The following is a 105,146-nucleotide window of genomic DNA, read 5'->3' as shown; positions in this document are numbered from 1 at the left end:
ATAGCTCTCCGAAATATGTTTGAGAATACATGAAAATTAAGTCTTTTGGTTTTACTGATCTTAAAAAGATCAGTAAAAATAATACAAATAAAACAATATAAATATATTATTCCGGACAGTAGTGCGTTTTTACGGGAATGACAGCTTTAACGGAAACCCCGAAGCAGAGCCTCGAGAAACCCTTTTCGGTTAAACAGCCTCTCTGTACTGTTTGGGAGTACTCCCCATTATTCTCTTAAATTGTTTGTTGAAGTTTGTGATAGAGTTGTAACCTACTAAAAAACAAACGTCGTTAACTGGTAAGCTTTCTTGAACTAATAAACGAGAGGCATTCCTTATTCGTACTTCATTTAAAAAACCCGTAAAGGATTTGTTAGTTTTTTTCTTGAAAAATCTACAAAATGAATTTGGTGTCATACATGCAATATCCGAAACATCTTCAAGAGCAATAGACTTTGAATAATTATCTGATATATATCGCAGCACCCTATCAATTCTGCGAGCACCTTTAGCTGTATATTGCCTCATATCTGAAGAGGATAGCAATTGCTTTTCATTAGTTATGGAAAGCTCGTAAAGAATACCTAAAAGCTTTATAAACTGCTCTGTATGTTTAATGTTAGTTATAGACATTATATCTTCTCTCAGTTTATTAGAAATATTACTTCCAAAACTTATTCCATATTTGGCATCAGATAACATTCTATTAATCTCGGCAAATTCAGGAGCGTCAAAAGTATTTTCTCCTATGAAGTTTTTGTAGAATTTAATAACCACAGTCTTTACACTTCTTTCGCTATCTTCAGCGTAATAAGAAACATCATTTCGCCATAAATGAGGTAAATTTGGACCAACCAGGACTAAATCTCCAGGTGTAAAATGCGCAACACTATCTCCTACAAAACGAATTCCTGTACTTTTAGAAATGTACAATAGTTCAAATTCTGGGTGGTAATGCCACGAAGAATCAAGGCAAGGCTTTTCTTTTGTGATTATATTTAATCGAGAATTAGAAAAACTATCTGTATTTTTTAGCACCAATTTCATATATCAAATATACACCATTTAATCTTAAAATACACTTTTTTAACAATTGCGTAAATTCAAGAAGAAATCATTGATCCTAAATTAACGTGAGTTTGACCTCCTTTTTAGATTTAAATAACGTGAGTTCGATATGTTATAATCTGATAATTAATTCTTTAAATATTTTAGCAGAGAACCTATGTCATTCCGAACGCTACGGAGAGTAAAATATATTTTACTTGAACGTATATAGCGTAGCTATTGAGGAGGAATCTCATCCTTATGAGATGTCTCGGCGCTCATGCTTCGCTTAGTCGACATGACAAAACACTGTTTGTCAGTAATATAAAACCATTTGTCTATTGAAATTTATATCGAGCTCAAATAAGTGATTCTTAGTTTTTTTAAAACGTATAAGAATGGTCTTTGTTCATTCCAAACATTACAGAAAGTAAAATATGTTTTATTTGAAGGTACATCGCTTAGCTAATGAGAAGGAATCTCATCTATTCTGAGATGATTTTTCGTCACCCATTCCTCGCTCTATAGAAATGACAAAAATCTAAATTTCATCATTTTAAAACGTAAGACCATATTGCAATTTATATAGAACGAACACTAAACTATTATACTTATTCTACAAGAAATGTTTTATCAAAATGTGGCATTCCGTCTGCTTTCCAATCATTACCCGTTTTCTCATCATGCCACCATTGCGGCTGAATGTGTGTTTTACTCCATTTTTCTGCTTCAGAAACTAAGCTCCTAAGAATTTCTGGATGTTCGTTGCTCAAGTTTTTATTCTCTTCAACATCATTCTTAATATTAAAAAGCTTCCATTTTTGCTGGTATACTTTTAAAGCCTTCCAATCATCTTTTCTTACCCCGACATCAGTAAAACCATTTCTGTGGCGCATTACAAAAATATTCTCACCTGGTCTTGGATTTTTATTCGACATGAAATCTTTCCAAATATCTTTACCATCTAGTTGTTTGTTCTCAGGAATTTTGGCTTTCGCCAAATTAGTAAGTGTAGGATAGAAATCTAATGCAGATATTGGATAATTGTACTTTTTACCACTTGGAATCACATTTGGCCAATGAAAAAACATTGGCACACGAAACCCTCCTTCATAAGTACTTCCCTTTCCTTCTTTTAGAGGATAATTAGTTGCTCCAGCTTTAATTTTTCCGCCATTATCACTAAAAAAAACAATTAGTGTATTATCAAATTGATTGGTTGCTTTTAATTGGTCAACTATTTTCTTTATACCCCTATCGACAGCATAAACCATTGCTGCATATATTTTACGTTTTTTGTCTTTAATGTGTTCAAATAATTTCAAATCTTCCTCTTTTGCTTCTAATGGCGTATGAGGTGCATTGTAAGACAAATACAAAAAGAAAGGGTTATCTTTTTTCTCAGCTGCTTCTCCTATAAATCGAACAGCTTCTCTAGACAAGCCATCGGTTACATACTCCGTTTCATCAACTTCATTACCATTATGCTCTAATGGGTGTAAATAATCCCTAATAATTTTTCTGCCACTTTCTTTCTGTTTCTTATAAGCAGCCTTAAATTCTTCGGGGTGGTAGTCATGACCACCCCCTAAGAATCCATAAAAATCATTAAACCCTCTTGCATTTGGATGATATTCAGGATTTGCTCCTAAATGCCATTTTCCCATTACACCTGTATAATAGCCAGCATTTTGGAGCACTTTACTTATAAAAGTCTCGGTAGTATCTATTCCTTTTTTAATAGTTTCACCACTGTTTGGAGGTAAATTGAATTGTGCCCCTATTTTGTGAGCGTATCTTCCTGTCATTAAACTGGCACGACTTGGTCCACAAAAGGGGTGTGCTACATAAGCATCTGTTAAAATAGTTCCATTATTTGCTAAGGCATCCAAATTAGGGGTTGGAATATCTTTTGAACCATTAAAACCAACATCTGAATATCCTAAATCATCACAAAGAATCATCAAAATATTTGGTTTTGAAAGTGTAACATTTTTTTCAACCACCCTATTTTTAGCGAAGTGATCATTATTCTTTGCATTATTACAACTTAATAGCATAATGGAAATGACGAATATAGAAGATAATTTAAAAAACACAGACATTGTAGAAATTAATTAAATTAGTTAAAGGATTTGAAAACATGTTTTCAAACCCATAAATACTTAAACTTATTATTTACCAGAGTTACTTTAGGTTCTTTATCTCATCTCGCATCCTCTTTAGAAAAGGCTCCACTTCTGCATATGGCTTTCCTACTAACTGAGAAAAATAAGAATTGAACTTTTTGCTAGCTTCACGTCTTTTTTCTTTTTGCTGTTCTTTTGTCAACTCGCCATTTTTTAAAGCTTTGTTAGAATTCACAAAGCTCATTATCATTTCCATTCTTTTCTCTTTTAGTTCTTTTTTTTGGTCGTTTTTCAGACCAAATTCTTTACCTGCTTGCTCAACAAAATAATTGTTTTGTTTTTCATGCCATTTACTTTGTCCATAAGTTGTTGTAGAAAAAGAAACTACTACTAACAATATTAAAACGATTTTTTTCATAATTTTCAATTATTATACATTAATTTATATTAACACCTATATTATTGGTTGGAAATCTTTTATCGCTTTTGCCAAACCCTAATATATTCTATCTCATAATCTAAAACACCATCATTCTTCAGGTGTTCTGGACTTTTAGCTTCTAATTCCTCTTTACTTTTTGGCACATCATGCCAAGGAAAAGCTTCCTGATCTAACCAAAGACTAATAGGTCTATCTGCTACATAGCCATTATAATTTTCTGGCAAGGTTATTTTTGTTCTATTTTTCTTAGCCCAAGCCGTAACCTCTTCTGCTGTTACTTCTGAAAATAATTTACCGTCTACATAATATTTCATCCCATTTTCATTCCATTCAATACCATAGATATGGAAATCATCAGCGACCCTAAAACCAAGGTCTTTTTTTTCAGTATAAGTTGGTTTTCCTCTAACAGGTTTGTTCCAATCTCTAATGGACCACCATAATTGACTATCTAAATGCTTTTTATTAGGATTACCTGTACCTCCAAACAATTCAAAGAAGTCAACCTCCAATCGTTCACCCATTGCCCAAAAGGCACTGGATATGGGTCCGTCTGCTGCTTTACTTTTTATTTCTATGTAGCCATATTTAAATTCATTGCGCCCAATAAAACATGCTGTAGTAATGTTTTCATAAGGCAAAGCTTCACCAAAAACAGGCTTTCTGATTTCAGGACTAAATGGAAAATCGGGTTCCCAGCGTGTTTCAAGAATTAGTTTACCGCCTTCTAAACGATAATTTTTACCTGAAAATTGAGATGGTGCGCGCCCCTTCCAAACCTTTTTATTTGGCTTATCTGGGTGTTTATAAAACGGTTTACCACCTTCAAACTTTCCAACAATATACCATTTTTTTTCATCAATTTCTTTAGCATTAAATTCATCACTTACATGAGGATTCAATTCCCAGTCTCCTTTATTTTCTGGGTCTGTATATGGTAAAAATGTGGTGGTAGCAAGCGACTCTTTAGATGTTTTTGCAGAGTTACAGCTTGCACAAAATACAAGCACATTAGTCACTATTGTTGTAAATAAAACTGTTCTTTTAAATTTTGCTGTCATTTTTCTTTTGTAAATCACAATAATGTATAGTTATTTTTGCCATACTCTTACATATTCAATTTCATAATCTGCTGGTAAATCTGCTTCTTCTGGCAAACCTAACCAAGGGAATGTTTCAGAGTCAAACCAAATGTGATAGGGAACATCTGTAACCCATCTATCAGCATCGGAACCATTTCCAGTAAGTGCTGCTTTTGTAATTGTACCGTCAGGATGTAATTCTCCATCAATATAAACCTTTATAAATTCTGGTGCCCATTCAAAACCATACACATGAAAATCACTTGCTGTTTCATGAGCAGCCTGGATATTTCTAGAGTGAACAGGCCCATTACCTCCAGGTAGATAATACGAATTATCTGGTGCCCAACTTATAATATTAAACTTAAGTCTTTTTCGCCATAACGCATTTGTTTTATGCCCGCCAAACGTTTCGAACATATCAAGTTCTGATTTTTCATTTCTATCAACTGACTTTGCATTTGTTGTCCAAAAAGAACTCGTTATTTCTGCATCAGCAGATTTTGATTTAATTTCCATGTAGCCAAACTTGAAAACACTTTTACTTATAACTGCTGCTGTAGTAATGTTTTCAAACTTCTCTCCAGTATTAGGGTTTGTTTTAGGCGAAAAATTGTAATCTGGCTCCCACCTTGTTTGTATTTTTAATTTACCATCTTCCAATCTCACATTATCTGTAGAAAATTGAGAAGGTGGTCTGCCTACAAAATTTGATTGGTACTCCCCATTACGCCCTTGAATTAACCATTTATTTTCATCTAAAGTCCCTGCTTCAAACTCATCACTCATTTCCTTATTCAAAATCCAATTACCTTCGTTTGACTGATCAGATAATGGTAAGTTAGCATCAACTTTTGGTTCCTCTACTTGAGGTTCTTCTTCAATGGTGTCATTATCACTATTGGAACAAGCATAAAACAATAAAGAGGCCATGCTAAATATTAATATGGCTTTAATAAACTTCAATATGGCTTCCTCTTTTTTCATTGTTTTCTTTTTGCCTTTTAGTTTGGGGTCAAAAATTTCGGTCTCTACTACTTAATTCAAAGCTGTTGAAACTCGTTTCTTTACTAAGTAATCCTCTAGGGCTAAATGCGAACAATCATGGCCAATGCCACTATTTTTGAATCCGCCATGAGGTAGATAAATAGCATACTTAACACCATTTATTTGTATTTCTCCAAACTCTAATTCCTCAGTAAATCTTGCAATTCTTTGATGATTATTTGTAAAAATATATGATGCAAGTCCAAACTCTGTATCATTTGCCAATTCAAGAACTTCGTCATCTGTATCAAAAGACATAATACCTGCAACTGGTCCAAAAGTTTCTTGTCTAAAAAGCTTCATATCTGTAGTAATTCCTGATACTACTGTTGGCTCCATCCAATAACCACTTTCTGGCAACCCTTCAGGAATCTTTCCTCCATATTCTAATTTACCACCCTTACTAACAGCATCATCTATTAAATCAAACATGCGGTCTCGGTCCTTCTTACTAACAACAGGTCCCATAAACACATCTTCATTCTCCTTAATACCAAAGCCAATTTTTAATTCTGAAGTTTTCTGAACATAAGCTTCTAAGAATTTGTTATAAATACTTTTATGAACAAAAATCCTGTTTGCAGCTACACAAATTTGACCTGTATTCCCGAACTTTAAAGCAATAGCAAGATCGATAGCTTTATCAAAATCAGCATCTTCAAAAACGATAAATGGCGCGTTACCTCCTAATTCCATTCCAAGTTTTTTAATGGAAGTTGTACTATCGGCAATAACTTTTTGTCCTGTTGTCGTTGAGCCAATCATAGTTAACACAGCTGGAATTGTACTGGTTGTTAAAGTAGTAGCTACTTCGCTACTTGGACCTGCAAGTATGTTTATAACACCTGCCGGAAATTTAATATTGTTTAAAATTTCTCCAACCATATAAGTTGATAGAGGAGAATATCCAGAAGGCTTAATGATTATTGAACACCCAGCTGCAAGTGCTGGCCCCAATTTATATCCAACATTAAGTAATGGAAAATTCCACGCTAAATAAGCAACAACCACTCCCGCTGGTTGTGATATCATCTTATGAGTATGTGTGTTTTCATAATCTGGGATTTGTTCTTCCCTTAAATTTTGCATGGCGTTAGGATACCACTCTAAGGCTTCTGTAAGCCTGTCTATATCTTCTTGGGAACCAGCATAGGTTTTACCCATTTCATGAACCATTGCCGTACGCAACTCGTGCTCTTTATCTAAAATTGCAGTACGCAATTTAAGCATCCATTTAGTGCGCTCTACCAGAGATAATTTGGACCAATACTTAAATCCTTTCTGAGCAGCTTTAAGAGCCAATTCTGCATCTGCTTTTCCTGCTCTTGCTACCTGAGCTATAGATTCTCCAGTAGCAGGACAAATAACATCATTCTTTTGCCCATCATGTGCATCGATTAATTCACCATCGATGTAAAGTTTTTTATACCCGTAATTTTCTGTTTTCATTTTCAATTCTCTTTCTCGAATGAGGTTAAAGTGATTTACTAAATTTTCATTTTTACCGAAGAAACACGCCTATTTCACTTTATAAATTTTCTGAATTGCTTCTTCTGTATTACCTGTTGGAATGGAAGCATATTTATTCAAAACATCTTCATCAATATCAATTCCTAATCCTGGTCTTTTAGGAACTTCTATCATTCCATCTTTCATTTCGATAGATGGAAAACATAGTTTGTCTCTCAATCCATTTTCAGTTTGGTCATATTCCATTAAAAAATCTGGTTGGTACATTCTTCCAGGAACAGATTCTATATTGGAGATAAAGTGAAGTGCAACGTGTAATCCGATAGCTGTTCCCCAAGTATGAGGTATTAGATCTACACCATTTGCGCTTGCCAAAGCACCAATACGTTTTGCCTCAGTAAGCCCTCCACTAGCACAAATATCTGGCTGAATGATATCTACGGAGTTGCTTGCTATTAATTGTTGAAATCCAAATCGTAAATATTCACATTCACCACCAGAAATTGGAATAGTTGTTTTTTGCCTCAACTCACTATATTGGTCATAAAACTCTGGCGATAATGGCTCTTCAAACCAAGCAATATCATACTGCTCTATCTTTCTTGCAAGTTCAGTTGCCTCTCTCAATGTATAGGCATGGTTAGAATCTACCATTAATTGAATTTCCGGACCAATAATTTCACGCATAAGTTTAACGTTTTTCACGTCCTCTTTTATGCCCAAACCTACTTTCATTTTCATCGCTTTAAAACCTTGAGAAATATAAAGTTTTGCCTCTTTCTCAAAAGTTTTAGTTGGATTTTTATGATCTGTAAAGTAGAGTCCAGTTGCATAAGGACGAACTTTTGAACGATGTGCTCCTCCGAGTAAAGTAGATATAGGTAAATTTAAAAGCTTACCTTTTAAGTCCCATACCGCTATGTCAATTGCACTCATTGAAGCCACTAGTATTCCCCTTCTAGCAAAATCAAGTGTTTTACGATACATTGTATTCCAAACAACTTCGTTTTCAAGTACATTTTCTCCTACTACGAAAGGTTCTAAAAGCTTAATCCCAGCCTCTAATACTGATGCTGGTCCATATCCTTCTCCCCAACCATAAGTACCATCTTCAGCAGTTACTTTTACTATACAAATACACCTTTCGGAATATTCCCATTGGGAGAAGAAAAAACTCTTAGACAATTTGTCTTTTAATACGAATGTCTCAATTGATTTTATTTTCATATTGCCTATTTTATAAGAAGCTAGATATAATTAAATAATTAAACTTTAATATAGTTTATCAATCTAACTCTTTAAATTCCATGTATTATCAAATTCTTATTTAAATACTAATCTGAAATTCAAAATAAGCCAATAATAACGCTTTCAAAACAATTAAATTTACCATGTTCTGGTATTATTTTACCCTGTTTAAATCGTATTAATGCAAGTGATTTACAATCTATAATGCCAAAAATAAAGAATAAAATCAACATTAAATGGATTGTTTTTTTTAAGCAAAAACCACAGCGATTTAAACCAATGAGATAATTAATTCAATTGAGATTGTTTTTATGTTTAACTACATCACTATAGGAGAGATCATTTAATAATCTTAATACTATCATTTTAATAAAAAAATACATGAGTTTTTCTAAGCCTAGTCTTCTCCTTTTTTAGATATTACAATCTTAAATTCATCGTAATAAAAACCAGAATCAACACAAAACATTACTTTAATGTCTTGGTTTCCAAAGGTAAAACCAAACCGAATGCGCAATAGATACAATAATACCTACCGAATAGGATAATTTATAATCTAAACTAAATCCTTCTGGAGCTACTAATATATAAGTGGTAACTGCTCCTGACATAAAAGCTGATGGTATTAAAATAAATCAGATCAAATTTTATAGCAAAAGGAGGTGCTTTATAAGACATAGGTTTCCCCATATCTTTTGATGATAAGAGGATAGTGGCACCCATTTGCCAGCCATCTGGTTTATCTGGGGCATATTTTTCATTAAATTCTGTCTTTCCTTCCCTACCTGTCCTATATATAGCTCAGGCGGTAGCAGCCATAAGACCATCACCAGAGCAGTCAATATATTGTTTGGCATCAATACTAATGAATGTTTCAGTAGCCAATTGCCAACATAGAACAGATTCAATTTTAGAATTATTTGTTATGGAGCGAATACATTGTGTATTCAGCATTAGCGTAATATTAGGTTCTCTAGTAACAAAATCATAGAGTACATGATCCCAAACGGTAAATGAATGTTGTTCGTTACAAAATCGATTTAATAAAAGAATTTCTTCCATAATTCCGGTTTCTCGTTCTGGCAACCCGCTTTTAAGTTTGGTAACACCATGAACAATGACTCTAATTTCGCTAGATGCATTTCCTCCTAAAACTGCACGGTCTTGAACTAAAATAACTTTGGCACCGTTTCTTGCAGCAGCAACAGCAGCACAAATACCCGCCATACCACCTCCAATAATGGCCACTTCAGTGGTTAAATTCTTTTCTCTTATGGGAACAGGGCTTTCAGTACTCCCCATTTTCGTCCACTGGTCACATGAACGATCGGTCAAGTGAATAAGATGTTTCATTTAGTTTAATGTGTTTTTTCAAGTTTAGTTTTGAGTTGTTATAGCTTGTTTTTATGCTTTTCCTGAAATGAATTGAGTTGTTTTTGTTGCGAATCATTTAGTTTTTGATTTTTAAGAAACCAAAAAGCACGCCTTGCTACTAAAAACTTGACGTCTAAAAGGAGGAATGTATTTTCAATCACTTTAGGAGAGTTAGGATTCTTATCTTGCATTAACTCCAATAAAAGTGAAACTTCTTGATAGGAGTTTAAATTTGTAACTTCAGAACTCAAGTTGTCCAAATATAGTTGCGGTATATTTTGTTGGGTTTGTCTCAATGATTGTAATACTACTAATTTTTGTTCTTTTTGACCCTGAAAGAATAAGGTTTTTGACGCATTTAAATAATCTTCATTGGATGTATGGTTTAAATATTTATATGCTGGCCTTAACAACGAAGCATCTTCTAGAAGTTTTCTGATAATAACGTCAATAAACGGTTTGCTATATAACTTACGGACCTCTAATTCGTTAATGGCAATATGAAAATAGGTATTATCACTATCTAGTATGAAGTTTTTTAGTTGTGTTTCTGTTACCGATTTTCCTGTTTGCGATTTTATTTGAGAAACCACATCTCCGTTAGCCCAATGCCATAACGTATAGCAGGTTAAGGCCGCACCTGGTACGGTATCTTTTTCGTCAAGTTCTAATGCTGTTGCACCTGAAATCGCATCTACATCTTCATTACCGTGTTCATCTGGAACTGTTAAAATTTCATCAATGTAGACTTCCTTAAAAGGTGAATCATTATCAGCTAATATATTTTGAAGTTTTATATAGTCTTCGGGTTCGAATAGATCAGCTTCATATTTCTCAAGTGTTTCCCCTTTAGCTAATTCATACTTCTGATATTTTCCCGTATTATCCCAAAAAAGTTTTACAGGAATCACCTTGCACACTTCTTCAAGACAAATTACGGAATACACATCCATGGTATATTCAATAGGAAGTCCGTTAGCATTTTGAATTTCACTAAGTATTGTGTTTACTGGTTTTTCTTCGCCTGGGTGATTTACAACAACGTTATGTTTAATTGTTTTAAAAGCGTTTTGATCAGTTTTATTAGGACTCATCCATAAAAACGGAATGAGTAACCATAAGTATGTTTTAATGAAATTTATCATATATTAAGTATAGCAACGAATTTCAAATAGTTTAGCATTCTCAGCACCATAGGTTTCGGTCATATTAACTTTGACTGCTGTTACTTTCAAAGGATTAAAATTGAATTTAATTAATCGGGTTCTGTTTTGTTCAATCTTGCCTAAATCTACCCATGAGCCATTTACACGACCTTGAATACTTAATGCTTTTAACATTTCTTCAGGTACACCGTTATTAAATAGTTCATCATTTCTACTATCCTTACGCATCATGATGTTACGTTTTACATTACTATCACACTTGAGTTCTACTTTAGATAATGATACGGGTGCCTCCCATTCTATTTGTACATTTGCTGATAGTCCATCCGATTGCCAGTGATTGATTTTGCCATCAATATCTCTAGACATGCCATTGAGTAAGTTTTTTGCGTCTCCTGATGATGAGGTAGACGCAAAAATCAAACTGGATTTTCTGGCTAAATCAAGAGGATCGTTTGCAGGTCTTTTTGGGATAAAAACATCGTCTCTTAGTAATTGCTCTTGTAATTCTTTAATGTGTTTTTGTCCCACTTCTCTTGGAAGCATGTTTCTTTTATTGCAAATGGCTGCTGCTGTTCCAACAGCTTGACCTTGTAGCGCACAAGTGGCCATAATTCTTGAAGACGATAAAGCAATATGTGTTTGACTTACGTTTCTGCCTGCAAACATTAGGTTAGATACATTTTTTGAGTACAAACTTCTGAAAGGAAATTGGTATACTTCCTTAAAGTGATAATGGAAATAGCTTGGGGGTTCCGAAATGTTTTCAATACCACCTGGGTTATGCTCATCTAGAGACCACCCACCAAATGCTACGGCATCTTCAAAATGTTTATGCTCTGTCATATCTCTTTCAGAAACAATATAATCCCCAATAAAACGGCGTGATTCTCTGCGTCCTGGAATTGAGCCTACCCAATCTAATGCTAAATTCTTAGCTTCAGGAAATTTTCCTGAATTTTTAATGTAATCCCAAACGCCATGGAGATATCCCATGAGTTTATGTCTGTTTTCTTCAGCATCAGCAATAATATCATCATCACTACCAACCTCTATCCACCAAATACCATCTTGAAATCCAGCAAACTTTCGTCGTTTACTAGCACCTTCATGGGTGTATTTTATAGCATAAGAAGGCGGTGAATATGTCATAGGCTTTCCCATATCTTTTGAAGACATTAAAAGGGTAGCTCCCATTTGCCAACCATCAGGCTCATCTGGAGCAAAAGTCTCATTAAATTCAGCTTTTCCTTCTCTTCCTGTTCTGTATTCTGCTCCTGCTGTGGCAGCTAATAAACCATCTCCAGAACAATCAATAAAAATGGGTGCATTTATGGTAAACATTTTTTCAGTTGTTGCTTGCCAGCACAGAGCTGATTTTATTTTATTGCCTTCCATGACCGCTTCTACTGCTTGAGTATTCAACATTAAAGTTAGGTTGGGTTCACGAACCACAAAATCATACATCACATGGTCAAAAACAGGAAAGGATTCTTGTTCATTTTCAAAACGATTATGTAATAAAATTTCTTCTATAATTCCTGTCTCTCTTTCAGCTTTTCCTTTTATGTTATTTACACCATTTAAATGTACCCGAATTTCACTGGAGGCATTACCGCCTAAAACGGGTCTGTCTTGTATTATTACTATTTTGGAGCCATTTCTGGCTGCAGCAACTGCAGCACAGATTCCTGCGGCACCACCACCAATAACTGCAACATCATAATTTTTTACGGGTTTTCTATTTGGTGTGCCTGTTTTTCCAGTTCCTAAGTGGTACCATTTATCCTTTGGCTTGTCATAAACAATATTATTAGTACTTGCGCAAGATGTAAAAATCATTGGTACAGAACCAGCAGCTATAGCAGCCGTTGTACCTTTTTTAAAAAACTCTCTTCTTTTCATGGTTCGGAATTCGCTTAGTTGTGCATTATATGTTTTGGTATACTACCTTTCCAGCCTTTTTCAAATTGTACCATAAGTTTTGAGACAAGCTCAGGGTTCTCTTTAGCAATATTTATTGTTTCTAAAGGGTCTGTTTTGTGGTCATATAATTCTTTAAAAATAGGCTCTTTTTCAGGATTGGTTCTATCTTTCCAAACTATAAAACGATAGCCCTCTGTTCTCATCGCATACCCCATTAAATTATTTTCAAATAAATTTCTATCCCATTTTTCACCTTGTTGTTCGATTATACGTTCTTCAACTTCTTCAAGGAGCGGTCCAAAGTAGGTTTCGCGCATTGCTTGTCTAATTGGGAAAGCGCCCCATTCCCGCAATGCTGGAGAAGGAAATTGACTAAAAGCTGCAGCTTTCCATTCGGTTTGCGGGTTTTCTATTAATCTTTTAAAGCTAGTCCCTTCAATATGTTTTGGGGTTTTTAACCCTGCTAAATCAGTTAGAGTAGGATACATATCTATTAGTTCTACTAAGGCATCGGTAGTTTTGCCTTGACTTCCTTTTGGCATATCAGGTGTCCAAATCATCATTGGTACGCGCGTCGCTATTTCATAGTTGGTTGCTTTACCCCAAATGCCCATATCACCTAAATGCCACCCATGGTCACTCCAAACTATTATAATTGTATTATCTCTAACTCCAGCTTTTTCAAGTGCAGCAATCATTTTTCCTATTTGTGCATCTACATAACTCACACATGCTGAATAAGCGTGCTTTAAAATGGTAGCTAATTCTTCATCAATTTGTCCTTTTTTAGGAATACCGCTTCGAACTCGTAATTCAAAAGATGGATGTAACCCCATAGTTGCTCCATTTTCCGGACTTTCGGTTTGCGTTGATAGTTTTATTTTTTCTCTATCGTACAAATCCCAGTATTTTTTAGGAGCTACCCAATTAAGGTGTGGCTTATTAAACCCTAACCCCAAGAAGAAAGGTTTATCTCCTTTAGCAAGCATTTCTTTCATAGTAGCGATGGCCAGTTCGGTATGGTAACCATCTCTATAGGTATTGTCGGGCACATCTGCATTTTCATAAGCTTGCCCCATGGCTAGACCGTATTTTGCTACGTTACCATATTTCTCAACCATTTCTTTTTTAGTCGCTGCACGTTCTTTAATGTTTTTTTTAAAAGCAAACCCAACAGGTTTTTTGATGCCTTTTGAAGCCATACTATCTATGGCAGGTAATCTGCTCCATGACTTTTCATCATCTAAATCGCCATGATGGAATATTTTACCAGCATAAACCGTTTCATAGCCATTATTCATAAAATGCTGAGGCAGCGTAACCACTTCTGGATTTACTTCTCTAAATTTGATATAGTTATGAAAAACGCCGCTAGTCTCTGGACGAATCCCAGTTAATAAACTCGCTCTTGAAGGTCCGCAAATGGCTTGTTGGCAATACGCATTTTCAAATAATAATCCTTGAGTTGCTAATTTGTCTAAATTAGGACTAATCGCAATGTCAGATCCGTAGCAGCCTAATTCTGGTCTTAAATCGTCAATGCCTATAAAAAGAATATTAGGCTTTTTAGCAGGCTGTTTCTCTTGTTGACAACCAAAGCAGAATAGTAAAATTAGTGGATAAAAAATGATTTTCATAGTAAAATAAATTATTCTAGTATTAAAGGGAGCCAAACACTCATCTCTGATTCCCCTCGGTTTGACCATGCAAAGTAAGGCACAAACTGAGCTTTATGATTTTTCCATTTTAAATCAGAAAGCTCTCTGTACATACCTTTTTTATCGTCTTTACGTAATTTTACGTTTCCTGAAATTGCTGTTACACCTCCTAATAAATCAGGTTTGTAAGTAGCTGTTAATTCTGATTTTATTGGTAAATACACATCTAAAATATCTGTGTCTTTTGGTAAATCTGGCGACTCTACACAATACACCACTGGTCCTCTTTTTATAGTTGCTTGATTTCTTACTTCTTCAATTAAAGGGTTTCCTTCTAATAATTTAATGTCCATCGGAAGGTTTAGTGATATAACATCACCTTTTTGCCATTTACGGTTGATTATTGCAAAGTTTCCAGGTTTTGCTTTTGTGTTAGCCGTTTTTCCATTGACCATTATTTTAGAACTGTCTGCCCAATCAGGAATTCTTAAAAGTATATCAAAAGTATCTTTTTTACATGCATCAATAGTGATTTTGATATTACCTTCCCAAGGGTAATTTGTTTCCTGTTTTAGCCTTATGGTAGACCCATCTATTAATTTGGTATCTAGTTTATTCCCGCCATATAAGTTAACAGCCACACCGTTTTCTGATAAGCTATATGCCCAAGCTGAGGATTTAACAATGGTTCTAACTAAATTTGGTGGGCAACAAAAACATGGGATATATGACACCCTGCCTGGATAATCTGTAACTCCCATTTTATGACCTTTTGTTCTTCTTAAAGGATTTGTATAGAAGTACGTATTTCCTTCTAAACTTATACCTGATAAAGCACTGTTATATAGTACCAGTTCCATAATGTCTGCATGCTTAGATTCACCCTTTACACCTAACATTCTGTAGTTAAACATAGCATTACACAAGTTGGCACAAGTTTCATTATAAGCGTGTGCATTATGCATTTCATAATCGATAGTAAAAGCTTCATGTACAAAATCGCGGTTAGAAGAGCCGCCATGATGTTTTTGTCCACAAGCACCTGTGACGAACATTTTTTTATCTACAATATTTCCCCATATTTTATCCAGAGCATCAATCAAAGCTTTTTCTCCAGTTTCAGCATATACATCGGCAGCACCTGCATAATAATAAAGCGCTAGTACTGCATGCCCCACAGCTTCATCAGATTCTCTTAAAGGCGTTCTTTCCTGCGTCATATCTCCAATTTGGTTGAATCTAACTGTTGGGTCTGGTTTCACTTTAGACTTTCCCCTCATATTGATGAAAATTTCAGCTAATTCTAAATAGCGTTTGTCTTTGGTAGTTCTGTATAATTCAACTAAACCCATAATTTGCACTTGATTAAAACCAAAACGTGCTAATTCTTTTGGTTGTGGTTGAAATGCAACATATAGGTTATCTGCATGCTTAATGGCAATATCTAAAAAGTTAGTTTTTCCCGTAACTCTATAGTAAATACACGCAGCGATGTATAAATGTCCACTGTTATACATTTCGTGGTATCGTCTTTCTGAAAAAGGTTCAGCTTTTGTTAGCTGAATTTGGGTCTGCAAGTATCCATTATCCTGTTGCGCTTTCCCAATTATTTCAATAAGACCATCTAGTTCATTAGTGATTTTTTCATCTTTATTAATGGCATATACATAGGTTGCAGCTTCCATCCATTTGTAAAAATCGCCATCATGCCAATTCGTGCCTTTATGCTTACCTTCTTTTAAACCAGCAGCAAACTTGAAGTTGTTTAAAGCGTGCCCTGTGTCGCCTTTAAGAACCTCGCCCATGTAAGGCACCATGACTTCTTCTGCTACTTTGAATTTGTCTGCCCAAAATCCATCAGTCCATTGACAATCACCAATATTCAGACTTTTTAACTTAACATGCGGACTATTTGCAGTATTAATAGCACCTTTGCTGCTATCTAAATTTAGGTCTTTACTGGTTCTAGTATTTAAAACCATACTTTTATCATCTACGTTTTCTTGATTTTGTTTACAAGAAACAATCAGGGTAATACTTAATAAGGCAATTAATAAGTGTTTTATTAGTTTCATTTTTGTTTAGTTTTAAATATTTAGTGACTGATTCATTTGTTGCTGTAAATTCTTTTTTATTTTGCTGTGTTTTTTGTCTGAAGCTAAATTGTCCCATTCATAAGGATCCTTTTCATTATCATAAAGTTCCTCCTTACCATTTACATAGCGGATATATCTATATGTCTCAGACCTCACCGAATAACTTTGTTCCATAACTTCGTTACTTTTAAAGTTTCCTCTAACAACAGTTAAAGCTACATCAGATTCCTTCGATTTAGGGTTATCAGGATTTTCCAAGAATGGCTTTAAGTTATGACCGCTTAACGGTTTACCATTGTCGTTTTTTAAAATTCCGATCAGAAAACTTGCTCTTGAAGGGGCGCATATCGGTGCGTTAGTGTGAGCGTTCGTAAAGACGGTGCCTTCTTTTGTCAAGGCATCCATATGAGGCGTTTTAACTTGTGGATGACCTCCTAAGAAACCAGTATAATCCTTTAAATCGTCTAGCACAATAAGTAAGACATTGGGTTGATTTTCATTTTGAGAATTAATAAAACACGTATTACCCAATCCAAAAAATAGTAATAGAAGACTTAAATATTTCTGACACATTAACGTAAAATTCAGTTTGGTTTTTCATAAAATTAAATTTTCCACTTATTTAAACCTAATAAAACGGATTACATAAACTTAACATTGCAAAAAATTTATATTTATATTAGCTTAACATAAAATATTATTGATAATTCGAATATTAAACCTAAATAATTTATTATTAATACTTTAATTAGAAATATATCTTTTTTAAAAGTTATCTCTTTACTTAACATAATGTGTTTTGGAAGTTTACATGCACAACAGTTTAAAACTCATTTTTACGAAGGTTTATTTGATTCTAACGTAACAAATGATTCGATATTCCATGTGTTACAAAAGACTAAAAAACAAGCTAATTTTAAAAAAGACACAACTTTATTAATAAAGAGCCTAATTTCTTTGAGTACATATGAACGTTACAGGTTGAATTATAATCAAGCATTTAACAATGCTGGAGAGGCACTAATTATAGCCGAGGCTAAAGATGATTCACAATTAAAAGCAAAAGCATATGAAGAGTTAGGTGTATTGACTTATTTGTATAAACAAAATGAAGAGTCTGGTGATTATTTTTTGAAAGCTCATAAACTTTATAAAAGTTTGTATAAAAATGGCGGGGTAAATATCTCTGATTTATATCAATCCCATTATAACTTGGTTATGCATTATCAAAGTATTGAGCATCAAAGTAATTTAAAAGCTCATATTGATACCTGTCATGGTTTAGCAAAACAATTTAAGGTTAATACTGTTTATGATCTTTATCTTAAAGAAAAGAAAGCTAGTTTAGAAGAATGGAATAATAAGTACAATAAAGCCATAAAGTTGCTTGAGAGTATTGCGTTTCAGTTAGAAAATATTGAATCTAACACGCAATTAAAAGAAGGTGACAGGCATTTTTTGCTTATTGTTTATGGTAGAATAGCTAATATTTATTTGAAGTTGAATAAGCTTAATTTAGCTGAAATCTATTTTGAAAAATTTGTAAAGGTTAATGGCGTTATAGGAGAAACTACATTTTATAGGTCTTTTTTATATTCTCGTTATGCAGAAGTTTTATCTAAGTTAGGAAAGTATAATAAAGCTTATGAATATGAACAAAAATCGAATTCAATTGGGAACGCTTATTTAAACCCTAGAAATGATAGGAATAAAGGTTTTTTAACTATAAGGAATCCTTACAAAGAGCAACTCATAAAAAAGAATGAGCAAATTAATATTAAGAACTTAGAGTTGGCAAAAAATAAAGAAGAGATACTCAGGTTTAGGATACTTTTCTTTATGATATTGCTAATACTAGTTATTGTTGTTGTTTTGGTAAGATCTAGGGTTCGGTTATTGAAGTTTCAAAAAAAACAAGAGGTTTCTAATGAGCTTTTAAATATTAAGAATAAAGAGTTGACTTCTAACACGCTACAATTAATAGAAAAAGAAGAAGTTATTAAGAAACTAAGTTCTTATATAAAAGAGTCAAACCCAGATAAGCGCTCTCTTTCTTTATTAAAATCCATTGAGCATAGTTCTACAAGTTTATGGGACACTTTTAATACCCGTTTCAAGGAACAGAACATAGGCTTTTATGCTAGACTTCAAAAAAAAGTGCCTAATCTATCATCTTCTGATTTAAAATTATGTGCCTTGATTAAATTGAATTTTTCAGGAAAAGAAATGGCTTATCTTTTAGGTATTTCTCTTGGTAGTGTCCATGTAGCAAGACATAGGTTACGTAAAAAAATGAACCTAAATAGAGGTGTCAACTTAACAAATTTTATAAACTCAATTTAGTACAGTTCTAATACCAATTAGAAAGCAAATATATTTTTGGATAAGCCGACATGCAATAGTTTTAATGTTTTCATGTGCCTATTTTATTGTTTTTCAATGATCATATGTAACATCCACATTATCACTTCTATGTATGACCAAATTTTAGTCGTGGATGTTTCATTCTATTATAAATTGAAATTGATATTTTCCAGAAGGGATAATATACTGTGGTAAAGTTTCGGAAAGCGTACCGCCAACACTCATTTGAACTAAATTCAGGTTTAAGGTATAAAATCCTTGAGGTTTCAGATCATAAGAGTGTTTTGCTTCCTGAATATTTTTAGCCGAATAAGGCCATATTGAAAATCCAAATTCTGGCGAACCTTGAATTACTATGTTGTCTTTTTTATTTTCCGAAAGTTTCAACCATTTTACTTCAGAACGATTACCATTTTCTTGAGGAAAGATGTAATTGGTAAATAAATCGTCTGTATTAAAAGTATATTCATCCATAATAGCACCTCTCTTTCTATCTATATAATTTTCCCATGGTCCTTTTCCATAGAAAGCTGCTTTAGAATAATTTTTAGGCACTCCTAATGTCATTCCAAATTTTACTAACCCTGGCAATGATTCATCAGCATCCATAACCATTTTTACAATCAACCTTCCATCACTTAAAAAACGATAGTTAATTTGTAATTTAACTTCTTCATTAAATGATTTAATGACTTTGATTACAGCGTCATTTTCTTGGTTATTCTCTATCTTTATAGATTCTGTTTTTAGCTTATCAGCTAAAAATTCCCAATATTCTCTTGATTTTCTAAATGATCTACTGCTTGCACCCCGTAAATCATTATCTATTGGAGGACGGAAAAAGTCAGGTTTTAAAGGCGAAGCTATTTGCTCTCGATTATTGGTTTTAAAGGAACTCAACTCGCCATTTAACCTTGAAATTATAGCCAAAAAACCTTTGCCTGAAACTTCAATTGAATGTTCTGATTCTTTTATTAAAACCTTAGCTTTTGACTTTGATTTGTATGCCTCAGTAACTTGACTAGCTTTCAAAAGTATTTGATCCTTTGCAACCTCAAAACCTTTACCTGCCCAAAGACGATTTTCCTTTTCATGAACAGAAACCTCAACCCAATAATCGGAATCATCTTTAAAATTTATCTTTTTGAAAGGAATAATTATTTCAGAAGAGGAATTAGGATCAACACTAATGTTATTTAAAATTCCTGATTGTATATCATTTCCATTCTTAGAAACTATCCATCTCACTTCATAAGCATTTAGATTAGTTTCATTTAAATGATTTATCACTTTGAGCTTTCCATTTTTAGCATCTACTGTTTCAAAATTAAAGGGTTGATAAATATATTTCACTTCCCACGCATGCGGATTTGCTTTCCTGTCTGGAGAAAACACACCATTAATACAAAAGTTTTTATCATTTGGGATGTCCCCAAAATCTCCACCATAGGCATAGAATTTATCACCTTTTTTAGTCGTGGTTTCTAATCCTTGATCTATCATATCCCAAATAAAGCCACCAATTAAGTTCTTTTTAGAGTTAATTAAGTCCCAATAGTCGCCTAAACCACCAATAGAATTTCCCATAGCATGTGCATATTCACACATAATAATTGGTCTATTAATGTATTTACTCTCAGACATTGCTTTAAGTTGGTAAATTTCAGGATACATTCTACTTAAAACATCTACATAATCAGGATCATCAGGATTTGCATGGGCTTTTCCTCTAAATACCTTTTGTCCTGCAGCACCTTCCTTATATTCTGGATGTGTAGGTTTACCTTGTGCGCCTTCATAATGCATAAAACGTGAAGGATCATAATCTTTTACCCAAGCAGCAGCAGCAGCAAAGGCAGGTCCAGTACCAGCCTCATTACCTAAAGACCAAGAAATAATACTTGGGTGATTTTTATCCCTGTCTACCATCCGCATTACTCTACTTAATATAGGGATTGCCAAACTCGGTTGTTGTGGTACATAACTGCCTAAATGATGCGTTTCAATATTAGCTTCATCCATTACGTAAACACCATATTTGTCACATAAACTGTAGAAATATGGGTCATTAGGGTAGTGTGATGTCCTTACGGCATTAAAATTGAACTGTTTTAGTAGTTTTACGTCAGCTTCCATATCTTCCCTAGTAAGCGCTTTTCCTCGAATAGGGTGGTGATCATGACGGTTAACACCTTTAATTTTAGTTACTTTTCCATTAATAAGAAGTTCACTTTCCTTACTGAAGGACACTGTTCTAAATCCAATTTTTTGACTTCGGGATTCTACAATTTCTCCTTTTGGATTTTTAACATCGAATACTAAAGTATATAGATAAGGATTCTCTACCGACCATTTGTTTGGTTGTTTTATTTGAGCTTCCAAGAAGGCAAATTTAGTAATGTCGCGTTGTGGCCATCGTTCAAAATGTACGTCTTCAATATTGCAAGACATTGGTGTTTCTAAAACCTTGTTTCCTGTAGCATCATAAAGTTCTGCTGAAATTGTCCAGTTTTTTAATTGGTCTTCATCTCCTTTCATCCATAAATATGGACGAATTTCTAGTTTGGCATTTTCTAAATCTTTATCAAACTTAGTACGTACAAACATATCGTTAAGTGCTATTTTAGGTTGCGCTAAGAGTAAAACCTCTCTGTGAATACCACTTAATCGCCACATATCCTGATCTTCTAAATAGCTACCATCACTCCAACGAAATACTTGAACAGCAATTCGGTTTTTCCCTGTTGAAATAAAATCGGTAATATCAAATTCTGCCGCCAATCGACTGCCCTGACTGTAACCCACTTTCTTTCCATTTACCCAAACATAAAAGGCTGAAGATATACCTCCAAAATGTAGAATAACAGATTGGTTATTCCATGCTTCAGGAACAGTAAAATCCCTATAATAACTACCAACCGGATTATCTCTATATCTATCTATATAAGGAAATTGGGGAGGATGCGGCCCCAAATAACTAAAGTTTCGTTTGCCTCCATTTTCAATATTTGGCGTAAAAGGATAAATGATATTACTGTAAATAGGTTGTCCATATCCTTGAAGTTCCCAATTTGAAGGCACTGGTATATTTTTCCATTCCTTTAGGTTTCCTTCAAAATCTTTAGTGATAAAATTTTGCGGCCTTTCAGACGATTTTTCTACAAAATTAAACTGCCAAAGACCGTTTAAAGATTGCATTCTAGAAGCTTCTCTATTACCTATTAAGGCATCTTGATGATTAAAAAAGGAGTAACTTGGTACACGAGAACGCAACTTATTTTGTTCGAACATTAATTCGTTTTCCCAATCGTTTTGCTGTGCGATAACCAGATTACCAATAAAGGTACTAATTAAAAAAAAGAATATACTTATTTTGAGGGTATGCATATAGATTCAATATTTATTATGTAAATTAATGTCTCATGTTACTGGACAGATGGCATATCTTTTAATCCGCTTATTACATCAACAAGTTCACCGTTTATATATAATTTTTTGTATCCGAAGTCCTATGTATTTGTATTCATTACTAATAATATTTTAAATAAATTCTCTTAAAACTTTCTTTTTAATTGAATAGTCATTTAAAACATTTTCATCAACATCAATCCCTAATCCAGGTCTATTAGGAACTTCTATCATACCATTTTTCATCTTAATTTTTGGAAAAATCAGGCACTCACGTAGTCCATTTTCTGTTTGATCAAACTCCATTAAAAAATCTGGTTGGTACATTCTTCCTGGTACAGACTCTAAATTTGAAATAAAATGCAATGCTACATGAAGCCCAATAGAAGTACCCCATGTGTGTGGAATTAAATCTACTCCATTTGCTGTTGCCAATGCTGATATTCTTTTGGCTTCGGTCAAACCTCCGCATGCACAAATATCAGGTTGTAAAATATCTACCGATTTGTTTTTTATTAACTGTTGAAATCCAAATCTTAAATATTCACATTCTCCTCCTGCAATTGGAATACTGGTTTTTTGTCTTAATTCATTATACTGTCCATAAAATTCTGGAGAAATTGGTTCTTCAAACCATTTAATATCATATTTTTCGATTTTCCTTGAAAGTTCAACGGCCTCTCGTAATGTATATGCGTGATTAGAATCTATCATTAATTCAATATCATCCCCAATGGTTTCACGTATTAATTTTATATTAGCTACATCTTCTTTTATCCCCAAGCCAACCTTCATCTTTATTGCCTTAAAACCTTGCGACACATATAGCTTAGCTTCTTCAACAAAACCTTTAGAAAAATCATGATGATCGGTAAAATACAAACCTGTTGCATAAGGCTTAACTTTATTTCTATGTGCCCCACCCAATAGTGTATAAATTGGAAGCCCTAGAAGCTTACCTTTTAAGTCCCAAATAGCAATATCTAATGCGCTTATCGATGCCATTAAAGTACCCTTTCTAGCAAAGTCAAGAGTTTTACGATACATTTCATTCCAAATAACTTCGTTCTCAAGAGGGTTTTGACCTATTACCATAGGTTTTAATAAATCAATACCAGCTTCTAATAATTTTGCTGGTCCATATCCCTCACCCCAACCATAGGTACCATCTTCGGCTATTACCTTAACAATACAAATACATCTTTCAGAATATTCCCATTGTGAAAAGAAGAAACTTTGGTTTAGTTTATCTTTTAGTATGAATGTCTCAATTGATTTTATTTTCATATCTCTTATTCTAATAGAAACTAGATTTAATTAAATCCCAGTAAAGTAATCTATATAATATAACTCTGTAAATTTCAGGTATAATCAAATGCTTATTTGTGCACTACCATTAATTTCAAATAAGCCAACAAATAGGTTTTGCACAAAAAATCCCCCACAACTTTCACTTCTATTTGTTCTTTTTTTTAAATTGTAATTTATAGATTAAAAAACCATATATTAAGTATGGGTTATTTGTTCTAATTATATTGTAAGCATTATTTAAAAACTACTTCTTTAACACCTTTATTATAATCTTTTCCTCTTAATGATTCGTAAATGTCAATCATTTCAGCTAGCTTTTCTGGATTAGATTTAGCCAAATTGTCTTGTTGGCCTATATCTTCTTTCAAATTGTAAAGCTGAAATTCAGGAAAATTCCCAACCTCAATTCCGACTTTTTCTCTAAAGTTCTTCCCTTTGTATGGTGGAATTATTAACCAATTTCCCTGGCGCAATGCTGTCTTACCTGTAGCCTCGATAATTAAACTCTCTCTTCCTATCTTAGATTTACCAAGTAAAGCGTTAAGTATTTCTTTACTATCCGTAGTTGTTTCTTTTGCGCCAACTAAATTTGCCAATGATGCCAATAAATCCATTTGACATACAATAGCATCGGAAGTGCTTGGTTGAATTTCCCCCTTCCAATAGGTAATAAATGGTACACGAGTTCCTGCTTCAAATATACTGTATTTTCCGCCTCGTAATCCTCCTTTAGGATCATGATTACCTGATTTTTCTACTGCGTCATCATAATAACCATCATTAAGTACTGGTCCATTATCACTTGAGAAAACAATTAAGGTATTCTCTAAAACACCTTCTTCTTCAAGAGTTTTCATAAACTCACCAATACACCAGTCTGCTTCCACAATCACATCACCTCTTGGTCCTAAACCAGATTTACCAACAAAACGTGGGTGCGGTGTTCTTGGAACATGCGGTTGTTGCATAGCATAGTACAAAAAGAACGGTTTATCTTTATGAGTTTTCACATAGTTTTGGGCTTTTTCTAAAAAATGGTCTGCCATATCAATATCACTCCATTTAGCAGATTCTCCTCCTTTCATATACCCAATACGTCCAATACCATTTACGATGCTATTGTTATGCCCATGGTGCCATTTCATTTTAACCATTTCTGGATTATCAATAGCTGTTGGCTCACCTTCAAAATTATTTTTGTAATCAACAAATATAGGATCATTAGCATCTAACCCTACAACGTGACCATTATCTATATAAACTGTTGGTACACGATCTTGTGTTGCTGCCAAAATATACGACTCATCAAAGCCTACTTCATTTGGTCCAGGAGACACACGCTGATTCCAATCTACAATTCCTGTACCTAAACCTAAATGCCATTTACCAACGATAGCAGTTTGATAGCCTTGGTTTTTAAGCATTTTTGGTAAAGTTTGTTGTTCTGTACTTATTAAAAGTGGTGCTGTACCTGGTAAAATTTTTGCTTTTTTATTACGCCAAGGATACATGCCTGTAAGTAAAGCATATCTACTTGGTGTACAAGTTGCTGATGAGGCATAACCATCTGTGAATTTAACACCTCCATTAGCTAATGCATCTATATTAGGTGTTTGTAATTCTGTAGCACCATAAACACTTAAATCACCATAGCCTAAATCATCGAGATATATAATTACGATGTTTGGATTTTTCGACGTGGTTCCAACTTCATTCTCCTTTTCTGCTGGCTTATCTTTACAACTAATTCCAAGTAATAAAACTGATACTAATAGTAAAGTGGTTCGTTTAAAATTTTTCATGTTTTGAATTTGATTTGCTAAAATAAAATTTTCAATGCTAAATTATCTTCTAATTCACATCAATATAAAAAAATATTCCCATCTCAAAAATGAGATGGGAATATAAATTTTTATTAGTTAAATACTTGTATTATTATCTGATTCACTAAGCGGAATTGGTAAATAATCACGTGTATCATTATAGTTTTGTGCTGCAGCTTCAAATTCATTTTCCCCATTAATATAAAGCTCATTTGCTGTTACCGTTCGTGTTAACAAACTTTTAGCTCTCTTTTTTGTTTTTCCAGCCTCATCAACATAAGTATAATCAGTAACGTAGTATTTAATTCCAGACAATTCTGCAAATCTGGCTTTAGCGTTACCCCATCTTCTTAGATCGATATTTCGAGATGAAATACCTTGAATATTTAATTCTAATGGTCTTTCCACATGTCTTAAATGTCTTCTTAATGTGTTTTCATCGGTATATGGCAAATTTGATACTGGTTCATTTGCAATATATGTTTTACTTGCATTTACTACAGGCCCTAACAATGCCAATCCCCAACGTTCACGAATCGTATTAATATCACCTAAAGCTTCAGTAATTCTACCTGTTTCTAAATAACATTCTGCTCTCATTAAATACACATCTGCAAAACGATTAATAATTACATTTTTTCCAGATTGCCATGGTGAGACACCTACATTCTTTTCATGATCCGTAATATCATGATTTGTATGCTGTTTGAAAAGTGAAATTTTATTATTTCTAAAATTATCTGCTATTGCAGCTGTTGGTTTTTGATAATACTCGGTATGCTCATCATTTACAAGTGAAACCATAGAGGACGCTCTCAAGGATATGTTATCTGTTATTCTATCTCGTCCATTATGCCCTATTACGGTATTTCGTACATCTAAAGGATCTAAAAACTCGGTAGAATACGCTTCTGTTAACCAAGCAGCTACAACAGTATGTTCTGGCGCTCCTCCACCTTTTGAGTTTGGAGCAGAATACCTTGCGTTTCTATTACTAAAACTTTCTTCATACCATTGAGACTCATTTCCTTTTAATTCAACCGAGTAATTAATCTCGAAAATAGATTCTGAATTAAAATCCCCAGCCGAAGTGTACATTAGTTTTACATTTTCTCCTGTTAAAAGGGCATATCCATATTCGGATTTATTATTAATAATATCATCAAAATATCCAATAGCTAAATTATATTCTTTCTCATATAAATGACTTGTTCCTAATATAGTTGCTGCAAGCCCTTTATCTACTCTTGTTTTCTGATCAAAAGCATGAGGAAGGTTGTTATAAGCATAAAGCAAATCATCTCTAAAAAACTCAATAACTTCTGCTGAAGTAGATGTAGGTTTAGAAATTTCCTCAGTACTTGCCGGAACCTTATCACGTATAATGATTTCGCCTTTATTATATATTGCGTGTAAATAAAAATGACACATACCTCTTAAAAGCCTAGCTTGACCCATTTGTTCTGTCCAAATTTCATTACTTTTTAAAGTATCATCCATACTTTCTAGTCCTTCAATAAGCTGGTTTGCTCTAAAAATAACTTGATACAAAGCATTCCATTGCCTATGAAAATTAAAACTGCCTGGATTATAAGTATGGGTATAATAAGGTATAACCCTAGCATTTGGATTTGGATTGTTTGTTCTACGGGCAGAAATAATTCCTAAATCTGAACGTAACGATTCCATCCAAGGGTTTACAATAAAAGTATCTAACATACCTCCATAAACGCCTGTTAAACTAGCATCAGACTGTTCAAGATTTGAATAGTAAGTATCCGTAGATACTTCATTTGGATTAGTTTGATCCAAGTAATCACTGCATGATTGTAAAAAACCTACAATTACAATCAAAGCAATTAATTTATTTTTTAAATTTTTCATTTTGTATTTTTTTTATTTGTTAAAACCTGATGTTAACACCTAAACTATATAAAGCAGATATAGGATATCTTGAAGCATCAAGACCTCTTCTAACTACATCTCCACCTATTTCAGGATCGTATCCATCATAACCTGTAATGGTTAATGGGTTTTGAGCAGAAACATAAAGTCTAAATCTAGAAATATCTAATTTTTCTAAAACGTCTTTGGGCAATGAATAACCTAAGGTAATTAATTTTAATCTTAAATAATCACCATTCTCTAACCAATAATCCGTATTTCCGTTATGATTAAAATCTCCTTTGCTTCCACTCCAATTTGGAACGTTGGAAGTAGAATTGTCTTCAGTCCATATATTATTTAAGTCTGGATGGCGTCCCGCAATATAACTTACAGCTTTGTTACCATTCATAATTTCTGACCCTACACTGGCAAACCAATTCATAGCTAGGTCTAAATTTTTATAGCGCCAATTTAGATTAAATCCTATTTCAAAATCTGGTAACCCACTTCCTTTATAAACTTTATCATCAGCGTCTATATCACCATCATTATCCGTGTCTACATACATTAAATCTCCTTTTTTAGCATTTTCCCTACCTCCAAGTTTTTGATATTCAACCAACTGTTCATCCGTTTGTACTAAGCCATTAGTTTCATAAATAAAGAATGCACCAGCCTCATATCCTTTAGCAAAATAGGTGATTAATGAATTTTGAGTATCGCCACCAACCAATTGTGAGTTACCATTAAGAATAAATGGAATATTATTATAAATACTAGTAATTTCGTTTATGTTTTTGGAAAAAGTAGCATTCAATCTTAAATTACTCTTTCCAATTTTCTGATTGTACCTAGCTCCTAATTCAAAACCTTGATTGGTCATGTTACCTACATTCAACACTACACTTCTATGGTCAAAATCATCAAAAGGTGAGTTACCTGTTTGATTAAATGCTCCGGAAGAACTTGGTAGTGTAATTGGAAACAACATATCTTCTTTCTTTGTATTGTAATATTCTGCTGTTAAAACAAACTTGTTTTTTAAAAAAGCTAAATCAATTCCGACATTAATTGATTTTGATGTTTCCCATTTTGCCACTGAGTTTGCATAATCCCTAACAGCTGTTCCGTTATTAAAAGTACCATCAAGGTCTGAAAAAATATAATCCGCAGCCTGTCCTATAGTACTACTAAATTCATAATCATTTATAGCATCATTACCTACTTCACCATAACTTGCTCTTAATTTAAAGTTATTAACGACATGTTTGAAAGACTCCCAAAAATTTTCATCAGACACATTCCAAGCAACCGAAGTTGATGGAAAGAACCCCCAACGGTTGTTAAGTCCAAATTTTGAAGAACCATCATAACGCCCCAAAACTGAAAACAGGTATTTTCCTTTGTAATTGTATTGCAATCTTCCTAAGGTACCTACCCGAGTGGTTTTGTATCCAGATAAACTATTTGTAACTGGGTTTATAGTGGCAGTATTTAAAACTTTAATGTCATTATTTGAAACCCCCCGTTTCTCACCAAAGAAACCTTCAAAAGTATCTTCTTCAAGAGTTATTGCTCCTAATAAGCCAAACGTATGATCTCCTATTTTCTTATTGTAATTCAAACTAGCATCCCAACTAAACTTAGTCAACCTTTGTACTTCACTATTAACAAAACTTTTAGTAGGGTCGGTTTCCGTATCATCGAAGTCGTCTGGGTTTACAAGCGTATATGCAGGGGTAAATTGTTTTTGTAGTTGATTTCTTATAGAAACTCCTACTCGTGTATTGAAACTAAGATCATCTGTTATACGTCGTGTAATATCTAAACTTCCATTCAACACTTCCCTACGTATTAAATTTTCTCTTTTAATTGCCTGAGCCAAGTTATTTAGAGGCGTTGTTACAGCTCCATCATCTGTCGTAAAAATGGCATCAGCATCTGGATCAATTAATGGAAAATACGGTGCATAACGACTCGCTGTTGCAAGTAAACCGTTATTAGTAATCGCTCTTTTATCAATAGTTAAGGCTATACTTGTATTTATCTTCCAATGATCAGATACATAGGTTGTAGATGTACGAGCATTATATCTTTTTGCAAAAGAGTTTACCAATGATCCCTCTGTATCCAAATATCCACCTGTAAAATTATAAGTTAGATTATTTGATCCACCTGAAACATTAAGAGAATAGTTGGTGGTGGTAGCATTTTCATTAAGTACATATTGACTAAAATCATTTTCATTATCATACCAGGATGGGTTTCTATCCAAAATTGCAATATGGTTTGTTAAACCCAATGATTGTTTTAAAGTTTCAAAAGTTATTTGCTCACTTGAATTCATCAAGGGTGCATTTTCGTTTAGGTTTTGAATACCATAAGTATGTGTAAAATCAACTTTCATTACACCTTGTTCCCCTCTCTTAGTGGTTACTAAAATAACACCTGCCGCTCCTCTAGAACCATACACGGCTGTTGATGCCGCATCTTTTAAAATATCAAAAGTTTGAATTTCGTTCATATTCAAGCCTGGGTTTCCAACTTGAGGTATCCCATCTACAACCCATAATGGTGTATTTGCTCCAGCTGTTAACGAGGTAATACCTCTAATTTGAATACTGGATTCTGCACCTGGTTCTCCTGAGCTAGAAACTACAGAAACACCAGCAACCTGACCTTGCAATGCTGATGCTACATCTGTAGTTATAAACTGTTCTATATCTTCAGATTTTACTTGAGCTACTGCACCTGTAAGTTCTTTTTTCTTAACAGCACCATACCCAATTACCACGACTTCTTCTAAGTCCTCAAGGTCGGTATCCATAGTAACATTAATTTGTCTTTTGGCAACCTTTACTTTTTCATCTACTAATCCCAGGTAACTAAATAAGAGAACATCTCCCATATTAGCTTGAATAGTATAGTTTCCATCAAAATCTGATACCGCTCCAGTGCCAGTACTTTCAACCAAAACAGCAACCCCAGGTATAGGCAAACCATCTTCTGCCCCTGTTATGATCCCTGTTACAGTTATTTTTTGTGCAAAAGCACTAAGACTTAGCACTAAAAACAGAGTTGTGAGAAATGTCTTGTCCAGCCTCCGTCTTGTTGTAATTACATGTTTTAAATTCATTTAGTTTAGTTTAGTTAATAATTTTAGTTTGATTAATATTTATTCCTTAATTGTAGAATCACAGTTCTTCCTTTCAATTAAAGCATGATTCAACTAGTGTTAGTATTCTTTTGTACAGTGTTTGTTTTTATATTTAGTTAGTTAACTCGAGTTTCCAATTATTTTAGATTATATGTTTGATTTGAAAAGCCATTATAAAGAGTATTTGACTATCGCTGAATTTTCTGCTATTAAGTTCTTTATGGTTCATTTCTCATCTAAATATACATATAGATTCCTATAATTTTGTCCTGGAGCATTTTGAGTTTGTTTTTTTGCAACTCTAAAATACTAAAACTTATTATGCTCCTTTTTTTAGGAAACTCGAGTTAGTTATCTAAATTTAATGCCTTCCTCAGATCCTTCTGCAACCAGAAGATTATCGGGTAGGACTTTTCCTGCATAAGTATTTTTCTTAAATGTTATGTTCTTTGATGTTGAAACTTTTACGACTGGATTTTCAGAATGCAATTGTTGGAAAGTACCTGAATTTGTAATTGTATTTCCAGTAAACTCCAGTTTATCAGTGTTAGATATTTCTAATATTAAATTATCAAACTGTTTAAAAGAATTGTTAATTATCTCTATGTTTTTAAAAGCAATATTTTCATTATCGTCGTCTGTAACAAAACGTATAACCCCCCTATTTTTTCCTCCATGCTGACAATCTTGAAACACATTATTCCTAATAATGATATTAGCAGCATTACCAGATTCAAACCAATAACTACTTTCAACAGGTACTAGAATAGCTTCCATTTCAGTGTTAAAAAAGTTGTTCTCAATGACTGTTTTCTTTGGGTTAGAAATTAACACCCCTCTAGCTCTGTTATTACTTATATTACAGTTCTGAATTAACAAGTCTGGGTAATTATCTAGGTTTTCTATTAAATCACCTTCTCTTAAGTCTCCTGGAAATTTTTCATTTATGGTAATGATTTGATATCTGTTGTTAATATATTCGATATTTTTAATTGTTACTTTTTTAAATGGAAAAAAAGAATCTTCCAGTCTTACAAATCCTAATGTATCATTTGCCTTACCTATTACAAATCCTTTTTGCTGATGGTGCATCATTCTAACACCTATTTGATTTTCTGAAAGAATGTCTACTATTTTTTGATAGGTACCATGTACGTTGGTAGCGTCGTCCAATTGGTTGCTAAACGTACTATTCTTTATAACTACTTTTCCACTGCACCCTACAAAATGGGTCGCATCAGCAGTAGTGGATACCATACGCCCATTTGATGGGCTGATATTAAAATTGTCCAAGATTAAATCTGATGAGTTTTCTGCTATTATCCCCATACCACCAGCGTGGTGAATATTTATATTAGATCCATTAAACCCATTTGTATTAGAAACCCTAAAGGCCGGTGACACTCTGTTAAAACCTTGCTCCCCTTTCATAACCAAAATCATACCTAGTGGTGGCATTTGTTTTTTGTGGTTATGCACACGAACTAACCCCGGTTTAAGTTCTTCAACAAATAAATTGTTTTCCTTTCCAATGTACTTATATTCTGGAGCTCGTTCCTCTTGTTCATATTTATATACTATTGACTCAATGTACGCCTTAGTATCATTCTTTTTTATTGTAGAGATACCAGTGTATGCCTCGGTATTAAAAGCAATGGCTTTTCTTTCTGGGTCGAATAAAATAGATTGTCCTAAAGTATGCTCATAATAAGGCTTTATAAAATGAATTTGACCATTTCGAATTTCATAAGGATACGTTTCTGATATTTGCATATCAAAAGTTTTCTTTTTTTCATCACGCCCAACAATTAATCCTTCACTATGAAATGGGTCTGCCCAGTCAATTGTTAAATTTTTAACTGTAATGTTAGAGCTTTTATCTATTAAAAAAGGAATCATGACACCATGAAAGATAAAAGTGGAGCCTTGACCATCAATGGTTAAATTTTTTAAACCATTTATAGGAAATGGAGTGTTTACCATCAAATCGCAATGATTTGATATGTAAACAAATTGTTCTAACCCTTTGTCTGGGTAAAAATGATATACGCCCTTTTGAAATTTAATTTGAGAAATGGGTTTTTCTTGCGCTTTAAGAATTCTACTCACTACAGCCGGAGTTGCATCTTTTGAAATACTTGAATTAAATATTATGATTTCTCCTTCGTTTATTTTAGAAAAGCAACTAAATACCACCATTCCAATTAAGCCTACAAAAAACAGGGAGGTTCTATCAAACAACTTTGTTTGTTTAAATTCCATCATCAATTTTTAATTTGTTTGGTAAATTTTAACTTTTTCCTAACAAATTTTGTAGGCATGGGTAAATTTGATGTACCTAACAGTAAAATAATTGAATTTCAACGCGAATTTAAGCCTGGTGGTTTGCGTAACGAATGGAGTTTACAAATAATGGGGTAGTATTACGCTATTATTGGATGGCAGAAAATAAAGAATTTCTTGAAACGAACTATCCTCGAGGCTGAGCCATAGAGGTATACACATTGTCCTTAATAGTAAGCCAAGTATTTCGATAAAGCCCTCCATACATATTGAAATCTAGAATCTTTAAAAGGTTTAGGTCCTGTAACAGGGTTGTCTGTATTATTCAGTCGAACTGAGATACTATTTTTTTCGCCTTTATTAAGGTACGTTGTTGCATCAACCACTATGGGTAAGTAACCTTCTTGATGTACTGAAACTTTTTCACCGTTTATATAGATAACAGAGTGGTTCATAACCGCTTGAAATTCGACAAACACCTTTTTACCCTCAGTAAAACCAGGTACTTCAAAAAACTTGCGGTACCAACACACCTCTTACCATTGGTTATTTATAGTTAATGATCCATATTGGCAGTATGAGGTAAACTCACTGTTTCCCAACTGGAATCGTCAAACATTGCAGTTTCGAAACCTTCTTCGAAAAGGTTGAAAGCCTCCAATTTCTTAAACTCCCAATCTGGATTAAATTTTTCTCTAGAATTTTCTTTTACTTCCTCACAGGGTTGTATGGTTGTAAACAAAACACATTCAAGAATACTTATATGGCACGGTTCAATATTAAAAGCCACATTTTATGTTTACTTTTTATTCTTCTTAATGTGTTCCTTGTATAAATTCATGATACGTTTAAAGCCTATTTCTTCGCCTGCTAACATCTTTTTGTAATCGTTAGGTAATTCTTTTTTCATCCAGATTAAGGCTTCTGGACTTGTCATTTTTACAGGCTCATATACATCGCTAACTGGTTTCATAAGTTTATCAAATTGTTGTTTTTTCTTGCGTAATTTGCTTAAAACTGCTTCGTACTCTGGATTTTCAACCAGATTATTTAATTGATGAGGATCTTCTTTCATATTAAATAATTGCTCTACAGGTTTTGAAGGTTCAAAAAAGAGTTTTTGAGATTCGGTTAATTTATCTTCTTGATATAATCTCCTCATAATATGTACCGCAGGCCTGTAAAATTCTAAATAAGCTTGATGGGTATCATAAGGTACTTCTGGTTTTGCGTTATAGATGTATGACCAATCTCCTGAAACAAGAGCTTTCGAATCTTCTTCAATCTCATCCCAAAGGTCTCGTGCTCCAAATACATATTCGCGATTAAATTCTTTTGAAAAAATGGGTTGCCCTGTCATATAATCAGGTACTTCAATTCCAGCAAAGTCTATAATAGAAGCAGTAATATCGGTAGCACTAACGACTTCTTTTCTCACTTCCCCTGCCTTGAATTTATTTGGATAATACATTATCAAAGGAATACGCAATCCTGGATCCAGTAAATAGCCTTTACCGCGGATGTTACAACGACCATTATCTCCTATAAAAATGACTATAGTATTATCTGCCATTCCTTTTTCTTCCAATTCCTTGAATATCATGCCAACCTCATTATCCATATACTCAATTTGGTCTAAATATTTAGCCCAATCTAATCGAATTGCTGGATGGCCTGACATGTATAAAGGCATTTCCAGAGTTTCGGTATCAACGGGATGCTTAGATTGATTTCGTACATCGGTCCACCAGTCACCTCGATGTGTTACAACAAGTTGTATCTGGGCAAAAAATGGCTCGTCGGTTTTTTCAAAAGTGTCGTACTTATCAAATAATCCAAACTTGGTTTTCCCATCCCATTCACCCAAGGGTTTGTGCTTAAAGTTAACATCTATTTTTCGTCCCTTTTTCATCACGCCATGGTGCCCTAAAATTGTAGTATATCCTGCATCCCTCAATAATTTTGTAAAGGGTTTAAATTGAGTATCCAAAGGCACATTTCTATTACTCCTATGATGATGTGTATTGGTCTTTACTTGGTGCGTACCCACCATCATCGCAGAACGACTTGGGGAACAGATGGGGTTGGTAACAAAAGCATTATCAAACCTAATACCCTGAGCTGCCATTTTATTCAAATTAGGTGTTTTTACATTAGGCATACCATAACATTCTAAATCCGTACTAATATCCTCTGCCATTAACCATATTATGTTTGGTCTTTGCTTTTCTTCTTTTATTTCTGATAAATCACTTTTTTTATCATTCTTACATGAAACAACAAAACAGATAATAACAACTAACAAGCATAGTCTTTTTAAAATTTGCATAATTTTAGTTTTATTTAGTTTTATTTAGTTTTTAAACACGCCTCCAGAGAACGGATAATATTCGTTCTTTACACTTTCCCACTTTAATATTTTATTTGCTTGTTTTACAATTTCTGGATGTTTTTTTGATATATCGTTTTCCTCTTTAATATCTTTTGAAAGATCATATAATTCCGTATGATAATTGTTTCCATAGCGCACCGCTTTCCAATTACCTATTCGGGTAGCTTGACGAAACCCTTTAATTGAACGTCCTTCCTGTATTTCCCAATAAAGAAAATCGTGCTTCTTTTGCAATTTACCCAAAAGCTCTGGTAAAATTGAGATACCATCAATGTTCTTAGGTGTATTGGCATGGGCTACTTCTGTTAAGGTAGGCATGATATCATAAAAAGTGCTTTGATGATCGCTTACTGTACCAGGTTTTATTTTCCCTTCCCAGTAGGCCAACATGGGTACTCTTACACCTCCTTCATAAACATCACGCTTATGGCCTTTAAGCCCTCCTGAACTGTTGAAGAACTTGTAATTGTGATGATTTTCATTTGTTGATCCATTATCACTTGAGAAGATAATCAGTGTGTTTTCTAACTCGCCTTTAGATTTTAATTTGTCAAATAATCTTTTAATTTGAGCATCCAACATTGTAATCCTAGCTGCATGACGACGTTCTATTTCTGGCCATTCTTCAATTTTATCACTATATAAATCGGTTTTGCTCAAAAAGTACTCATGTGCATGTGGGATTCTATAAGACATGTACAAAAAGAATGGTTTATTACTTGCCTTTTCATCTAAATAATCTAAAGCAAAATTTGTTCTAAATTCATCTAAACATTTGTAATTATTGTAGTTATAAAAGATTGAATCTTCGGTATTATTAACCCAATGTACACGCTCATCAATCTCATTACCATTAACGTCCTCGCCCCATTGCTCTTGCACTGCATAATCAAAACCACGCCCTTTAGCCCAAGTTGATGCATCTTCTGGAACACCTAAATGCCATTTTCCAATCATAGCTGTTTGGTAACCAGCTCCCTGCAATACTTCGCCAATCGTAGTTTCAGATTTTTTAAGAGGTACTCTATCCCATTTTCCGTTAATAACGCCTTTGTTGCCACGAATACTTATATGCCCAGTATGCAATCCTGTCATTAAAACTGCTCGTGAAGGTGAACAAACGGAGGTACCTGAATAAAAATCAGTAAAACGCATACCTTTTGATGCTAATTCATCTAAAAAAGGTGTTTTTATGGTTTTTTGTCCATAAGAACCTAACTCGCCATACCCCATATCATCAGCTAATAAAAAAATGATGTTGGGTTTCTCTAAGCTTTTAAAGGTAGTTTCAGCGTAAACTTTCTCGGGTTCTTTAGATTTATCGCCACAAGCCACCATAATAATCAATGGTGTTAATAAAAGTACTTTTCTAATTATCATTTTAAAATTCTTCATTCTTTATGGTTAGTGATAGTTTGAAATCTGTCTTTAACGCAATACAATTTATTAGTCAAAGGATTTATAGGAATCCATATAGCTCCAGAATTTATTTCCAAATGTACATTTGACTTTAGGTCAACCTCCAAAATTCTGTAAGTCCTTGCGTTTACAATAACTTTAACACCTCCTGATGAATTTACAGAATTTATAAAGGGTTGTTGCAGTTAAATATAAAACATCAAACAAGGCTAACAAAGTGATAAAATTGGTATGTTTTATTTTATAATTTTATGGTTCAATAGATGGGTACGGCTTCTTTTTCCCAATTAGCAATTTCTTTTTTTAATTGATTTTCAATTTCTAATCCTTTACCAATTAGGTTATTGTTTTCACTTATATCTTCAACTACATTAAATAGATGAAATTTTCCGCTGTGATATTTTATAAGTTTCCAATCACCCGAAATCACCGCAGCATACTGATCTTCGTAACTTCTAAAGAAATATAAGTTACGTGGTGAAATAGCTTCTCCTTTTAATATTGGCAGCAAACTTACACCTTGAATATTCTCATTTTGATATTTTTCTCCCGAGGCAATTTCCATCAAAGTTGGAAAAACATCAATAGACTGAACAGGGATGCTAGTTTCGGTATTTGCTTTTGTAATACTAGGGTAATTAACAATAAAAGGCACCCTTGCTCCACCTTCACCTAAAGTATTCCCTCCTTTTTTCCCACCACTTAATGGTGTATTTTCATATGCTCCCCCTTGGTCAGAGAGTACAATTACAATGGTATTATCTGCTATTCCTTTGTCCTTGATTGCTTTTCTTACCCTACCAATTGATTCATCCATAGCCTCAACCATAGCCGCATGATGCGCATATTTACCTTCCAGTCCTGCGTCTTGGTATTTTTTGAGTAAATCCTTTCTACCAATAGAGGGCCCGTGTACGGAATAGTACCAAAAGGATAACATAAACGGCTGGGTTTTATCATAATTCTTAATAAAATCAACGGCACCATCTGTAAGTACATCTGTTAAATAATCTCCTTCTTTAAAATTTTTCTGAAATCCTTTCGGGTCTCCACTCTTAAAAAAGGGATAGTAATAATTTTTGGGATGGCCATTATCAGTTGTTCCAAACGTTTTATCAAACCCTTGATGTTCTGGATAGTATTTATCATCTCCTAAATGCCATTTACCAATAAACATATTGTAATAACCATATTCCTTTAACTTTTCTGCATAAGTAACTTCTTCATGCGGAAGATAATTTCTAGAAGGTCTTTTCATAGGATCTTTTGGCCAAATATTATATTCAGAATTTATAAAATGTTTTTCTTCAGGAATATGCCTTGACATTTCTAATCTCACAGATTCTTTACCCGTGAGTAAACTTGCTCTACTCGGACTACAAGTTGGTGTTGGGATATAGGCTCGTTGAAAATCTAGGCTTTCTTTTTTGAATTGATTCAAATTTGGGGTTTGAAATGTCGCGTTTCTATAACCTATATCAGACCACCCCCAGTCATCTATAAATAACAAAACTATATTAGGTTTTGGGATTATAGTGGTTTGTTTAACTGAAGTATTTTGGGCTGCGGATTCCTCTTTATTTTTACATGAGAATACAAGTATGCTACACAGGGTAGCCAAGGTAATATTGAGATAAATTAATTTCATTGTTGCTATATTGATTAAGTATACCCTTATTTGATGTAAATATGTCTTTAAATTATAATAAAACTGTTGCTCTAAGTTTAGAAAATGTAGTTGAGGGTAAATAAATTGCTACATTTCATCCAACTTAACTTTTTAAAAATAATACGTTTAAAACAAAATTACTCCTGTTGATTAATTATTGTACACTAAAACTCCAACTTGCCATTTATATTTAGCTAAATAGGCTCTACATATATCATCTTTTGGTAGTTCTTTTTTGAGAACCCGTAAATTATATGTATCACTCAGTACATAAACTACAATGCCAGTAACTTAAAATAATGACTTACTATATAGAAGTAGATATCACAACAAGTTTAGAAGATTTTAAACCTTCAGATTCTGCGGTTAAAACTATTTTTCCAGTTTCACCCTTTTTAGAACGAATAACTACAAGAGCTAATCCGTTAAAAACCTTACGTTCTTTAGCTTGGAAGGATTCGTGATTAGTTGGATCTCCATTTCCTATGGCAATTATTTCTCCGGGACCTTCTATATTGTACTTTATACTATTATGTGTTCTTGGAACTGTTTCACCTTTTTTATCTGTAATAGAAACCGTAACAAAGGACAAATCTTGTCCATTAGCGGAAATTACAGATCTATCTGGTGACAACTTAATTCTACTTGCTTTTTTGGTTGTTTTTACCGTTTCTCCAGCCCATTTTTTTCCATTCTTATAGGCTATTACTTTTAATTCCCCTGGTTTATAAACCACATCATCCCATCTTAAACGATACTGATATTTTTCTTTCTTTCTTTTACCTAAAGATTTTCCATTTAAGAATAGTTCTGCTTCATCTCCAGATGTATACACAAAAACTGGTGTCACTTTACCCACACGCTCTGGCCAATTCCAATGGGGTAAAATATGTGCCATAGGGAAATCTGGACGCCAATGCGCCTGATACAAATAGTATCTATCTTTTGGAAAACCACATAAATCCACAATTCCGAAGTAAGAACTTCTAGGTGGAATATTTCCGCCTAATTTTTCCAGTTCAGCCTTCATTTTTGCTTTTTCGGCTGGATCGGTAAAATTGAGTAAGTTCGTTTTGTCTTTGTTGTATGGTGTTGGTTCTCCTATATAATCAAAACCAGTCCAAACAAATTCACCTATTACATAGGAATATTTGTCTTGAGCCTCAAACTCTTTATCTGCTGGATAAGCCCAATTTGGGGCAGAATAATCATAACTGCTTACTTGAAAATACCCACCGCTACCTTGCTTTTTATTATCATAATTTACTGGAAAAAAATATTCACCTCGAGAACTTATTGTTGAAGCGGTTTCACTTCCATACAATGGCATGTTAGGGTTTGCTTTATGAAACTCTTCGTATAAGTGCGGTTTATAATTGATACCATGAACGTCTGTTGTTTTTTGAAAACCATTTGTTTGCGCCTCTGGTCTGCTATTCCCAAATGTTGTTGGACGCGTTGAATCCTCAGATTTTATAATATCAGCCAGCCTTAATGCCATTGGAGCATCTTGTCCTTGGCGCAATTCAATCATTTCATTACCCGTACTCCACATGATAACTGATGGGTGATTACGGTCTCTGCGAACCATGGCTCTTAAATCTCTTTCATGCCATGCACCAAATAAAATGCTATAGTCGTTATCTACTTTCTTTTTGTTCCAAACATCAAAAGCTTCTACTTGAACTAAAACCCCCATTTTGTCACACAAATCCAAAAACTCAGGAGCTGGTGGGTTATGTGCTGTACGAATGGCATTAGTTCCAAATTCCTTTAAAATTTCAATTTGACGCTCCATAGCACGAACATTTATAGCCGCACCTAAAGGTCCTAAATCGTGATGTTGGCAAACACCCTTTAATTGTACTCTCTTACCGTTTAATAAAAACCCATCACTAGCCGTAAACTCTATAGTTCTTATTCCGAAAGATGTTTTATAATCATCGATAATTTCTCCATTTTGAATTAAAGTAGTTCTTAATTCATACAGATTTGGGGTTTCCAAATTCCATAATTTTGGATTTGAGATTTCTATATCAGCTTCATTTTTGAAATTTGTTTTTTGTTCCGCAACTTTTATTGAATTATTGAAGATCTCATGTAACACTTCAATCGCTTTATTCCCGTTTTTGATGTCCGTTTTGATATGAATAGTCGCTTTTTTAGGAGATACTTTTGGAGTGGTCACAAAAACACCCCATTGGTTAATATGTATTGGATTTGTTTTTACCAAACGTACATTTCTGTAAATTCCACCACCAGGATACCATCTTGACGATGCTTCTTTATTATCTAATCTCACAGCAATGGTATTCTCTTTTCCTATTTTTAAGTAACGCGTAATATCAAACCTGAAAGATGAATAACCATAGGGCCAGTCTCCAACATAACCACCATTTACCCAAACAGATGTCCCAGACATAGCCCCATCAAACTCAACAAATATTTTCTTCCCAACATCAGATTTTTGTGATTTAAATACTTTTCTATACCAACCTATTCCAGCCCAAGGTAATTTACCTGTTTGGTTTGGTAAATCTGCTCTAAAAGGTCCTTCAATACCCCAATCGTGTGGTACATTCAATACGCGCCAATCAGAATCATCAAAGCTTGGTTCATCTAAATCTTTTGGTTCTTTTAATATAGAACCATCTGGCATGGCTCCAAATCGAGCAAACCTCCATTGATTGTTAAAGTTTTCAATAACACGTTCTTGCCCATAGGAAATGATACTAAACAGTGTAATTAATAAAATAAATGACGCTCTAATAAAGCTTTGGAAAAAAATCATAATTAAATTTAATATTGGATTATTGTGAACAGTTATATATCATCAAAAGTAACTTTGAGAATAAAGACTTAGGTCTTTTAGAATAATTTCAATGTGCATCTAGGTAAATATTGTAATATGGGCAACTAAAACTAATAGCTAATGTCTATAAATCGCATTGAACCTGCAGGTATATTTAAGGAACATTTTTTATCTGTTATTTTAAAAACTTCTTTACTTAGAATATCACTAATTAACTTTGGTTCCATATTTTGAAAATTTATTTCGACTTTTCTTCTTTGAGGATTAATATATCCTGGATCAACCAATATTAATCTACTATGGTTTTCGTCTAATTTAACAAGACTCCAAGAAGCTCCTTTTACAGTTAAAAACATACGTTTTGCACCTTTTTCTATCACTTTTTTTATGGTATCTCCAAAGGTTTTTGCTGATACATGCTCACCATTAGAAAAGCCTACCTTTGTATTTGAAACAAAGTAGGGTGTTTTTTTATTTTCCAATATGTGTTTTGATTCTATTGGAGCTACTGGCACCATGCCATTTGGAATTTCAGGTAAGTAATTTAACCAACGATATTTGACACCAAGGGCTGCATAAGAATAATCATATTTTGGAATATTTGTACCTGCCCAATGCATTTGAGCTAGGGAAAATACGGCATTATCATCATCTCGTTTATATTGCTTTAAATTATGATGATTATCAACTGAGTGAATCAATTCTTCATCTACATCTTTTATTAAATGCCATGAGCTAATGGATTGAATATTTTCTTTTTCAACTACAGGAAGTACACCTGATTTCATAAGTGCAAATAATATATTAAGCCCTGGAGGCTCGACGAATCCACTTGTTGATACTATTCCATAACGTGCTCCATAAGCTGCCATTATAACACCTTGTCTTAGATACGGAGATACTGAATTCTGTCCACCTGGTGATAATGGCCGCCAACTTGTAGGATTATCATCAATTAAACGCATAGCAAAGTCGTTTACATACCCTCCTGAATGCATACCTATACGTCCCGCTAAATTTAAATCTTGAATTCTATTACTTGTGTCTTCAGAAGCTGGCACTAAAAAATCGTTGTATTTGCCAGAAAAAAACATGTCTTTCCATAATGGTAAGTGCGATGTTGCTGCCCAAAACATATTTTTATATCTGAAGTATAATTTTGCTTGATTATTTTTTCGTATGGCTTTTGCTAATCTTGGAAGATACTCTTCAACAAAATGAATCACTCTTGGGTCTTCTACCTTATCCATTTCTGCATACACAAAACCATAGCATGTATTTGGCGCAACCTCTAATATTTTTTCTAAGGTTTCAATTTGAATATAAAATGGATCATTACCATGTCCAGCCCAAAATGTAAAGGGTTGTTTTCTGGTTTCAAAATCTTTAGCCATTTGAATAATATCTTCACGGGTATCTTGATACGTTCCTCGCTTGTCTTTTTTTAAGGCTATATTTCCTAAAACGGCTACTAAATGAGAACGATCGGTACTCTCTTTTGGAGATTTTTGAATTACAAACTTTACATCTGTACCATTTAATGACTTAAGTTTTGGGTCGATTTTTTCTTTTGTTATCATTACCCATTCTTTTTCAGATGGCTTTTGATATGCTGGTAATTTAAAATTTAATATTTGCTGGTATAAAACGTCTAAGTTCTTTTCAACTTCAAGCATTCTACCTTGCTTTTTATGTGTTGTGAGCCACCATTTAGGCTTTTCTAAATCATAAAAACATATGTTATTTCCACCATCCACAGAACCCGCTGCAACCAACTGATTTGATCTTGGGTCGAATGCAAAATCACTGAAAACATTTCTACCATATTTAGAACCCGATGTTCCTATACGGTTGCCCTTCGTATCTAAAACCATTAAAATACCTCCATACTGTAGCATAATTTCATTTCTAGTGGCTAAGAAAACTCCTTGAGCATGTGCATATCGCTGTATTTGCTTTTTATTCCCTAAGTACTCAGCCAGAACATCGAAATCACTATTTAGAGCAATAAATAGAGGTTTGAATTTATCATCGCCAAAAAATAGAATATCTGCCTTAGAGTCATTGTTTATATCATTTACTGAGATATCAGTAACCATTGCTCTTCGTAAATTTTTAAGCCTTCTATCTGTATAACTAACACGTTTTATGACTGCTTTTGTTTCTGCATCTAAAAAACCCATAAATTCCCAGCGAAATTTATCATGTGCATAAGTCATTACAAAAAGACTTTGTGTATTAGCATCAATAAAATTACCTCCTTCTATTTTTCGTATTACACCTTCAATTGGTGTTTTGGATATTATATGCCCTTTGATGTCTAATTCATATAAAAAATAATTATTACCTCCAGCGAAAATTTGAACTTTGTCATTATTTTTAACCACTGCCACTTCAGAAAACCTTACCTTGTTTTTAGGCTTAAATTCCCAGAGTAACTCACCTAAATGGTTAAAACAATATATGGTCCCATTTGCATTGGCTGCTAATAATTCATCACTTCCATCATTATCTATATCAGCAGCTTCTATTTCAAACAAAACCGCAGAGATTTCAGGGGCATAGTCCCATAACCTCTTTCCTTCCATAGTATAACAAGACAAACCCCCATCTAATTCACCAATAAATAATACATTTTGATTCCCTATGGAGCCTATAACAGCATGTCTTATGGCATTTTTATCTGTAACAAAATTTTGTGCATGAAGACCAGAAACGCATAAAACGATGAGATTAAGAATTAAAAAAAACTTTTTAGAAATATTTAGCATGAACTTGTAGTTATTTAGTCACTTTTAATGAGACTTCTAAATCATAAATAGGTTTAAAATAGTTTTTAATGCTTTGCCTCTTCAAAGTAAGTTTCTAATTTTTTTATAATTTCTGGGTATTGAGATGCTAAGTTTGTTGATTCTGCTTTATCGTTCTCTAAATCGTAAAGTTCATAAAACCATTCATCCGATTTAATAGGTGCTATTTTAAAGAGCTTCCATTTGCCACTCCGAACTACTTCATATTTAGGTTTCTGTTTGTACTGCCATTCCCAGTATAAATAATCATGTGTTTTCTGATTATTTGTGTCTCCTAAAATTGTGGGGAGCAAACTTAAGCCATCTATGTCTTTTGGAGTTTTTACTCCCGCCAAATCACAAATTGTAGGTAATACATCCCAAAAAGCACTGGGGTGGTTTGATACAGAACCTGATTTTACTTTACCTTTCCAATGCACTATAAAAGGAATTCGTATACCTCCTTCATATAAATCTCTTTTATGCCCTCTTAATCCTCCTGAGCTATCAAAAAATGCCATATCCTGACCTCCTTCTGTAGATGGTCCATTATCACTTGCAAACATGATTATTGTATTTTCTTCTAGGTTCAATTCTTTTAATACCTCTAAAATACGCCCAATATTACTATCCATTTTGGTTATCATAGCTGCATAGGTTAGGTTGGGTTCTTTTTGAGCACAATACCCATCAACATATTGACTTCCGTAACCTTGTCCCTTTTTAGCTCCCCCTCCTACTTCTTTTGGATTTTCTGGCCAATTAAGTCCTCTATACATTTTTTTTGCTTCCTCTTGTATAGTCAATTCTGCATGAGGAATGGCAAAAGGCAAATACAGAAAAAAGGGGGTCTCTTTATTTTCCCTTATAAATTGAAGTGCTTCTTTTGCAAACTCATCATGGCTGTATGTACCTTTACCTTCTATATAATGTCCTTTGCCATCGCGTATACCAATATTTTCTGTATATTTTATCTTGGTATGATTACGCCACAAATACTCTGGATAATAAAAATGTGCAAACCCCTGATTATCAAAACCAAAATAATGATCAAAACCTTGTTGATTAGGGCTGTTTTCTGAAGTTACTCCTTCGGATAAACCCCATTTCCCAATAATTCCAGTTTTATACCCTCTGGATTTTAATAATTCGGCAATAGTCACATCATCGGGGTCAAGTAATTGCCCATTTCGTGTTACAGAAGCATTTCCCATATGTTTGCCCGTCATTAAAGCACATCTGGATGGAGAACAAACCGTTTGTCCTGAATAATGGTCTGTAAATCTTAGACCTCCTTTGGCCAATTTATCTATTATGGGCGTTTTAATTTTTGTTTGTCCATAAATACCAACGTCACCGTATCCTAAATCGTCTGCTAAGATGTAAATAATATTCGGCTTTTTATTTTTATGAAGTAAGCTTGTCTTTAATACATTCTTATGATTTGAACAACTCAAAATTGTAATAAGCACGAATAAAACATAGGACTTTGGCATCTTTAATTCTGTTTGTTTTTAGAAGTATTTCAATTTTTAATTGCAGATTGATACATCGCTTCTAACCAATTTAAAATCTTAGTTGTCAACTCATATTCGGCTACTTTATGTCCACCATCATGCTTGAATAATTTAACAATAGCGTGATGCTTTTTTAATGTTCGAGTATCTTTTTCAATCCATTTGTTCGCGCCTTTGTCATTCTCTCCATTTACCATAGCCACTTTTAATCCGTTTTGGTAATCTTTATCTTGATAGTTATCGCCTCCTAACCAACCTCCATAGGCAATGATTCCTTCAAAATTCTCAGAGCGTCTGGTTGTGATTTGATAAGCTCGCATAGCGCCTCCCGAAAATCCTGCTAAATATATTCTAGCCCTGTCATGCGGTATATTATTTAAAATATCATTTAGTACCTCATCTTCCATTTTATTTTCCATTACTTCATCTTTCATTCCGTTTTTTAACTTATCACATCCAACCAAAATCCAACCTAATTCCTCTGCGCTTGGCTTTATTTTATTTAACATCACATTGCCTCTACCCTGAGGGCTAAAAGCGATGATGATTGGTAATTTTTTTGATGGAGAGAAATTTGATGGCATATATACATGATACATCATTTTAGTATCGCCTTTCGCTCTAAATTTAGTTATTGATTTAGGTTTAAGTTGGCTGATATCTTGAAATTCGCTGACATCTAATTTCCTTTGTACTTCAAAAAATGCGTTAGCAAACGCCATTCCTAAACGTTCTTGCCCTTTAGCATTGTAATGTACATTATCTGAATGTTTTGGGAAATCACTCCAAGAAGTATCTGTTGATGTTTCAATCAATTTAGAATAGTAGTCTTGATAAGCAAACTGCACCATTTTTTTTCTTACCATTTCTGCACCTCCTTTAAACCCATATCTTGAATTAATTTGCCCTAAAACAAAAGGCAATTCAGGAACGTTTAAATCTCTTCTATAGGCTCTTATCAATTCCCGAAGGTTATTTTTGTAACTTTTTGCTGCCGCTTCCAAAGTTGCATCATTTTCACCTTGCATCCACGCTAGACCAACTATTTCATATCCTTTATTTTGACTATTTAAAAGATTTAAATTCCTTTTTATATCAGAAATATGGAGTTTATATAATTTTAAATTTTGCTTAAACCCCACTTTTTCAACAGCTTTTGTTTTTGTTTGCGACCAATTTGGGTTCCATGCACCATAAAGCGCTGTTCCTCCTTGCGAGCGTTTTATAAGTAAAAACTCTTGATTTGGGTTAGACTCTGCTAATGTTAGCCCCAATAGTAGCTCGGGACCAAAACGTTTTGTAAAATTGTATTTCTTGCTAGGCTTATTATCGTAATAAGATAAAGGTTTCGCAGGTTTTCCATTAAAGCTTAGAAGAACCCTATGGGATATTTTTTCAATTCGTTGTTTAACTTCTTCACTTAATTCATCATAGTTCCCTGCTCCTGCCATATTTGACTGACCTGCTAAAAGTACAACTTGGATAGGTTTAACGGAAGATTCTAAAGTTGTTGTTTTTTGAAGCTTACAAGAGCTATTGAGCACCAATAAAGTCGCTAATAAAATAAAAACATACGCTTTTTTCAACATAAATCCACTACTTAAACTTAATTCCTTTATTCCGTTTGATTTTTAAGCTCTTTTTAGATGACTCATCAGCTTTAATGAATTTCTTTATATCTCCTTTATAAACATTGTTTTCAATAACGACATCTTTGCAGTTTTTAAAATCAAACATATGTGCATTTGGAAACTTTGATTTAAAAGCATCAACTTGTTTTATTGTATTACCTTTAAAAACAAGCCCTTCTAATCGGTCTGCCCAAACAATTCGGTTTTGAAACGTTTCGATAATGTTGTCTTCAAAAATAATATTGCGGTCGTAAATTTCTGTTTTATCAAAACCTTTCCCCAATCTAGGAGACACCCATAAAACAGCATGTTCTGCACCACCATGTGCACAATCAATAAAATGATTATTACGAATTACAACCTCGTTTACAGCACCAGATTCATACCAAAAAAATGTTTCCCCTCTCAATCCTATTGATGACATTTCAGAAGATAAGATATTATTCTCTATTACAATCTTCTTAGGTGTTTTTATCATTAAATTTCGTGCTCTATGCTTGGTAATACGACAATTACGAATAGTAAATGTAGGATTCCATGTTTTATTTTCTAAAACATCATTTTTTGATAGGGTCTTAGGTAATTTATTTTTAAATGTTAATTCGGTATACTTTTCGTTGATAAACTTAGCTCTAACAACTTCATTTATTTCTCCTCGTTCTGGACTTGGTTTTTGAATAAACCAAACCTCATCGCCAACATCTGCAAACTTAAAACCTAGCTGTTCGAAATGCTGAAGCTTAATTCTAACTGTGTATTCATCCAAAATAGTATCTACTGTTACATATGTACCATGAACATTAGTGCCATCGTCTAGCATACCCTCAAATCGGCAATTTTCCACCAGAATATCGCCTTTACAATTAGCAAAATGTGTAGCATCTGCTGTACTTGAAATATATCTATTTGAACCATCCCGAGTATAGACACCCGAGTTTATAATCTTTATATCCTCTGTACGTTCAAATAAAAAAGCCATACCTAATGCATGATGCACAATTATGTTGTCATAAGTTACATTTTTGCTTTCTTGAGTTTGAAATGCAGGTGCATATCTATTAAATTCATTCCCCCCTTTTGATGCTACTATAGCCCCTTCTGGTGGGTAATGACGCATAGACTGATATATTCTATAAATTCCATTTTCAAGTTTTTCAACTTTTTTGGGTTTTAAGTGCTGCCCGTATGCTCCATAAAATGTCGATTTGGTTTTAGGATCGAAACAATGTGAGTGGCCAAGCTCACGAAATGAGAAACCATCAATGTTGGGAAAGGATATTTCATTATCCTTGAAAGACCAGGAATGCCCATCGTTTATAGGTTTAACATCAAACCATTTTTCCTCTTTATTAACACTTAAAACTTCGGCTTCAAAAGTAAAGGGGATATCCCAATCTACAACTACATTTTTTACATCAACTTTATTGCAATTTTCAAATTGAAATGGTGCCATACGCCCATGAAAAATAAACTCTGATCCATTACCCTCTACTTCTACAGAATTAAAGTTTTCAAATCTGAGTCCTACATATTTATAGCCATTACCATGGTTGGTAATAAATGAGAATTTGCTAAACGCATATTCAGGTAGAAATTTATATATCCCTTTTTCAAAAACAAGTTTAATATCCTTATCCTTTGCATTTTGTATGGCTTCTCTAACTCTAGTGGTTATATCGTTTTCACTGTGCTTTATATGTATAACCTCAGCTGCATTTACTTTTACAACTGTACAAAATAGGGTTACTAAAAAGAAAACTAAAAGTGTATGTTTATTATTCATTTTACAAATTTTTAATTATAAATTAACTCCTGAACCTTGCAAGGAAGCATCATGTTCCCACATAATCATCCAAGGGTCCGAGGTTTTTTTTTGAAATATTTTCAATTTGGTCTTTATTGATTCTAGTAGCTCAGCATAATTTTCGTCTCCAGCTAAATTATTGGTTTCCCATGGATCATTTTCTAAGTTGAACAGTTCAAACTCAGGTCTAAACAGGTAATCTTTAACTTTACGAGGTCCAAATTTTTTTATATCATTTCTATAAATAGACTGCCATGTTGAAGCTGCCCACAAATCTGAGGCAAACGGGTATTCCAAACGCCATGCTAGGTTCCAAATTAGTTTATAGTTTTTATCTATAGCCACACGCATAGGGTAATACATGGTAATTTCATGAAATGTATGAGATACATAAATATTATCCCATCCTTTAGGATTTTCATTTTCTAATATATTTCTAAATGATTTTCCATGAAATTCTTTGGCTTCATAATTTATTTTTGCAAAGTCTAAAATAGTTGGCGTCAAATCTACCCATGAAATTTTTGCAGAATTAGTAATTCCCTTTTTATTGGAAGTTGGGTTTTTAATGATGCAAGGCAATTTTATACCTGGTTCGTAAACAGTAGTTTTTGCTCCAGGAAAAGCCATACCGTTGTCTGAAATATAAATTACAACGGTCGTTTCTAATTTACCAGCACCTTTTAAATGTGCCATAAGCCTACCAAATCCTTGGTCAATTCTTGAAATACTTTGATAGTATTGTGCAATCTCTTCTCGAGATTGCTTAGTATCTGGCAAAAATTCAGGAACCAAAACTTCGTCTGGACTATAAGTTACCTGCTTTACGCCTTTATATCCTTTCTTTTTATTTCCAAAGCTATTTGGTATATCCCACTTTTCTGGTGTGAACGGATGACCTCTATGTGGATCATCGGTACAAAAATATAAGAAGAATGGCCTTTCTGAATTTAGAACACCTTTTGACGCATCGGCCATTTCAACTGTATTTCTAGGGTCAGCCTCAAGTACTTCATCAAACTGATAAACGGTTTCTGGGGCTACATGGTATTTACCTATTCTCGCCGTAAAATACCCTGCCTGGGTTAACCTATTGGACAAAGATTTTATATTATCATATGTACTAAAATGATGGTAATCGTGTACATGACCGTACGAGCCTGTTGCATGACCATATAAACCAGAAAGAATTACAGACCTGCTTGCTGCGCAACTAGCACTAGTGCAATAAGCATTTGTAAATTTAACGCCTTCAGATGCCAATTTATCCAAGTTTGGTGTTTTAATAATAGGATTACCATAACAACCCAAAGCATCTAAACCATGGTCATCTGAAACAAATAAAATAATGTTTGGCCTCGAAATTTTGAATTCTTCTGGTTTAGCTTCTTTTGAGTTTGAGCAAGCAAGCATAACAAATAACAACAATAAATACACGCCCCTTAATAACTTGTTCATGATGGTTTTAAAAAAATTTTGAAGATATAATTAATGACTCAAAACTTGTAATTATAAATATTACCACTTTTTATTTAGCTTTTTGTTCTTTAAACTGGTCGTATTCAGGGTTTATCTTCGCATTTTTAAAGCGAGGGCGGTTTTCCCATAAATCATAGGTAGCCTTGAGTTGTATCGTCGCCTCTGGATACTGCCCTTTGTCATCTGTTTCCTTAATCCAATTTTCCAATACTTCACGATGTTCTTTAAGAGTTTTATCATATTCCGAATTAACTGCAAGGTTATTCATTTGATGCGGATCTGCTTTTAAATCGTATAACTCTTCAACAGGACGAACTCCAAACCAATGTTCTGCTTGATACTCGGTTAATTTTCCTTCTTTGAATGCCTTTTTTAAATTTTTCACAATGGGTTTGTTGTCTCTATAACCTGCCTGCATCATTGGCCTATCGGGAAAATAGTTTCTAATATATCTGTAATCCTTTGATACTACTGTTCTAATTCTATCAATAGTATAATCACATCTATCTCTTGCTCCAATGGCATAATCAACTTCTTTATAATTATCTCCAAATAAATTTTGACCATCTAAATATTCTGGTAATTCTGCTCCTCCCATAGCAAGTGTCGTTGCAGAAACATCCAGCAAAGTCACCAAATCATTTCTGATTCCAGCTTCTAAAGCAGGATGATTCCCTTTTACTATAAGCGGTATCAACATACCTCCTTCATAACAAAATTGCTTGTGGCGCAATGATGTATTACTTCCATGATCTGAAAAGAAGAATACTATGGTATTTTCTAATTCTCCATCTGCTTCTAATTGCTTTAGAATTTTCTCTACGGTAACATCAGAACCTCTATTGGCATTATAATGTTGTGTCCATGCTTCTCGTTGTGAAGGAATATCTGGAAAATAAGGTGGTAATGGCACATCATTAGTTGCTAATTGTTCTCCTTCTCTTACATATTTATAATCCTTTTTCCCTCCCATTATTTGTACTTGTCCAAACCAAGGTTGATTTTTATCTGGTCTTGCATTCCATACATAATTCTTTACTGTCATATAATCGATAGCCCTATTTCCTTGCCAGCCGTTCATTCCTATTTTATAATTTTCTTCGGTTCCAACATCATACAATGCACGTCTATCATAATGAAAATTATAGTCATCCTTACCACTGTTAAATGTAAAATACCCAGCTTTTTTCATTAATTCAGGTATCGTTTTCATGTCTTTAGGCAATTGAATCCTTAAATCATTAGGTACAACACTACTATCTGTAAATCTGCTAGATCTATGATTATGAGTACCTGTAGTAGTTTGGTAAACACCAGTTATTAGAGCAGAACGTGCAGCAGAACAAACTGGAGCAGTTGCATAAGCACGTTTAAATAGCACGCCTTCGCTTGCAAACTTATCTATTACAGGTGTATGTCCTTTATTTATTGAATCTCCATAACATCCCATAAAAGGGGATAAATCTTCAGCGATAATCCAGAGGATATTTGGTTTTTTTTCTACTTGTCTTTTAGTCTTACAAGAAAAAGTAAAACAACTTAGAACAAGACAGAATAATGCTTTTGACAAAATATTTCTCATATTACTATATTTCTAATTATTTAATAACAACGTACTTCAAATAACTTAATATTTGGCGCACCATGTGTATTCTTCATTTTAATTCTAACCGCAGTCGTATCAATTTCATCAAAATTCACTTTAACTAAACGGGTTAAATTATTTTCAACTCTATCAATTTCTTTCCACTGTCCTTTCAATCTTGCCTCAACAGTAAAGTTTTTAACCAACTCTGGTGGCACACCAATAACCTGACCTTTATTGTTAGCTGGGTTTTTATGCATCATCATTTTACGTTGTAAATTGGTATCAAACTTCACCTCGACACTTGTTAACTTCACTTTGTGTTCCCATTCTAATTGCAATTCAGCATTCAAGCCACTAGACTCCCAATGATTTACTTTACCAATTTCCGTACGCCCAATGCCGTTTGTTAGATTCTTTACGTCACCTGACAATGTTGAGGATGCAAAAATAAGACTCGCTTTCCTCGCTTTATCATTATCATCATTTGCTGGACGATTTGGTAAATAAGAATCGTCTCTTAATAATTGTTCTTGCAATTCGTTAATATGTTTCTTTCCGACTTCACGTGGTGTTGCTCTATGTTTTCTACATAATGCTGAAGCGGTTCCAACGGCTTGCCCCATTAAAGCACAAGTTGCTATTATTCTAGACGAAGACAACGCCATATGTGATACACTTACATTTCTGCCTGCCATCATCAAATTAGAGATGTTTTTAGAGTATAAACAACGGAAAGGAATTTCATAAACTTGTTTGAATCTTGAGTGAAAATAACTTGCTGGTTCTGTTAAGTTCTCTATGCCTCCCGGACAATGCTCATCTAAAGACCAACCTCCGTAAGCCACAGTATCATGAAAATGACGATATTCTTCCATATCTGGTTGCGTTAAAATATAATCGCCCATAAAACGTCGAGATTCTCTTCTTCCTGGTACCGAACCTATCCAATCCAAAGCAATGTTTTCTGCTTCTGGAAAATCTCCTGAATTTTTTATATGATCCCAAACACCATAAAAATGCGCTAATAAACGCCTTTTAATATCTTCTCGTTCGCCAATAATATCTTTATTACTCCCAACTTCTACCCACCAAAATCCTTCTTTAATTTGTTTGATCTTTCTGTGTCTACTATTAAAAGCAGTTTCATGATCAAAAGGAACAGCGTAACCTGGAGGATTGAATTTTATTGGTCGCCCCATGTCTTTTGTAATCATCATAATACAATCTCCCATCACCCAATTATCTGGCACATCAGGAGCAAAAGACTCATTAAACTCTGCTTTTCCTTCTCGTCCTATTCTATATTCAGCACCAGACATCGCTGCTAATAGACCATCACCTGAAGAGTCGATAAATATATCTCCATTAATTATAAACTCCGTTTCAGTTGTAGTTTGTCTCGCAATGGCAGATTTAATTTTATCACCTTCCATAACAGCTTCAAAAACTTGCGTATTCAACATTAATGTTAAATTCTCTTGTCGTGTAACAAAATCATATAACACATGATCCCAAACGGGGTAAGATTCCTGTTCGTTATAATACCAATTTTCAATAAGTATTTCTTCAAGAACACCTGTTTCACGTTCTACACGATGCTCATTTTTTAAACTTTGAACACCATTAACAGTTACTCTAATTTCGCTTGAAGCATTTCCACCAAGAACGGGTCTATCTTGCACCAAAACGGTTTTATTACCTTTTCTTGCCGAAGACACAGCAGCACAAATACCAGCCATACCTGCTCCAATAACTACAACATCATAATCTACCTTTATTTGTCTGCCCTTGTGGTTTTTATTAACTACGGTCTTCGAATTCCAATTGGCATCTGAGATATTTTCTTGAGTTCCATTTTGAGCTGTCAGATCACCTACAATAGGCATTAAACTCGCTGCTATTGCGCCTTTTGCGCCTTTCTTAAAAAAGTGTCTTCTTTTCATTGAAAATCTATGCTTAGGGCTAAATTAATAGAATACTTTTCTAAACTTGTACTTAATAGTAAATGGTATGTCTCTCAGAATAATTTCATAAAAAGTAATCCGAAAAAAGAGCAAAAACTACTTTGTAATATAAGGTTTTGATATCTTTAATCATGGTTCGTCATACTTGTTTAAATGCTTAAACAATTCGGTTTGCATCATTTTAGCAATGCCCTTATAAGCAACTTCGACTTCAAAATTTTCATTTATTTAATTAGTTTATTTGTATTTTTAAAATTTGTTAATAATTAACCGTACTTACTTTTGATTCTCTAAGTTCTTGATATTTTGCCATCATATCAGTTATAAGTTTTGCATATTTTTTATTATTAACCAGGTTTTTAGACTCATCTTCAGCTAGATTAGCTTTTAAATTATACAAAAATATTGGTGTTAGATTACCTACATCATCCGTTTTTTTCTTTATATCTGATTTCATGATTAACTTCCAATCGCCCTCTCTTAATGCAAATGTTGGCCCATTAGCTGATTGATGCATTAAATAATGATGAGCCTTTACGTTAGATTCCCCTTTAAAAAGAGGTAATAAATTTGCAGAATCAAAAACCTTAGTTTTATCTAAATTTTGATTGGCTAATGCTGCTATTGTAGCAACAACATCATGTCCTACAATAGGCTCGTCAGAAATTGAATTTGGCTTCACAATTCCTGGCCAAACAGCAACAAACGGTACCCTATGACCACCTTCATTAATTGAACCCTTGCTACCTGATAACCCCTGACTGGTATCATGACCCGCACGTTTCATATCAACGTCAAATGAGAGACCACCGTTATCTGAAGTAAAAATAAAAAGCGTATTTTCATATACCCCCGTTTTTTTGAGAGCTTCAATTATTAATCCTACTTGAACGTCTAATTCGTAAATCATATCGCCATGTTTACCTGGTGTACTTCCTGCTATTGTCTTCCCATTAAAATTAGCTGGTGGTTCATGAGGAATATGTACAGCTTGACTGCAGTAATACATAAAAAACGGTTCTTTATTTTCTTTTTGATTATGAATATAGTTAACCGCTTTGTTTGCTAAAATTGGACCAGCTTGTTTAGGATCCCAATTAGAATCCCCCAGACCTCCTCGTTTTTTATGTTTTTTTGATGTTGCATAACCTGTTTGATTGGCATCTAATTCTTTTAAAACAGAATCTGGTTTCAATTTCATCCATTTTCTATTTTCATAAAAAGCATATGGCTTATTTTGAATGCCTTCTGGAAGTTCACAAGCATAATCAAAACCATAGCTCAAAGCACCTCCATTTAAATATCCATAATCTATTTTTTTTCCTTTCTCTTTTACCCAAGAACCACCCAGCCCCCATTTTCCAAAAAATGCCGTATTATAACCTCCAGCTTTAGCTATTCTAGCACTAGTTGTAAATCCATTAGAATCAATTAAGGCATTCGCTTCAGGGGCCCAAACACCAAACGGTCTTTGATTCCTATAAGAATAATTACCCGTTAATAATGAAAAACGAGTTGGAGCACAAAGTGAAGCAGGAGAATGTGCATCGGTAAAATGCATACCTTCAGAAATCAATTTATCTATATTAGGTGTAGCTACTGTAATTTTTTTATCTTTTCTTAATTTTTGATAATAGCTTAAATCTCCTAAGCCAATATCATCAGCCATTAAAACAACAATATTAGGCTGTCTTTTTTGTGCATGGGTTCTGGAAAACGTAGAGGCTGTAAGAATCCCAAGTATAAAAAACACACTTACTAATTTTTTCATTATTTCTTTTTAAATTTAATAGTACTTTATTTTAGTTTGTAAGGTTTTGAGTGCTTCAATCCTGGCTCATCATATTTTTCTAACTGCTTAAACAATTCGGTTTGCATCATTTTAGCAATGCCCTTATAAGCAGGATCTTTGTAGAAATTTATAAGTTCATCTGGATCTTTTTCTAAGTCAAATAAATATGGTGTTTCATTTTTATCTATCACTAATTTGTAACGATCGTTAACAGCAGTTACCCACCAACCACCAGATTTTGCATAATAAGTAATTCTATCACTATTTACTTCTTTGTTATTATTTATAAAATCCTCCGAAGTATCAAAACCATGAAACTTCACATCTGTATTTACACCCATTAAACTTAGAATGGTTGGTGCAAAATCCACATTTGTATATGCGGTATTAATAACTTTTCCTGCTGGAATTTTATCAGGATATCTAATTACAAATGGAATTCTAGCAGACGCTTCATAAGGCACACCTTTATTTCTTCGGTTATGTTCAAAAAACATATCACCATGATCTGATGTAAATACAACAATTGTATTCTCGGTAAGCTTATTGTCTTCTAAAAAATCTAAAATTCTACCAACACTATCATCAATGTGGCTCACCATTCCTAAATAATCGATTAGGGCTTTTTTATCATTTTCAAAAGATTTTTTGCCTATCGTCTCATTCTTTCCTTTATCTGTTGCCCAAGATGGTTTAATAGCTACATACTCTGGTGCCATTGTTTTTGGTGCTTCAAATTTTAAATCCGCATATAATTTGTTGTAAGGTGGTTTTGCAACATCTGGTGTATGCGGATCCGGAATAGATAACATTACAGCGAAAGGTTTATCCTTATCTCGTTCTAAAATCTCAAGAGTTTTATTTGTAAAGAAATCTGTAAGATGAACAACTTCTTCTGGCGGTAGTTTTGCTGCTTCTCTATCACCTATACCTTTTATTTTACCATTCTTTATATGAAAATAAGGCGCGTGACCACCACGCATCATAAAACGGTTATCATCAAAACCAGCTTTGTACTTTATTCCGAATGTATATTTTTCATGACCTGCCAAGTGCCATTTACCAACATAAGACGTAGAATATCCTCGATCTCTTAAAATGGTTGCAAAAGTTGGAATATTTTCCCGAATATGTAGCCCATTTTTTGGAGCTCCAGTAGCTTGCGGATATAAACCTGTAACCAAAGATGCTCTTGAAGGTGTACAAACAGGAGATGAACAATAATAACTTGTACTTATTGCCCCTTCATCCGCTAGTTTATCAATATTTGGTGTTTTTGAATTGCTTCCTTTTCCCCATACAAATGCTTGCTCTTCTGGTAGCAATTTTTGGTAACAACTTAAGGTTCTAAAGTTGTGCTCATCTGTGTGAATGATTATAAGATTGGGTTGCTTTTGATTTGAAGCAGTTTTCTTTTCTATCGACGAAGTTGTTGACTTTGTCTTGCAACTGCTTAATAATGTAAAGACACTTAACATTAAGACTGAAATAATTCTGTAGTACATAAATTGTTTGGTTTTAATTTGCCCCTAAGACTCCCTAAACGATAATAGGTTTAATCTAAATATCAAGAACGGAATTTGGTAGTAATGGTACATAATTTTCCTTTCTCCATTCAACTAACTCTAAACGTAAACTCTCAGCAATCTCTGGATTTTTAAGGGACCGATCTTAAATACATCATTCTTATAGTAATTTTTTTATCCTATTTAATCGATTTTAAACTTGAAATTTGTTTCTGTAACCTATTTAAAACATTAACCTTTACAAATTAAAATATGTTAAACAATATGGTTAAATCTATTCCGTATAATCTTTTTGAGCAAAAAGTCGAAATATTTATCTATTTCGGCTTTTTAGATTCAACTCATTAAAACTAATTACTGTGCTTTTTGCCTTTGTTTTACTAATTTCTAATCTACGTCCTGTAATAACTATTCCAGAGTAATCTTACCGTCATCATTCCTATCTGTTCCCAAAAATTTCAAATTAACATTTTTGGCAAGTTTCCTTATTTTTCAGCTTTAGCCTCTTAAAATTCAATCCATTCTGATTTAGAGATAAAATTATTATAAAATTAAACTAGCATTGCACTTCTGAGTAAACCAAATGTATCTTTCAATAATAAATCCAATCTCTTATAAGTTTTCTTTTAACTCAATATCAATAAAACGAAATCCTCCTAATGGAATTTTGATATCTACTGTATTTTCTTTAACCTTAAATACTTCTTTATTTAAAATATCCGCAATGTTTTTTGTAATTATACCATTGAACCTAACCTTAGCTGTACTTTTTTCAGGGTTTATATAGCCGTTATCTATTAAAGTAAGTCTTAAATGTTTTGGAGATATTTGGGAAACAACCCAAGCGACATCTCCCGTAACGGTTATTGGTAGAAGGTTAGCCTTTTCCTTAATCTCTTTTTCAATAATTTTATAGTATTCATCGGCTTTGTAAGTTTGTTTTCCATCGGTCGAATAATAATTACGACCGTCTGTAATATACTCGGTCATATTACCTTTGTAAATAGGATGCAAATTATGCTGTAAGCTTCCTCTTTTATTATTCTTATCTGCAAAAACGCCTTCTTGAGGGGGTGTAATTAACACTAAACCGTTCTCGTAGGGTGCTAGAAAGTTTAATCGTCTATCTTTTACTCCAGCAGCATATTTAGAAAAATCCCATTGGGTGACTACTGCCCCGGGCCAAGAACCATTCAATCTACTAAACACAAAAGGGTTGTTTTTTTCAAATTCCTCATCATAAAAGGTTGTCCATTTTACATTGACACCGTCTTCAATAAAATGATGATCTGGTTCTTTAATACTGAGATGAACAGGTGAAAAACTTAAAACTTCAGAACGTTTGGGTACGTACAACGCTCCTTTTGCGATAAGTTCCCAATAAATACTCATATAGTCTTGATCTACCGAAAAATTATTAATAAACTGTGCCCCATAAGCTGTGTGGAAAATTAGCATCCTTAAAAAATGGTTTGGCAATCTTTGATACCCCAACTGCCTAGATCTGTCAAAAGAAGTGTTATCCGGTACAGCCCTTGTCCCCCAGCAATTAACTGCACCACTTGCCCACATTCCTGTTCTACCAGCCAAACTTAACTCCATAGACTTATCGGTAGTTTCTTCCATTGAGGGAACAAACACATCTGCAAACTCACCTGACATTAATCTAGACCATGGCTTAAGATAATTTGATCCCAGCCAAAAAATATTCTTATTACGTAAAAAGATATTTGCATTTTTACCTTGTGCATAACTTGCTAACGGGTAGATTAAATCATTTACTAAAAAATCTAGATTCTCAGAATGATCTTCCATTTCTGGGTAAATAAGTACTACTTTCTTACCCTTCGCCTTATCTATAACTTTTTTGGTAGTTTTTAAACTAAACATATAAGGATCGTTGCCATGACCAGCCCAATAAGCAATTCCAGGCTCACCTTCAAGTCCTTCTATAATTTGATCTAAAGCTTCTTCGTGATTAAGTGTATAACGCTTTCTGCGATCGCGTCTTTTTCTATACTTTTCATTGGTCATACTCGATCTATCCCAATGCTCTACGTTACGCATAAACATGGAGTTTAAAAATACCGGACTCCTATAATTACTAGTTATTTTACTTTTTAAACTTTGAAGATTAACAGGAACAGACTCCGTCATAAAATAAACAGTTTGAGAACCGTTTTGATATTTAGGTTTTTTGAAATCCTCTAAATCTTTTCTTATGCTTTTGGTATTTTTTAAAATAGTTTCAATTTTACCAATAGGCTCTAATTTCTCGAAAGTTTTTTTCCAGTTTTTATTTTCTGTATCAATAATGTGTACACCACTTCCTCCACTTTGCACACTGGCAAGAATGACTTTATTTGTTATAGGGTCTTTCCATAAATCATTATAAGCATAGTTTCCATTAAGCTTTTCTTCTTTAGTATCTTTCCCTGGTCTATAGAGTCTAATTTGACTACCTAATCTGGACAAATACAAGACTTCTCCTTTTTCTTTAATCGAAGTATTGTGCACAATATCATATCCAAATTTAACTTTTTGCATTCGTCTGTAAGAGAATTTATCATTAGTCAAATCGTACGTAGTAACCAGTAAATCGTTTGCATGAGCCGACGCTCCCAAAATTATTTCATCTGAGCCATCGCTATTTATATTTGATGTCGTAAAGTGTCCTAAGGGTCTAATTAGTATTTTTTTTCTGAGTTCTTTAGGTACTTGTATTTTCACTTTCTTATACGGCTCGTCTTCCATTATATTAAAGAAATATAATGTTCCTGGGGATTGCATATGATTATTTGTTCCTAAAACCACAAGAGATTGTGATCCGTCAGCCTTTGTAACTGTTCTTATAAAGTTTGACGTACTAACATATTTTTCAGGCAAGTTTTTATTGCTTTTGCGCCTTGGGTTTTCTATTGAGAACGTTGAAGATTTTATTTCCTTAATCAATTCACCATTTGGTGAAATATAGTAAATACTTTTATCAAATCCCCCTGCTACTACATAAGACTTGTCACCTTTAGAAATAGTGCATAATGTATACATAGGTGCGCTATTTTTGTTGAATTTCCAAAGTAAATCTCCTTTGTTATCTAAACAGTACACATAACCATCTGCATTTGCCGTAACAATCTCGTCAATCCCATCTCCATTAATATCTCCACACCATATGTCATGATTCATATACCCAGATAGCTGATTTTTAAAAAGAACCTCTCCGCTATAAGAAACACCTAAAACGACACCCTCAAAGCTATTGGCAACTATATACGACTCCCCATTATTTTGAGCTGTTCGTACACTTAAAATGGTATAGCCAGTATCGATACTTGTGATACCTTTTAAATTTACTTTGCTTTGAATTCCATAAGTAATATTCGAAAAAGAAAGAAGGGCTAATACTAAAAATTTTGAAAAATATATGTATTTATTCATACTGTTATGTTATAATGGCTTTGCAAATCTCCAGAAACTGATTGGTAATACATGAACTTATCATAACCACCAGCTACTACATGGGTGTTTTTTCCTTTTTTAATGACTATCTGTTTTTTGTATTACTAAGTTGAGCAGAAATTGACAAGGGTGCAACTAGAGCTAGAACCAAAGTTGAATTTTTAAGTAATTGTGTTTTCACAATTTTTATTTAGTAAATTTTCAATAATATGGAATGCAATTAATTTTTCTAAATTGAGGATATATAAATTATTAAATGTCTCCTGAGGTAAATAAAATGTATCTTTATGTTTATTGTTAGATATACAATCAAAAGAACATCAATCAACTACAATCTTATAGTTTGCAATATCGATACCCGAAACAAATTGAACGACATAACATGTAACACATCACTAACTGGATTAGGGTATACTTTTACTAGTCAAAGTTTTCAAGGTTTTAAATGAAGCCCTTCGCAATCCCTATTTGATTTTACTCTTATTACATCTTCTGCACTAGCTATTAATGAAAAAAGATTTTAACATGGTTGCATTACAAATGTTCCATTAACTGAAACTTTAAACAGGGAATGCCTGATATTATACCTATAGACACTTTATTAGGTTTTACGACACTTGATTTTCCTGTGGTCGGATTAGATTTGTTGGTTTTATGGCACTCTAACTTTCACTTGAATCTTCAAAATTATATTCTACTTGGGCGTTAACATAAGATATAGTCCCAAAAGAATAAATATTAAAATATATAGAACTTTATTTTCCTAATCACAACTTTATATTTTTATATAAAGCTAAGTGTAAAACTCAAAAAATATTTTGGAATATACATAAAATACAACTTGTAATAAATTTCATCCTTATTAAAAAAAAGGGATTTAGTTATTACCACATTCATTTTTGCTGGTTTTGGTGATATACTTCCCAGGAGTAACACCAAATTTTTCCCTAAAGACTTTGGTAAAGTGTGTTCGGCTTTTAAACCCCGTCATTTCAAAAGCTTCGTTAACGGATAATCGTTTTTGAGCTAAGAAATTTGCAGCTTTTTTTAACCTATAATTTTTTAATAGTTCAAATGGAGTTTGGTTTGTCAAAACCTTAACTTTTTGATAAAAGTGTGTACGGTTTAAGTATAGCTCTTTTGCTAAATAATTAAGATCTAAATCTTGATTGTCCAGGTGCTCCTCCATTAAACTGTACAATTTTTCCAAAAAGGCATTATCATTCCTATTATTTTTATTGTTTTCTCTAGTTAGTGGGATACCAACTTGATAACGTTCTCTTAATTGTTTACGATTTCTAAGCAAAGCTTCAACGTTTGTGACTAAACGCTGTATATTAAATGGTTTTTCTATATATGCATCTGCTCCATCACGAATACCCTTGAGGTGGTCTTCAATATTTGCCAATGCTGTAAGCAAAATAACTGGAATATGACTGGTTTTTAAATCAGATTTTATTTTAAGGCATAAATCCAAACCGTTCATTTCTGGCATCTGAACATCACTTATCACTATATCTGGCCACTCCTTTTCGAAAGCTTCAAAACATTCATGACCATTTCTAAAGCTTTTAACTTTAAAAAATTCTGAAAGTATTTCTGAAACAAAATTTCTCATTTCTGGATTGTCTTCAGCATAAAAAATCAACGTATCGGAAAACTCGCCAGACACTTCAACATTTGATATGGTATCTTTTTTAAATAAATGGTTATCAACCTTCACCTCTTTTTCATCTGGCAAATTAATACTTTTATACTTTTCCTCTTTCAAAAGTTCTTTAACTATTGGTAAACGAACATTTATGGTAGTGCCTTCTTTTAACTGACTTTCGGCATCTATAAAACCATAATGCATTTCAACTAATCTTTTAGAAAATGCAAGACCAATTCCCGAACCACTTCCTTGAATATTTTCTTTTTTATGCGACCTGTAAAATCGTTCAAAAATATGTTCTAGGTCAATGGCGTCTATACCCTTTCCCGTATCGATTACTGATACAACCAAATCTTTATCATTGGTTTTATATTCGATTTTAATTGTATCGTCTGTTTTAGTGTATTTAAAAGCATTGTTTAAGAGGTTATTAAAGATTTTTTCCAACTTATCTCTATCTGCAGATACCATTATTACTTTGTTCTCGCCTTCAACTTCTAACTTTTTATTATCATTTTTTGCCAGCATATTGAAGTCTCCTATGAGCTCATCCATAAATGAGTTAAAGCTAAACCTAGTATAATTCATTTTCAGGGCATTTGCATCGGTTTTCCTAAAATCATGTACCTGTTCAATAAGCTGATGTATTTTTTTAGATTGTCTTTGTATTAAACTAAGTTTCTCTCCAATATCTGGGTTACCCTTAAAACGCTCTAATAATATATTCATAGGACCTGAAATTAATGCTAGCGGTGTTTTTATTTCATGAGAAATATTTGAAAAAAACCTTAATTTGGCCTCGTTTACTTCCTTAACATTGTCAATTTCCATCTGTTCAATTTCTACTTTATGATTTAAAGTCTGAATCTTCAAAATAACCCGAATTACCAAATAAATTAGCAGAAAGCCTAAAAGTGTATATAAAAAGTATGCCAAATGAGTATTCCATATAGATGGCATTATCTCTATTTTTAGTTTTTTTGGTGATGTCCATTCATTTAACGAATTTGAAGCCATAGCGGTTAATTCGTAATCGCCAGGTTGAAGTCCGCTATAATAAATGGTTTTTTGACTTGATGGCAGTACAGTCCAGTCTTTATTTATCTGTGATAATTTATACTTTATTAAATGGTTTTTATCATTAGAAAAATGTAAACTCGTTAAATCCAATGAAAACACATTTTCATTATGCTTTAGCTGGATTTTATCCAGTACACCAATACTTTTTTGTAATACAACCCTCCCATTTAATGTATCCCCTGGGATTATTTTCTTATCAAAAATCTTAAAGTTCTCAAATTGTAATTTTGGGAGTTTCTCTTTAGTATTTACATCTTTAGGGTTAAAATAACAAAAGCCATCCAAACCTGATAATATCATGGTACCATTATCTAATGTTTCACTTGCGTACCAAAAATCCTCAAAAGGTAAACCATCAGATTTGTTGAATTTTCTAAACTCATTGGTTTTGGTATCAAATTTATTTAAACCAATGTTGGTAGGGATCCATAAATTAAAGTTTTCGTCGTATAGTATGTTTTTGACCACATTATTAGACAATCCGTCCTTTTCAGTAAAGGGTATAAACTTAGGAATCGAATCACTATTAATTACCTTGCAAATACCGCCACCTTCTGTTCCTATCCATAAATCCTCATTTGGTAATCTAATAATTGAAGACACAAAATTACTCGGCAATAAATGCTCATCTTTTTTATCATTAACAAAGTTATGGATGATGAGTTCTTCAATTGGTGTATCTTTTTTGTTAGTTATTCTAAATAGCCCATTAGTACTTGACCCAATCCAGATAAAGTTGTACATGAAATCTGAGTATACACGCCTAGGCAATGCTATTCTATTATTTTGAAAAAAAGGATTGTCATTTAGATATTCAACCTTAGTAACGTTATCATCAGCATCTATTAAAACCTTGTAAACTTCTTCATTTCCTGCAATCCAAATATTACCATATTGATCCTCTGAACATGTACGTATCCTAGGACCAGTTGTTATATTAAGACTATCAAGTTTAACTTTTTCATAGTCTCTATGTCCTTTCCTGAATCTATACAGGCTAGATTCACCAGAAATGTATATCCAAGCGTTCTTCCTAGAGTCTACAAATACACTACCAACATTTTGTTCTTTTCCAATAGATAAGTTAAAAGGAAACCGTTCAAATTTCTTGAGCACGCTGTTGAAAAGAGACAAACCTCCAAGACTAGCAGATATAAAGGCGTGGTTTTTACCAAATGGAGCTATGTGAGTAACACTATTGGAACCGAGTCCAAAATCATAATCCATACTTACATTATAACTTCCAAAAGGCCTCTCAACTATATCAAATTTATAGATGCCTTCATTAAAAGTTGCGTACCAGCAAATGTTTTGAGATGTTAACATAAATCCACTTGAACGTAATAATTTTAGGCTATCTTTAAAACCCTCAACTTTAACTGGAAGCCCTTTCTCAATTGAATCTATGTTGTTAATTTGAATAATCCCTTCATTTAATTCGCCTAACCACAACTCACCAGAATCATTTAGCATGATGCTGTTAAACTTATAACTCTGCAATGCCCTTTTATCTAGTTTAAAATCATCGTAGTCAACTTTGTTATTGTATTTTACTAATGCTACTCCTCTAAATAAAGTTATTAAAAAGGAATGGTCTGAAATTTTAACAATAGCATTTGTATAAGACACCTCGTCCTTTAATAGTTGTTTGAATTTTTTTTCAGAAAGATCGAAAAGTAGTAGTCCCTTAGATGTTGCAAACACATATGATTTTTTTCCTAACGGCATGATATCTAAAAAAAATATATCATCTCCAAATTTTTCAACTGGAGGTAAATACTGATTCAAAAAATTAGAATCCTTATCAAAAACTAATACACCATCACCTTCCGTTAAGCATAATATCTGATTTGAAGATTTGTCCCCAAAAATTTTTCTAATTACTGGTCCTTTAACCGCATTACTGACTTGCTTATTTGAATATATTGTTGTGAATTCTTCATTTATAAAATTATATATTGTTATACCTTCATCAGTTCCAATCCAAAGATTGTGATTATTATCCTCATATAATGACCTAATCCTATTACTTATTAATATATTCTTATCTATTGTGTTTTTAAAAATTTGAAAATTATAGCCATCAAACTTATTAAGCCCATCATATGTACCAAACCACAAAAAACCTCTTGAATCTTCAAGCATTGTAGTAACTCCATTATGCGCCAGCCCCTCCGAAATTGTATATTTCTGAGAATATTTAATTATTTCATCTTGCGCAATAGCGTTAATGCAATAAAAAAATAAAATAAAAATTTTAAGAAATATTCTAGACATAAAGACACTTTATTCTTTAAAATTGAAACTAATTTAATTTATTTTATTTTTCAAAAGACGTGCTTCCCAATCCTTTAAAATTTCTTCATCACTCACATCAGGAGATAACCCTCTCTTAACTTTTTGAATTTCTTCGCTTTTATTATCCGTTATATTGTTAAACTCCTATCTATCATTTTCAAGATCATAAAGTTCAATCTCTAGTTTTGTATCTGCCATAAACTGATTATAAGGTTCTCCTAATTCTCCTTTTTTATGCAATACTTTGTATAGCGCAAAAAAGCAGAATATTGCATTTTTTTATAGTTAACCCGAGTTTCCTAAAAAAGGAGGATAATAAGTTTTAGTATTTTAGAGTTACAAAACAAAACCCCCAACTCAAAATGCTCCAGGACAAAGTTATAGGAATCTATTGTATAGTAGATGATATTTTAAAAAAAATGATCCATAAAGAGCATAACTGCAGGAAATTCACCACAATCAAGCACTTACCACTGCTATAGTTTCGGCAATGCTTTTTAATGGAAACCAGACCAAAGCCCTATTTCTATATGAAGAGCCACATATTCAAGGATATGATCCGCAAAAGCGGTCACACAAGGTAAAAGAATTATTGATGGGCAGTTTTACCAGTATCTGAAGGGTTTGTTTAAAGAAACCTGACAGGTGCATCTGCAAATAGCAAGAAAAACCAATTCCAAGAGAAAGGACAAACCTTATGTGGCTTACATAAAACAAATATTGTTTGTGATGGCTATCTCTAATGCTTCTATACCCTCGGGAGCATCACCATCCCGCTTAAGACCGGGTACAAAATATAAAAAAGCCAAAGTGTTTTTACTTTGGCTTTTTTATATATTACCATTTCATATGAGAACTGGTATAAATTTCTTTAACTAGTTATAATTTGAAGTTGACACTTCAAAATTAGAATCTTTAGCTGCCAAATAACGTTCAGCATCTAAAGCTGCCATACAACCTGTTCCTGCTGCGGTAACTGCTTGTCTATAAACATGATCTGCAGCATCACCAGATACAAATACACCTTCTATATTTGTTTTGGATGTTCCCGGTTTATTAATAATATACCCTGTTTTATCTAAATCTAAAAAGTCTTTAAAAATATCGGTATTGGGTTTATGTCCAATAGCCACAAAAAATCCTGTAGCAGGAATTTCATGTTTTTCATTCGTTTTATTATTAAAAACTCTTACGCCGGTTACTACTTGACCATCACCTAAAACCTCATCTGTTTCGGTATTGAAAAGAATGTCTATATTCTCTGTATTCTTAACTCTAGCTGCCATAATTTTAGACGCTCTAAACTCATCTCGTCTAACCAACATAGTAACCTTAGTACATAGTTTAGATAAATAATGTGCTTCTTCACATGCGGAATCTCCTGCTCCTACTATAACAACTTCTTGATTTTTATAAAAGAACCCATCACATACTGCACATGCAGATACACCTCCACCTAATTTTAAATATTTCTGTTCAGAATCCAAACCTAAATATTTGGCTGATGCCCCTGTAGAAATAATAACGGTGTCACAATGGATTTCTTTAATATTATTAACCCATACTTTATGCACGTCACCAGAAAAATCAACTTTTGTAACCCAACCATCACGCACATCAGTTTCAAAGCGCTCCGCTTGCTTTTGTAATTCAATCATCATTTCTGGCCCGGTTATACCGTTAGGATACCCTGGGAAATTTTCAACTTCATTAGTTGTTGTTAATTGACCTCCAGGTTGCGTGCCCTGGTACAAAACAGGCGACATATTAGCCCTAGCTGCATAAATGGCTGCTGTATAACCAGCAGGTCCCGAACCTATAATTAAGCATTTAATCTTTTCTATTGTATCAGACATAATCTTTATTAATATTTAATCAAAGCAAAAGTAGAATATTTGATTAAATCCTTACATATATTTTATCAACAGTTTTTATGAAAAGATAGAATTTGGTTATAAGAGAGCTTATTACAATAAAAAAACTTGTTTTGAGTCGCATATAGTTTGCCTCTCCTAGGACTGCCAAAAAGCAGTTCTGATTTCTCCGAAGAACTGTGATGTCATTGAAAACTCCGACACAAAACGCCGAGGAATTCTTTATATTAACAAGGTTTTAAATATACATTTTCAATGGCCATATTTAACATCATGCCCATAAAAGCATAAATTCCTAGTTGCATGCCTAAACTAATCCTATTCAATGATTTAAACTGTCCAAACAGTCTGTTTTCGTCTCCATAAAACAAATCGGCTCCTAAGCTGTGAGGTTATTTAATACTAAATATTCTATTTTTGGCCTTACAAAGCCATCCCCTTCATTAAGGTTTTGAATACAAATTACGGAAGCTGTTAGTGTTTCGTTTGCAAATCGTCTATCAACTAAAAAAGAGATATTAATTAGATTTATAAAACCTTCTTTGCATAAATTATAGATAAGTTTAAAAACAAATACCTACGTGGTTGAGCGTTATATTCAATTCTAAATTGGTTTATTTAAATTTTTGGGATTTCCTTAGTTCTTGGATTTGTTAAACAATACAAAAATCATTAAACCTAAATTGAATCACATCTGCTTTAAGTTATCAATAAATTCTCTGATGGTAATAGTTCAAGAGGAAGAAAGCAACATCGAATAGCATACAAAAGTGTTATTATTAAAAATTACTTTATTGATTTGTAAACAGAGAATTTGATGATTAATTACATCTATAATTATTGTGAATTAAGAAATATTTCACCAATAAAACCATTAAACAAAAACTCTTTGTTTATTATGGCATTAGGTTAATTTCCAAAGTATGGGCAAAATCACCAACTTTCGTCTCTGGCAATTGTATATTTAGTCCACTATCATTTTGTTCCCATTTTATTTCCTCAGGGCTACCTAACAGCTTTATGCTTTTTATTCTAACATCTCCATATTCAGATTTCGTTTTTAAACTTTTAATATTAACTTCACTATTCTCTGGCCAATCCATAACAATAGCATATATATTATCTCCCTTGGTAGTAAAACGAATATCATTTGATGTTAATTTACCATTATTAGCTTCAGAATGATGACCTTTAGCCACCTCTGTTGGTCCCTCTCCAAATATTTTCCAATACTTCGTATCGTATATAGCTGAACCATTGACAGATAACCATTTACCAATTTTAAGTAATACGTCTTGCTGATCTTGCGGAATAGTTCCATCAGATTTTGGACCAACATTTAGCAACAAACAACCATTTTTGCTAACTATATCCACAAGATCATCTACTAATTCATCCGCTGTTTTTGATTCCCAATCAGTTACATAACTCCAAGAATTCTTACCAATAGATGTATCCGTTTGCCAAGGTAACTTTCTTATTCCTGGTAATTTGCCTCTTTCAAGATCATAAATTACTGTTCCTTCAGGGAAAGCTTCATGGGAAAAATTTTTATCTTGTAAAACGACTTCCTTCCCCCAATCAATACCCTTATTATAATAATAGGCTGCTAATTTGGGTCTGTATTCAGCAAAATCTGGAATGTCAACATAAAAATCAAGCCACAGAATATCGGGTTGATAATTATCAATAACGTCTTTAGTTCTCGCCCACCATGTCTCTTTAAACACTTTTGATACAGGCTCAGTTAAGTCTGTTCCCTTTGGACTATACAAATCAGCATATTCTGGGTTCGTTGTATCAAAATGATTTTTTTTATTGTAAAACGACCAGTTAAAGGCATAATGTGATGATGCTCCCATAATCATGCCCTTCCTTCTTCCTGCCTTAAAAAGTTCTCCTAAAATATCGCGTTTAGGTCCCATTTCATATGCATTCCAACGTGTTGTATTTGATTTATACATTGCGAAGCCGTCATGATGATCTGCAACAGGAACCACATATCTAGCTCCTGCTTTTTTAAACAATTCAATCCATTCGTCTGCATCAAATTTTTCTCCTTTGAAAAGAGGTATAAAATCTTTGTATCCAAATTTCTTAGGGTTACCCCAATGTTTCAAATGATGTTTATAAACATGGTTGGGACCCTTTTCTTCATGACCTAGTTGTGCTGAAAATGTAGCAGTATCCATATACATCAGCCTTGGATACCATTCTGAACCATATGCTGGGACACTATAAGCACCCCAATGGATAAAAATTCCAAACTTTTGTTGGTTAAACCATTCAGGGTCTTTGTAATTCTTCTTTATGGATTCCCAATTTGGTTTAAATAAAGAAGCGTTTTTTTTGTCTTTTGTTTTTAATTTTGATGTCTCATTACAAGAAATTAATGAAATGAAAAATGTCAAAATAAATAGTTGTACTATTAGTTTTGAAGAAAAAGTTAGTAAAGTAGTTACTCTTTTAGTCAATGGCATATTTATGCTTTTAAATTAAAATATAATCGCCAAAAAACAATGATAATAACTCATCGAACGGTCTAGCGAAAATCCATATGAATAACAAAGATATTTTTAGCTGTAGATATAGTCTCATAATAATGACTCAAATGAACAACTGTATTTTTTTTAAGCAATGGTATTTACATCTAAAATTGGATGGTAATTCGATTTTATCATAATTTTCAATGATAGTTATAACTAATTTTTAACCATTTACGGTGCTATATACTTTCCTCTAATTGAAAAAATCATGGAACAAGACCTTTAATATTATATTGCTTGTCTCCAATTTTAACAATAAAAAAATACACGCCTGAACTCCATATAAAATTGGTCAAATTATTTAGATTTAAAATGTGGTCGCCCCTCTGTTTCATACCACTGTAAAGCAATGTTGTCCTACCAACCAAATCAGAGGCAGTAATATCTACTTGACTTTCCTCAGCATTTACATGATATTTTAACAATGACTTTTTTGAAATAGGATTGGGGTAAAGCAACGCTTTTTGATTATTTGGGTCTGTATCAACATTTGCCTCTTTATCAATCAACAGCCTAGTTACAACCTGCAAACTATCCCTGCCTTGTTCATCCAAAACTATATGCTTATAAATACCTTCATTACTATAAACTTTACCACCAAGGTTTATATTTTCTCCTTCTTTGATAGTTATTATTTCATTTCTTAATTCAATCCAATTGCTTTTTCCTTGTATTATTTTTATAGAAATATCGGCAGGTATATTAGTGTAAACATCTTGTTCGCCACCAACCCAATCCACAATTAATTTATCTACAATAGTATTCTGCCCTAAGCCAAAATGCACCGAATTTGCATGACTAGACAAATAACTAGAGCCTCCATCTACTTCTCTAATGAGCTGTTCTCCATTCGTTATCATAGTAATACGACTACCATAACCATTATGATTACTGCTTACACCCTGTAATTTAACTTTCAAGTGATGTTTTTGATCTTGTAATACATTTTCATATAACAAGGTGTTTGCACCAGATCCTGTATCATTTGATACCACACCTAATAAAATATCCAAATCGCCATCATTATCTATATCTGCACAACTTAAACCTCTACAATTTTCTGGATTATCAACTTTAGTTTCTTCAGATATATCTTCAAAAAGACCATTACCCATGCCCCTGAAAAGCTTATTTTTTTGGTTTTGGGTGGTTAACTTGAAGATTTCGCCATTCGCCACAAATAAATCCAAATTCGTATCATTATCATAATCAAAAAATACGGTACCCCAACTTGTTCCGTCTAAAACTACCAAATCTTTATCCTTACTCACATCTTGATAAATCATACTATCAATATTCTCATAAAATGGATTAGCACCCATATTAGTGATATAGTAATCAAGATCTAAATCTTTATCATAATCTCCAATAGCGACTCCCATGGCATTAATTTGCGCATCTACTTGTGCCTCTTCACCTAATTTTCTAAAACCTTGTTGCGGATACTGATTGATGTAAAGCTCGTTAGGCTGAAACTTATAACCAAAATCATTGGCTACCACTATATCTAGATCTCCATCGGCATCACAGTCTGTAAAAGCAGTAGCTAACCCACAGCCGATATCGGCAACACCCATTTCTGTAGCAACTTCCTTAAATAAATTATTTCCTAAATTCTGATATAGAAAATTAGATTGTCCACCGCTAATGTTTAAATCAAATGGAGGGTTAACAAAATCTACATAATTTACCACGTAAATATCTAACAAGCCATCAAGATTAAAGTCCCCTAGTGTTGCAGAAGAACTCCAAGCTGTATGGGTAATACCAGCCAATTTGGATATATTGGAAAATGTACCATTACCATTATTCTCAAACAATAAATTTGGAGAATCTTCATTTGTAGTAATAAAAATATCATCATCGCCATCGTTATCAATGTCGCCAGCCGTAACCCCCATACTAACAACTCCAGACATGATTAATCCCGCCTCTGAAGATACATCAGTAAACGTTCCATCCCAGTTGTTTTTATAAAGTGCATTGCTAAATTCTCCTCCAATAACGAATATATCTTGATAGTTATCATTATTATAATCAATAAAGGCTACACCGCCACTCATTAATCGGTTATCATAGCAGAAAGTTGAGATACCTGCTGCTTCCGATATTTCCTTAAATTCTTGTGCATTTACAAAGCTCGTCCCGAAGGCTACGTAAAAAACAACATATACTATAACATATTTCTTTTTCATAATTCTTCGCTTTTCATCTTAAAAAATACGAACATTAAGTCCGTTACTATCTTTTTCGAATAACTCTAGTTATTGATTTGATAGTACTTGATTTCTGCATCATTAATAACAACAAACAGGCCTTTTGTTCCTAATGTACTATTCTCAATGAGTTGAATATCTTTTACATTAAAGGGTACAAAAAACCCACTCTCAAAAGGTTTGGTAACCTTAAAACTTCCATTTTCAACACCCAACATAAATAATCCTGGGGAAGCATCTGCCCTAGTTGTTTCTACTTCGGCGTTAAACTTATTTCCTGCTAAAAGGATGTCTATTACACCATCCTTATTAAAATCATTAGCTATAATACCATTAACGCTAGAGAATTGAGCTTCCATAGGTAAAAGCTTAATTACTAATTTTCCGCCATCATTTTCTAAAATTACACTTGCAAATAAATGCGCTTCATATTTCAAAGCCTCTTTGGTTTTTTCCTCGCCCAATATACTTTTTAGGTCAGACTTTGCGAATTGGTCATACGTTCTAAACTTATCGGTTAAACCTGGGATTTGTTGAGATGAACAATTAATCCCTCTTATAGGCACAATTTTATCTTTGTTGTATTTGGCAAGAAAAATATCGTTGGTTCCGTTACTGTCAAAATCATTGGCATACACGAAAAACGGTTTTTTTTCTGAAGCTTTAAATTTATAATTCAATCCAAGATTTCCAGCAATAAAATCGGTGTCTCCGTCTCCATCGTAATCAAATGGAATAATTTTATTCCACCAACCCGCTGTTTTGGATAAATTATATGCTTTTGTAACGTTTTTCCATGTAGCATTCTCCTTTTTAAAAACTGTTATAGGCATCCATTCTCCAACGATTATGAGTTCATTTGTTTTATCTCCATCAATATCAGACCAAGTTGCAGAGGTTACCATGCCTATATTTTTCAGCTCTGGAGCTATAGCTTTAGTAACATCTATAAATTTGCCATTATTATTTTCTAAGAGATAGGAATCTGGTGCTGCAGGATATTTATTAGGGATAACACGACCGCCGACAAACAAATCTAAATCTCCGTCTTTATCAAAATCCATAGGCACAACGCATGAGCCACTACTGGAAACATCAGGAATACTTTTAGATTTTGAATAGTTACCTTTTCCATTATTTATGTACAATCTATCCCGAAAATAATCTGGAATATTGGTCAATTCATTTCCACCACTAACAACATATAAATCTAGATCTTGATCGCCATCAGCATCAAAAAAAACCGACCCAACATCCTCATGTTTCTTATCTTTTAATAATTCGGCTTGTACTGTTTTCTCATATTCTCCATGTTTATTTTGAACATAAATAGCTCCAGCTTGTCCCATAGCGCCACCAACAAAAAAATCATCCAAACCATCTGCATTTACATCGCCTACCGAAATACATGGCCCACTTTGTGATAATTTATGCGGCAGTAGAATTTGGTCTTTGTAATCATCATAATCATTCTCTACATGTTTAAAAGGGATTTTTAATGCCTCTTTTGTTTTATCAACAAATAGAGTGTTTATATTATTCTGTGTTTTTATATGTTTTGAAGGGCTAGCCTTACTATATTCAACTGTAACTGTTTGATTCGGTTTTATTGCTTCTATTTCACTTACCTTACCATCGTTCCATTGCACTTGGATTTTATCAATCTTCTCTACTTTTCCTAAACCGAAATGCAAGATTGGTTCTACTGAAGACAAGTACCCTCTAACCGTTTTAAAATCTTGAAATTGTATTTGATTGCCATAAATAATTTTCACTTTAGCTCCCAGACCAGACCTATTTCCCGAAGGGCCATTAAGCTTTAATTTTACAAAATTATTTCCTAATTCGTTGGCCTTATTTTTATACAAAAAAGCTTCACCTTCTAAATTATTAATCACCAAATCTAAATCGCCATCATTATCCAAATCAGCTACTGCTGCACCATTTGAAAAACTTTCCTTATCTAATCCCCAATCTTTTGTTTTTTTAGAAAAGGTTAAATTTCCATTATTTTTATAAATGTAATTTGGTATTTTATTAGGTTTATACAAGTTGATTACATATCTAGCATTTTCTTCATTCGATCTCTTTTTTATAGTTTCGCTTCTCATATACCTATTAAAAAAAGCATCAACATCTCTATCCCAAACATCACGTCTGTAGCCATTGGTTACAAGCAAATCTCGGTAGCCATCATTATCAAAATCACTTCCTAAGCATGACCAACTCCAATCGGTCTTATCTATTCCTGCTAACTGCCCAATTTCACTATAAAAACCACTACCTTGATTAAGCTGTAATGTATTATGCATGTATTGCGTATGAAAACCGCTTGCTTTCAAACTCCTAGCTAAAGGAATATTCATAGAGGCCATTGTAGTTTTAGAACGATAATAATCCTCTGAGGTCATATCTAGCTCAACTATATCCTCTAAGCCATCATTATTAAAATCCACCACATCAATTCCCATGGCATAAAATGAAGTGTGATTTGTATAGTCTTTTATACTTTCTTTGAATTTATTATTGCCTTGATTGATGTATAGATAATCGTTCTCTAAATAATCGTTTGAAACCAATATATCGACTAATCCATCACTATTTATATCTGTAGTTGAAAGCCCCAAACCAAAAGAAAAGTTATTTCTTATACCAGCTTGAAGACCAATTTCTTTAAATTTCCCACCTTCATTAAGAAACAATTTATCTCTGTATAAATTATCTTCTTTAGCTTTTCCTTTAAGGACTTTTTTATAGTCCAGAAAAAACTCGTCGGGCCTGTTAATTAGATACATATCCAAATCGTTATCATTATCCATATCGAAAAATGATGCCATTACAGAGTACCCATTATCGTTTAAACCAAATTCCTTACCGCGTTCACTAAACGTTAAATCTCCATTATTGATAAATAAACTATTCCTTCTATTTTTTGTATCAGATTTTGGTCCACCCTTACTAATATATAAATCCAATAGACCGTCTCCATTCACATCAGCCATAACAACACCGTTACACCAGCCATCATCATCACCTACTCCTGCTTTTTCGGTTATGTCTTCAAACTTAAAATTGCCTTTATTTAAATATAGTCGATTTTTGACTTCATTTCCCGTGAAATAGATATCTGACAAACCATCATTATTGATATCACCAATAGCTACGCCACCGCCATTATAAACATTCTGAAATATGGCGAAAAAGTTGGTATAGTTCTCTTCAACATGATTATTGAAGCTTACATTACTATGAGAAGTCTCAATAAGTTCGAATAATTTTATGTTGCTTTCGCCAAGTTTATCAACCGCAATAGGTGCATCCGCTTTTTTTGAGGTGCACGAAACAATAAGCCCAAAAAGGAAGAAATAAACTATTTTCATAAAAATAAAATTACATAATGACTAAGATAAAAAAGCCCATTTGATAAAATAAATGGGCTTTTTTCAACTAAAACTAACTCTAAATAAAAATACTAATTAACTTCTAAAAAATCCACTAATCTGCATTATAAAGTTTAATGTCATCAACCCAAACTGTATAATCTTCAGTAGCCCTCAACTGTTGGTAATAATATCTAGGCAAAGCATCAACCACTTCAAAATCAAAAGTATATAACGCCCATTCAGTTGTTAGAAAAACATTACCAACATCGGCTTGAGCCCAACCATCCGCAAGCGTACCAATAGTTAACCTTTTTCCAGCAATGGTACTTTTAGCCCAAACTTGAACTTGATATTTGCCATCTGGAAGCACATCGTCTGCTGTAGACCAACCTTTAGCTTCGACACCCCATCCTTCAAATCCAACATCATTGAATAACCTTATTTCTAAAGACTTATCTCCCGAAGCAGATTCTGTATCAACTACAACATAATCGTCTCTGTTGGCAGTTCCATTCCATGCGCCCCATCCAGCAGGAAAAACTCCAGCATCATCATTTTCAAAACCACTGTATGCAACGCCATCTCTAGTACCAAAGAGGTTAATTAAATTGTTTGTAATAGGCAAACCTGAAATACCTCCTAAAATGGCTGAACCATCATCGCTTAACAAGTTTCCATTGTAATTCAACTTGATATTAGCATCACCTTCTTTTATACTATTCTCAAGAGTAAGAATAATCTTTGTGGCATCTCCAGCAGCCAAAGCAGCAGCAGATATTTCGTAATCTTGACCATCTACCGTCAAAGTGAATGAGTCTTTAGCACTAGCATCAAAAGCTGCTACATCCTTATCATAAGTTAAATGAATTTCTTTTCCAACGCTTGAAAGTTTTGAGGCTACGGGATTAATCACATCAACATCAACAATATTGATTAAATCTGGCATTGTAATCGTCATACTATCCGGTGGAAAACTTCTCACAACTTTTAATGTAACATCAAACTTACCTACATTGGTATATACCACACTTGGTTCTTCTACTGTACTTGTAACAGGATCTCCACCTTCAAAAATCCATTCAAACCTATCAAAATCCTGGTCTTCCAAATTCTGATTTAAACTTTCAGATAAGTTTATAAAATTAATAGTGCTTCCAAATTTTGCTGTTGTTTTATCTGGCGAAAAGGCAGCCGTAACTTGTTTCCAAATTTGAACATTAAATCTTCTATCAAATGTTTTTCCAGCGTTATCTGTTACTTGAATATCAACTGGATAAGTTCCATAATTAGGATAGGTCACGGCGACTTCTTGTTGATCTGAATTAACAATAGATGCTCCTTCAAATGTCCATAATCTACTAGTTACAGAGGTAGAAGAATCGATAAATGTTATCTGGTTTCCCTCAGTTGTTACACGGGGTTTCGCAGAAGGTTTAAATGTAATTTCTCGACTAAAAAATGAATCACTTTCACTTTCACAACTAATAGATAAAATCAGTAGCAAAGACATTATTGTCATTGACAATATCCCTTTATATTTTGTTTTATATAGTTTCATAATATTTTGTTTTTTAATTAAATAACCTTTGCAGTTTAATCTTCTAGACCAGTATTCTGTTTTAGCTTAGGATTTCTATCTAAGGCTTGTTGTGGAATCGGCCATCTTAACTTAGCTGGCGTCCAGTTTGGTGCTGGATTTGGAAATGCTGCACCTATATCTACGTTAATACCTAATATGACTTCTTCCATTTTACCAAAACGAATAAGGTCTGCTTTTCTCCATCCTTCAAGGAACCCTTCCAATCTACGCTCATTTAAAATGGCATCTGTAATCTCTTCATTACTCAGACTTGCAAAATCAACTGGTGTTGCATTTACTCTTGCTCGTAACCTGTTAACCGTTTGCTCCCATACTGCGACAGTTAATTTACCCTGACCATGTAATGCTTCAGCGTATGAAAGTAATACATCTGCATATCTTATAAATGGGTTATCAAAAGGCGTATCACTTGTATAGTTGTTTGGTTTTTCAGCATGCCACTTCCAACCATACATATTTGCAGGATTGGTTGTTCTCACTACATCGGGATCGTCTGAAAAAGCTTCTTCTGGAGTATAATCATTCGCATTGTGATAAGCAATGTTATTCCATCTTCTAATATCTTGTCTTTCATAGGCTGCTTCTGTTTCTGGATTCACAAAATGCGATCCCCAACCGGCTCCATTCTCTAAACTTCCTGCGGGTCCAGCAAAACTGCTTAGTTGACCACCAGATTGAAGACCTGGGCCATCCATACCCCAAGCAAAAACAATTTCTTCACTTTGCTCATGGTCTAAATCAAAAACCCAGTTATATTCTTCTAATAAATTATAAATACTACTATCAATAACTTCTTGTAATTGTACTTCAGCTAGAGCAAAGTTAGATGCATCATTTATAGGATATCCTGTCATTTGCAAATACACCTTACCTAAGAGAGCCTGTGCAGCACCTTTAGTTGCACGTCCTCCACCTTGACCTACTTCCAAGACCGTTATTGCTTCTTGTAAATCTTTTATAACTTGTTCATAGATCTTGTCTGGAGTAGTTTGCTCCACTTCAATATTATCTAAATCTGTAGTTTCTTCGACAACCAAGGGGATATTTTCCCAAACTTGAACTGCCCAAAAGTACAAGGCACTTCTTAAAAACTTAGCTTCGGCAATAACTCTATTTCTTTGATCAGGATCAATCGCGGCATCAGGCATATTACCTACCCTTCCAATGACACTATTACACTGATTAATGGCTTTATAGGTTTTAGACCAATGGCTATATATAGTTGGTGCTTGGGGAGATATAATGTGTTGATGAAACTCGCCATAAACTCTTTCCCAAACAAATGGAACTAGTTCATCTGTTCCATAAATACCCCAGTGATTAGCCAAACCTGTTCCTCCTAAACTGTTTTGGGATCCATGACTTAAGTTATCTCTGGTTAGGTCGTAAGCACCATTTAAATACAACTCCGCAGATTTAATATCTGTTAAAAGCAAATCAGGATTTGCAAATGTGGTTGGTTTCTCTGTTATGAAACTTTCGTCTGTACATGATCCAATTACTAATGTTAATGTTAGTATCGTGGATAAAACTATTATTTTTTTCATTTTATTTCGTTTTAGCAATTTTATTATTAAAAACCTACCTGAACTCCAACTCTAAATTGACGTGATCTAGGATAAGAGTCTATATCTTGCCCTGGTGTAAGTTGGTTGCCACCTACACTAACATCTGGATCGTAACCTGTATAATTTGAAATCAAGAATAAGTTATCGCCTGCTGCATAAAGCCTTAAATTTCTCAAACCAATCCTGTCCAAAACATCTTTTGGGAAATTATAGCCTAAAGTAACATTAGCCATTCTTAAATAGCTTCCATCTTCTATTTGGGTAGAATTAGCTGCAAAACCCAAATCACCATCAGTATCTCCTAACACAGACATAATATCACTTGTAGGATTTTCTGGTGTCCATCTATCTCTTATCCAACCTAATTTATTAAAATGTGGTATAGATTGAGCACCGCCTTTTTGTCTATTTTTATTATATACCTCGTTACCGTAAGACCAATTCATTACAACGCCAAGGTCAAAATTCTTATATTTAAAATTATTCGTAATACCGCCGTAATGATCAGGCTGTGTATTTCCAAGAATTTGCCTGTCTTCTGCATTAACTACTCCGTCACCATTATTATCAACAAATTTAGGCATACCTGGTCTGTACTTATCATACAACCCTGTTTGAACTATACCATCCTTTAAAGTATAGAACTGAGAAAACCAGCCATTTACACCACCGTTTGCATACATCAAATCAGCTGCCTCCTGATTAGATAGACCATCAAACTCCTCGAAATCTTCATAGGAATATACGCCGTCTCGTTGATATCCAAAAAACGATCCTAATGGTTCACCTTCTCTTAAAATGAAGTCGGAGGTTGCTTTATTTCCGAAGCCATTGAAAAACAATTCCTCAGTAGTTACCAAATCATCAACCGTGTTTCTATTAAAACTGATATTAAAATTGGTAGTCCACTTAAAATCATCTTTATCTATATTTATTGTATTCAAAGTAAATTCGAATCCTTTATTAGACATCGCTCCTGCATTTTCAATAGAACCAGTAAAACCAGAGGTTTCTGGAATTGGCTTAAATAATAAGAGACCATCCGTTTTCTTTATATAATACGTTGCATCTACAGATATTCTATTATCAAAAAGGCCAAACGAGACACCAAAATCTGTTTGCTTTGTTGTTTCCCATGTTAAATTATCTTGTTGCAATCTATCTAAAATGGCACCAGCTTGTAAATCGCTACCACCAAAAATGTAAGGTCTATAAACAGCGGCAGCTAATACAGAGTAACTAGCAATGGAATTATTACCTGTTTCTCCATAAGTTGCCCTCAATTTTAGATCACTCAAAGCTTCTATGCCAGACATAAATGGTTCTTCGCTAACTCTCCACGCTATTGCTGCTGAAGGGAAAAAACCCCATTTCTGAGCAAAGTTGGAAGACCCGTCATAACGACCACTTAAAGTAAGCAAATATCTGTCTTTAAATTTGTAATTAACACGTCCTAAATAGGATATGATACTTCTTTCATCTCTACTACTAACTGTTTTATTGGAAACTGCAGCTGACTCAAGTGCATCCAAATTTACTCCTGGCAAATTGAAACCATTAGAACTAACCCTTAAACTCTCATTCTCATTAAATTGGCGTTCATGAACAGCGGTTGCGATAATATTATGATCTCCGAAAGTCTTATTATACGTTAAGTTAAAATCACCAATTATATTGGTACCCTGATTATGTTGATAAAATGCTCTACCTCCAGCACTTAAACCCCAACCGTATTGCTCAGAGTAATACGCTTTACCTCTACTAGAATAAATACTACCTCCAATGGTAGCTTTAGCAGTTAACCCATCCATAACTTTATAAGATAGATACGTCTGGGCAAAGGTTTGGAAATCTCTTCGAAGATTACTATCTCCAAATAATGTTATAGTTGGATTAACGACATCTCCATTTCTTAAAGATACCACTCTACCCCTATCATCAAATTGGGCACCTTCTACAAATTCAGCATTGTAAGGTCCTTGCACAGGAGCGTATAGAAGGGCACCAGTAAGCAAACCGTTTTGTCCTCCTCCATCTGAACTAGATGCAGAAACCACACCACTATTCTTAGTAAAACCAGCATTTATTGAAATACCTGCCTTTAATTTATCAGAAATGGTTTGATCTACTCTCAAATTTGTTGAAAATCTTTCAAAATCAGAATTCTCTACAATACCATTTTGATTTAAGTAACCAACAGCACCATTGTATTTGGTTTTCTCATTACCACCATTAAAACTCAGTCTATAACTATTAATTGTTGCAGGTCTTAAAACCTCATCTAACCAATTAGATACTATTACCCTATTATCATTGGGAGCATAAGGATTACCAAACTCATCCCTAAATGTATCTATTCCTGCGTCTGATGGATCTGCATCAGGATTATAAGGAGAGAATTCGTTTCTCCAATCAATAAATTCTTGAGGAGTCAATACATCAATACCCCTAACTACATTAGAAAATCCTGTAAAAGTTTCGAAGTTTAATTCTGATTTTCCGGCCTTACCTCTTTTGGTTGTAATAATTATAACACCATTAGCACCTCGCGCTCCATAAATTGCAGTGGCAGAGGCATCCTTTAAAACTTCAATGGATTCAATATCTGCTGGGTCTATAGAATTTAAAGGACTCGAAAAACTATTTCCAAGACCAAGACTTGAAGAATTACCCGATCCTAATAATTGAAAACCATCAATAACATAAAGTGGATCGCTACTTGCATTTATAGATGTTCCTCCACGAATTCTTATTTTGGCGGCCGCCCCAGGCTGACCTGAAGAGGTTGTTACCTGCACACCCGGTGCTTTAGCAACAAGTCCCTGTTCAAAAGATACCGCCTGAACTGGGTTTAAATCTTCCGCTTTAAGCGATACAACCGAGCCTGTAAGATCTTTTCTTTTAACCTCACCGTAACCAATAACAACAACCTCATCTAATTGCTCAGTATCAACTATTAAGACAATATTAATTGTAGATTGATTACCAACTACAGCAATCTGGTCTTTAAAACCTATATAGGTAAAAACCAATACTGCGTCCTGTTTTGTAACATTAATTGAATAGTTTCCATCAAAATCTGATACAGCTCCGTTGTTGGTCCCCTGAACAACAATGGAAACACCAGGAAGCGGCATTCCATCTTCTTTAGAGGTTATTTTCCCCGTTACTGTTGTTTGTGCAAGTACGTGACCTTGCAGTACAAAAATAAATAATGTTAAGATGCTTTTTAAATATAAAGCCTTCACATTATCTAATAAAATAGGTATAACATGTTTCATAAAATTTAGTTTAATTGTTAATTTAGTTTATAACACATAAAATTATACTAATCGAACAGAAACTCGCCACATGAAATGCTGGCATAAAGAATGGGGAAATAAATCATGAAGGGTATTTTAGCACAAAAAGCAATGGTAAATGTATTGATTTAATTCCTGTACCATGATTTTCCTATATATACTGTACATTTATTTTGATTTATTGATTATTATGAGAGAGTTTTTACTTCAAGAAAAAATTAATATAATTTTAAGATATTTGTTGTGATATGCCAAAAAGACTTACTTTAAAATTATTTTTTATTCAGATATTTTTCCTTTGTTCTGTTTTTTTTGCTAAATCTCAAGATTTTAGCAATGACTTTGATAAACTTAATACTAGAAACGGACTTTCACAAAGTGATGTCCGAGCTATTTACCAAGACAGTATAGGTTATATTTGGATTGGTACTTATGACGGACTAAATAGATATGATGGATATTCAATTAAAACGTTTCGAAGAATACTGAGTAACCCGAACTCTCTTAGAAGTAATTTGATAAGTTGTATTACCGAAGACTCTTATGGAAATATATGGATAGGAACTGACGATCAGGGCCTATCTATGTATGAAAGAAGTACAGGGAACTTTTTTCATTACAGAAATACATTAAATACTCCCAACTTCCTATCGGACAATGTAATTACAGCTTTAGCTATTGATAGCAATGGATTTATTTGGGCAGGCACCCCTAATGGCTTAAACAAGTTATCTGTAAATTATAAAACAGGAAAAGCCGAAAATCAAATTTTTAAAAAAAATGAAGATCGCTATGGAGCACTGAATAGTGAACGTATATCTTGCTTATTTATTGATGAACATGGAAACATATGGATAGGAACATCTGCTGGGCTTTCTAGATATATCGATAGCAGTAGTAATAATAAAGGGCAGTTTCAAAATTACCAAACTAATCCAAGAAGTCAAGTTACTTCAATACAAGAGACATCAAATAGCTTAATTATAGGAGGACATAATCTTTATGATTTAAAAAAAGAAGATATTAATAAAGCCAATGCTCAGTTTAATTATTTAGGGCCTATACATGCTTATAAAATTTTAGCCTATGATGATCAAACCATTTGGTGCGCTACTAGTGAAGGTGTTGTAATTGCTTCTTATGACAATCATAAAACAGAGAAAATTAAACATTTTACTAACCGATGGGGAGATACTGGAAGTTTAAGTAATGATAATGTGCTTTCTCTTACCAAAGACTCTTCAGGCATTGTTTGGATTGGAACCAATGGCGGCGGTGTCAATATATATAAACCAAACAAAAAAAACTTTAAACATTTCCGACGTAACGAAAACAAAGGAAGTCTTTGTAGAAATAAGATTCGTTCCATATTTGAAGACTCTGAAGGCAACCTATGGATTGGTACTGATGGAGGTGAAAGTTTAAATTATTTATCATCAGAAGATGCAAATAACTACGAATCTGGTTTTAAAAGGATTAAAGCACCAACCTCAGATGGAATTCAAAGTCAAGTGTTTACCATTAATGAACTAAATTCTGGAAATGAATCAACAATCCTCCTCGGAATTGGTTATCCAAGTAATTTTATATATGGTAAAAAAAATCAGATACTTAAGGGAAACTTTATTTCAGGAAAAAATACAATGCAACCTACTGAGCAAGTCTATACCTCTTTAGTTGAAAATAACAATATAGTTTGGCTTGGAACTTATCATAGCGGACTCTATAGGTACGAAGTCGATGAAAATGGAAGAGTATTAAAAGAAACAAACTTTAAACATGAATTAGATAATCCTGAATCAATTTCGTCAAATATAATAAGAAGCCTAAAGCAAGACCAGAATGGGAATATTTGGATTGGAACTGCCAACGGACTAAATAAGCTGTCTTCTGAAGAAAAAATAAAACCAAGCCCAAATTTTATTAAATATTTTCATGACGAAAACGATGAATACTCTATAAGCCATAATTACATCCTACCAATTTTTGTTTCGTCCAAAGGTCAAATATGGGTTGGTACTTTAGGTGGTGGACTCAATAAAGTTATAACCTCATCAGGCTCAACAAAAGATCATTTTTTATCATATAACACTTTAGACGGGTTACCAAACAACGTAATAAAAGCTATACTTGAAGATGACAATAATAATCTTTGGTGCTCTACCAACAAGGGACTGACAAGATTTTCACCTGAAAAACTTGAGTTCCAAAATTTTGGATTAGAAGACGGTTTACAAGATATGGAGTTTACCGAGCTTGCCGCTCTTAAGAGAGCATCTGGTGAAATGCTTTTTGGTGGTATTAACGGATTTAATGCTTTTTATCCCAAAGAAATATTATCAGACAGTTTTGATGTTAATTTAGTATTTGAAAATTTACAAATTTTAAATGAAACTGTAAAAATTGGAGATACATTGAATGGTCGGGTTATTTTACCCCTAAATATCAATGAGATTGACGAGCTAAAACTAAAGCACAAAGAACGCAGTTTTTCTATTGGCTTTTCCACCTTACATTATGCAGCACCACTTCAAAACAAATATGCTTATAAACTTGAAGGTTTTGATTCAGATTGGATATATACATCCGCATTGAATCGAATTGCTAAATACACCAATCTTTCTCCTGGGAAATACAAATTTAAAGTTAAAGCTTCTAATAGCAATGGGCATTGGAGCAGCAATGAACTTTTATTAGGTATATATGTGGAACCACCATGGTGGTCTTCAAAATGGGCTCTTCTTATTTATACAATTGTTTTTTTAGGTGGTTTATGGTTATTTAGAAAATTTACTATCATAAAAACAACTAAAAAGAATGAATATGTGTTAGAAGCCATGGAAAAACAAAAACTGGAAGAATTGAGCCAACTTAAGTTAACATTTTTTACAAATATTTCTCATGAATTTCGTACACCACTAACCTTAATCATTGGGTTTATTGAAAGACTACAAACATTTTCCGCAACATTACCAGAACTGGACAGACAAAAATACTATGATAAAATTTTCAAAAATTCCAAAATTTTGTTAAAACTAATCAATCAGTTAATCGGATTTAGAAAACTTGAACATGGTAAATTGAAATTAAAAGTCTCTTATAATGACCTAACTAATTTCATCATACTATTAAGTGAAAATTTTAATGAAGTTGCGAATAGAAAAAAAATTATATTTAATGTTCACCATGAGCAGGAAATAATCACATGGTTTGATGCTGAAATTATAGAACGTGTTCTGTTCAACTTATTATCAAATGCCTTTAAATTCACACCAATAAGTGGTAAAATAAGTGTAAATCTACGGTCTGATAATGAATATGCCTACATAGAAGTTGAAGATAGTGGAAAGGGTATTCCAAATGAAATTCAAGAACATATTTTTGAAAGATTCTCAAATACAAACTCAGAAGGTAAATTTGGTTCTGGCATAGGTTTATCTTTTATAAAAAACCTTATAGAAATGCATCACGGAAGTATTTCTTTTAAATCAGCAGAAGGTATCGGGTCTACTTTTAAAGTTATATTACCCATGGATAAAAGCACATACAGTTATGATGAAATATCAGAAGAAGATATAACCCTTGATGGTAAATTGAAAAATCAGCATTGGCTCTTACCTGCTGTTGAGATTGATGAAATTGAAAATAAAGATACCGCCAACACTAAATTTCAAAGTATACTCCTTGTGGAAGACAATAAAGATATACTCTATTTTTTGGAGGAGACCTTTAAAACTCAATTTAACATATATAAAGCTGAAGAAGGACAGCAGGCTTTTGATATATGTCTCGATAATAATATTGATTTAGTAATAAGTGATATTATGATGGAAGGTATGGACGGTTATTCATTTTGCAAAAAACTGAAATCTGATGACCGAATTAATCACATACCTATTATCTTACTTACGGCAAAAAATACTCCAGAAAGTAAAATTAAGGGGTATTCGTTAGGCGCAGAGGCATATGTTTCTAAACCTTTTAGTTTAAAAGAACTAGAGGCTCGTGTTGAGGCTTTATTAGAATCAAGAAATAACATCATTAGAAAATTTAAAAATGAAATAGAAATTTCGCCTGCAGAAGTTGGCCTAACAAGTATTGACGAAAGATTTATCAATAGAGTAATGGTTTGTATTGAAAATAACATGTCAAACTCAGATTTTACAGTGGAAATGTTAGCGCGCGAGTGTGGATTAGGACGTATGGAACTTAATAAAAAACTTAAAGCTCTAGTAGGATTTACCACAAATGCATTCATTCGAAATATAAGAATAAAACGTGCGGCTCAATTACTTAAACGCAATATGCATTCAGTTTCTGAAATTATGTATGAAGTCGGATTTAATGATGCTCAATATTTCAGGGAGGCTTTCAAAAAACAGATTGGTTTAACACCTTCTTCTTATAAAAAGCGTGAGGCAGAACAAAAAGAAACTTAGTAGGATTAATCAATTAATTAGATAAAAAATTGAAACAAAAAGCATTTGCTTTAATAACAGTCCTAATATAATGCATTAGAAATAAATTTGCTCTTATTTCATCTAAAATATCAAAAATAAAAGCATAAGTTTTAAATTTAAGGTAGATAAGTTTAATTATGTGATATAATTGATCAATTTTGAAAAGGATAGAATTCATAATTTTGAAAATGAAATAACACTAAGTTATAACCCTACTTAAATCATTCATAAAAACCTAAAATACAAATCGTATAAAGTATAATAGACTCTATAAACTTAGGAACCAAAAAGATTTCAACATTGACCGATAATTGGATTTATGAACATCCTCTCAGTAAATTAATAATAAATTGAAAAGCCTTAAGCCTGATGATATTATTTAAGCTAAAGTCACTGAGGCAAAAATAGATGAATGTGGTGTGGCTCTAAAAATAAAAACAAAAGAATAAGAATAAATATCAATACACATCTTTTGTATGGTTAATAAGAGATAAAAATAAAATCAAAGCTTGTAGCTCGCTCAAACGTTATGATTGTTTGATAAGATAGTGGCACTCCGTCTACCACTACCCGTGCAATTGTGTGATTTTTATTCTTGTTACTACTTATTCTTAAAAATGTTTAATTCAATATTAAAAAAATGAAACTATTAACAACTTTTTTAATTATCAGCGTAATGCTTACTTCTTGTGATGATAACAAGAAAGCCCTTAAAACTAACGATGAAAAAACCATGGAATACTCACAAGAAGATTATGATTTCTTAGCTATAGGCAACCCAGATAAAATAAGTGCTGCTTCCAAAAGAGCATTAGAACGTGGGTATCATAAAAATGCTGAATGGTTTGGCGAATTTAGAATCCATAACCTTAAAGGAAATGTTGGTTATGAGAAAGGAGTAACCCGACGTGATCCATCCATGGTTATTCAAGTTGACGGTTTGTATTATACATATTATTCAAAATCTACAGGAAAAACCTATGGTTTTGGAACTGGAGATCCAGAAAAAAAAGTATTTCCTTGGGATAAAACTGAAATTTGGTACGCTACTTCCAAAGATGGCTGGGAATGGACTGAGCAAGGTTTGGCAGTTACATTTGGTCCAAAGGGATCTTATGATGACCGATCAGTATTTACTCCAGAGGTATTAGCACACAACGGTAAATATTATTTAGTCTACCAGAGCATACAAGCTCCTTATCTCAATCGTAGTTTTAATACTGTTGGTATGTCGGTAGCAGATAGTCCTAGAGGGCCTTGGAAAAGATTAGAAGCTCCAATACTAGAACCAGCCATGGATGGCGAATGGCTTGGAGAAGAAGACAGTCGTTTTAAAGTAAAACAACAAGGTAGTTTTGACAGTCAAAAAGTCCATGACCCAACGCTGTTCTACTATAAAGGCAAGTTTTATCTTTATTATAAAGGAGAGCGCATGGGAGAACGTATGACGGCTGGAGGTAGAGAAATAAGATGGGGGGTTGCCATAGCCGATAAGCCAGAGGGACCTTATATAAAATCAGAATATAACCCAATTACCCAATCGGGTCATGAAATTTGCATTTGGCCTTACAAAGGTGGTATGGCTCTTGTACATTCGGCAGATGGTCCAGAAAAGAGAACTATTCAGTATGCCCCAGATGGTATCAATTTTGAAGTTATGTCTTATATATGGGACGCACCTTCCGCAATGGGTTTAGTCACAACGCTTGATAATGACAAGCATCCTACAGAAGCTTTACGTTGGGGATTGTGCCATAAAACAAAGTTTTACCCTGGAGAATCTTGGCTAACGGGCAACGATTATTTAGTTAGGTTTAGCTTTAGCTCTAATAGAGACACAAAACGTGAATTTGCCAAGGATAAAGACAAATAACTTATTTATATAAGTTACTTTAAACTACCTTAAAACTAGAAATAAATGCTTATTTTTAGATAAATAAGTCAATTAAATGAAACCTCAACTTATTAGAGTTCCAAATAAAAGTGATTTTTCATTTTATATATCTAATGAAATAGTACCATATTTTTATAATCCATTTCATTACCATGATAAATTAGAACTTACTTATATTATTAAAAGTACTGGAACCAGATTTGTTAGTAACAACATTGATAAATTTAAACCTGGCGAACTGGTTCTAGTTGGTCCAAATGTTCCACATTGTTGGAAAAATGATTCAAAATACTTTGAAAAAAATTCAAAATTAAAAGCACAAGCCATTGTTATACATTTTGAATTGAACTTTTTAGGAGAAAAATTTCGGAAAATTCCAGAAATGAACAAAATTGACAAACTCTTTACAGAATCTAGAAATGGTATTTTATTTAGTAGTGAAATTACAAAGCAAATAAAAAACAAGTTATTCGACATAGAGCATTTATCAGGTGCAAAAAAAATTATTCACTTCATTGAAATATTAGAAATTTTGAGTCATGATGCTGGCAAGCTAACGTTAAGTTCATCATCCGAAAACTATTCTATTAACGATAAAAACCTTGTTCGTATGAATAATGTCATTAATTACATCACCACCTATTACAAAAAAGATCTTACTGTACAGCAACTTTCTGAAATTACGCATTTAACACCAAACGCATTCTGTAGGTACTTTAAAAAACACACTCGAAAAACATTTAAAGAATTTTTGAATGAATTAAGAATTTCCAATGTTTGTAAACTTTTACGGGAAACTGATTTGAGTATTAACGAAATAGCATATTCAAATGGGTACAATAGCCTTTCACATTTTATAAAAATGTTTAAGAAAATTAAGCACATGAAACCCTATGAATATAGAAAACGTACTAGTGAAACAAAGGCGTTATCAAATCCTAAATTCAATTAAAACTGTACGTTCAAATCATTTTTAAATAGAATTTATATTTTAATCTATATATGCTTTTTATTTACGTTTATAATTACATTAAGGTTAAATCCATACGATTATAAATTAATCATATGTTATAGATTAAAAGTCGTGTGTAACACTTGAAATGACTAATATAAACGAATTTAGAATTTAAATAACTACAATCAATTGCAACTGACTTCTTTGTTTAAAACTAAATAATGAAAAAACCTCTCCTCATAATAATGAAAAAATTTCTCCTCATAGTTTTAGTAGGCCTCATTGTTTCTAGCTGTAACAATTCTAAAAAAGAAACAAAAAGTAATCGTGTACAAGCTGATTTTAATCAAAACTGGGAGTTTCACGTATCTGATGACAGTATCCAGGTTAATACCATAAAAAAATGGAAAACAGTAAACTTGCCTCATGACTGGGCTATTGAAAATGAATTTGATTCTACACTTGCTTATGAAGCCCATGCCACAGGTTACTTAAAAAGTAAAGGCTATGGGTATTACAAAAAAACATTTGATAAAAACTACAACCAAGATGAAGTTACCTACGTACTCTTCGATGGTATCTATAATAATTCTGAAGTTTATATAAACGAAAAAAAACTAGGGTTTCATCCGTATGGATACTCGCCTTTTTATTTTAACATTTCGCCCTATCTTAACCAAAATGGAAAAGGCAATGTACTTACTGTAAAAGTTGACCATTCAAGATATGCCGACAGCCGTTGGTATACCGGCGCAGGAATCTATAGAAATGTAAAACTTATAACCACCAACAAATTACATATTCCCGTTTGGGGCACCTTTATAACGACTCCAAAAGTTTTAAATAATAAAGCAACAGTGCAGCTAAATATTACGGTTAAAAATGAGTTCCCATCAGAAAAAAAATTCTTATTACACACCAAAATTTTAGACAAAAATGGTCAGGAAGTCACCTCTATTGAAAATGAACTAAAAATTGATGCCAATTCTTCAAAGAATATTTTTCAAAATGGAGAAATTACCAATCCGAAATTATGGAATATTAACACACCACACCTATATAAAGCGGTAACTTCTATCATAGAAAATGACAAAGAGATTGATAGCTACACAACGAATTTCGGTATTAGAACCATAAAATTCGATGCCAACGAAGGTTTCTTTTTAAACGGACAAAACTTAAAAATAAAAGGGGTTTGCTTACATCACGATGGCGGTTTGGTTGGAGCAGCTGTCCCTAAAGGTGTTTGGAAACGCAGGCTTCAAATTTTAAGGGAGGGTGGTTGTAATGCCATACGAGTAGCCCATAATCCCGCTTCTACAGAATTTCTAGACTTATGTGATGAAATGGGATTCTTGGTGCAAGACGAATTATTTGATGAATGGGACAATCCGAAAGACAAACGCTTTAACATCAACGAGCGTATTAGTTTTGATTACATAACACGTGGTTATGGAGAACATTTCCAGGAATGGGCGCAAAAAGATATAGAAAACGTGCTTTTAAGCCATAGGAATCACCCTTCTATTTTTCAATGGAGCATTGGTAATGAAATTGAATGGACTTATACCAGAAACGCAGCAGCTACAGGTTTTTTTGACAATATAAATTGGAACGGAAATTATTTCTGGTCCGAGCCACCATATACTATTGATAAAATTAAGCAACAATTAAAAACGCTTCCAAAAGGAAAATATGATATTGGTAAAACGGCACAAAAACTTTCTAAATGGGTCAAAGAATTAGATACAACAAGACCTGTTACAGCAAATTTAATTCTGCCTTCGGTTAGCCACTTATCAGGCTACACAGATGCCTTAGATGTTATTGGCTATAGCTATAGGCGTATTATGTACGATTATGGACATAAAAACTATCCTGACAAACCCATTATGGGAACCGAAAATCTAGGGCAATACCACGAGTGGAAAGCTGTTATGGAACGCCCTTTTATATCGGGTACTTTTTTATGGACAGGAATTGATTATATGGGGGAAATTAGAAAACCCTGGCCTGTGCGTGTTTCAACCTCTGGTTTGTTAAACTCTGCGGGATTCACAAAAGGTTCCTACCACATGATGAAAACCTTATGGAATGACGAACCCCATATACACATAGCTACCCAAAACATAGATAAGTCCATAAATAAAATTAATAATAACGGAGAAATTGTTGCCAAAAACCCTGAAAAATGGAAAAAGGCACTTTGGAGTTGGCAAGATGTAAATGAACATTGGAATTACAAAAAAGATGACATGATTTCGGTTGAAATCTATTCTAACTGTGAGGAAATTGAATTGTTTTTAAATGAAAAATCACTTGGAAAAAAGAAACTATCCGATTTTGAAGACCATATCTATAAATGGGGCGTTCCTTTTGCAGATGGTAAATTAATAGCCAAAGGAATTAAAAATGGCAAAGAAGTTACTTCTGAAATTAATACCGCAAGAAAATCAACTAAAATTCAACTTACTTCTGAAGAAAAAAAATTAAAAGCCAATAGTTATGACGTAGCACATATTATCGTTCAATTAACTGATGAAAACGGAAACCCCGTTAAAACCGATGATAGGGAAATTACTTTCGAAATTAAAGGAAATGCCAAATTACTAGGCGTAGATAATGGTTGGAAAAAAAATGTTGAAAAATTTCAATCCAACAAAAGCACCACACACAATGGCAGGACTTTATTAATTATTCAAGCCAAAGATACCTCGGAAAAAGTTGAAATTATTGCACATTCTAAAAACTTAGAAAGCAAAAGCATCCACATAGAAATAACAAAATAATAACGAAACAAAATTCTCATATTCAAATGCAAGCAACACAATACATAGGTAATAAGACCTTCAAGGTATTAGAAAAAGAAATTGAAGCACCAGCCTCTGGAGAAGTTAGAATAAAAGTAGCGTATGTTGGGGTTTGTGGCACCGATGTACATATTTACCATGGCATGATGGATAAGCGCGTTGATATCCCCGAAACTATCGGGCATGAAATGTCTGGAGTTATAGATGCCATTGGTGACGGTGTTACGGATTTTTCCGTTGGTGAAAAAGTAGTAGTACGCCCATTGGATGACAGAAAAGTTAAACCCTCAGATAAAGGCTTCAATCACATCTGTGAAGAACTAAAATTTATTGGAATCGACAGCCCTGGAGCCATGCAACAATATTGGAATGTCCCAGCGTTTACGCTACATAAATTAAAAGAAAATACCGATTTAAAACTTGCCGCTTTAATAGAACCCTTATCGGTAGCAGCACACGATGTCCGTTTAAGTGGATTGGTAGCAGGAGAAACAGCGGTTGTTTTAGGTGGAGGCCCTATAGGATTATTAGTCGCATTAGTAGCTAAAGAAGTAGGAGCTCAAGTTATTATTTCTGAGGTAAACGAAAAACGAGTTTCTAAAGCTAAAGCACTTGGATTAGACGCTGTAAACCCAATCAATATTGATTTAGTTGAGTACGTAAAGGAAAAGACCGATGGTCGTCGTGCCGATGTGGTGTTTGAAGTGGCAGGCGTACAACCAGCCTTAGATGTGATGTGCGAAGTAGCAGGCATACGAGGCAGAATTGTTATGGTAGCTATTCATGGCCAGAAAAAAGAGGTTGATTTATTCAAGTTCTTCTGGAAAGAATTAAAGTTGATAGGCGCCCGTGTTTATGAAAAAGAAGATTATGAAAAAGCCATAACGCTAATCACAGAAAATCAGTTGCCATTTGAAGACATGATTACAGATGTACAACCATTGAGTAATATTCAACAAGTATTTAAAAATATAGATAACAATCCTGATGGATTAAAAGTATTAATGGACTGTCAGCTTTAAGTTCAAAAAAATTAAAAAACGTAAATCAAAATGAGTATTTTAAATACATTCAGTTTAGAAGGAAAAACGGCTTTAGTAACAGGTTGCAAACGAGGCATCGGAAAAGCAATGGCTATAGGCTTGGCAGAAGCAGGAGCCCATATTATTGGGGTTTCAGCATCATTAGAATCTAGTGGTAGTGATGTTGAAAAAGCCGTAAAAGCTGTAGGTAAAGATTTTAGTGCCTACCAATGTGATTTTTCAGATAGAAAATCATTGTACAAATTTATCCAAGCCGTAAAGAACAACCATCCCCAAATAGACATTTTGGTAAATAATGCAGGTACTATTTTAAGAACACCCGCAGCAGAGCATCCAGATGAGATGTGGGATAAAGTCATAGAAGTCAATCAAACTGCACAATTTATTTTAACACGTGAATTTGGGAAAGACATGATTGCCAGAGGTTCGGGGAAAATCATTTTCACAGCATCCTTATTAACGTTTCAAGGAGGCATTACCGTACCAGGTTATGCTGCCAGTAAAGGAGCCATTGGCCAAATGACCATGGCGTTTGCAAATGAATGGGCAGGCAAAGGTGTTAACGTAAATGCTTTAGCGCCAGGATATATCGCTACAGATAATACAGAAGCATTAAGGAATGACCCTGTACGGTCAGAATCTATTCTATCTCGAATTCCAGCAGGACGTTGGGGAAATGCCAACGATTTTGCAGGACCAACCGTGTTTTTAGCATCAGAGGCATCGGCTTATATGCATGGTACGGTAGTTCTTGTTGATGGTGGCTGGATGGGAAGGTAATTTGTCTAATTTATTAAAAAAAATCAGAGCATGTCTAATATAAAAGAATATCAGTTATTTATAAATGGAGAGTGGAAAACATCAGCTTCAAAAGAAACCATAGATGTTATAAATCCTTCCACAGAAGCGATAGTTGCAAGAGTTCAAAAAGGAACATCTAATGAGGCTATAGAAGCATTAAAAGCCGCTGAAAAAGCTCAGAAAACATGGCGCAAAATACCAGCAAAACAAAGAGCAGACTTACTTTATAAGTTTTCTAATGAAATTAAGGCAAACGCAGAATATTTAGCGGAACTGTTAGTAAAAGAACAAGGAAAACTGTTAAAAGTTGCCAGAATGGAAGTTGCGGTTACTTCGTCGTTTATAGAATATGCCTGTGAAGGCGCAAGACGAATTGAAGGTGATATTATTCCATCGGACAACGCTAACGAACAAATTTGGATTCAAAAAATACCACGCGGTGTCGTTGTGGCTATAACGGCTTGGAATTTCCCATTAGCATTGGCTGCTCGAAAATTGGGACCAGCACTAGTCGCGGGAAATACTTTGATTATAAAACCAACTTCCGAAACGCCATTAGCAACTTTAGAATTAGGAAATCTAGCCAATAAAGTTGGAATCCCAAAAGGTGTTTTAAATATAGTAACAGGTTCTGGACGTGTTATGGGCAATACCTTAGTGGAAAGTCCAATTACTAAAATGGTTAGTATGACAGGGTCTACACCCGTAGGACAGGAAATTGCTCGTAAAGCAGCCCAGAATTTAACCCATGTACAATTAGAACTCGGAGGAAAAGCGCCTTTCATTGTCTTTAAAGATGCCGATATAGATGCTGCAGTAGATGCCGCTCTACATTCGCGTTTCGATAATTGTGGGCAAGTGTGTACCTGTAATGAGCGGATGTATGTTCATGAGGCCATCTATGATGTTTTTATGGAAAAATTCATAACAAAAGTTGAAAATTTAAAAGTAGGAGACCCCATGTTGGAGGATACCGATATGGGTCCCAAAGTAAATGCTGCCGAGTTAAAACAGATGGAGCATTTAGTAGAAATAAGTCTAAAAGAAGGTGCTACCGTAGCTACAGGAGGAAAAAGACCAAAAGGGGAGCAATTCGATAAAGGCTATTGGTTTGAACCAACAATACTCACTAATGTAAAGCAAGATATGACTATTGTTCATGAAGAATCTTTCGGACCCATTTTACCAGTATTAAAATTTAGCACTTTCGAAGAGGTCATTGGCTATGCCAACGATTGCGAATACGGTTTAGCGGCCATGGTTTTCACTAACGATATGAATATTATTATGAAATGTAACGATGAGTTGGAATACGGTGAAATTTATGTAAATAGAGGTCATGGCGAGCAACATCAAGGGTTTCATAATGGGTATAAACTATCAGGCTCTGGCGGTGAGGATGGCAAATATGGTTTCGAACAATATTTGGAAAAGAAAACATTTTATATAAAACATAAGGCTTAATCATTTTTCATTTTTAAATGTCAAATTACATTTTATTAAACCCTTCTTATGAAGCACTTATTTATAATATTACTTATTGTTTTAAACTTGTCCAACAAAATGAACGGACAGGAACAAAAATGGTTTGATGAATCCATTTCCTTTGATGAAAGAGCAGATTTATTGATTAAAGCCATGACATTAGAGGAAAAAACGGCTCAATTTTTAAACGAAGCACCTGCAATTCCAAGATTAGGAATACCCGAATATAACTGGTGGAGTGAAGCTTTACATGGTATTGCCAGAAACGGTAAAGCCACTATTTTTCCGCAGGGAATCGCAATGGGGGCTACATTTAACCCTGAGCTTATCGAAGACATGACTACGGCTATTTCAAATGAAGCACGAGCTAAGTTTAAAATTGCGCAGTCCATAGGCAACAAAGGGTTGTATGCAGGACTAACCTATTGGTCTCCCAATGTAAATATTTTCAGAGATCCGCGTTGGGGACGTGGACAAGAAACATATGGCGAAGACCCATTTTTGACTTCAAAAATTGGAGTTGCCTATGTTAAAGGTCTACAGGGTAATGATTCTAAATATTTTAAAGCCACAGCTTGTGCCAAGCATTATGCAGTCCACTCTGGCCCTGAAGAATCAAGACATCATTTTAATGCCACGCCTTCAAAATTAGATTTATACGAAACATACTTACCTGCTTTTGAGGCGCTTGTAAAAAAAGGAAACGTACAAGGTATCATGGGGGCTTACAATGCCGTTTATGGAGACCCTTCTTGCAGTAGTGAGTTTCTATTAGATGAATTATTAAAAAAACAATGGGGTTTTGATGGTTATATCGTTTCGGATTGTGGTGCCTTAGGAGATATTTTAAAAGGACACAAAAAAGCGAATACCGTTGAGGAAGCAGCTGCAATGGCATTGAAAGCTGGTGTAAATTTAAATTGCGGAGGGGTTTATAAAAGCCTTAAATCTGCAATTGATAAGAAATTAATCACAGAAGCACTTGTGGATGAACGATTGAAGCAACTTTTTTTAATCCGTTTTAAATTAGGGTTCTTCGATAAGGTTGAAAGCAACCCTTTTAACGCTGTAACTTCTGAAGTTATTAATTCTGAAGCGCATAAAAATTTAGCTCGAAAAATAGCGCAACAATCTATAGTATTATTAAAAAACAAAAACAATGTTTTACCATTAAAGAAAGATATTAAAACATTGTATGTTACGGGACCATTTTCATCTTCCAACAACATCTTAATTGCTAATTATTATGGTATGTCTGCGAATTTAGTAACCGTTTTAGAAGGTGTTACAGATAAGGTCTCGTTAGGGACTTCCCTAAATTATCGTCAAGGGGTATTGCCTTTTAATAAGAATTTAAATCCATTAAATTGGGCGCCAAAAGTTGCGGGGCAGGTCGAAGCTACTATTGTAGTGGTAGGGATTTCAAACGAAATTGAAAGTGAAGAGGTAGATGCGATTGCTTCAGAACATAAAGGAGATAGAATAGACTTAAAATTACCTCAAAGCCAAATAGATTATGTCAAGGAGTTGTGCCAATACAAAAAAGGACCAATCATTTTGGTACTTGGCACAGGTAGCCCTGTTTCATTAGAAGAACTAGAGCCGCTTGTTGATGCTGTTGTATGTATGTGGTACCCTGGTGAACAAGGCGGAAATGCTGTTGCCGATGTATTATTTGGCGATGTGGCACCTTCTGGCCATTTACCAATTACTTTTCCTAAAAATGTTAAACAACTTCCAGACTTTGATGATTACAGTATGAAAGGAAGAACTTATAAGTACATGACGAAAGAACCGTTGTATCCCTTTGGCTTTGGATTGTCTTATACCTCTTCAGCATTTAGTAATCTTACCTCAAACTTACAAAAAGTAAAAAAAGGTGATGATGTAACCATTTCAGTTGATGTAAAAAATAATGGAGCTGTGGATTTTGAAGAGGTCGTTCAAGCCTATTTGGTTCCTGCTAATGTAGCCGATTATTTGCCTATGTATTCATTAAAGGGTTTTAAACGAATTGCATTGAAGGCTGGCGAAACTAAAAAGACTTCCTTCAATTTTAAAACTGAAGATTTAAAACAAATCAATTTAGAAGGTGAAAAAGTTTGGATGAAAGGAGATTATAAAATTATAATTTCAAACGCTTTACCTAGTAAAAGAAGTATTGAGTTAGGTTCAGCAAAACCTATAGAAACATTCATAAAACTAAAATAAAGAGAGTATAGCATGAGCACAAAAATTTCAAATATAATAACACGCCTATTTACCGTACCACTCCCTGAGGTCATGGCAGATGCTAAACATGGCGACCATTATGATTTTGAATTAGTAACAGTTACAATAAAACTTGATGATGGAAGCGAAGGTACAGGCTATACCTATACAGGAGGCAAAGGAGGTCATGCTATTAAAGCCATGATAGAATATGATTTTACTAATGTTTTAATTGGTAAGGATGGGACAGATATTGAAGGTATTTACGAATTTTTAGAATGGCACATACATTATGTAGGTCGCGGGGGGATTGCTTCGTTCGCTATTTCAGCAGTAGATATTGCTTTATGGGATATCCGTTGCAAAAAAGCAGATAAACCCTTATGGAAAATGGCAGGAGGCGTAGGTAATACTTGTAAAGCCTATTGTGGTGGAATTGATTTAATGTTTCCATTAGAGAAATTATTAAACAATATGAAAGGATATATGGCTAGTGGATTTAATGCTGTAAAAATTAAAATAGGGCGGGATAATTTAGAAGAAGACTTAGAACGCATCAAGGCTGTTAGGGAATATGTTGGTCCAGATGTCACCTTTATGGTCGATGCTAATTATTCAATGACAGTTGAAAAAGCCATTAAGGCCATTGAAGGATTTAAAAAATATAATATTACTTGGTTTGAAGAACCCATTATTCCAGATAATTATAAAGGGTATGGCGACATTGTCGATGCTACAGGGTTTCCATTGGCCATGGGCGAAAATTTGCATACCATTCATGAGTTTGAATATGCTTTCGAACAATCTAAACTATCATACATTCAACCTGATGCTTCCAATTGCGGAGGTGTTACCGGATGGCTGGCAGCAGCAAGATTAGCAGATAAACATGGTATTCCTGCCTGCTCTCACGGGATGCAAGAATTGCACGTAAGTTTGGTCTCCGCTCAACCAAATTCAGGTTGGCTAGAGGTGCACTCCTTCCCTATTGACCAATACACAACACGTCCGTTAGTGGTTGAAAATTATAGAGCGGTAGCTCCAGATTACCCAGGCGTTGGCGTCATCTTTAACTGGGAGAAATTAGCTGAATACGAAGTATAATAAACTATAGATTATGGCAGTATCTAAAAACACATTCGGAAATTACAAGAACCAAGAGATTTTGCAGTATACGCTATCTAATGATAATGGTATGCAGGTAAAAATTATGAATTATGGAGCTACGATTACTTCAATAACTGTTCGGGGTAAAGACGGTGAAATAAAAGAAATTGCTTGCGGATTTGACACGTTTGAATCTTATTTTTCTGAGACTTATAAAAATAATGCGCCCTATTTTGGATGTATTGTTGGGCGCTATTCTTCACAAATAAAAGATGCAAAATTTAGTTTAAATGGAAAGAATTACAAACTAGCAGACAACTGTGGTAACAATAATCTTCATGGCGGCAAAGAGGGTTTTGATAAAAAAGTATGGGACGCAGAACCTATTATCAAAAGCACTTCATCAGCAATAAAAATGTCCTTAAAAAGTCATAGCTTGGAAGAAGGATTTCCTGGGAATGTGGATATTACAGTTATTTTCAGTTTAAATAATGCTAACGAATTAACAATCAGTTATACTGCCGTTTCAGATGAGGACACCCCACTATCGCTAACAAATCACACGTATTTTAATTTATCCGGATTTTCAGAAAGCATTGAAAACCATATAGCAACAGTACATACAGATAAGCGATTGGCACTTGATGATACTGGAGCAGCAACAGGAGAGATTGTGAATCTTCAAGGAAAGGTAGATGATTTGAGAACTGGAAAACGTATTGGAGATGTGCATAAGGCGATGAATGATGGTTTTGAACATTTCTACGTTTTAGGCAATCAGAATGAGCAACTTAATCCTGTGGCCTCTATTTCATCAGAAGATGGAGGATTAACACTTGATGTATCAACTACAGAGCCTTGTATGTTATTATACACTGGCAAATATACATCGGATGAATTAGCTAGGGAAAATGGTGATAAATATGGTAAATACAGAGCATTTTGTTGTGAAACGCATCGGTATCCCAATGGTCCAAATATTAAAAACTCCCCAAAGTCCATTACCCAGGCAGGAGAAACATTTAAAAGCACAACCGTATTTAAGATTTCTTAAAACTATAAATCAAATTAAAACTAAATAATTAAATAAAAACACCCATTATGATTGAAGGAATTATTTTAGCCATAGGTGCAGGACTCATGTTAGGTCTATATGCCCTTCCAGAAAAATTTACAAAAGATTTTAAATTCGAAAATACTTGGGGGCTATTTTTTATGCTTACCATGTTTTTAGTACCCATAATAGCTTCGTTAACATTGATTAAGGATTTTAGTGGTGTCTTTACAGCGGTACCAACAAACATTTTATTTAAAATGGCAGCTGCGAGTGTCCTATGGGGTATTGGTGTGATGATGTGGGGTAAAGCCATCAATCACATTGGTTTATCATTGGGCTTTTCATTATTTATAGGAACGGTTATTTTAGTTGGCTCTGTATTGCCATTTTTGGTAGAAGGGCTTCCTGAAACAAACACATTTTTAACCATTCTTGCTGGTATAGCAGTCGTTTTAATTGGAGTCATATTCAATGGGAAAGCAGGGTTAACCCGTGAAAAGGATGAAGCCTCTAAAGAAAAAACCTCTGAAAAGGGCTCTATGGTTACTGGGATATTTATAGCGGTCATCGGTGGCTTATTGGCTACTGGGTTTAGCTATGCAAATGCAGTTGGAAGACCTTTTATTCACGAGGCATGCCAAGCAGCAGGTAATGCTGAGTGGGTCACAGCAGTTGGTGTGATGTTTCCAATATTTATAAGTGGAGGCATCGTGATGGCTGCCTATTTTGCATGGCAACTCTCTGCTAAAAAGGCCTGGGGTGATTTTAAGACGCCTAGTTTTGGTAAAAATTTCGCGCTTATTTTAATCATGGCTATTTTTCATTATGCGGCCTCTGCCCTTTTTGCATTTGCTGCATTCAAATTAGGCGAAATAGGTAATACCGTAGGGTATGCTATTTTTAATACGGCTTGTGTAGCAACTGCCATTGTTAGTGGTATTGTTACAAAAGAATGGGTTAATGCCTCAAATAAAGCAAAAAACTACCTTTACTTGAGTCTGGCAAGTATGATTATCGGAATTATTATCATAGCAATTGGAAATGGCATCTCTTAAAAATAAATTAACGATTAATTTTAATCACATGACACAATTATTCAGGTTACAAAAAGCAAAATTACTAGTAGTCCTTTTCTTTTTTGTAGCCTCATCATATCACAGTATTGGTCAAACACCAGCTGTTTCAGAAACCCCTTATTGGGAAAACCCCGAGATATTTCAAGAAAACCGTGCGCCTGCTCATGCCAGTTTTTACAGGTATCAAGACGAGGCTTCAGCAATAGCAAATAGTCGTTATTATAATTCGCCCCTATATCAGTCACTCAACGGGCAGTGGAAATTTAACTGGGTAAAAAAACCAAGCGACCGACCTGTCGATTTTTATAAAGCCGATTATGATGTGTCTGGGTGGAAAGATATAAAAGTTCCTGGTAACTGGGAATTGCAAGGGTTTGGCTTTCCAATTTACACCAATATCTCCTACGTCTTTCCCAAAAACCCTCCTTTTATAGATCACGCCTACAATCCTGTAGGAAGCTATAGGAAGACGTTTGAAGTTTCAAAAGATTGGGACGGTAAAGATATATTTGTTCATTTTGGAGGTGTACGTTCTGCCATGTATTTATGGATAAATGGTCAATATGTGGGCTATAACGAAGGCAGTAAAACGCCTGCCGAATTTGAAATTTCCAAATACTTAAAAGCTGGTAAGAATTCCATATCGGTAGAAATTTACCGATGGGCAGATGCGTCTTACATGGAAGACCAAGATTTTTGGAGACTTAGCGGTATGGACCGCGAAGTCTTTCTGTATGCAAGAGATAAAACGACATTAAAAGATTTTACAGTCGAATCTGGACTGGATGCTTCATATAAAGATGGTATTTTCAACTTGAATCTGGAATTTGGTAATAGCAATACCACAACTAAGGTTTTAAGCATATCGTCAAAATTAATGGATGGCGACACCGAAGTTTTATCATTTAACAAACAAATAGATGTTGTAAATGGTAAAACCCAAACAGTGAACTTTGAAGGTATTGTAAAAAATGTAAAGCCTTGGAGTGCCGAGATTCCCAATCTTTACACACTAGCCATTACCTGGAAAAATGATAAAAATCAAATTATTGAATCTACAGCTATCAAAGTAGGTTTCAGATCTGTTGAAATTAAAAACTCACTATTATTAGTTAATGGTAAACCTGTTTATTTAAAAGGTGTAAACCTGCATGATCACGACGAAAAATTAGGGCATACCATAACCGAAGAGCTTACCTTGTTAGACTTACAGATCATGAAACAAAACAATATTAATGCGATTCGTTGTTCGCATTATCCTAAAAACCCTTTCTTTTATCAATTATGTGATCAATATGGTTTTTATGTGATAGATGAAGCAAATATAGAAACCCATGGTATGGGAGCTACCAATCAAGGCTTAGACAAAGACTTAGAGCGACAAGCAAAACACCCAGCTTATCTACTTGAGTGGAAAGCGATGCACCTAGATCGAACAATAAGGATGTTTGAAAGGGATAAAAACTTTCCAAGTATCATCATTTGGTCATTGGGCAATGAAGCTGGAAATGGTGAAAACTTTTTTGCTACTTACGATTGGTTAAAAGCACAAGACAAAACCCTACCTGTTCAATACGAAGGCGCAAAAAGATATGCTAATACAGATATTTATGCGCCCATGTATGAAGGCATTCAGGGCATGATTGATTATGCAAAAAATAATCCCAAAATGCCATATATCCAATGCGAGTATGCACACGCCATGGGTAATAGCGTTGGTAATTTACAAGATTATTGGGATGCTATGGAGACACATGACGTCCTGCAAGGTGGATTTATCTGGGATTGGGTTGATCAAGGTTTACTTACTAAAGATGAAAAAGGTCAGGACTACTGGGCTTATGGTGGGGATTTTGGTGCTGGACACTTGCAAAACGACAGAAACTTTTGCCTCAATGGCATAGTTAATGCAGACCGTACAGCACATCCGGCACTTTATGAAGTTAAGAAGGTGTATCAGTTTATCAAATTCAAAAGTTCTGATCCTTCATCTGGGAATATAGAGATTTACAACGGTTATGAGTTTATCAATTTAGATGGATTTGATTTTACATGGGCTCTGAAAGAAAATGGTGTAGCGAAGTATACAGGTTCTATTGATGGTTCTGGTATAGCACCAAGAACAAGCAAAACGTTCAACATCGATTTACCCGCTATAGATACATCAAAAAACGAATATCAACTGGTTATTTCGGCTAAAACAAAAGACGAACAACCACTTATTCCAAAAGGCTATGAGTTGGCATTTGGAGAATTTGAAATCAATCAGTTAAAAGGAGTAACTTTCAATAATACGGTTAAAGGTAAAATGACCGTTGAAACAACTGGCAATTCGATTAATATTACGGGTAAGAAATTCGATATTAGTTTCGATAAAACAAGTGGAAAGCTAACGGGACTGGATTATGGAAAAGGAAATTTGATCCTCACTCCTCCACAAACCAACTTTTGGAGAGCTACAACAGACAATGATTTTGGCTTTAAAATGCCCATTGATTGGGCAGTATGGAAAAAAGCAAGTAAGCATCAGCAATTGACATCATTTACCGTATCTAAAATAAATGCTGGAGTTGAGCCAAAGCAGATCACCAAAGGAAAAGTAAGTAATGGTACGGTATTAATAGAAGCTAAATATAGTCTACCTGATCCTAATGCAAGCGCTAACGTTAGTTATGAAATCAACACTAATGGAGAAATCAAAATATCGACAACTATGGAAGGTTTGTCGGCAGAGTTACCTCCATTACCCCGATTTGGCACTAATTTGGTCATTGATAAAACATACGCTAAGGTAACCTGGTATGGTCGAGGGCCACATGAAAACTATCAGGACAGATACACCTCAGCACAAATTGGAGAATATAGTGCCGCAGTCGGAGATTTGTATTTCCCATATGCCCGTCCTCAAGAGAATGGTTATAAGACCCAAGTGCGTTGGGTGACTTTCCAAAACAAAGCTGGTAAGGGTTTGAAGTTTTCGGCTTTGGATAATACATTGAGCTTTGGAGCACATCACCAATATAATGATGATTTTGACGAAGGTGAAAAGAAAATCAACCGCCATACCACCGACATTGTTGAACGAGATATTGTTAATATCAACATCGACTACAAGCAAATGGGAGTCGGTGGAGATACGTCATGGGGTACACACCCTCACGACCAGTACAAAATTTTCCCAACAGACAAACTCCAATACAGTTTTGTGGTTAGTCCGTTTAGTATAAGCACAGTCGCTAAATAAAAAGCGCTATTTTTCGTTTTATAATTTACTGAATTAAAAACAATAATGGTTTAGGGTTTACCTAAACCATTATTGTTTTACATTATTAACCTGCTTTTATTTTTCCTTTTCGTAAATTTTATTAGGCACTATAGTTATACCTATTCTCATTTGAAATGGTATTACAAACTCTATTTTCAAAATATTCAATTGAACAAAGTTGAAGCAGAAATTGGTATAAGTATCTATAATCATTTTAGGACAATTGAGCTAACGAAAATCTTATAATCAAGCTTATAAGAAAAAGGTACTATCAGGTTGAACATCGCAACTAAAAACTGTAAATCGAATGCTGTAATATCATTTCAAAATAGACTATAGTGCTCATATTGAACAGGCTATGCTTATTGCCAAACCAACAATAATAAGATATGATTTTAATCATTTAGTGCACTGTAAAAAACATATGTGTTAACCCTTGCACATATTTATATACGAATTTAGCCGGATATTTTTTAATGAACCATCAGTAATGAAATCTATCAAAAATCAATTGTTCAAGCTGTCCGTTCTGGGCGCTCTAATCTTTACTTCCTGTATGGAAAAGACTGGGAACAGCGATACCGCCGAACCCAAACAACCAAAATTCGAGGCCAATTGGGAATCCATCAAAGCCAACTACAAGGACCCTGAATGGTTCAATAAGACCAAATTCGGGATCTTCATACATTGGGGCGCCTATAC

The 105,146-nt window shown here is 33.8% G+C and carries 59 protein-coding genes and 1 pseudogene; 16 read left to right on the top strand and 44 right to left on the bottom strand.

What is annotated here, in order from left to right:
• Positions 1-189: 189 nt before the first annotated feature.
• The 14 genes from EM932_RS13725 to EM932_RS13665 all read right to left on the bottom strand — a co-directional run bounded on the left by EM932_RS13725 (position 190) and on the right by EM932_RS13665 (position 17,258).
• Positions 190-1,047, bottom strand: a complete 858-nt coding sequence (locus EM932_RS13725) for an AraC family transcriptional regulator (RefSeq protein ID WP_135877759.1) — start codon at positions 1,045-1,047, stop codon at positions 190-192.
• A gap of 611 nt (positions 1,048-1,658) precedes the next feature.
• Positions 1,659-3,152, bottom strand: coding sequence for a sulfatase-like hydrolase/transferase (locus tag EM932_RS13720; RefSeq protein WP_135877758.1), 1,494 nt, complete (start codon positions 3,150-3,152; stop codon positions 1,659-1,661).
• 82 nt (positions 3,153-3,234) lie between these two features.
• Entirely contained in the window at positions 3,235-3,594 is a 360-nt protein-coding gene (locus tag EM932_RS13715) for a hypothetical protein (protein WP_135877757.1), read from the bottom strand.
• Positions 3,595-3,653: 59 nt separating this feature from the next.
• The gene (locus EM932_RS13710) at positions 3,654-4,679 is read right to left on the bottom strand and encodes a family 16 glycosylhydrolase (RefSeq protein WP_135877756.1); all 1,026 of its coding nucleotides are present in this window, start codon (positions 4,677-4,679) and stop codon (positions 3,654-3,656) included.
• Positions 4,680-4,709: 30 nt separating this feature from the next.
• Complete coding sequence (locus EM932_RS13705; RefSeq protein ID WP_135877755.1) at positions 4,710-5,687, bottom strand: family 16 glycosylhydrolase; 978 nt, start codon at positions 5,685-5,687, stop codon at positions 4,710-4,712.
• 51 nt (positions 5,688-5,738) lie between these two features.
• Positions 5,739-7,196 carry an NAD-dependent succinate-semialdehyde dehydrogenase gene (locus tag EM932_RS13700; RefSeq protein WP_135877754.1) on the bottom strand — a complete coding sequence of 486 codons (1,458 nt, stop codon included), beginning with the start codon at positions 7,194-7,196 and terminating at the stop codon, positions 5,739-5,741.
• Between the two features lie 69 nt (positions 7,197-7,265).
• Complete coding sequence (locus tag EM932_RS13695) at positions 7,266-8,444, bottom strand: mandelate racemase/muconate lactonizing enzyme family protein (protein ID WP_135877753.1); 1,179 nt, start codon at positions 8,442-8,444, stop codon at positions 7,266-7,268.
• A 494-nt stretch (positions 8,445-8,938) separates the two neighbouring features.
• A complete protein-coding gene (locus EM932_RS20910; protein ID WP_170179799.1) occupies positions 8,939-9,076 on the bottom strand; it encodes a hypothetical protein in 138 nt (45 codons plus the stop codon).
• 190 nt (positions 9,077-9,266) lie between these two features.
• Entirely contained in the window at positions 9,267-9,818 is a 552-nt protein-coding gene (locus EM932_RS13690; RefSeq protein WP_246041071.1) for an FAD-dependent oxidoreductase, read from the bottom strand.
• Between the two features lie 38 nt (positions 9,819-9,856).
• Positions 9,857-10,984: a hypothetical protein gene (locus EM932_RS13685; RefSeq protein WP_135877752.1), complete on the bottom strand. Its 1,128-nt coding sequence runs from the start codon at positions 10,982-10,984 to the stop codon at positions 9,857-9,859.
• A gap of 3 nt (positions 10,985-10,987) precedes the next feature.
• A complete protein-coding gene (locus EM932_RS13680; protein ID WP_135877751.1) occupies positions 10,988-12,910 on the bottom strand; it encodes an FAD-dependent oxidoreductase in 1,923 nt (640 codons plus the stop codon).
• A 14-nt stretch (positions 12,911-12,924) separates the two neighbouring features.
• Complete coding sequence (locus EM932_RS13675) at positions 12,925-14,568, bottom strand: sulfatase (protein ID WP_135877750.1); 1,644 nt, start codon at positions 14,566-14,568, stop codon at positions 12,925-12,927.
• Positions 14,569-14,579: 11 nt separating this feature from the next.
• Positions 14,580-16,664 (bottom strand): glycoside hydrolase family 127 protein, encoded by a 2,085-nt coding sequence (locus EM932_RS13670; RefSeq protein ID WP_246041070.1) that lies wholly within the window; start codon positions 16,662-16,664, stop codon positions 14,580-14,582.
• Positions 16,665-16,676: 12 nt separating this feature from the next.
• Positions 16,677-17,258 (bottom strand): sulfatase-like hydrolase/transferase, encoded by a 582-nt coding sequence (locus tag EM932_RS13665; protein ID WP_211344292.1) that lies wholly within the window; start codon positions 17,256-17,258, stop codon positions 16,677-16,679.
• Between the two features lie 219 nt (positions 17,259-17,477).
• Here EM932_RS13665 and EM932_RS13660 point away from each other — a divergent pair, with 219 nt between their 5' ends.
• Positions 17,478-19,028, top strand: a complete 1,551-nt coding sequence (locus tag EM932_RS13660) for a helix-turn-helix transcriptional regulator (RefSeq protein ID WP_135877749.1) — start codon at positions 17,478-17,480, stop codon at positions 19,026-19,028.
• A 159-nt stretch (positions 19,029-19,187) separates the two neighbouring features.
• Here EM932_RS13660 and EM932_RS13655 read toward each other — a convergent pair whose 3' ends face one another.
• From EM932_RS13655 to EM932_RS13550, 22 genes are all read right to left on the bottom strand, one after another.
• On the bottom strand, positions 19,188-22,436 hold the full coding sequence (locus EM932_RS13655) for a glycoside hydrolase family 2 TIM barrel-domain containing protein (RefSeq protein ID WP_135877748.1): 3,249 nt from the start codon (positions 22,434-22,436) through the stop codon (positions 19,188-19,190).
• A 153-nt stretch (positions 22,437-22,589) separates the two neighbouring features.
• Positions 22,590-23,744 carry a mandelate racemase/muconate lactonizing enzyme family protein gene (locus tag EM932_RS13650; RefSeq protein ID WP_135877747.1) on the bottom strand — a complete coding sequence of 385 codons (1,155 nt, stop codon included), beginning with the start codon at positions 23,742-23,744 and terminating at the stop codon, positions 22,590-22,592.
• Positions 23,745-24,001: 257 nt separating this feature from the next.
• Complete coding sequence (locus tag EM932_RS13645; protein WP_135877746.1) at positions 24,002-25,570, bottom strand: sulfatase family protein; 1,569 nt, start codon at positions 25,568-25,570, stop codon at positions 24,002-24,004.
• Positions 25,571-25,687: 117 nt separating this feature from the next.
• On the bottom strand, positions 25,688-27,475 hold the full coding sequence (locus EM932_RS13640; protein WP_135877745.1) for a RagB/SusD family nutrient uptake outer membrane protein: 1,788 nt from the start codon (positions 27,473-27,475) through the stop codon (positions 25,688-25,690).
• A 19-nt stretch (positions 27,476-27,494) separates the two neighbouring features.
• Positions 27,495-30,614: a SusC/RagA family TonB-linked outer membrane protein gene (locus EM932_RS13635; RefSeq protein WP_135877744.1), complete on the bottom strand. Its 3,120-nt coding sequence runs from the start codon at positions 30,612-30,614 to the stop codon at positions 27,495-27,497.
• A gap of 372 nt (positions 30,615-30,986) precedes the next feature.
• On the bottom strand, positions 30,987-32,900 hold the full coding sequence (locus tag EM932_RS13630; RefSeq protein ID WP_246041069.1) for a right-handed parallel beta-helix repeat-containing protein: 1,914 nt from the start codon (positions 32,898-32,900) through the stop codon (positions 30,987-30,989).
• Between the two features lie 245 nt (positions 32,901-33,145).
• Positions 33,146-33,451 carry a sugar-binding domain-containing protein gene (locus EM932_RS13625; protein WP_135877743.1) on the bottom strand — a complete coding sequence of 102 codons (306 nt, stop codon included), beginning with the start codon at positions 33,449-33,451 and terminating at the stop codon, positions 33,146-33,148.
• 23 nt (positions 33,452-33,474) lie between these two features.
• Positions 33,475-33,708 carry a hypothetical protein gene (locus EM932_RS13620; protein ID WP_135877742.1) on the bottom strand — a complete coding sequence of 78 codons (234 nt, stop codon included), beginning with the start codon at positions 33,706-33,708 and terminating at the stop codon, positions 33,475-33,477.
• 9 nt (positions 33,709-33,717) lie between these two features.
• Complete coding sequence (locus EM932_RS13615; RefSeq protein WP_135877741.1) at positions 33,718-35,247, bottom strand: sulfatase-like hydrolase/transferase; 1,530 nt, start codon at positions 35,245-35,247, stop codon at positions 33,718-33,720.
• Between the two features lie 24 nt (positions 35,248-35,271).
• A complete protein-coding gene (locus EM932_RS13610; protein WP_246041068.1) occupies positions 35,272-36,705 on the bottom strand; it encodes an arylsulfatase in 1,434 nt (477 codons plus the stop codon).
• 280 nt (positions 36,706-36,985) lie between these two features.
• Complete coding sequence (locus tag EM932_RS13605; protein WP_135877740.1) at positions 36,986-38,377, bottom strand: sulfatase; 1,392 nt, start codon at positions 38,375-38,377, stop codon at positions 36,986-36,988.
• Between the two features lie 328 nt (positions 38,378-38,705).
• Positions 38,706-41,189, bottom strand: coding sequence for a beta-galactosidase GalB (galB, locus tag EM932_RS13600; protein ID WP_135877739.1), 2,484 nt, complete (start codon positions 41,187-41,189; stop codon positions 38,706-38,708).
• Between the two features lie 131 nt (positions 41,190-41,320).
• The gene (locus EM932_RS13595) at positions 41,321-43,981 is read right to left on the bottom strand and encodes a PQQ-like beta-propeller repeat protein (protein WP_135877738.1); all 2,661 of its coding nucleotides are present in this window, start codon (positions 43,979-43,981) and stop codon (positions 41,321-41,323) included.
• Positions 43,982-44,046: 65 nt separating this feature from the next.
• Positions 44,047-45,495 (bottom strand): arylsulfatase, encoded by a 1,449-nt coding sequence (locus EM932_RS13590; RefSeq protein WP_135877737.1) that lies wholly within the window; start codon positions 45,493-45,495, stop codon positions 44,047-44,049.
• 29 nt (positions 45,496-45,524) lie between these two features.
• Positions 45,525-47,105 (bottom strand): sialate O-acetylesterase, encoded by a 1,581-nt coding sequence (locus tag EM932_RS13585; RefSeq protein WP_135877736.1) that lies wholly within the window; start codon positions 47,103-47,105, stop codon positions 45,525-45,527.
• Positions 47,106-47,112: 7 nt separating this feature from the next.
• A complete protein-coding gene (locus EM932_RS13580; protein WP_135877735.1) occupies positions 47,113-48,930 on the bottom strand; it encodes an alpha-1,3-galactosidase-related protein in 1,818 nt (605 codons plus the stop codon).
• Positions 48,931-48,945: 15 nt separating this feature from the next.
• Entirely contained in the window at positions 48,946-50,409 is a 1,464-nt protein-coding gene (locus EM932_RS13575) for a sulfatase family protein (protein ID WP_135877734.1), read from the bottom strand.
• Positions 50,410-50,479: 70 nt separating this feature from the next.
• Entirely contained in the window at positions 50,480-52,012 is a 1,533-nt protein-coding gene (locus EM932_RS13570; protein ID WP_135877733.1) for a sulfatase family protein, read from the bottom strand.
• 20 nt (positions 52,013-52,032) lie between these two features.
• Entirely contained in the window at positions 52,033-53,961 is a 1,929-nt protein-coding gene (locus EM932_RS13565) for an FAD-dependent oxidoreductase (protein WP_135877732.1), read from the bottom strand.
• A 280-nt stretch (positions 53,962-54,241) separates the two neighbouring features.
• Positions 54,242-55,753: a sulfatase family protein gene (locus tag EM932_RS13560; RefSeq protein ID WP_135877731.1), complete on the bottom strand. Its 1,512-nt coding sequence runs from the start codon at positions 55,751-55,753 to the stop codon at positions 54,242-54,244.
• 26 nt (positions 55,754-55,779) lie between these two features.
• A complete protein-coding gene (locus EM932_RS13555; protein ID WP_135877730.1) occupies positions 55,780-57,279 on the bottom strand; it encodes a sulfatase family protein in 1,500 nt (499 codons plus the stop codon).
• A gap of 633 nt (positions 57,280-57,912) precedes the next feature.
• Entirely contained in the window at positions 57,913-60,738 is a 2,826-nt protein-coding gene (locus EM932_RS13550) for a PQQ-binding-like beta-propeller repeat protein (protein ID WP_211344291.1), read from the bottom strand.
• Positions 60,739-61,330: 592 nt separating this feature from the next.
• On the opposite strand from EM932_RS13550, the gene EM932_RS20905 reads away from it, so the two are divergent.
• Positions 61,331-61,468, top strand: a complete 138-nt coding sequence (locus tag EM932_RS20905; protein ID WP_170179801.1) for a hypothetical protein — start codon at positions 61,331-61,333, stop codon at positions 61,466-61,468.
• Positions 61,469-61,636: 168 nt separating this feature from the next.
• Here EM932_RS20905 and EM932_RS13545 read toward each other — a convergent pair whose 3' ends face one another.
• Positions 61,637-65,770, bottom strand: coding sequence for a hybrid sensor histidine kinase/response regulator transcription factor (locus EM932_RS13545; RefSeq protein WP_135877729.1), 4,134 nt, complete (start codon positions 65,768-65,770; stop codon positions 61,637-61,639).
• A gap of 383 nt (positions 65,771-66,153) precedes the next feature.
• On the opposite strand from EM932_RS13545, the pseudogene EM932_RS21495 reads away from it, so the two are divergent.
• A pseudogene (locus EM932_RS21495) lies at positions 66,154-66,372 on the top strand (IS982 family transposase); the annotation flags it as partial.
• 294 nt (positions 66,373-66,666) lie between these two features.
• On the opposite strand, the gene trxB reads toward EM932_RS21495, so the two are convergent.
• From trxB to EM932_RS13510, 7 genes are all read right to left on the bottom strand, one after another.
• On the bottom strand, positions 66,667-67,647 hold the full coding sequence (gene trxB / locus EM932_RS13540) for a thioredoxin-disulfide reductase (protein ID WP_135877728.1): 981 nt from the start codon (positions 67,645-67,647) through the stop codon (positions 66,667-66,669).
• Positions 67,648-68,561: 914 nt separating this feature from the next.
• Positions 68,562-70,145, bottom strand: a complete 1,584-nt coding sequence (locus EM932_RS13535) for an alpha-L-fucosidase (RefSeq protein ID WP_135877727.1) — start codon at positions 70,143-70,145, stop codon at positions 68,562-68,564.
• 272 nt (positions 70,146-70,417) lie between these two features.
• Complete coding sequence (locus EM932_RS13530; protein ID WP_135877726.1) at positions 70,418-72,406, bottom strand: FG-GAP-like repeat-containing protein; 1,989 nt, start codon at positions 72,404-72,406, stop codon at positions 70,418-70,420.
• Positions 72,407-72,471: 65 nt separating this feature from the next.
• Entirely contained in the window at positions 72,472-75,807 is a 3,336-nt protein-coding gene (locus EM932_RS13525) for a VCBS repeat-containing protein (RefSeq protein ID WP_135877725.1), read from the bottom strand.
• A gap of 115 nt (positions 75,808-75,922) precedes the next feature.
• Positions 75,923-77,368, bottom strand: coding sequence for a PKD domain-containing protein (locus EM932_RS13520; RefSeq protein ID WP_135877724.1), 1,446 nt, complete (start codon positions 77,366-77,368; stop codon positions 75,923-75,925).
• A 35-nt stretch (positions 77,369-77,403) separates the two neighbouring features.
• Positions 77,404-78,957 (bottom strand): RagB/SusD family nutrient uptake outer membrane protein, encoded by a 1,554-nt coding sequence (locus EM932_RS13515; RefSeq protein WP_135877723.1) that lies wholly within the window; start codon positions 78,955-78,957, stop codon positions 77,404-77,406.
• 26 nt (positions 78,958-78,983) lie between these two features.
• On the bottom strand, positions 78,984-82,259 hold the full coding sequence (locus EM932_RS13510; protein ID WP_135877722.1) for a SusC/RagA family TonB-linked outer membrane protein: 3,276 nt from the start codon (positions 82,257-82,259) through the stop codon (positions 78,984-78,986).
• A gap of 269 nt (positions 82,260-82,528) precedes the next feature.
• Between EM932_RS13510 and EM932_RS13505 the strand changes: the two genes are divergently transcribed.
• From EM932_RS13505 to EM932_RS13445, 13 genes are all read left to right on the top strand, one after another.
• Positions 82,529-86,719, top strand: coding sequence for a hybrid sensor histidine kinase/response regulator transcription factor (locus EM932_RS13505; protein WP_135877721.1), 4,191 nt, complete (start codon positions 82,529-82,531; stop codon positions 86,717-86,719).
• A gap of 661 nt (positions 86,720-87,380) precedes the next feature.
• A complete protein-coding gene (locus EM932_RS13500) occupies positions 87,381-88,613 on the top strand; it encodes a glycoside hydrolase family 117 protein (RefSeq protein ID WP_135877720.1) in 1,233 nt (410 codons plus the stop codon).
• Positions 88,614-88,689: 76 nt separating this feature from the next.
• A complete protein-coding gene (locus EM932_RS13495; protein ID WP_135877719.1) occupies positions 88,690-89,586 on the top strand; it encodes an AraC family transcriptional regulator in 897 nt (298 codons plus the stop codon).
• Positions 89,587-89,834: 248 nt separating this feature from the next.
• Positions 89,835-92,378 (top strand): glycoside hydrolase family 2 TIM barrel-domain containing protein, encoded by a 2,544-nt coding sequence (locus EM932_RS13490; RefSeq protein ID WP_246041067.1) that lies wholly within the window; start codon positions 89,835-89,837, stop codon positions 92,376-92,378.
• A gap of 26 nt (positions 92,379-92,404) precedes the next feature.
• On the top strand, positions 92,405-93,421 hold the full coding sequence (locus EM932_RS13485) for a zinc-dependent alcohol dehydrogenase (RefSeq protein WP_135877717.1): 1,017 nt from the start codon (positions 92,405-92,407) through the stop codon (positions 93,419-93,421).
• 36 nt (positions 93,422-93,457) lie between these two features.
• Positions 93,458-94,222, top strand: a complete 765-nt coding sequence (locus tag EM932_RS13480) for an SDR family NAD(P)-dependent oxidoreductase (RefSeq protein WP_211344294.1) — start codon at positions 93,458-93,460, stop codon at positions 94,220-94,222.
• 30 nt (positions 94,223-94,252) lie between these two features.
• Complete coding sequence (gene aldA, locus EM932_RS13475; protein ID WP_135877715.1) at positions 94,253-95,707, top strand: aldehyde dehydrogenase; 1,455 nt, start codon at positions 94,253-94,255, stop codon at positions 95,705-95,707.
• 48 nt (positions 95,708-95,755) lie between these two features.
• A complete protein-coding gene (locus tag EM932_RS13470) occupies positions 95,756-97,939 on the top strand; it encodes a glycoside hydrolase family 3 C-terminal domain-containing protein (protein WP_135877714.1) in 2,184 nt (727 codons plus the stop codon).
• A 12-nt stretch (positions 97,940-97,951) separates the two neighbouring features.
• The gene (locus EM932_RS13465; protein ID WP_135877713.1) at positions 97,952-99,043 is read left to right on the top strand and encodes a mandelate racemase/muconate lactonizing enzyme family protein; all 1,092 of its coding nucleotides are present in this window, start codon (positions 97,952-97,954) and stop codon (positions 99,041-99,043) included.
• Between the two features lie 13 nt (positions 99,044-99,056).
• Positions 99,057-100,100, top strand: coding sequence for an aldose epimerase family protein (locus tag EM932_RS13460; RefSeq protein ID WP_135877712.1), 1,044 nt, complete (start codon positions 99,057-99,059; stop codon positions 100,098-100,100).
• 47 nt (positions 100,101-100,147) lie between these two features.
• Positions 100,148-101,158: an L-rhamnose/proton symporter RhaT gene (locus tag EM932_RS13455; protein WP_135877711.1), complete on the top strand. Its 1,011-nt coding sequence runs from the start codon at positions 100,148-100,150 to the stop codon at positions 101,156-101,158.
• A 28-nt stretch (positions 101,159-101,186) separates the two neighbouring features.
• Positions 101,187-104,423 carry a glycoside hydrolase family 2 TIM barrel-domain containing protein gene (locus EM932_RS13450; RefSeq protein ID WP_170179800.1) on the top strand — a complete coding sequence of 1,079 codons (3,237 nt, stop codon included), beginning with the start codon at positions 101,187-101,189 and terminating at the stop codon, positions 104,421-104,423.
• A 577-nt stretch (positions 104,424-105,000) separates the two neighbouring features.
• The coding region (locus EM932_RS13445) for an alpha-L-fucosidase (protein ID WP_407925219.1) at positions 105,001-105,146 on the top strand (146 nt) is incomplete at its 3' end.

It is taken from the genome of Flavivirga rizhaonensis, from assembly GCF_004791695.1.
Classification (GTDB): domain Bacteria; phylum Bacteroidota; class Bacteroidia; order Flavobacteriales; family Flavobacteriaceae; genus Flavivirga; species Flavivirga rizhaonensis.
The sequence above is the reverse complement of the archived record's forward strand: the minus strand, read 5'-3'. Positions and strand labels throughout refer to the sequence as shown.

What these genes read in the sequence shown, in the direction of transcription:
- EM932_RS13500 (WP_135877720.1), top strand. Translation starts at nt 87,381, where the DNA reads ATGAAACTATTAACAACTTTTTTAATTATCAGCGTAATGCTTACTTCT.
- EM932_RS13610 (WP_246041068.1), bottom strand. Translation starts at nt 36,705, where the DNA reads ATGAAGAATTTTAAAATGATAATTAGAAAAGTACTTTTATTAACACCA.
- EM932_RS13520 (WP_135877724.1), bottom strand. Translation starts at nt 77,368, where the DNA reads ATGAAACTATATAAAACAAAATATAAAGGGATATTGTCAATGACAATA.
- EM932_RS13565 (WP_135877732.1), bottom strand. Translation starts at nt 53,961, where the DNA reads ATGAAAAGAAGACACTTTTTTAAGAAAGGCGCAAAAGGCGCAATAGCA.
- EM932_RS13450 (WP_170179800.1), top strand. Translation starts at nt 101,187, where the DNA reads ATGACACAATTATTCAGGTTACAAAAAGCAAAATTACTAGTAGTCCTT.
- EM932_RS13650 (WP_135877747.1), bottom strand. Translation starts at nt 23,744, where the DNA reads ATGAAAATAAAATCAATTGAGACATTCATACTAAAAGATAAACTAAAC.
- EM932_RS13525 (WP_135877725.1), bottom strand. Translation starts at nt 75,807, where the DNA reads ATGAAAATAGTTTATTTCTTCCTTTTTGGGCTTATTGTTTCGTGCACC.
- EM932_RS13465 (WP_135877713.1), top strand. Translation starts at nt 97,952, where the DNA reads ATGAGCACAAAAATTTCAAATATAATAACACGCCTATTTACCGTACCA.
- EM932_RS13715 (WP_135877757.1), bottom strand. Translation starts at nt 3,594, where the DNA reads ATGAAAAAAATCGTTTTAATATTGTTAGTAGTAGTTTCTTTTTCTACA.
- EM932_RS13545 (WP_135877729.1), bottom strand. Translation starts at nt 65,770, where the DNA reads ATGTCTAGAATATTTCTTAAAATTTTTATTTTATTTTTTTATTGCATT.
- EM932_RS13580 (WP_135877735.1), bottom strand. Translation starts at nt 48,930, where the DNA reads ATGAATAATAAACATACACTTTTAGTTTTCTTTTTAGTAACCCTATTT.
- EM932_RS13615 (WP_135877741.1), bottom strand. Translation starts at nt 35,247, where the DNA reads ATGCAAATTTTAAAAAGACTATGCTTGTTAGTTGTTATTATCTGTTTT.
- EM932_RS13555 (WP_135877730.1), bottom strand. Translation starts at nt 57,279, where the DNA reads ATGTACTACAGAATTATTTCAGTCTTAATGTTAAGTGTCTTTACATTA.
- EM932_RS13645 (WP_135877746.1), bottom strand. Translation starts at nt 25,570, where the DNA reads ATGAAAAATTTTAAACGAACCACTTTACTATTAGTATCAGTTTTATTA.
- EM932_RS13495 (WP_135877719.1), top strand. Translation starts at nt 88,690, where the DNA reads ATGAAACCTCAACTTATTAGAGTTCCAAATAAAAGTGATTTTTCATTT.
- EM932_RS13660 (WP_135877749.1), top strand. Translation starts at nt 17,478, where the DNA reads ATGTGTTTTGGAAGTTTACATGCACAACAGTTTAAAACTCATTTTTAC.
- EM932_RS20910 (WP_170179799.1), bottom strand. Translation starts at nt 9,076, where the DNA reads ATGTCAGGAGCAGTTACCACTTATATATTAGTAGCTCCAGAAGGATTT.
- EM932_RS13605 (WP_135877740.1), bottom strand. Translation starts at nt 38,377, where the DNA reads ATGAAATTAATTTATCTCAATATTACCTTGGCTACCCTGTGTAGCATA.
- EM932_RS13685 (WP_135877752.1), bottom strand. Translation starts at nt 10,984, where the DNA reads ATGATAAATTTCATTAAAACATACTTATGGTTACTCATTCCGTTTTTA.
- EM932_RS13535 (WP_135877727.1), bottom strand. Translation starts at nt 70,145, where the DNA reads ATGCCATTGACTAAAAGAGTAACTACTTTACTAACTTTTTCTTCAAAA.
- EM932_RS13585 (WP_135877736.1), bottom strand. Translation starts at nt 47,105, where the DNA reads ATGTTGAAAAAAGCGTATGTTTTTATTTTATTAGCGACTTTATTGGTG.
- EM932_RS13655 (WP_135877748.1), bottom strand. Translation starts at nt 22,436, where the DNA reads ATGCATACCCTCAAAATAAGTATATTCTTTTTTTTAATTAGTACCTTT.
- EM932_RS13670 (WP_246041070.1), bottom strand. Translation starts at nt 16,664, where the DNA reads ATGAAACTAATAAAACACTTATTAATTGCCTTATTAAGTATTACCCTG.
- EM932_RS13665 (WP_211344292.1), bottom strand. Translation starts at nt 17,258, where the DNA reads ATGTGTCAGAAATATTTAAGTCTTCTATTACTATTTTTTGGATTGGGT.
- EM932_RS13690 (WP_246041071.1), bottom strand. Translation starts at nt 9,818, where the DNA reads ATGAAACATCTTATTCACTTGACCGATCGTTCATGTGACCAGTGGACG.
- EM932_RS13485 (WP_135877717.1), top strand. Translation starts at nt 92,405, where the DNA reads ATGCAAGCAACACAATACATAGGTAATAAGACCTTCAAGGTATTAGAA.
- EM932_RS13470 (WP_135877714.1), top strand. Translation starts at nt 95,756, where the DNA reads ATGAAGCACTTATTTATAATATTACTTATTGTTTTAAACTTGTCCAAC.
- EM932_RS13705 (WP_135877755.1), bottom strand. Translation starts at nt 5,687, where the DNA reads ATGAAAAAAGAGGAAGCCATATTGAAGTTTATTAAAGCCATATTAATA.
- EM932_RS13700 (WP_135877754.1), bottom strand. Translation starts at nt 7,196, where the DNA reads ATGAAAACAGAAAATTACGGGTATAAAAAACTTTACATCGATGGTGAA.
- EM932_RS13460 (WP_135877712.1), top strand. Translation starts at nt 99,057, where the DNA reads ATGGCAGTATCTAAAAACACATTCGGAAATTACAAGAACCAAGAGATT.
- EM932_RS13680 (WP_135877751.1), bottom strand. Translation starts at nt 12,910, where the DNA reads ATGAAAAGAAGAGAGTTTTTTAAAAAAGGTACAACGGCTGCTATAGCT.
- EM932_RS13550 (WP_211344291.1), bottom strand. Translation starts at nt 60,738, where the DNA reads ATGAATAAATACATATATTTTTCAAAATTTTTAGTATTAGCCCTTCTT.
- EM932_RS13640 (WP_135877745.1), bottom strand. Translation starts at nt 27,475, where the DNA reads ATGAAAAATTTAAAAAATAAATTAATTGCTTTGATTGTAATTGTAGGT.
- EM932_RS20905 (WP_170179801.1), top strand. Translation starts at nt 61,331, where the DNA reads ATGCCTGATATTATACCTATAGACACTTTATTAGGTTTTACGACACTT.
- EM932_RS13720 (WP_135877758.1), bottom strand. Translation starts at nt 3,152, where the DNA reads ATGTCTGTGTTTTTTAAATTATCTTCTATATTCGTCATTTCCATTATG.
- EM932_RS13590 (WP_135877737.1), bottom strand. Translation starts at nt 45,495, where the DNA reads ATGCCAAAGTCCTATGTTTTATTCGTGCTTATTACAATTTTGAGTTGT.
- EM932_RS13630 (WP_246041069.1), bottom strand. Translation starts at nt 32,900, where the DNA reads ATGATGGAATTTAAACAAACAAAGTTGTTTGATAGAACCTCCCTGTTT.
- EM932_RS13530 (WP_135877726.1), bottom strand. Translation starts at nt 72,406, where the DNA reads ATGAAAAAGAAATATGTTATAGTATATGTTGTTTTTTACGTAGCCTTC.
- galB (WP_135877739.1), bottom strand. Translation starts at nt 41,189, where the DNA reads ATGATTTTTTTCCAAAGCTTTATTAGAGCGTCATTTATTTTATTAATT.
- EM932_RS13510 (WP_135877722.1), bottom strand. Translation starts at nt 82,259, where the DNA reads ATGAAACATGTTATACCTATTTTATTAGATAATGTGAAGGCTTTATAT.
- EM932_RS13490 (WP_246041067.1), top strand. Translation starts at nt 89,835, where the DNA reads ATGAAAAAATTTCTCCTCATAGTTTTAGTAGGCCTCATTGTTTCTAGC.
- EM932_RS13575 (WP_135877734.1), bottom strand. Translation starts at nt 50,409, where the DNA reads ATGAACAAGTTATTAAGGGGCGTGTATTTATTGTTGTTATTTGTTATG.
- EM932_RS13570 (WP_135877733.1), bottom strand. Translation starts at nt 52,012, where the DNA reads ATGAGAAATATTTTGTCAAAAGCATTATTCTGTCTTGTTCTAAGTTGT.
- EM932_RS13725 (WP_135877759.1), bottom strand. Translation starts at nt 1,047, where the DNA reads ATGAAATTGGTGCTAAAAAATACAGATAGTTTTTCTAATTCTCGATTA.
- EM932_RS13595 (WP_135877738.1), bottom strand. Translation starts at nt 43,981, where the DNA reads ATGCTAAATATTTCTAAAAAGTTTTTTTTAATTCTTAATCTCATCGTT.
- EM932_RS13710 (WP_135877756.1), bottom strand. Translation starts at nt 4,679, where the DNA reads ATGACAGCAAAATTTAAAAGAACAGTTTTATTTACAACAATAGTGACT.
- EM932_RS13455 (WP_135877711.1), top strand. Translation starts at nt 100,148, where the DNA reads ATGATTGAAGGAATTATTTTAGCCATAGGTGCAGGACTCATGTTAGGT.
- EM932_RS13515 (WP_135877723.1), bottom strand. Translation starts at nt 78,957, where the DNA reads ATGAAAAAAATAATAGTTTTATCCACGATACTAACATTAACATTAGTA.
- EM932_RS13675 (WP_135877750.1), bottom strand. Translation starts at nt 14,568, where the DNA reads ATGAAAATCATTTTTTATCCACTAATTTTACTATTCTGCTTTGGTTGT.
- aldA (WP_135877715.1), top strand. Translation starts at nt 94,253, where the DNA reads ATGTCTAATATAAAAGAATATCAGTTATTTATAAATGGAGAGTGGAAA.
- trxB (WP_135877728.1), bottom strand. Translation starts at nt 67,647, where the DNA reads ATGTCTGATACAATAGAAAAGATTAAATGCTTAATTATAGGTTCGGGA.
- EM932_RS13505 (WP_135877721.1), top strand. Translation starts at nt 82,529, where the DNA reads ATGCCAAAAAGACTTACTTTAAAATTATTTTTTATTCAGATATTTTTC.
- EM932_RS13635 (WP_135877744.1), bottom strand. Translation starts at nt 30,614, where the DNA reads ATGAATTTAAAACATGTAATTACAACAAGACGGAGGCTGGACAAGACA.
- EM932_RS13560 (WP_135877731.1), bottom strand. Translation starts at nt 55,753, where the DNA reads ATGAAAAAATTAGTAAGTGTGTTTTTTATACTTGGGATTCTTACAGCC.
- EM932_RS13695 (WP_135877753.1), bottom strand. Translation starts at nt 8,444, where the DNA reads ATGAAAATAAAATCAATTGAGACATTCGTATTAAAAGACAAATTGTCT.